The 113,029-nt window shown below is 59.4% G+C and carries 116 protein-coding genes, 1 tRNA gene, 2 pseudogenes and 1 riboswitch; of the genes and pseudogenes, 60 read left to right on the top strand and 59 right to left on the bottom strand.

What is annotated here, in order from left to right; all coding sequences use genetic code 11:
* Positions 1 to 24: 24 nt before the first annotated feature.
* Positions 25 to 1,347 carry an aspartate aminotransferase family protein gene (locus IU397_RS12465; RefSeq protein WP_204413987.1) on the top strand — a complete coding sequence of 441 codons (1,323 nt, stop codon included), beginning with the start codon at positions 25 to 27 and terminating at the stop codon, positions 1,345 to 1,347.
* Here IU397_RS12465 and IU397_RS12460 read toward each other — a convergent pair.
* The 5 genes and pseudogenes from IU397_RS12460 to IU397_RS23890 form a co-directional block, all read right to left on the bottom strand.
* Positions 1,344 to 2,432, bottom strand: a pseudogene (locus IU397_RS12460) (ABC transporter ATP-binding protein). The gene IU397_RS12465 and the pseudogene IU397_RS12460 overlap by 4 nt on opposite strands.
* A gap of 10 nt (positions 2,433 to 2,442) precedes the next feature.
* Positions 2,443 to 3,351, bottom strand: a complete 909-nt coding sequence (locus IU397_RS12455; RefSeq protein WP_204413986.1) for a carbohydrate ABC transporter permease — start codon at positions 3,349 to 3,351, stop codon at positions 2,443 to 2,445.
* A complete protein-coding gene (locus IU397_RS12450; protein ID WP_204413985.1) occupies positions 3,344 to 4,240 on the bottom strand; it encodes a carbohydrate ABC transporter permease in 897 nt (298 codons plus the stop codon). The genes IU397_RS12455 and IU397_RS12450 overlap by 8 nt, the downstream gene beginning before the upstream one ends.
* Before the next feature lie 60 nt (positions 4,241 to 4,300).
* On the bottom strand, positions 4,301 to 4,867 hold the full coding sequence (locus IU397_RS23895; protein ID WP_370541674.1) for a hypothetical protein: 567 nt from the start codon (positions 4,865 to 4,867) through the stop codon (positions 4,301 to 4,303).
* The gene (locus tag IU397_RS23890; protein ID WP_370541673.1) at positions 4,864 to 5,538 is read right to left on the bottom strand and encodes an ABC transporter substrate-binding protein; all 675 of its coding nucleotides are present in this window, start codon (positions 5,536 to 5,538) and stop codon (positions 4,864 to 4,866) included. Before IU397_RS23890 ends, IU397_RS23895 begins: the two co-directional genes overlap by 4 nt.
* 159 nt (positions 5,539 to 5,697) lie before the next feature.
* Between IU397_RS23890 and IU397_RS12440 the strand changes: the two genes are divergently transcribed.
* Complete coding sequence (locus IU397_RS12440) at positions 5,698 to 6,720, top strand: LacI family transcriptional regulator (protein ID WP_204413983.1); 1,023 nt, start codon at positions 5,698 to 5,700, stop codon at positions 6,718 to 6,720.
* Here the strand turns inward: IU397_RS12440 and IU397_RS23290 are convergent.
* Positions 6,699 to 8,077, bottom strand: a pseudogene (locus tag IU397_RS23290) (GH1 family beta-glucosidase). The gene IU397_RS12440 and the pseudogene IU397_RS23290 overlap by 22 nt on opposite strands.
* Positions 8,078 to 8,499: 422 nt before the next feature.
* Positions 8,500 to 8,607, top strand: a riboswitch (guanidine-I (ykkC/yxkD leader).
* A gap of 90 nt (positions 8,608 to 8,697) precedes the next feature.
* Here IU397_RS23290 and IU397_RS12425 point away from each other — a divergent pair.
* The 5 genes from IU397_RS12425 to IU397_RS12405 all read left to right on the top strand — a co-directional run bounded on the left by IU397_RS12425 (position 8,698) and on the right by IU397_RS12405 (position 13,121).
* Entirely contained in the window at positions 8,698 to 9,753 is a 1,056-nt protein-coding gene (locus IU397_RS12425; protein ID WP_204413980.1) for a putative urea ABC transporter substrate-binding protein, read from the top strand.
* A gap of 94 nt (positions 9,754 to 9,847) precedes the next feature.
* Positions 9,848 to 10,663: an ABC transporter permease gene (locus IU397_RS12420; RefSeq protein WP_204413979.1), complete on the top strand. Its 816-nt coding sequence runs from the start codon at positions 9,848 to 9,850 to the stop codon at positions 10,661 to 10,663.
* Positions 10,660 to 11,430, top strand: coding sequence for an ABC transporter ATP-binding protein (locus tag IU397_RS12415; RefSeq protein ID WP_204413978.1), 771 nt, complete (start codon positions 10,660 to 10,662; stop codon positions 11,428 to 11,430). The genes IU397_RS12420 and IU397_RS12415 overlap by 4 nt, the downstream gene beginning before the upstream one ends.
* Complete coding sequence (locus tag IU397_RS12410) at positions 11,411 to 12,685, top strand: agmatinase family protein (RefSeq protein WP_204413977.1); 1,275 nt, start codon at positions 11,411 to 11,413, stop codon at positions 12,683 to 12,685. The genes IU397_RS12415 and IU397_RS12410 overlap by 20 nt, the downstream gene beginning before the upstream one ends.
* Before the next feature lies 1 nt (position 12,686).
* Positions 12,687 to 13,121, top strand: a complete 435-nt coding sequence (locus IU397_RS12405; RefSeq protein WP_204413976.1) for a hypothetical protein — start codon at positions 12,687 to 12,689, stop codon at positions 13,119 to 13,121.
* A gap of 30 nt (positions 13,122 to 13,151) precedes the next feature.
* Here the strand turns inward: IU397_RS12405 and IU397_RS12400 are convergent, their stop codons facing one another.
* A complete protein-coding gene (locus tag IU397_RS12400) occupies positions 13,152 to 13,802 on the bottom strand; it encodes a tetratricopeptide repeat protein (protein ID WP_239479766.1) in 651 nt (216 codons plus the stop codon).
* Positions 13,803 to 13,938: 136 nt separating this feature from the next.
* Between IU397_RS12400 and IU397_RS12395 the strand changes: the two genes are divergently transcribed.
* Positions 13,939 to 14,946: a LacI family DNA-binding transcriptional regulator gene (locus tag IU397_RS12395; RefSeq protein ID WP_204413974.1), complete on the top strand. Its 1,008-nt coding sequence runs from the start codon at positions 13,939 to 13,941 to the stop codon at positions 14,944 to 14,946.
* 110 nt (positions 14,947 to 15,056) lie between these two features.
* Here IU397_RS12395 and IU397_RS12390 read toward each other — a convergent pair whose 3' ends face one another.
* The 3 genes from IU397_RS12390 to IU397_RS12380 form a co-directional block, all read right to left on the bottom strand.
* Entirely contained in the window at positions 15,057 to 16,868 is a 1,812-nt protein-coding gene (locus IU397_RS12390) for an ABC transporter ATP-binding protein (RefSeq protein ID WP_204413972.1), read from the bottom strand.
* 101 nt (positions 16,869 to 16,969) lie between these two features.
* A complete protein-coding gene (gene uraH / locus IU397_RS12385) occupies positions 16,970 to 17,320 on the bottom strand; it encodes a hydroxyisourate hydrolase (protein WP_204413969.1) in 351 nt (116 codons plus the stop codon).
* Positions 17,321 to 17,394: 74 nt separating this feature from the next.
* Positions 17,395 to 18,072, bottom strand: coding sequence for a VPLPA-CTERM sorting domain-containing protein (locus tag IU397_RS12380; protein WP_204413966.1), 678 nt, complete (start codon positions 18,070 to 18,072; stop codon positions 17,395 to 17,397).
* 182 nt (positions 18,073 to 18,254) lie between these two features.
* On the opposite strand from IU397_RS12380, the gene puuE reads away from it, so the two are divergent.
* Both puuE and IU397_RS12370 read left to right on the top strand, forming a co-directional pair.
* Complete coding sequence (gene puuE, locus IU397_RS12375) at positions 18,255 to 19,673, top strand: allantoinase PuuE (RefSeq protein ID WP_204413964.1); 1,419 nt, start codon at positions 18,255 to 18,257, stop codon at positions 19,671 to 19,673.
* Positions 19,670 to 20,152 carry an ureidoglycolate lyase gene (locus tag IU397_RS12370; protein WP_204413962.1) on the top strand — a complete coding sequence of 161 codons (483 nt, stop codon included), beginning with the start codon at positions 19,670 to 19,672 and terminating at the stop codon, positions 20,150 to 20,152. The genes puuE and IU397_RS12370 overlap by 4 nt, the downstream gene beginning before the upstream one ends.
* Here IU397_RS12370 and IU397_RS12365 read toward each other — a convergent pair.
* From IU397_RS12365 to bhcA, 5 genes are all read right to left on the bottom strand, one after another.
* Positions 20,149 to 21,153 (bottom strand): type I glyceraldehyde-3-phosphate dehydrogenase, encoded by a 1,005-nt coding sequence (locus IU397_RS12365; RefSeq protein ID WP_204413960.1) that lies wholly within the window; start codon positions 21,151 to 21,153, stop codon positions 20,149 to 20,151. The genes IU397_RS12370 and IU397_RS12365 overlap by 4 nt on opposite strands.
* A gap of 92 nt (positions 21,154 to 21,245) precedes the next feature.
* A complete protein-coding gene (gene bhcD / locus IU397_RS12360) occupies positions 21,246 to 22,211 on the bottom strand; it encodes an iminosuccinate reductase BhcD (RefSeq protein ID WP_204414160.1) in 966 nt (321 codons plus the stop codon).
* A gap of 32 nt (positions 22,212 to 22,243) precedes the next feature.
* Complete coding sequence (gene bhcC / locus IU397_RS12355) at positions 22,244 to 23,404, bottom strand: 3-hydroxy-D-aspartate aldolase BhcC (RefSeq protein WP_204413958.1); 1,161 nt, start codon at positions 23,402 to 23,404, stop codon at positions 22,244 to 22,246.
* 15 nt (positions 23,405 to 23,419) lie between these two features.
* Positions 23,420 to 24,391: a beta-hydroxyaspartate dehydratase BhcB gene (bhcB, locus tag IU397_RS12350; protein WP_204413956.1), complete on the bottom strand. Its 972-nt coding sequence runs from the start codon at positions 24,389 to 24,391 to the stop codon at positions 23,420 to 23,422.
* Between the two features lie 6 nt (positions 24,392 to 24,397).
* Positions 24,398 to 25,591 carry an L-aspartate--glyoxylate aminotransferase BhcA gene (gene bhcA / locus IU397_RS12345; protein ID WP_204413954.1) on the bottom strand — a complete coding sequence of 398 codons (1,194 nt, stop codon included), beginning with the start codon at positions 25,589 to 25,591 and terminating at the stop codon, positions 24,398 to 24,400.
* A 182-nt stretch (positions 25,592 to 25,773) separates the two neighbouring features.
* Here bhcA and bhcR point away from each other — a divergent pair, with 182 nt between their 5' ends.
* Positions 25,774 to 26,586 (top strand): HTH-type transcriptional regulator BhcR, encoded by an 813-nt coding sequence (gene bhcR / locus IU397_RS12340; protein ID WP_204413952.1) that lies wholly within the window; start codon positions 25,774 to 25,776, stop codon positions 26,584 to 26,586.
* A 17-nt stretch (positions 26,587 to 26,603) separates the two neighbouring features.
* On the opposite strand, the gene IU397_RS12335 is transcribed toward bhcR, so the two are convergent.
* From IU397_RS12335 to IU397_RS12305, 7 genes are all read right to left on the bottom strand, one after another.
* Positions 26,604 to 27,488 (bottom strand): hypothetical protein, encoded by an 885-nt coding sequence (locus IU397_RS12335; RefSeq protein WP_204413950.1) that lies wholly within the window; start codon positions 27,486 to 27,488, stop codon positions 26,604 to 26,606.
* Positions 27,489 to 27,892: 404 nt separating this feature from the next.
* A complete protein-coding gene (locus IU397_RS12330; RefSeq protein ID WP_204413948.1) occupies positions 27,893 to 29,437 on the bottom strand; it encodes a trimethylamine methyltransferase family protein in 1,545 nt (514 codons plus the stop codon).
* Positions 29,438 to 29,870: 433 nt separating this feature from the next.
* Complete coding sequence (locus tag IU397_RS12325) at positions 29,871 to 31,319, bottom strand: TRAP transporter large permease subunit (RefSeq protein WP_204413946.1); 1,449 nt, start codon at positions 31,317 to 31,319, stop codon at positions 29,871 to 29,873.
* Between the two features lie 3 nt (positions 31,320 to 31,322).
* A complete protein-coding gene (locus IU397_RS12320) occupies positions 31,323 to 32,174 on the bottom strand; it encodes a TRAP transporter small permease subunit (RefSeq protein ID WP_204413944.1) in 852 nt (283 codons plus the stop codon).
* 90 nt (positions 32,175 to 32,264) lie between these two features.
* On the bottom strand, positions 32,265 to 33,311 hold the full coding sequence (locus IU397_RS12315; RefSeq protein ID WP_204413942.1) for a TRAP transporter substrate-binding protein: 1,047 nt from the start codon (positions 33,309 to 33,311) through the stop codon (positions 32,265 to 32,267).
* Between the two features lie 325 nt (positions 33,312 to 33,636).
* Entirely contained in the window at positions 33,637 to 34,638 is a 1,002-nt protein-coding gene (locus IU397_RS12310) for a Gfo/Idh/MocA family protein (RefSeq protein WP_370541677.1), read from the bottom strand.
* 14 nt (positions 34,639 to 34,652) lie between these two features.
* Positions 34,653 to 35,741 (bottom strand): isocitrate/isopropylmalate dehydrogenase family protein, encoded by a 1,089-nt coding sequence (locus IU397_RS12305; protein ID WP_204413938.1) that lies wholly within the window; start codon positions 35,739 to 35,741, stop codon positions 34,653 to 34,655.
* Here IU397_RS12305 and IU397_RS12300 point away from each other — a divergent pair.
* The 22 genes from IU397_RS12300 (at position 35,732) to IU397_RS12195 (ending at position 54,472) form a co-directional block, all read left to right on the top strand.
* A complete protein-coding gene (locus IU397_RS12300) occupies positions 35,732 to 36,139 on the top strand; it encodes a putative quinol monooxygenase (protein WP_239479764.1) in 408 nt (135 codons plus the stop codon). The genes IU397_RS12305 and IU397_RS12300 overlap by 10 nt on opposite strands.
* A gap of 62 nt (positions 36,140 to 36,201) precedes the next feature.
* Entirely contained in the window at positions 36,202 to 36,933 is a 732-nt protein-coding gene (locus IU397_RS12295) for an N-acyl homoserine lactonase family protein (protein ID WP_239479763.1), read from the top strand.
* 248 nt (positions 36,934 to 37,181) lie between these two features.
* Entirely contained in the window at positions 37,182 to 38,375 is a 1,194-nt protein-coding gene (gene sucC / locus IU397_RS12290) for an ADP-forming succinate--CoA ligase subunit beta (RefSeq protein ID WP_204413935.1), read from the top strand.
* 513 nt (positions 38,376 to 38,888) lie between these two features.
* Positions 38,889 to 39,377, top strand: a complete 489-nt coding sequence (locus IU397_RS12285) for a hypothetical protein (RefSeq protein WP_204413925.1) — start codon at positions 38,889 to 38,891, stop codon at positions 39,375 to 39,377.
* A 2-nt stretch (positions 39,378 to 39,379) separates the two neighbouring features.
* A complete protein-coding gene (locus IU397_RS12280; RefSeq protein ID WP_204413923.1) occupies positions 39,380 to 39,910 on the top strand; it encodes a hypothetical protein in 531 nt (176 codons plus the stop codon).
* The gene (locus IU397_RS12275) at positions 39,907 to 40,446 is read left to right on the top strand and encodes a hypothetical protein (RefSeq protein ID WP_204413921.1); all 540 of its coding nucleotides are present in this window, start codon (positions 39,907 to 39,909) and stop codon (positions 40,444 to 40,446) included. Before IU397_RS12280 ends, IU397_RS12275 begins: the two co-directional genes overlap by 4 nt.
* 7 nt (positions 40,447 to 40,453) lie before the next feature.
* Positions 40,454 to 40,969, top strand: coding sequence for a succinyl-CoA synthetase subunit beta (locus IU397_RS12270; protein ID WP_239479762.1), 516 nt, complete (start codon positions 40,454 to 40,456; stop codon positions 40,967 to 40,969).
* Positions 40,966 to 41,325 carry a hypothetical protein gene (locus tag IU397_RS12265; protein WP_204413919.1) on the top strand — a complete coding sequence of 120 codons (360 nt, stop codon included), beginning with the start codon at positions 40,966 to 40,968 and terminating at the stop codon, positions 41,323 to 41,325. The genes IU397_RS12270 and IU397_RS12265 overlap by 4 nt, the downstream gene beginning before the upstream one ends.
* Positions 41,326 to 41,333: 8 nt before the next feature.
* Positions 41,334 to 42,215, top strand: a complete 882-nt coding sequence (gene sucD, locus IU397_RS12260) for a succinate--CoA ligase subunit alpha (protein ID WP_204413917.1) — start codon at positions 41,334 to 41,336, stop codon at positions 42,213 to 42,215.
* Positions 42,216 to 42,224: 9 nt separating this feature from the next.
* Entirely contained in the window at positions 42,225 to 42,854 is a 630-nt protein-coding gene (locus tag IU397_RS12255; RefSeq protein ID WP_204413916.1) for a hypothetical protein, read from the top strand.
* A 4-nt stretch (positions 42,855 to 42,858) separates the two neighbouring features.
* The gene (locus IU397_RS12250) at positions 42,859 to 44,316 is read left to right on the top strand and encodes a hypothetical protein (RefSeq protein WP_204413915.1); all 1,458 of its coding nucleotides are present in this window, start codon (positions 42,859 to 42,861) and stop codon (positions 44,314 to 44,316) included.
* Positions 44,317 to 44,362: 46 nt separating this feature from the next.
* Positions 44,363 to 44,872 carry a DUF805 domain-containing protein gene (locus IU397_RS12245; RefSeq protein ID WP_204413914.1) on the top strand — a complete coding sequence of 170 codons (510 nt, stop codon included), beginning with the start codon at positions 44,363 to 44,365 and terminating at the stop codon, positions 44,870 to 44,872.
* A 336-nt stretch (positions 44,873 to 45,208) separates the two neighbouring features.
* A complete protein-coding gene (locus tag IU397_RS12240) occupies positions 45,209 to 45,703 on the top strand; it encodes a DUF805 domain-containing protein (RefSeq protein ID WP_204413912.1) in 495 nt (164 codons plus the stop codon).
* On the top strand, positions 45,700 to 48,660 hold the full coding sequence (locus IU397_RS12235; RefSeq protein WP_204413910.1) for a 2-oxoglutarate dehydrogenase E1 component: 2,961 nt from the start codon (positions 45,700 to 45,702) through the stop codon (positions 48,658 to 48,660). Before IU397_RS12240 ends, IU397_RS12235 begins: the two co-directional genes overlap by 4 nt.
* A gap of 5 nt (positions 48,661 to 48,665) precedes the next feature.
* Entirely contained in the window at positions 48,666 to 50,225 is a 1,560-nt protein-coding gene (gene odhB / locus IU397_RS12230) for a 2-oxoglutarate dehydrogenase complex dihydrolipoyllysine-residue succinyltransferase (protein WP_204413908.1), read from the top strand.
* An 89-nt stretch (positions 50,226 to 50,314) separates the two neighbouring features.
* On the top strand, positions 50,315 to 50,887 hold the full coding sequence (locus tag IU397_RS12225; protein ID WP_204413906.1) for a hypothetical protein: 573 nt from the start codon (positions 50,315 to 50,317) through the stop codon (positions 50,885 to 50,887).
* Complete coding sequence (locus IU397_RS12220; RefSeq protein ID WP_204413904.1) at positions 50,884 to 51,138, top strand: hypothetical protein; 255 nt, start codon at positions 50,884 to 50,886, stop codon at positions 51,136 to 51,138. Before IU397_RS12225 ends, IU397_RS12220 begins: the two co-directional genes overlap by 4 nt.
* Positions 51,128 to 51,526, top strand: coding sequence for an MAPEG family protein (locus IU397_RS12215; RefSeq protein WP_204413902.1), 399 nt, complete (start codon positions 51,128 to 51,130; stop codon positions 51,524 to 51,526). The genes IU397_RS12220 and IU397_RS12215 overlap by 11 nt, the downstream gene beginning before the upstream one ends.
* Entirely contained in the window at positions 51,526 to 51,960 is a 435-nt protein-coding gene (locus IU397_RS12210; RefSeq protein ID WP_204413901.1) for a hypothetical protein, read from the top strand. Before IU397_RS12215 ends, IU397_RS12210 begins: the two co-directional genes overlap by 1 nt.
* Before the next feature lie 2 nt (positions 51,961 to 51,962).
* On the top strand, positions 51,963 to 52,361 hold the full coding sequence (locus IU397_RS12205) for a hypothetical protein (protein WP_204413900.1): 399 nt from the start codon (positions 51,963 to 51,965) through the stop codon (positions 52,359 to 52,361).
* A gap of 105 nt (positions 52,362 to 52,466) precedes the next feature.
* Positions 52,467 to 53,861, top strand: coding sequence for a dihydrolipoyl dehydrogenase (lpdA, locus tag IU397_RS12200; RefSeq protein WP_204413899.1), 1,395 nt, complete (start codon positions 52,467 to 52,469; stop codon positions 53,859 to 53,861).
* Positions 53,861 to 54,472 (top strand): hypothetical protein, encoded by a 612-nt coding sequence (locus IU397_RS12195; RefSeq protein ID WP_204413898.1) that lies wholly within the window; start codon positions 53,861 to 53,863, stop codon positions 54,470 to 54,472. Before lpdA ends, IU397_RS12195 begins: the two co-directional genes overlap by 1 nt.
* A gap of 106 nt (positions 54,473 to 54,578) precedes the next feature.
* On the opposite strand, the gene IU397_RS12190 is transcribed toward IU397_RS12195, so the two are convergent.
* The gene (locus tag IU397_RS12190) at positions 54,579 to 55,226 is read right to left on the bottom strand and encodes a GntR family transcriptional regulator (protein ID WP_204413897.1); all 648 of its coding nucleotides are present in this window, start codon (positions 55,224 to 55,226) and stop codon (positions 54,579 to 54,581) included.
* A 40-nt stretch (positions 55,227 to 55,266) separates the two neighbouring features.
* A complete protein-coding gene (locus tag IU397_RS12185; protein WP_204413895.1) occupies positions 55,267 to 55,959 on the bottom strand; it encodes a M48 family metallopeptidase in 693 nt (230 codons plus the stop codon).
* Between the two features lie 140 nt (positions 55,960 to 56,099).
* Here IU397_RS12185 and IU397_RS12180 point away from each other — a divergent pair, with 140 nt between their 5' ends.
* From IU397_RS12180 to IU397_RS12140, 9 genes are all read left to right on the top strand, one after another.
* A complete protein-coding gene (locus IU397_RS12180; protein ID WP_204414154.1) occupies positions 56,100 to 56,441 on the top strand; it encodes a TIGR02300 family protein in 342 nt (113 codons plus the stop codon).
* 54 nt (positions 56,442 to 56,495) lie between these two features.
* Positions 56,496 to 56,571: transfer RNA gene (locus tag IU397_RS12175), tRNA-Ala, on the top strand.
* Between the two features lie 268 nt (positions 56,572 to 56,839).
* Positions 56,840 to 57,811: a sodium-dependent bicarbonate transport family permease gene (locus IU397_RS12170; RefSeq protein ID WP_204413893.1), complete on the top strand. Its 972-nt coding sequence runs from the start codon at positions 56,840 to 56,842 to the stop codon at positions 57,809 to 57,811.
* A gap of 7 nt (positions 57,812 to 57,818) precedes the next feature.
* Positions 57,819 to 58,124, top strand: a complete 306-nt coding sequence (locus IU397_RS12165) for a DUF190 domain-containing protein (protein ID WP_204413891.1) — start codon at positions 57,819 to 57,821, stop codon at positions 58,122 to 58,124.
* Positions 58,125 to 58,128: 4 nt separating this feature from the next.
* Positions 58,129 to 58,857 (top strand): hypothetical protein, encoded by a 729-nt coding sequence (locus tag IU397_RS12160; RefSeq protein WP_204413889.1) that lies wholly within the window; start codon positions 58,129 to 58,131, stop codon positions 58,855 to 58,857.
* 224 nt (positions 58,858 to 59,081) lie between these two features.
* A complete protein-coding gene (locus tag IU397_RS12155) occupies positions 59,082 to 60,398 on the top strand; it encodes a hypothetical protein (protein WP_239479761.1) in 1,317 nt (438 codons plus the stop codon).
* A complete protein-coding gene (locus IU397_RS12150) occupies positions 60,398 to 61,159 on the top strand; it encodes an ATP-dependent Clp protease proteolytic subunit (protein ID WP_204413886.1) in 762 nt (253 codons plus the stop codon). Before IU397_RS12155 ends, IU397_RS12150 begins: the two co-directional genes overlap by 1 nt.
* 18 nt (positions 61,160 to 61,177) lie before the next feature.
* Positions 61,178 to 61,696, top strand: coding sequence for a hypothetical protein (locus IU397_RS12145; protein WP_204413885.1), 519 nt, complete (start codon positions 61,178 to 61,180; stop codon positions 61,694 to 61,696).
* Between the two features lie 59 nt (positions 61,697 to 61,755).
* The gene (locus IU397_RS12140) at positions 61,756 to 62,178 is read left to right on the top strand and encodes a TIGR01244 family sulfur transferase (protein WP_204413884.1); all 423 of its coding nucleotides are present in this window, start codon (positions 61,756 to 61,758) and stop codon (positions 62,176 to 62,178) included.
* A 223-nt stretch (positions 62,179 to 62,401) separates the two neighbouring features.
* Here IU397_RS12140 and IU397_RS12135 read toward each other — a convergent pair whose 3' ends face one another.
* The 5 genes from IU397_RS12135 to IU397_RS12115 all read right to left on the bottom strand — a co-directional run bounded on the left by IU397_RS12135 (position 62,402) and on the right by IU397_RS12115 (position 68,421).
* Complete coding sequence (locus IU397_RS12135; protein ID WP_204413880.1) at positions 62,402 to 63,544, bottom strand: flagellar motor switch protein FliM; 1,143 nt, start codon at positions 63,542 to 63,544, stop codon at positions 62,402 to 62,404.
* A gap of 75 nt (positions 63,545 to 63,619) precedes the next feature.
* Entirely contained in the window at positions 63,620 to 66,304 is a 2,685-nt protein-coding gene (locus IU397_RS12130; RefSeq protein WP_204413874.1) for a sensor histidine kinase, read from the bottom strand.
* Positions 66,294 to 66,644 carry a hypothetical protein gene (locus IU397_RS12125; RefSeq protein WP_239479760.1) on the bottom strand — a complete coding sequence of 117 codons (351 nt, stop codon included), beginning with the start codon at positions 66,642 to 66,644 and terminating at the stop codon, positions 66,294 to 66,296. The genes IU397_RS12130 and IU397_RS12125 overlap by 11 nt, the downstream gene beginning before the upstream one ends.
* Before the next feature lie 2 nt (positions 66,645 to 66,646).
* Complete coding sequence (locus tag IU397_RS12120; protein WP_204413873.1) at positions 66,647 to 67,012, bottom strand: response regulator transcription factor; 366 nt, start codon at positions 67,010 to 67,012, stop codon at positions 66,647 to 66,649.
* Between the two features lie 86 nt (positions 67,013 to 67,098).
* A complete protein-coding gene (locus IU397_RS12115) occupies positions 67,099 to 68,421 on the bottom strand; it encodes a helix-turn-helix transcriptional regulator (RefSeq protein WP_204413872.1) in 1,323 nt (440 codons plus the stop codon).
* 217 nt (positions 68,422 to 68,638) lie between these two features.
* Here IU397_RS12115 and IU397_RS12110 point away from each other — a divergent pair, with 217 nt between their 5' ends.
* From IU397_RS12110 to IU397_RS12080, 7 genes are all read left to right on the top strand, one after another.
* Positions 68,639 to 69,994 (top strand): substrate-binding protein, encoded by a 1,356-nt coding sequence (locus tag IU397_RS12110; protein ID WP_204413871.1) that lies wholly within the window; start codon positions 68,639 to 68,641, stop codon positions 69,992 to 69,994.
* A 122-nt stretch (positions 69,995 to 70,116) separates the two neighbouring features.
* Positions 70,117 to 71,148: a branched-chain amino acid ABC transporter permease gene (locus tag IU397_RS12105; RefSeq protein ID WP_204413870.1), complete on the top strand. Its 1,032-nt coding sequence runs from the start codon at positions 70,117 to 70,119 to the stop codon at positions 71,146 to 71,148.
* 3 nt (positions 71,149 to 71,151) lie between these two features.
* On the top strand, positions 71,152 to 72,363 hold the full coding sequence (locus tag IU397_RS12100; RefSeq protein WP_204413868.1) for a branched-chain amino acid ABC transporter permease: 1,212 nt from the start codon (positions 71,152 to 71,154) through the stop codon (positions 72,361 to 72,363).
* A gap of 12 nt (positions 72,364 to 72,375) precedes the next feature.
* Positions 72,376 to 73,140, top strand: a complete 765-nt coding sequence (locus tag IU397_RS12095) for an ABC transporter ATP-binding protein (protein ID WP_204413867.1) — start codon at positions 72,376 to 72,378, stop codon at positions 73,138 to 73,140.
* 12 nt (positions 73,141 to 73,152) lie between these two features.
* The gene (locus IU397_RS12090; protein WP_204413866.1) at positions 73,153 to 73,908 is read left to right on the top strand and encodes an ABC transporter ATP-binding protein; all 756 of its coding nucleotides are present in this window, start codon (positions 73,153 to 73,155) and stop codon (positions 73,906 to 73,908) included.
* A gap of 91 nt (positions 73,909 to 73,999) precedes the next feature.
* The gene (gene acs, locus IU397_RS12085) at positions 74,000 to 75,958 is read left to right on the top strand and encodes an acetate--CoA ligase (protein WP_204413865.1); all 1,959 of its coding nucleotides are present in this window, start codon (positions 74,000 to 74,002) and stop codon (positions 75,956 to 75,958) included.
* A gap of 75 nt (positions 75,959 to 76,033) precedes the next feature.
* On the top strand, positions 76,034 to 76,462 hold the full coding sequence (locus IU397_RS12080; protein ID WP_204413863.1) for a hypothetical protein: 429 nt from the start codon (positions 76,034 to 76,036) through the stop codon (positions 76,460 to 76,462).
* Positions 76,463 to 76,514: 52 nt separating this feature from the next.
* On the opposite strand, the gene IU397_RS23625 is transcribed toward IU397_RS12080, so the two are convergent.
* Positions 76,515 to 76,643, bottom strand: coding sequence for a hypothetical protein (locus IU397_RS23625; RefSeq protein WP_255569801.1), 129 nt, complete (start codon positions 76,641 to 76,643; stop codon positions 76,515 to 76,517).
* 231 nt (positions 76,644 to 76,874) lie between these two features.
* Here IU397_RS23625 and IU397_RS12075 point away from each other — a divergent pair, with 231 nt between their 5' ends.
* Both IU397_RS12075 and IU397_RS12070 read left to right on the top strand, forming a co-directional pair.
* On the top strand, positions 76,875 to 77,372 hold the full coding sequence (locus IU397_RS12075) for a hypothetical protein (RefSeq protein ID WP_204413861.1): 498 nt from the start codon (positions 76,875 to 76,877) through the stop codon (positions 77,370 to 77,372).
* A gap of 113 nt (positions 77,373 to 77,485) precedes the next feature.
* Positions 77,486 to 77,836, top strand: a complete 351-nt coding sequence (locus IU397_RS12070; RefSeq protein ID WP_204413859.1) for a hypothetical protein — start codon at positions 77,486 to 77,488, stop codon at positions 77,834 to 77,836.
* A 69-nt stretch (positions 77,837 to 77,905) separates the two neighbouring features.
* On the opposite strand, the gene IU397_RS12065 is transcribed toward IU397_RS12070, so the two are convergent.
* From IU397_RS12065 to IU397_RS12020, 10 genes are all read right to left on the bottom strand, one after another.
* Positions 77,906 to 78,214 carry an EthD family reductase gene (locus IU397_RS12065; RefSeq protein WP_204413858.1) on the bottom strand — a complete coding sequence of 103 codons (309 nt, stop codon included), beginning with the start codon at positions 78,212 to 78,214 and terminating at the stop codon, positions 77,906 to 77,908.
* 55 nt (positions 78,215 to 78,269) lie between these two features.
* The gene (locus tag IU397_RS12060; protein WP_204413855.1) at positions 78,270 to 79,250 is read right to left on the bottom strand and encodes an ABC transporter substrate-binding protein; all 981 of its coding nucleotides are present in this window, start codon (positions 79,248 to 79,250) and stop codon (positions 78,270 to 78,272) included.
* A 22-nt stretch (positions 79,251 to 79,272) separates the two neighbouring features.
* Entirely contained in the window at positions 79,273 to 80,283 is a 1,011-nt protein-coding gene (locus tag IU397_RS12055; RefSeq protein ID WP_204413853.1) for an ABC transporter permease, read from the bottom strand.
* On the bottom strand, positions 80,280 to 81,143 hold the full coding sequence (locus IU397_RS12050; protein WP_204413851.1) for an ABC transporter permease: 864 nt from the start codon (positions 81,141 to 81,143) through the stop codon (positions 80,280 to 80,282). Before IU397_RS12050 ends, IU397_RS12055 begins: the two co-directional genes overlap by 4 nt.
* 76 nt (positions 81,144 to 81,219) lie before the next feature.
* Positions 81,220 to 82,026 (bottom strand): ABC transporter ATP-binding protein, encoded by an 807-nt coding sequence (locus IU397_RS12045; protein ID WP_370541672.1) that lies wholly within the window; start codon positions 82,024 to 82,026, stop codon positions 81,220 to 81,222.
* Positions 82,027 to 82,040: 14 nt separating this feature from the next.
* On the bottom strand, positions 82,041 to 83,504 hold the full coding sequence (hydA, locus tag IU397_RS12040; RefSeq protein WP_204413849.1) for a dihydropyrimidinase: 1,464 nt from the start codon (positions 83,502 to 83,504) through the stop codon (positions 82,041 to 82,043).
* 61 nt (positions 83,505 to 83,565) lie between these two features.
* Positions 83,566 to 84,816 (bottom strand): Zn-dependent hydrolase, encoded by a 1,251-nt coding sequence (locus IU397_RS12035; RefSeq protein ID WP_204413847.1) that lies wholly within the window; start codon positions 84,814 to 84,816, stop codon positions 83,566 to 83,568.
* Between the two features lie 165 nt (positions 84,817 to 84,981).
* The gene (locus IU397_RS12030) at positions 84,982 to 85,890 is read right to left on the bottom strand and encodes a hypothetical protein (RefSeq protein WP_204413846.1); all 909 of its coding nucleotides are present in this window, start codon (positions 85,888 to 85,890) and stop codon (positions 84,982 to 84,984) included.
* A 30-nt stretch (positions 85,891 to 85,920) separates the two neighbouring features.
* Positions 85,921 to 87,228: an NAD-dependent dihydropyrimidine dehydrogenase subunit PreA gene (gene preA, locus IU397_RS12025; protein ID WP_204413845.1), complete on the bottom strand. Its 1,308-nt coding sequence runs from the start codon at positions 87,226 to 87,228 to the stop codon at positions 85,921 to 85,923.
* Positions 87,229 to 87,454: 226 nt separating this feature from the next.
* Entirely contained in the window at positions 87,455 to 88,810 is a 1,356-nt protein-coding gene (locus tag IU397_RS12020; protein ID WP_204413844.1) for an NAD(P)-dependent oxidoreductase, read from the bottom strand.
* Positions 88,811 to 89,050: 240 nt separating this feature from the next.
* On the opposite strand from IU397_RS12020, the gene accB reads away from it, so the two are divergent.
* The 3 genes from accB (at position 89,051) to aat (ending at position 91,682) form a co-directional block, all read left to right on the top strand.
* On the top strand, positions 89,051 to 89,536 hold the full coding sequence (gene accB / locus IU397_RS12015; RefSeq protein WP_204413843.1) for an acetyl-CoA carboxylase biotin carboxyl carrier protein: 486 nt from the start codon (positions 89,051 to 89,053) through the stop codon (positions 89,534 to 89,536).
* Complete coding sequence (accC, locus tag IU397_RS12010) at positions 89,536 to 90,882, top strand: acetyl-CoA carboxylase biotin carboxylase subunit (RefSeq protein WP_204413842.1); 1,347 nt, start codon at positions 89,536 to 89,538, stop codon at positions 90,880 to 90,882. Before accB ends, accC begins: the two co-directional genes overlap by 1 nt.
* A gap of 158 nt (positions 90,883 to 91,040) precedes the next feature.
* Positions 91,041 to 91,682 (top strand): leucyl/phenylalanyl-tRNA--protein transferase, encoded by a 642-nt coding sequence (gene aat, locus IU397_RS12005; RefSeq protein ID WP_204413841.1) that lies wholly within the window; start codon positions 91,041 to 91,043, stop codon positions 91,680 to 91,682.
* Here the strand turns inward: aat and IU397_RS12000 are convergent.
* The 6 genes from IU397_RS12000 to IU397_RS11975 all read right to left on the bottom strand — a co-directional run bounded on the left by IU397_RS12000 (position 91,646) and on the right by IU397_RS11975 (position 95,800).
* The gene (locus tag IU397_RS12000; RefSeq protein WP_204413839.1) at positions 91,646 to 92,002 is read right to left on the bottom strand and encodes a DUF2155 domain-containing protein; all 357 of its coding nucleotides are present in this window, start codon (positions 92,000 to 92,002) and stop codon (positions 91,646 to 91,648) included. The two genes, aat and IU397_RS12000, sit on opposite strands and share 37 nt — an antisense overlap.
* On the bottom strand, positions 91,999 to 92,451 hold the full coding sequence (mlaD, locus tag IU397_RS11995; RefSeq protein ID WP_204413837.1) for an outer membrane lipid asymmetry maintenance protein MlaD: 453 nt from the start codon (positions 92,449 to 92,451) through the stop codon (positions 91,999 to 92,001). Before mlaD ends, IU397_RS12000 begins: the two co-directional genes overlap by 4 nt.
* Positions 92,451 to 92,834, bottom strand: a complete 384-nt coding sequence (locus IU397_RS11990) for an NADH:ubiquinone oxidoreductase subunit NDUFA12 (protein ID WP_204414148.1) — start codon at positions 92,832 to 92,834, stop codon at positions 92,451 to 92,453. The genes mlaD and IU397_RS11990 overlap by 1 nt, the downstream gene beginning before the upstream one ends.
* A 75-nt stretch (positions 92,835 to 92,909) precedes the next feature.
* Complete coding sequence (locus IU397_RS11985) at positions 92,910 to 93,290, bottom strand: RidA family protein (protein ID WP_204413836.1); 381 nt, start codon at positions 93,288 to 93,290, stop codon at positions 92,910 to 92,912.
* 468 nt (positions 93,291 to 93,758) lie between these two features.
* On the bottom strand, positions 93,759 to 95,027 hold the full coding sequence (clpX, locus tag IU397_RS11980) for an ATP-dependent Clp protease ATP-binding subunit ClpX (protein WP_204413835.1): 1,269 nt from the start codon (positions 95,025 to 95,027) through the stop codon (positions 93,759 to 93,761).
* Between the two features lie 140 nt (positions 95,028 to 95,167).
* Complete coding sequence (locus tag IU397_RS11975) at positions 95,168 to 95,800, bottom strand: ATP-dependent Clp protease proteolytic subunit (RefSeq protein ID WP_204413834.1); 633 nt, start codon at positions 95,798 to 95,800, stop codon at positions 95,168 to 95,170.
* 148 nt (positions 95,801 to 95,948) lie between these two features.
* Between IU397_RS11975 and IU397_RS11970 the strand changes: the two genes are divergently transcribed.
* From IU397_RS11970 to IU397_RS11955, 4 genes are read left to right on the top strand one after another with little or no spacing between them, the layout of a single operon-like run.
* Positions 95,949 to 96,269, top strand: a complete 321-nt coding sequence (locus IU397_RS11970; protein WP_204413833.1) for a helix-turn-helix transcriptional regulator — start codon at positions 95,949 to 95,951, stop codon at positions 96,267 to 96,269.
* Positions 96,270 to 96,298: 29 nt separating this feature from the next.
* Positions 96,299 to 96,781, top strand: a complete 483-nt coding sequence (locus tag IU397_RS11965) for an SRPBCC domain-containing protein (RefSeq protein ID WP_204413832.1) — start codon at positions 96,299 to 96,301, stop codon at positions 96,779 to 96,781.
* A gap of 45 nt (positions 96,782 to 96,826) precedes the next feature.
* Complete coding sequence (locus tag IU397_RS11960) at positions 96,827 to 98,062, top strand: FAD-binding domain-containing protein (protein ID WP_204413826.1); 1,236 nt, start codon at positions 96,827 to 96,829, stop codon at positions 98,060 to 98,062.
* Positions 98,052 to 98,594, top strand: a complete 543-nt coding sequence (locus tag IU397_RS11955) for a hypothetical protein (RefSeq protein ID WP_204413823.1) — start codon at positions 98,052 to 98,054, stop codon at positions 98,592 to 98,594. Before IU397_RS11960 ends, IU397_RS11955 begins: the two co-directional genes overlap by 11 nt.
* 6 nt (positions 98,595 to 98,600) lie before the next feature.
* Here IU397_RS11955 and IU397_RS11950 read toward each other — a convergent pair whose 3' ends face one another.
* Genes IU397_RS11950 through IU397_RS11935 form a run of 4 tightly spaced genes read right to left on the bottom strand, consistent with a single transcriptional unit; the run spans position 98,601 to position 102,518 of the window.
* Complete coding sequence (locus IU397_RS11950) at positions 98,601 to 99,410, bottom strand: ABC transporter permease (RefSeq protein WP_204413822.1); 810 nt, start codon at positions 99,408 to 99,410, stop codon at positions 98,601 to 98,603.
* Entirely contained in the window at positions 99,407 to 100,294 is an 888-nt protein-coding gene (locus IU397_RS11945; protein ID WP_204413819.1) for an ABC transporter permease subunit, read from the bottom strand. The genes IU397_RS11950 and IU397_RS11945 overlap by 4 nt, the downstream gene beginning before the upstream one ends.
* A complete protein-coding gene (locus tag IU397_RS11940) occupies positions 100,294 to 101,427 on the bottom strand; it encodes an ABC transporter ATP-binding protein (RefSeq protein ID WP_204413817.1) in 1,134 nt (377 codons plus the stop codon). The genes IU397_RS11945 and IU397_RS11940 overlap by 1 nt, the downstream gene beginning before the upstream one ends.
* A gap of 8 nt (positions 101,428 to 101,435) precedes the next feature.
* A complete protein-coding gene (locus IU397_RS11935; RefSeq protein WP_204413815.1) occupies positions 101,436 to 102,518 on the bottom strand; it encodes a polyamine ABC transporter substrate-binding protein in 1,083 nt (360 codons plus the stop codon).
* Between the two features lie 226 nt (positions 102,519 to 102,744).
* Between IU397_RS11935 and IU397_RS11930 the strand changes: the two genes are divergently transcribed.
* Together IU397_RS11930 and IU397_RS11925 are read left to right on the top strand one after the other, a co-directional pair.
* On the top strand, positions 102,745 to 104,127 hold the full coding sequence (locus IU397_RS11930) for an aspartate aminotransferase family protein (protein ID WP_304519746.1): 1,383 nt from the start codon (positions 102,745 to 102,747) through the stop codon (positions 104,125 to 104,127).
* A gap of 3 nt (positions 104,128 to 104,130) precedes the next feature.
* Complete coding sequence (locus IU397_RS11925; protein ID WP_204413811.1) at positions 104,131 to 105,426, top strand: FAD-binding oxidoreductase; 1,296 nt, start codon at positions 104,131 to 104,133, stop codon at positions 105,424 to 105,426.
* Between the two features lie 52 nt (positions 105,427 to 105,478).
* Here IU397_RS11925 and IU397_RS11920 read toward each other — a convergent pair whose 3' ends face one another.
* The 9 genes from IU397_RS11920 to IU397_RS11880 all read right to left on the bottom strand — a co-directional run bounded on the left by IU397_RS11920 (position 105,479) and on the right by IU397_RS11880 (position 112,835).
* Entirely contained in the window at positions 105,479 to 106,390 is a 912-nt protein-coding gene (locus tag IU397_RS11920; protein WP_204413809.1) for a metal ABC transporter permease, read from the bottom strand.
* Complete coding sequence (locus tag IU397_RS11915) at positions 106,387 to 107,568, bottom strand: metal ABC transporter permease (protein WP_204413807.1); 1,182 nt, start codon at positions 107,566 to 107,568, stop codon at positions 106,387 to 106,389. Before IU397_RS11915 ends, IU397_RS11920 begins: the two co-directional genes overlap by 4 nt.
* A gap of 3 nt (positions 107,569 to 107,571) precedes the next feature.
* The gene (locus tag IU397_RS11910; RefSeq protein WP_204413805.1) at positions 107,572 to 108,375 is read right to left on the bottom strand and encodes a metal ABC transporter ATP-binding protein; all 804 of its coding nucleotides are present in this window, start codon (positions 108,373 to 108,375) and stop codon (positions 107,572 to 107,574) included.
* Positions 108,375 to 109,331, bottom strand: a complete 957-nt coding sequence (locus IU397_RS11905) for a metal ABC transporter solute-binding protein, Zn/Mn family (RefSeq protein ID WP_204413803.1) — start codon at positions 109,329 to 109,331, stop codon at positions 108,375 to 108,377. Before IU397_RS11905 ends, IU397_RS11910 begins: the two co-directional genes overlap by 1 nt.
* A 373-nt stretch (positions 109,332 to 109,704) precedes the next feature.
* Complete coding sequence (locus tag IU397_RS11900; protein ID WP_204413796.1) at positions 109,705 to 110,046, bottom strand: hypothetical protein; 342 nt, start codon at positions 110,044 to 110,046, stop codon at positions 109,705 to 109,707.
* Positions 110,047 to 110,131: 85 nt separating this feature from the next.
* Entirely contained in the window at positions 110,132 to 110,446 is a 315-nt protein-coding gene (locus tag IU397_RS23885; protein WP_370541671.1) for a S24/S26 family peptidase, read from the bottom strand.
* Positions 110,443 to 110,931, bottom strand: a complete 489-nt coding sequence (sodN, locus tag IU397_RS11890; protein WP_204413794.1) for a superoxide dismutase, Ni — start codon at positions 110,929 to 110,931, stop codon at positions 110,443 to 110,445. Before sodN ends, IU397_RS23885 begins: the two co-directional genes overlap by 4 nt.
* Positions 110,932 to 111,211: 280 nt before the next feature.
* Positions 111,212 to 112,003, bottom strand: a complete 792-nt coding sequence (locus IU397_RS11885; RefSeq protein ID WP_204413793.1) for an L-type lectin-domain containing protein — start codon at positions 112,001 to 112,003, stop codon at positions 111,212 to 111,214.
* A gap of 73 nt (positions 112,004 to 112,076) precedes the next feature.
* Positions 112,077 to 112,835, bottom strand: coding sequence for a hypothetical protein (locus IU397_RS11880; protein ID WP_239479759.1), 759 nt, complete (start codon positions 112,833 to 112,835; stop codon positions 112,077 to 112,079).
* Positions 112,836 to 113,029 lie beyond the last annotated feature (194 nt).

Genomic DNA, 113,029 nt, shown 5'->3' with positions numbered 1-113,029 from the left:
TGAAGTTACCCATTGGATTTCGCTGTGAGTCATGTCTTTGCGCGCCATTGCCACAGCCAGTTGCCCCGGGTTGCACGAGGCGCGGGCGCCTATCTTTATGACACCGACGGCACCGCCTATCTTGATGGATGTGGCGGGGCTGCGGTGTCGTGCCTGGGCCATGGCGACGCCCATGTGATCGGTGCGATCAAGGCGCAGGCTGATCAGATCGCCTATGCGCATACCGGCTTTTTCATCTCAAATCCGGCCGAAGAGCTTGCGGAGCGGCTGATCGACCTGGCCCCTGGAGGACTGGACCGGGTTTATCTCGTCTCCGGCGGGTCCGAAGCGATGGAGGCCGCGCTGAAGCTGGCGCGCCAGTACCATCTGGAGGTTGGCCAACCCCAGCGGTCAAGGATCATCGCGCGGCGGCAAAGCTACCATGGCAACACGCTGGGGGCGCTAGCCGTGGGCGGGAATGCCTGGCGGCGCGAACCGTTTGACCCACTGCTGATCTTGGTCAGCCACGTCGCACCCTGCTATGCCTACCGCGACCAGATCGACGGCGAGACCGAGGCTGGTTATGTCGCCCGCCTGATTGCGGAGATGCAGGATGAGATCCTCCGCCTAGGCCCCGAAACGGTCATGGCAATTGTCGCGGAACCGGTCGTCGGGGCGACACTAGGTGCGGTGCCCCCGGTCGGCGATTACTTTCGGCAGCTTCGGGCCTTGTGCGACCGGTATGGCATTTTGCTGATCCTGGATGAGGTGATGTGCGGTATGGGCCGGACCGGCACCTTGTTTGCCTGTGAACAGGACGGGATCGCCCCCGATATCTGCGCCATCGCCAAGGGGTTGGGTGCGGGGTATCAACCCATCGGTGCGATGCTGTGCACCAGCAAGATCTATGGTGCGATCCGCGATGGCAGCGGATTTTTGCAACATGGGCACACCTATCTGGCCCATCCCACTGCCTGCGCGGCGGCGAGGGCCGTTTTGGACCGGTTGGTGGATGATGGTCTGGCGGATCGCGTGACACCGGTCGGAGACAGTTTGCGGGAACGGCTGGTGGAACGGTTCAGCCAGCATGCCCATGTGGGCGACATCCGCGGCCGCGGGCTGTTTTTAGGGCTGGAATTGGTAGCGCATCGTACCACCAAGGCGCCTTTTGATCCCGCGCGGCGGGTACATGCAAAGCTGAAGTCCGCCGCCATGGCCCACGGCCTGATGTGCTATCCCATGGGCGGCACCGTTGATGGAAGGCGGGGCGATCATGTTTTGCTCGCCCCGCCCTTTATCCTGACAGAGGATCAGGCCGACGAACTGGTCGACAAGCTGGGCCGCGCGATTGATGAGGTGCTGGATTAAAGCCGCGCTTCGGTGCGTTTGTCAAAGACAGCACAAGTGCTGGATGTAATCCCGATCTGCAGGCGCTCGCCGGGTTTCACTTTGGTCTGGCCATCGATCCGAATACGGAAGGGCTGACCTGCCAGTGTCGTCCAGACCAGCGTATCCGCCCCCATTGGCTCCACCAAGTCAAGCTGTGCGTCCAGAACCAAATCAGCGTCTTGCGCCGCGGGACCAACCAACACGTTTTCCGGACGGATACCCATCACAACGGCTTACTCCACGCCGCCACCGAGATGCGGAATGCAGATATCATGCTCACCGAACGTGACCCTGTCACCGTGCAAACGCGGCCCGATGAAATTCATGGCAGGTGCACCGATGAAATCCGCGACATAGAGGTTTTGGGGGCGATTATAAATCTCATCCGGGGTGCCAAGCTGCATGATCTTGCCACCTTTCATCACAGCGATGCGGTCGGCCAGGGTCATCGCCTCAACCTGATCATGGGTCACGTAGATCATTGTGTTGCCCAGTTGTTGGTACAGGCGCTTGATCTCAACCCGCAGATCGGCGCGCAACTTGGCATCAAGGTTCGATAAGGGCTCATCAAACAGGAAGACATCGACATCGCGCACCAGGGCGCGCCCGATGGCAACCCGCTGGCGTTGGCCGCCGGACAAGGCGGCGGGCTTGCGTTTGAGCAGCGGCTCCAGTTGCAGGATCTTGGCAGCTTTGGCCACGCGGGTCGCAATCTCAGCCCGGGCCATACCAGCATTGCGCAGGCCAAAGCTCATATTTCCCTCGACCGTCATCTGCGGGTAAAGCGCGTAGGATTGAAAGACCATATCGATGCCGCGATCCGAGGGCTCCGCCCAGGTGACATTCTGCCCGTTAATGAAGATCTGCCCCGCGCTCAGGTCTACAAGCCCCGCAATGCAGTTCAGCACCGTGGACTTGCCACAACCGGAAGAGCCGAGGAGAACCAGAAACTCCCCCTGCGCCACATCAAGGTCCAGGCCCTGCAAGACATTGACCACCCCGAAGTTCAGGTCGAGCCCCCGGATTGAGACCGACGCCTCAAGCGTTTCAACCACGTTCTGCATATTCATCAGCCTACCCTTTCACAGCTCCCGCCGCGATACCGCGTACGAAAAGCTTGCCGGAGGCGAAGTAGATCACCAGCGGCACCAGCCCGGTCAGCAGCGTGGCTGCCATGTTGACGTTGTATTCCTTCACGCCCTGGACGGCGTTGACGATGTTGTTGAGTTGCACGGTCATCGGATAGTGGTCCGGCTTTGTGTAGATCACGCCGAACAGGAAATCGCTCCAGATCCCGGTGACTTGCAGGATCATCGCCACAACAAAAATCGGTAACGACATGGGCAGCATGACCCGAAAATAGATCGACCAGAACCCGGCCCCATCTATACGGGCGGCCTTGAACAGTTCCTCCGGCAGCGATGTGAAGTAGTTGCGAAAGAGCAGTGTCAAGATGGGCATGCCGAACACGGTATGGACCAGGACCAGCCCCGTCACGCTGCCGAACAGGCCGAGTTCGCGCAGGATGATCGCGATCGGATAGATCATCACCTGATAGGGGATGAAGGCGCCAAAGATGAGGATGGTAAAGAAAACCTCTGATCCCCTGAACTTCCAATTCGCCAGGGCATAACCGTTTACGCTGGCCAACCCAATGGACGGGATGAGGATTTGAACGGAATTCCAGAACCCCTTGCTCAAACCATCGCAGCTCAGCCCTGTGCAAACCTCGAACGCGGCGCGTTTCCACGGCTCAAACGTCACCTCCAGTGGCGGGGAGAAGATATTGCCCATGCGGATCTCGGGCATGCCTTTGAGCGAGGTCACGACCATCACGTAAAGCGGCAAGACATAATAGGCGAGCACGACCACCAGCACTGACCACAACATGATGTTGCCACCGGAAAACCGCTTTTGCGGCTTTGGACCCGCCGGCGCATCAGCCAGAGCGGCCAAGGGGGCATCAAGCACAGGATTATGCATGTTTCTTGCCTCCAAACTCCAGGTAAGCCCAGGGGATCAGGATCACGAGGACCGACAGCAGCATCATGTTGGAGGCCGCGAAGCCCTGCCCGAGGTTGAGGTTGTTGAACATCATGTCGATGACGTATTTGGCAGGCACTTCCGACGCGATGCCCGGGCCCCCATTGGTTTGGGCTTTAACCAGATCATAGACCTTGATGATGCCGCTTGCGATCAGGACAAGCGCCGTGACAAAGACGGGGCGCATCATCGGAATGATGACCACCACGTATGTCTTCCAAGCCGGTATGCCATCGATGTGGGCGGCTTTCCAAATCTCCTGATCAATGCCGCGTAAGCCCGCCAACATGACGATCATGATGAAACCAGAGCCTTGCCAGACCGCCGCGATCAACACGCCGTAGATCACGATATCCACATCGAAAAGCGGGTCGAATTCGAAACCGGCCCAGCCAAAGCCGCGAACGACCGATTGTAGGCCAAAATCAGGGTTCAGGATCCATTGCCACACCAAGCCGGTGACAACGAAACCCAAAGCGAAGGGATACAGGATGATCGTGCGGATTGCGTTTTCAAACCGGATCTTTTGATCCAGAAGCGCGGCGAGGCTGAAGCCAATGACCAGGCTCAGCACCATCATGCACCCTCCGAAGATGGCCAGGTTTTCAACCGAGAGGATCCAGCGCCGGGTGTCCCACAATCGCTCATATTGCAGCAGGCCTACGAAATCCGCCTTGGGCAACATCCGCGATTTGGTGAAGGAATAGAGCACGGTCCAGACTGTGCATCCAATGAACACACACAAGGCCGTCACGATCATGGGCAAGGCCGCGATCTTGGCCGACAGGTTGCGAAACAGCCGGTTGGGACGTTTGGCGCGGTAGGACATGCTTGTGTATCCTCCGTGATGATCGGCACCCCGAGTGAGAGGTGCCGACCGGGAGGCGGACTAGTTCGCGGAACCGATGATATCTGCGTACCGCGCTTGTGCGGCCTCGATGGTCATGCTGCGATCGTTCCAAAATTCGGTAAAGAGGTCCTTGGTCTGCTCCACCGTGTCGGCGGACAGGAATTCCTCGCCCGAGGGCAGGATGTTTCCGGCGGCCAAGATCTCCAAACCCTTCTTCATACAATCATTGGCGGCAGACAGATCTATGTCCCCGCGCACAGGTAGGGAGCCTTTCTTCAAATTGAACGCGACCTGCGCCTCTTTCGAGAACATGGCCTTGGCTAGTTCCTTTTGCGCTGCAGTGACGGCCGGATCGTCGTGTTTGGGGAAATAGAATGCATCGCCCCCCGTCGAGATGACCTCGTTCACGCCCGAACCCGGCAGGCAGGTATAATCCTTTCCCGCGACCTTGCCGGCGATGGCAAACTCACCCTGGGCCCAGTCTCCCATGATCTGGCCTCCGGCCTGACCGTTGATCACCATAGCGGTGGCCGGGTTCCAGTCGCCAACATTGGAGTCTTTGGACAATTGTCGGGCGACATTGGCGGCGTCAAAGACTGCGGTCATTTCCGGTGAGGCTGCGGCCTCGGCTGATTTGTCGATGTTGACCCGCCGCCACAGATCTTCACCCCCACGGCAACATTCAGAACGCCAAAGGCACCTGCGGTCTGCCAGGGCTGCTGCCCTATGGCGAGCGGTACTTTACCGGCGTCCTCCAGCTTGGGCGCGGCGGCCACAAACTCGTCCCAGTTATGAGGAATCTCAAGCCCGGCATCGGCAAAGGCTTCGTTGCTCATCAAAAGCCACTGCCAGGAATGGATATTGATCGGCACGCAGTAGACCCGGCCTTCAATGGTGCAATTGTCCAGCAGGGAGACGGGGTTGATCGTTTCACGCCACCCTTCGGCTTCGGCGACATCAGTCAGGTCCAGCATCAAACCGGCTTCCACCAATTCCTCGGCCTGGCGGCCATGATTGAACTGGGTAGCATGCATGGCGTCCCCACCAGTGATACGGCTGATCATCACGGGACGCGCGGTGGACCCACCACCGGCGATAGCGCCGTCGACCCATTCATGCGCGGTCGTGTCGTTGAAGATCCGGGCCAGCTCTGCCACGGCCTTGGCCTCGCCACCGGAAGTCCACCAATGTGTCACCTCCAACTTGACGCCGTCTGCGGCAAGCTGCGTGGCGCACAGGACGGAGCCTGCAATCGCGAATGACATTGACCATTTCATAGCTTTCCTCCCGGTTTACATCGTTATAGTGAAATCTAAATCGTTTTAGTTTTAAAAAAAGCCTATTTGGCGGTAACGGCGCGTGAATGCCCTTGCTCTTGCTAGAGGATTGCTCATTTCATGCATCCGGAGCAAATTTCCTCTCAGAGGGCCATCCTTATGGCGAACGAACCGCGACCAACCTTAAAGACCATCGCCCAATTGACGGGCTTGGCCGTGCCCACCGTATCCCGCGCGCTCAGCGGGGCCGAGGATATCGGCAAGGCCACACGGGAACGGGTCCGACAGATCGCCAATGAAATAGGTTACGTCCCGAATCGCGCCGGTGTTCGGCTACGCACCGGGCGAACTCACGTGATCTCGTTAGTGCTGTCGACCGAGGCGGATGTAATGAACTTGACGGCCCGTCTGATCAACTCTGTCGCCAGTGCCTTGCGCGACACGAGTTATCACCTGACAATTACACCCTATTTTCCCGACGAAGACCCAATGCGCCCCATCCGCCATGTCGTGGAAACACGGGCCGCGGATGCGGTGATCCTGAATCAGGTGCAACCCGAAGACCCCCGGATCGCCTATCTGATGGAACGTGAATTTCCGTTTGCCACCCATGGCCGCACGAATTGGGCCGACGACCATGCCTATTACGATTTCGACAACCATGCCTTTGGCGCGCTGGCCGTGGAAAAGCTGCTTAAAAAAGGGCGTTCATCATTGCGCCTGCTGGCGCCCCCGGTGGATCAAAACTACTCACAGGCGATGATTTCCGGTGCCCTACAGGCAGCACAGATGGGTGGAGTTGAACTGGAGGTCTTTAGGAGAATCGATAGCGATGACCCAAGCGACAAAATTCAGGCCCATATCACTCAGATGTTCCGCAACGGGCTGGATGTCGATGGCATCATCTTTGGCTCTGCGAATTCCTGCATGGCTGCAGTCACCGGGATCGAAGATGCCGGACTGACGGTCGGGGGGGAGATCGACCTTGTCTCAAAAGAGGCTATCCCTTTTCTGCACCGGTTTCGGCCTGCCATTTTGAGCCAGCAAGAAGATGCCTGGGCCGCGGGAGTGTTTCTGGCCCAAGCTGTGATCGAGCGGATCGAACAGCCCGATAAGGCACTGATGCAGCAACTTGAGATACCCGGGCAAGACCGGCGGGTTTATTCCGCCGCCACGGTCTGAGATTGCGCCGCCTGATCTGCGCTGAGCTGACCAAACCAAGCACCACTTTTTTTCAAGGTCCGAACTTGCGTGTGATAGTCCACATGGACGATGCTAAAGCGCATCTTGTATCCTTCGGCCCATTCATAATTGTCCATCAGTGACCAGGCAAAGTACCCTTTGACCGGTATCCCGATCTCAATGGCATCGGCCACCGCCCCGATGTGATCAATCAGATATGACAGGCGCGCTTGGTCATCCACCTCACCATCGGGTCCGACCTCTGTGTTATAGCAGGCGCCGTTTTCCGTGATGTAACACGGCGGCAGATCGTAGCGATCATAAACCTGGCGCAACAAGTGGGGCAGACCCTCCGCCTTGATCTCCCACCCTATATCTGTCCGAACGTTCGATGTTGTCGACGGCACAGGGATGGTGGCGGGAAAAGCGGCATCGGATTTCGGATCATTGATGACGGTGGAAGGGTAGTAATAGTTGAACCCCCACCAATCGAGCGGCTGATGCGCAATCGCCAGGTCGCCGGGCTGCATCCGCAATTTATCACCGTAGGCTTCGATGAATTGGTTTCCGTAGCGGCCAGCAAACATCGGGCCGAAATAGATCTCGTTGTGGAACTGAAAATGCCGTTCCGCTGCGGCCACATCCTCGGGCGCATCACTGGCCGGGTAGGTTGAGATTGCATTCAACACCACCCCCATCTGGATATCTGACCGCTCTGACCGCGCCGCCTGGACCGACTTGCCATGGGCCAGGTTGTCACATGGGTCGCGGCCAAGGCAGCGTCCAGGTTTTGTTCTCCCGGCGCGTGCTTACCAACGTAATGGCCCAGATAAGACGTGCACCAAGGTTCGTTAAACGTGGCCAAGGCGTCTATCCGATCACCCAGACGTCGCACGACATGGCCGGTATAATCCGCGAAAGCATCAGCCGTGTCTCGATCCGTCCAGCCACCATAGCCCATCAACGCCAGCGGCAAGTCCCAATGGTAAAGCGTGGGGAACACGGCAATATCGCGCGCCACCAGGCCATCAATCAACCGGTCATAGAAATCCAGGCCCGCCTCGTTCACCCTGCCGCGCCCCTCCGGCATGACCCGAGGCCAGGCAATCGAAAACCGGTAAGCGCCCGAGTTGAGCGATTTGATCAGATCCAAATCCTGTTCCCAGCGATTGTAGTGATCGCAAGCGATGTTGCCATTATGCTCACCATAAACCCGCCCCGGCATGTGCGAAAATGCATCCCAGATCGACGGGCCACGCCCATCGGCCTTGGTCGATCCTTCAATCTGGAACGACGCCGTCGCCACGCCGAACTTGAACGCAGCAGGGAATCGATGGGCGAGGGCCTTGGTGTCCATGAATGATCTCCAGTCAGGTCGTCTTGCACGGCAGATGAATGGCTCCATTCCGCAGCCGGAGATTTGAGAACACACCATCTAACACGAAACTAAATCGTTTTAGAATGACCTTACAAGCCCTTTACCGCGCTATTATTCGCTGATCAGCCATGAGCGCCACCCCAAGAGGCAGCGCCTGGTTTGCAACACCGGCTCAATGACCACGGCGAAAATTGGCAGTGAGAACGGGACGACTGGTGACGATCAGATCCCCAACCATGCCGGCGAAGTCGGCGGTGGCTGACCCATAGGGACCAAAAATTCGCTTAAAAAACGGGCGCAATACCCTCATTCAGTCGTCTTTTTTGGGCAATTCTCGCCGAAGTGGTGGGGTCTTGGTGAAAAAGCCAGACTCTTCAGCCCCTGTCAGCAACTTTTATACCGAACATGGACACTAGGGTTCCGCCGACGGGTTTCGGGTCTGGTCCAAGAGTATCCGCCGCTGCGGCCAAATCCGCATCGGTACACGGCGGGGGAAAATCCCGGGAGAGCAGTGTTCCGACCTGGCCGTATCTCTCACCCTTGTTCTGCCGGCGGCCCTGTCGGTTTGTTTTGGCAGAACGGGAATGAGGTTAACCGCGATGACAAACACACATTGGATCACATCGATTGCCGCCGCTGCTTTGCTGGCCAGCGCACCGGCCATCGCCCAGGAAAAGACAGAGTTCAAGGTTGCGTGGTCGATCTACGTCGGCTGGATGCCATGGGGCTACATGGAAGACAGCGGCATCATGGACAAATGGGCCGAGAAATACGGGATCGATGTCGAGATCGTGCAGATCAACGATTATGTCGAATCCATCAATCAATATACGGCTGGCGCCTTTGACGGTGTCTCGGCCACCAACATGGACACGCTCAGCATCCCCGCAGGAGGCGGCGTGGACACGACAGCGCTGATCGTGGGTGACTATTCCAACGGCAATGACGCGGTGATCCTGAAAGGTGAAGGCACGCTGGCCGATCTGGCAGGCAAACCGGTCAACCTGGTGGAATTGTCAGTGTCTCATTACCTGCTCGCCCGGGCCCTGGATTCGGTCGACTTGTCCGAACGGGATTTGTCGGGGGTCATCAATACGTCGGATGCGGATATGATCGCGGCCTATGCCACCAATGATGTACAGGCGGTCGTGACCTGGAACCCGCTCGTCTCCGCCATCCTGGAGCAACCCGGTGCGACGAAACTCTTCGACAGTTCGGACATACCCGGTGAGATCATCGATTTGATGGTCGTGAACACCGAAACCCTGGAAGCCAACCCTGACTTCGGCAAAGCGCTAGTCGGGGCATGGTACGAAACCATGGCCCTCATGGAATCCGGAGATGAGGCCGCGCTGACCGCCATGGCCGAGGCGTCGGGCACGGATCTGGCCGGCTATCAGGCGCAACTTGCCTCGACCGAGATGTTCTATGCCCCGGCCGAGGCGGTGACCTTTACCCAATCGGCGGAATTGCCCCAGACCATGGTGAGCGTCGCGGAGTTCCTGTTCGACAAGGGAATTCTAGGCGAAGGCGCGCCCTCAGCTGATTTTGTGGGCGTGGCCTATCCCGATGGCTCGACCACCGGGGATGAGGCCAACGTGAAATTCCGCTTTGATACGACCTACATGCAAATGGCGGCAGACGGCGCGCTTTAAACGGCGTAAGCCATCCGGACCTGCATGGAGGCCGATGTGAACCCCTCAACTTCAACGGCTGGGCGCACCCGCGCCCATGCCCACGGCTGACGCCATGCGTTGGATCAACCGCAAACCGAGTCGGGTCTTGGCGTGGGTATTGGCAACCCTGCCTTTCATCATCGTGTTCGCAGCCTATGCAATTGGATCGGAGATCCGGCTGTCGGTGAACCCGGCGGACAAGCTGTTGCCAGCCCCTAGCCAGATCTGGGAGACCGCGCTGCGGTTGCTCACAGAAGGCGACCGGCGTTCGGGCCGGATCCTATTCTGGCACGATACGGCGGCCAGCTTGCGCCGGTTGGGGCTGGGCGTAGGAATTGCCGCAACGATGGGCTTGGTCTTTGGCATGGCCATTGGATTGCTGCCCTATATGCGGGCGACCTTTGCAACCTTCATTTCGGTTCTGTCGATGGTGCCACCACTGGCGATCCTGCCGATCCTGTTCATTGTGTTCGGGCTGGGCGAACTTTCAAAAGTCGCCCTGATCGTGATTGGCATCGGCCCCTTCCTGATCCGTGATCTGTGGATGCGTGTGACCGAAATCCCAACGGAGCTGGTGGTCAAGGCCCAGACACTGGGCGCATCAAGCTGGATCATCGCCATGCGCGTCGCAGGGCCGCAGATCATGCCGCGCCTGTTGCAATCGGTGCGGCTGTCGCTTGGCCCCGCCTGGCTGTTCCTGATCGCATCAGAGGCCATCGCGGCCGAAGGCGGTCTGGGTTACCGGATCTTTCTGGTGCGCCGTTACCTGGCCATGGATGTTATTCTGACTTACGTCATTTGGATCACGCTGCTCGCCTTCCTGCTGGATCTGTTGCTGAAGGTGTTAACCCGCGCGCTCTTTCCCTGGTTCGGGGAGAAGCGAGCATGAGCTTTGTCACCGTCAGCAACCTGCGCAAGGATTACGGCCCCCGCACCATCATCGAGAATATCAATGTGGAGGTCGAAGAGGGGCAGTTCATCTCCCTCGTGGGTGCATCGGGATGTGGAAAATCCACATTTCTTCGCCTGTTGCTGGATCAGGAACGCCCGACCTCTGGCACGATCACCGTCGATGGTGAGCTGTTTTCAGGCGAGCCCTGTCAGACCCGCGGTATCGTCTTCCAGCGCTATTCCGTCTTTCCACACATGACCGTGCGCGCCAACATCGTGGCCGCGACCGCATTCACCCAAGGGACCTGGGGCTGGCTTTTTGGCAATGCCAAGAAGCAGGCCCAAGCCGAGGCACAAAGCACACTTGACCGGATCGGCCTTGGCCATGTCGCCGCGCAATACCCAGCATCGCTGTCGGGTGGCATGCAGCAACGCTTGGCCATCGCCCAGGCCCTGGCCGCGAAACCCCGTATCCTGCTGTTGGACGAACCCTTTGGCGCGCTCGATCCCGGAACAAAACTATCGATGCACGGCTTTCTGGAGCAACTGAGGGTCGAGACCGGTATGACCGTCTTCATGGTCACCCACGATCTGGAAGAGGCTTTCAAACTGGCCGACCGCGTCCTCGTCTTTGACAAGCCCAAATGGGATCCCGACGACCTGGAGAAAGGCGGCGCCACCATCACCTACGACTTCGATGCCCGCAACGATGGCATCCCGTTTCAGACCCTTCAGGAGAACACCAATGTTTTCAAATCCGACTGACCGCCGCCGCTCTCATCACCCGGGCGATCAGCACCATGACGCCCGCCGCCATCACCACCCAGACCTCACCAAGCTGCTGGGCTGGAAGGCGATGCAAAAGGAAGCAGACATCCCAGAAACCGAATGGGATAAGGAAAAGGCCTGGGCGTTGCGGATGGGGCTGACGGGCGCGGGTTCGATCGAGGATCGCAACATCCCGACCTTCGCGCGCGGGGAACTACCCCATTACGCCGGGATCAACACCTTCATGAACGCGCCCTATGCGGAAGATGTCACCCAGGTTGGCCATTACGACGCCACCGTCCTGGGTGCGCCATTCGATGGGGGCACGACCTATCGCCCCGGCACGCGCTTTGGACCCCAGGGGCTGCGTAAGATCAGCACGCTTTACACGCCCTACCATTATGAGATGGGCGTCGATCTGCGTGAGGAGATGAGCCTGTGTGACGCAGGCGACATCTTTACGATCCCAAGCAACATCGAAAAAACCTTCGATCAGATCAGCCGCGCCGTCAGCCATGTATTCAGTTCTGGCTCCCTGCCGATCATCATTGGCGGCGACCATTCCATCGGCTTCCCCTGCCTGCGCGGCATCGCCGAATGTACGTCGAAAAAAATCGGGATCGTGCATTTCGACCGCCATGCCGACATCCAGGAAAAAGACCTGGACGAGCGGATGCATACAACGCCGTGGTTCCACGCCACCAACATGCCCAACGTCCCGGCGAAGAACCTGGTTCAGGTCGGTATTGGCGGCTGGCAGGTCCCGCGCGAAGGTGTGAAGGTCGCCCGCGAGCGCGAGACCAACATCATCACCATGTCCGATATGGAGGCGATGGGCATCGACAAGACGGCCGAGATGGCACTGGAGATGGCGTGGGACGGGGTCGATATGGTGTACCTGTCTTTTGATATCGACAGCATCGATTGCGGTTTCGTGCCCGGCACCGGCTGGCCGGAACCCGGCGGGTTCCTCCCGCGCGAAGCCCTGGCCCTGGCCAGCAAAGTCGCAGCCGAAGGGATCTGCGGAATGGAACTGGTCGAGGTCAGCCCGCCCTATGATCAGTCAGAGATTACGGCCCTGATGGGGACACGGGTGATCGTCGATGTGCTCGGCTCGCTGGTCTCCCACGGCAAGATGGGCGCGCACCGGCCCCATATCGACAAGCCCGTCAGCCTGCCCATGGGCGACTATTCCGAAGAAACCCATGGCCGCCGCTGGGGCAAACAAGCCGACCCGAACCGGAGACCCTGACATGCCCCATGACCACAGCACCCATGACCATCCCGGCCACGGCCATAACCACGCGGAGTCGGATCATCTGCATTCGCATCTGCATCCCGCCGATGAGGCCGCCGATCTGCAGATCATCACCGATCAGTTCGTCGACGGCTTTGTTCAGGCCAAGGACAAGATGGCCTATCTGCGCATCGCCGGTGTGCCGCTAGAGATCAATGCGCCCGATGGCGGCCCATCGATGAAGCTGGTCGATGTCACGCTGACCACCGAATGGCAGGTTGGCACGGCCTCGCCATCTTTCGGCTCGCGCGAATTGAGCTACCTGCCCTATCCCGGTGAGATGGTGACAGAGCGCACGAATATGGGTTTGGTTTATGTCTCGCTAACCGCAAAGCACATCACGGACTTGCGCGACCTAATGCGCAGCAAAATGGACACCGAAAACAGCTAGACCCAAACGGGCCCTATCTTTGCAAACGGTTTAGAACATTGGACCGTATCTCCAATTGTCCGCATCGGGAGTAACTTCGTCCAAATCGTAGTCAGCCCCTTGAAGCCGTTTGGCAATTGCCAGACCCTGATCAGCGGCCTGATCAACATATTTGCGGCCCAAGGTTTCATCCTGGGCAACGCCATGGCCACGCATCAAATCCAGGCCATAGTTGAAGCGGCCAACGGGATCGCCTGCCTCTGCGGCGCGACGGTTCCATTCCGCCGCGGCGTCCGGGTCGTAATCACCACCCAAACCGTTGTTATCAAGCTGGCTCATCCAGGTCATCGCCTTGGTATAGCCCGCCTCGGCACATTCCTTGGTGAGCTTTCTTGCCAGTTCGTGATTGTCGTATTTGGTGGCGTTGATGCCAAGAGAGCAGGTGATGGAGTCGATCACACCCATCTCGATCTTGCGTGTAAGCATTTCGCGGCCCGTGTCCTGGGGGTTCAGGATCCCAAGATCATCTTCGACGGTAGGGGGCGGTTCAGCGTGAACTGAACCCGCAAAGGCAATCGCTATCAGGGCATATGCCAGTTGTCGCACCGTGGTCACCTCCAGGTCGACTGCATACCACCGCGCGCCCACCAAGTCACTGTTACTTAGGTCGCAAGCCGTATCCGGGGCCACTCTCCCGATCATGATCGGATCGACCCTCCCGGATGATTGGCCATCGGCAGCGCTATCTACGATCCCTTTTTGCAATTCAAAACATCCGCTCACCGGCCTAAAATCGATCTGTCGCGCATGTTTCAATGCGGCATGAATTGGGGGCGACATGGCAGTAACGCTAAAGGATGTGGCAGAACGGGCAGGAGTTTCCCGTTCAGCGGTCTCACGCGCCTATACCAGCGGCGCGTCCGTTTCGGCCAAAACCCGGCAGAAGGTCGAACAGGCCGCGGCCGAGTTGGGCTACCGGCCCAATGCGCTCGCCTCCTCGCTCACCACGGGTCGGACCAAGTTGATCGGGCTGATCTCCAACAACTTTCACAATCCGATCTTTCTAGAAGTTTTTGATCTGTTGACGCGGGGCTTGCAGGAACGCGGGTTGCGCCCGCTTCTGGTCAATCTGTCTGGCGAACGCCAGCCGCAGAACTCGGTCCAGATGCTGCAGCAATATTCGGTTGATGGGGTTATTGTCGCCTCCTCAACCCTGCCACTCAGCTTTGCCCGCGCGTTTCGGGAGGCCGGTGTTCCGGTTGTCCATGCTTTCGGGCGACATTCGTCAAATCCCGGCGTCCATGTCGTTGGGATCGACAATATCGAAGCCGGGCGTATCGCGGCCCGCGAACTGATCCGGCGCAGCTACACTCATGTCGGCCTGCTTGGCGGTCCGAAAGAGGCAACCTCCAGCCAGGACCGCCGCACCGGTTTTCTGGCTGAACTGGAACAATACCCACAGATCCGGGTTCAAAGCTGCTTTGCCGATGCCTATTCGTTTGAGGCTGGTCGCCTGCAAATGGCCCGGCTGCTCGAAGCCGACCCGGCTGAAGCCTATTTTTGCGGGGATGACGTGCTGTCTATCGGTGCACAAAGTGCTATCACATCAGCCGGGCTGAGTGTTCCGGGAGATATCGGCCTGATCGGTCTGAACGATATGGAGATCGCGGGTTGGCAAAACATCGACCTGACGACGATCCACCAACCGATCCGGCAAATCATCACGGCTGCTATTGATCTGGTTGAAACCATGCTCGAAGATCCCAATTGCGTGCCCGAAGCGCGACTGTTTGCATGCTCGGTCGTCGAACGGGGCACATTGCGGCCTGTCGTTGATACGGCTTGACTGCCCCGCACCGTCAGCGCGCCGATACCAATGCAACAGGCATGCCCCGCTTGGTCCATCCACGGATCGGCTTTTCTTCGGCCCACGACAAGCGGGTTCACAGCACAAGGTCAGCGATCACGCAGGACCATATGGCCCGGGCTCACGGTGTCATACACCGATGCGGTCGGCACATAATCCAGCGGGAAAACGGGTGAAGGGATCGGCTTGAAATTCAACTCGGCCTCCCCTTTGCGCTGGCGGGGATCGGCCACGGGAACCGCGGACAGCAAATCGCGGGTATAGGGATGCTGCGGATTTTCAAAAATCGCAGCCCGCGGACCCAACTCCACAATTCGGCCCAGATACATGACGGCCACATGGTGGCTCACCCGCTCCACCACCGCCATATCGTGACTGATGAACAGCAGTGAGATCCCAAGATCGGCCTGCAGTTCGATCAACAGGTTCAACACCTGCGCCTGGATCGAAACATCCAGCGCCGACACAGCCTCATCCGCGATGATCAGCTTGGGGTTCAATGCCAAAGCCCGTGCAATCGCCACGCGCTGGCGCTGCCCGCCCGACAATTCATGGGGAAACCGGTTCAGGAAACTGCGCGGCAGATGCACCCGGTCGAACAGGGCGGTGACCTGGTCCTGCACTGTGCTGCCCTTTGCCAGACTATAGTTTCGAATTGGTTCGGCGACCTGATCGACCAACCGCATTTGCGGATTGAGCGAAGCAAACGGGTCCTGAAACACCATCTGCATATCGCGCCGGGCCTCGCGCAGCTGCATCTGCGACAGATCCATGACATTGCGCCCGCCGATCAGAACCTCACCGGACAAAGGCTCCACCAGCCGCAGGATCGACCGCCCCGTTGTGGATTTGCCACACCCGGATTCGCCAACCAAGGACAGGGTCTGACCCGCTTTCAGGCTGAAGGAGACATCTTCGACGGCATGAACCTGCGCCACGGTGCGGCGAAAGAATCCGCCTTTCACCGGAAAACGCGTGGTCAGGTTGCGCACGTCCAGCAAGACTTCGGCATCTTCATTGACCGGCGGCGCAGGCGGCGTCTCCTGTCCCATGATGTGCAAGGGCTCGGGTGCTGCCTTGCCAGCCATGTCTCCCAGCTTCGGCACAGCCGACAATAAAGCCTGCGTATAGGGATGTTCCGGCGCTTCAAAGATCCGTTCGACCGGCCCCTCCTCCACCTTGTTGCCGCGATACATGACAACCACACGGTCCGCGACCTGAGCCACCACCGCCATGTCATGGGTGATGAACAACACCGCCGTGCCCGTCTCGCGTTTCAACCGATCAATTAATGCGAGGATCTCGGCCTGGATGGTCACATCCAAGGCCGTCGTCGGTTCATCTGCGATCAACAATCGCGGCTCGCAAGCCAGGGCCATGGCGATCACAACCCGCTGACGCATCCCACCGGACAGCTCATGGGGATATTGCTTCAACCGCCGCTCGGGTTCAGGGATCCGCACTCGCTTGAGCAATTCAAGCGCCTTGGCTCGCGCCTCACCCAGGCTCAGCTTCTTGTGAACCCGCAACCCTTCCGTCAGCTGCCGTTCGATCGTGAATACCGGGTTCAGGGCGCTCATCGGCTCCTGAAAGATCATCGCAATGTCGTTGCCCCGGATATGCCGCATCAGCGCATCATCCGACGCTGCCACATCCTTCGTCTTGCCTTCAGCGCGGCGCACCTTCAGCTTGCCATTGGCAATCCGCCCGCCGCCAAACTCCACCAATCGCATCAACGACAGGGATGTGATGGACTTCCCGGACCCACTCTCGCCCACCACACAAACCGTCTCGCCGGACCCGATCTGAAACGAGACATCCTCGACACCAACCACAAGACCATCATTGGTATCGAACTCGACACGCAAGTTCTCAATTGAAACGAGGGGATCATCCAGCATAGGCACTCCAGTTTTTCGCACCATGAAGGGAGGTGGCGGGGGATATCAAGGGTGGGCGGGCCGATGTGCCCCGCACGAGGTCCGGTCCGCCCTGAAATGCGTCAGCTCCCCCGGTAGGTCGAATATCCATAGGGCGATAGCAAAAGCGGCACATGGTAGTGGTCCTCTTGGTCCATCTCAAACCGGATCGGCACATCCCCCAGAAACCGCGCCGCCCCCTCTGGCAAAACCCCGTTCAAATAGGCCCCGGCCCGAAATACCAACTCATAGCCTCCTGGCTTGAACTTGGCCTCGGGCAAGATAGGCTGGTCCGTGCGCCCATCGGCATTGGTCACAGCGTCGGCGATCTTGCGGTGCGAATTGCCCGACATCCGGTAAAGCCAAATCTCCAGGCCCACCGCCGGGCACCCCCGCGCCGTATCCAGAACATGCGTCGTCAAGTATCCCGCCATGGCCTTCCCCTTCTCTACCGACGTGAAGAAACAGACATTTTCGTAGGGAAGCAACCGGACAGGCTTCTTAGGTCCTACAACTTCTGTCGACGACGCAATACCGCTCCAAGGCCTGTTAGACCGGCAAACAGCAACACAAAGGATGCTGGCAGAGGAATCGGAGCCGGGGTTCTATTGTCTATGATCTGGGGCCGGGGTGTCGGACCATCCAGAACGCGGACGACCACAAACCCCTCAATCGACCAGGCCTCCCGACCAAATTCATAAAAAACAAATGTCCCGTTGTCGCGATCGCCCCTCTGCCAGACTTCATTTGCTTCATAGACTGCAATGTCATCGGGACCTAACCGAAACTCGGTCCCCGTCGGGGCATCGTACCATGCCTCCAAACCAAACTGCAGTATGTTGAGGCTTGATTCCGACTGGGTCTCACCCTCGAAATCGCGTTTAATCAACTTGAAAAAGGGGAACTCCCTCGCCACGTCGGCCTCGATCACGTCATATGTTCCAAACCGACCCGTCACCTCCAACCCCTCATCAGGCAATACAAATCGAGGGTCATAGGGTGGAAAAATTTGCCCCCGGCCTGGCCCTATCCGCGAAAAAAACTCAGGATTGAGGTCGAATTCAAAGACATAATCCGGTGTGTAACGCACCTTCTCGGGATCCGAGCCAAACTCCGCCAACACGATATTTGATAAATCAATCTGGATCGTCCCAGCCAACGCGCCTGTGATGGGTGCAGCACTCAACGCAACAGCCACGAAAATCGAGGATATAACACGCATAAATTCGGTCCTGTTTTGCCCATGTACCACCTGCCAATGTCATACCTGCCCCCTCCCAAAGGCCCAACAGAAATAGTGGTTGTCCCAGCCACCAAAGCCTCTTCAAATGGCGCCATTGTTCAAAGGGAAATCAAGGAACGCTTGCCATGAACCGCTACCCCCGCGACATGCATGGATATGGGCGCATTCCGCCCAAGGCCAACTGGCCCGGCGGGGCCCGCATCGCGCTGCAAGTGGTGGTCAATTACGAGGAAGGCGGCGAAAACTGCGTTCTCCATGGCGATGATCAATCCGAGGCATTCCTGTCCGAAATCATCGGGGCCGATCCATGGCCCAACCAACGCCACATGAACATGGAAAGCATCTACGAATACGGCGCGCGGGCGGGGTTCTGGCGTCTTTACCGTTTGCTCACCTATATGCAGATCCCGGTCACCGTCTTCGGCGTCGCCACGGCCCTGGCCCGCAGCCCCGAACAGGTCACCGCCATGCGGGAGGCCCGCTGGGAAATCGCCTCCCACGGCCTGAAATGGATCGACTACCGCGACTTCTACCCAGAGGATGAGCGCGATCACATGATGGAGGCGATCAAGATCCATACAGAGGTCACGGGCGAACGCCCCCTCGGCTGGTATACGGGCCGCAGTTCCGAGAATACGCTCAAGCTGATGTCCGAGGAAGGCGGGTTCGCCTATTGCGCCGACAGCTACGCCGATGATCTGCCCTATTGGGAAACCGTGGATAACCGCAATCAACTGATCGTGCCCTATACGCTTGATGCCAACGACATGCGCTTCGCCACCAACCAGGGTTTCAATACCGGCGACCAGTTTGAGACCTACCTGAAAGACAGCTTTGATTGCCTTTATGCAGAAGGCGCCGCCGGACGCCCCAAGATGATGTCGATCGGTCTGCATTGCCGTCTCGCCGGGCGACCCGGGCGGATCATGGGGCTGAAACGCTTCCTGGATTATGTCAGAACCCATGACCATGTCTGGTATGCCCGCCGCATCGACATTGCGCGCCATTGGACCCATACCCATCCGACCCAAGCCCAGCGCGTGCGCCCGTCACGCATGGATTTCGGGGCCTTTATGGACAAGTTCGGCGGGGTCTATGAACACTCTCCTTGGATCGTGGAGCGTGCCCACGGGATGGAAATGGGCCCGGCCCATGACAGTGCCGCCGGGGTCCATGCGCTGCTGTCCCAGGTCTTTCGCCGCGCCACTGAGGAAGAGCGCTATACCGTCCTGCGCGCCCATCCGGACCTTGCTGGCAAACTTGCCGCCGCCCGCGCGTTGACGACCGACAGTACCGCCGAACAAGCCAGCGCTGGCCTCGATGCGCTAACAGCAGAGGAACGCCGCGCCTTTGAAAAGCTGAACGCCGACTACACGGCCAAATTCACCTTTCCGTTCATCATCGCCGTGCGCGACCACGACAAAGCAGGGATCCTGCGGGCGTTTCAGGCGCGGCTGCAAAACGACAAGGACCAGGAGTTTTCCGAGGCGTGCCGCCAGGTCGAACGCATCGCCGAACTGCGCCTGCATGCGATGGATATATGAAGATCATCGCCCACCCCCTGACAGCCGCCGCCTTTGCCCCGTTCGGCGATGTTTTGGAGGCCAGGGGCGACCCTGACAAGATCATCAACCAGGGCTTTTGCGGCCGCTTCCATGACCGCGCGCATTTGGATGTCTCGGATGGACGTGCCGGGGTCAGCCTGTTTCAAGCCCAGCCGCGCGCCCTGCCCTACCGCCTCGACATGGTCGAACGGCACCCGGACGGCGCTCAGTGCTTTGTGCCGATGTCGATGGATCCGTTTCTGGTGGTGGTGGCGCCCGACGCCTCTGACAGGCCAGGTACCCCACTGGCGTTCCTTACCACGCCGGGCCAAGCCGTGAACTACCACCGCGGCACGTGGCATGGGGTGCTCACCCCGCTGCACGCGCCAGGTCTTTTTGCTGTGATCGACCGAATTGGCCTCGGCGGCAATCTGGAGGAAGCGTGGTTTGAGACGCCTTACACCGTCGTGGCGGATTAGACCATCGTGGCGGATTGCGGGACCATCACCCGGGCCATATCCAGCATGCGGTGAGAGAACCCCCATTCGTTGTCGTACCAGCCGAAAATGCGGGTCAGCCCGCCTTTGGCCACCGATGTCTCGGGCCCCGCAATGATCACCGATTCAGGACGCATTCGCAGGTCGGTCGAAACTAGGGGCTGATCCACCCAGCCGATCAGCGGACCCCCAGCGGCAGATCGGAGCCAGGCCGTCACCTCCTCCAAAGACGGTGCTGCACGCAGCGTCACCATCAGATCCACGGCAGAGACACTGGCCGTAGGCACCCGCACCGCGCGCGCTGTGATCCGGCCCGCAAGCTCCGGCAGCACCAAATCCACCAACCGCCCGGCTGAGGTTGAGGTCGGCACCATACTCATCGCCGCCGCCCGGCTGCGCTCCAACGTGGTGCGCGGCCCATCGACCGTGGGTTGGCTGCCCGTGTAGCAGTGGATCGTCGTCATATGCCCTGTTTCCAGCCCGAATGCATTGTCGAGCAGTTTCAACAGCGGCGCCAAGGCATTCGTCGTGCAGGAGGCGTTCGAGACGATTTTAGCCCCTGCTGAACGTTCTTCATTCGCACCAATGACCGCCGTGATGGCAGCGGCGGCTGAGGGACCGGAGATCAAAATCGCCCCTGCCCCGGCCCGCAAGCCACGCTCTGCCACGTCACGACTATCGGCGCGGCCCGTGCATTCCAACACCAGATCGACATCGCTGAGATCCAAGGTGCTGATATCGGAGACATGGGTAAAGGTCGTGCGTTTGCCATCCACCATCAGCGCCGACCCGGCCATGTTCACCGTTCCGGGATAGGGGCCAAAGATGCTGTCATACTGGAAAAGGTAGGCGCAGGTTTCCAAAGGGGCGATATCGTTGATCAGCACGATCTCTATATCGTCGCGCGCGCGTGTCGTCCGCAGCATCCTGAGCAGGCTACGTCCGATCCGTCCGAACCCGTTGATGGCGATCTTGATGGCCATCCTTGCCTTTCCTCTCTGGCGGTGGCGCTGGCCTTTCGGTCAACGCCAGTGATTATGTGCCTCCGGCGGGAGTATTTCCGACAATAAGAAAGTCAGAATGGGACTTTCTGGGCGATCCCGCGTTCCAACGCTAATGTGACAGCTTTTTCCGCTACGGCAAGATCCTGCAGGCCAACCCCGGTGCCGTCAAAGAGCGTGATCTCGTCGGATGACATTCGCCCGGAATGGGTGCCGTTGATAACAGCGCCGATTTCGATGATCGCATCCTCGGCGATCCGGCCCTGGGCGATGGCATGCTGCGCCTCCCCGATGGTAATCGATTGCGCGATTTCATCGGTGAAAACTGTGGCCGTGGCCAACAGATCGGCGGCGACCTCTTGTTTGCCTTTGGTGTCGGTGCCCATGCAAGCGATATGCGTACCCGGTGTAATATGGTCGGCCTGCAGGATCGCGTCAAAGCTGGACGTGATCGTGATGATCACATCCGCTTGGGTGCCCAGTTCCGGCAGATCCACGGCTTCAAACGGCAAGCCCAACTCGGCGGCAGTATCCGCCAGACGGCTCAGCATTTCGGGGTGGAAGTTCCAGCCCACAACCTTTTCAAAGTTGCGTTGCCGGACTGCCGCGCGCATCTGGAATGCCGATTGATGGCCCGCCCCGACCATGCCCAGCACCTTTGCATCATCCCGCGCCAGGTGCTTGATCGACACGGAGGATGCTGCCGCCGTGCGGAGTGCTGTCAACAGGTTGCCACCGACAATTGCCTTGGGCCGCCCGGTATCGGCGTCGAACAGGAACACCGTGGATTGGTGATTGGTCAGCCCTTTCGCGTCGTTGCCAGGCCAGTAGCCCCCCGATTTCAGGCCCAGCGCCAACCCCGCCCGGTCAAAGCCCGACTTGAACCCATAAAGCGCGTCGGCATGGCCGATGGCTTCCCGAATGACCGGGAAGTTGTAGGCATCCCTGCGCGACATGGCGGCAAAGACCTGTTCGACGGCCTCGAACGACGCTTCGGCATCGATCAGGTCGGCAATCGCGCTTTCGGGGACGATCACCAATTCATTGGTCGCAACGGTTGTATCCAGCGACATCAGTAGGCCTTTCCACGGGCCGAAACAGGCCAGAGGGTTTCAACCTTGCCATTGCGCACACCGACATACCAGTCATGGACGTTGCAGGTCGGATCACAATGACCGGGGACCAGTTTCAACTTGTCACCCACTTTCAGAACCGTATCCGGGTCGGCCACAACACCATGCTCGTCCGAACATTTGACGTATTCCACATCTGTGCGGCCATAGATCGTGGGCAAACCACTATCGACGGATTGCGCTTTCAGGCCCGCATCAACAATCGCTTTTTCGGCCTTGGCATGCGACATCACGCTGGTCAGCAGGAACAGCGCGTTTTCCCACTCGCCCTGGTCGATCCGCTTGCCGTCCTTGTCGAGGATCCGACCGTAATCGGCGTCCATGAATGCATAGGATCCGCATTGCAGCTCGTTGAAAACACCGGAATTGCTTTCGAAATAATATGACCCCGTGCCACCACCGCCGACGATATCGCTGTCGATCTCTTCGGCTTTCAGCATGTCTAATGTCTCGCGCACCTGGTCGATGGCGATGGTCGTCTTGGCCTTGCGATCCTCGTAATTGTCCATGTGCTGCATCGCACCCTGATAGGCCTGAATACCTGCATATTTCAGCCCCTCGGCTGCCTCGATGGCCTTGGCTAGGTCAACGACGGGCTGGCCATATTGCACACCGCAGCGGCCAGCGCCCACGTCGATCTCCACCAGGCATTCGATCTGGGTGCCGTGCTTGATGGCGGCAGCAGACAATTCGGCCACATTGTCAATGTCATCGACACAGCAAATGGCGCGCGCACCCAGCGTGGGGATCCGGGCCAAACGGTCAATTTTTTGCGGATCACGTACCTGATTACTGACCAGAACATCCTTGATGCCGCCGCGGGCAAAGACCTCCGCCTCTGATACTTTCTGGCAGCACACACCAACCGATCCCCCCAGCCGCTCTTGCAGCAATGCGACATCAACCGATTTATGCATCTTACCATGAACCCGGTGACGCATCCCATGCGCCTTGGCGAAATCACCCATTTTCTTGATATTACGCTCCAACGCATCCAAATCCAGCATCAGGCAAGGGGTCTGGATATCAGCTTCGTCCATCCCGGGAAGGGCTGGAACGTCATAGCCCACTTCAAGCTCGGACAGGTTCATATCTTTCATATCTCAGGTCCTCCTTCAGGCAGTCAGCCAGGGCAGCGTGTCCATGTCGACATTGCCACCGGTGACGATCACGCCGACCCGCTTGCCGGCAAATTTGTATTTGTTCTTCAAGATGGTGGCCAGGGGCACTGCGCAGCTTGGCTCCATCACGATCTTCATCCGCTGCCAGGTCAGCTTCATGGCATCCACTATCTCGTCTTCGCTGGCGGTCAGGATGTCAGATACGTAGTTCGATACGAAATGCCAGGTCAGTTCCTTCAGTGGCACCTTCAATCCGTCGGCAATGGTGACAGGGGCGTCATCGGCGATGATATGTCCGGCCTTGAATGAACGATACGCATCGTCGGCTTGTTCGGGCTCGGCTGCGATGATGTCGACATGTGGTGCCACGGTCGAAAGCGTGAGGCAGGTCCCAGATACCATACCACCACCTCCAATCGGAGCGATGACAGTCTCAAGATCATCCACTTGCTCCATCAGTTCGCGCGAACAGGTGGCCTGCCCGGCAATGACCCGTGGGTCGTTGTAGGGGTGTACGAACTCTGCACCCGTTTCGGCCACGACCTCGGCAAAGATCGCTTCACGGCTGCTGGTCGATGGCTCACATTCCACGATCTTGCCGCCATAGCCGCGTACGGCGGCTTTCTTGGCCTCAGGTGCGGTCCGCGGCATCACGACCGTGCAGGGGATCCCACGCCGCCCGGCCGCATAGCTCAGGCTCAGTGCGTGATTGCCAGAGGAATGGGTGGCGACACCCAGTTTCGCCTTTTCATCGCTTAGCCCAAAGACCGCGTTCGAAGCGCCACGCACCTTGAACGCCCCGGCCTTCTGAAAGTTCTCGCATTTAAAGAACAACTCCGCGCCGGTCAGGTCGTTGAAATAGGTCGAGGTCAGAACCGGCGTTCTGTGGATATGCGGCTTGATCCGCTCATGGGCCGCAATCACATCGTCAAAGGTCGGGATGCCGTCTGTCTGAATATCTTTCATGGCCGCTTACTCCGCTGCGATCTGCAAGGCCGCACCCAGATGGCCACGATAGACCTCTTGCGCCGCTGCAACGCCTGATCCCAGCGTGATCGGCACACCGTGGTCGGCCATCACCATCTCTGCCGTAGCAATCCCTTGCAGGGCCATTCCTTCGGTCAACATCCCCAGATGCCCGATACGGAAAACCTTGCCCGCAACCTCACCCAGCCCCGTGCCGAACGCCGTGCCGTAAACCTCGGCCGCGCGGGTCACGATATCGGTCGCATTGAACCCGTCGGGCACCAAGATGGCGCTGACGGTATCCGACTGCCATTCAGGCCGCTGCGCACAGAGATGCAACCCCCAGCCCGTTACCGCTGCCCGAACACCCGACGCAATCCGGGTGTGCCGGTCAAAGACATGCTCCAGACCTTCATCCAACAGCATACCGGTCGCCAGCTTTAGCCCGTTCAGCAGACCGACATTGGGCGTGTAGGGATAGCCGTTATTCGCATACCCATTCAGCATGTCCCGGAAATCAAAGAAGCAACGCGGCAATGCAGCCGCATCCATGTGCTTCAACGCTTTCTGGCTTATGCCGACAATGGACAGGCCAGCGGGCATCATGAAACCCTTTTGCGACCCAGTGACGGCAATATCCACGCCCCAGTCGTCCATACGAAAATCCATAGACCCGATGGAGCTGACACCATCGACCAGCAGCAGCGCCGGATGCTCAACCGCATCCAACGCTGCCCGGATCGCCGCGATATTCGACACAACACCGGTGGCGGTCTCGTTATGGGTTGCAAGCACAGCCTTGATCTTATGGCCGGTGTCAGACCGAAGCGCCGCGCGATATCGCTCCGCCGAAAGGCCCTCGCCCCAACCATGGTCCAGCACTTCGATCTCCAGACCGAAGCGGTTGCACATGTCGATCCAGCGGTGAGAAAACATGCCGTTCCGACCGGCCAGCACCATATCGCCGGGGCTGAGCGTATTCGCCAACGCCGCTTCCCAACCGCCGGTGCCAGTTGCCGGAAAAATGACAACTTCGCCTTTTCGGGTCTTCAGGACCTGTTTCACCCCGGCCAGTGCTGGTTGCAGGATCTCGGCAAACAATGAGGACCGGTGATCGACCGTCGGCATGTCACAGGCTTTGCGAAGGGCCTCGGGGATGTTGGTCGGGCCAGGAATGAATACCGGATTCTGCAGGCTCATGATCTCTCTCCCTATAAATCTGTGCTGGTGATAACCGAGCCCGCCTCAATCACCAATTTTTTTGAATTTATTTTTTGCATTGTGAAAAAATAAAGAACTATAATGATTTCAGTAGTTTGATTTTTTCACAAAGCGAAAGTTGCTTTCACAATCAAACAAAGACATCAAAGATCGCATCGAAAATGACCGAAAAACGCAGCCGCGGACGCCCTCGCGCCTTCAACGACAAGACCGAGCAGAACACGATCCAGGCCCTGGACCGCGCCATGATGATCCTTGAAGAGCTGGCGGGCTTCGAAGGTCTCACCCTCAGTGATGTCGCAGAGCGGTTGAGCCAGTCCCCCGCCACCGTCTACCGCGTCCTGGTGACCCTCGAAGGCCGCGGCATTACCGAGATGGATCCGGTATCGCAAACCTGGATGGTCGGGCCAAAGGCATTTCTGATCGGCTCCAGCTTCCTGCGACGCACCTCCGTCGTGGAACGCGCGCGGCCCTATATGCGCGAACTCATGCAGGCCACGGGCGAGACAGCCAATCTGGGCGTGGAACGCGGGACACATGTCATGTTTGTCAGCCAGGTCGAAACCCATGCCTCGATCCGCGCCTTCTTTCCGCCCGGCACCTTGTCGCCGTTGCACGCATCGGGGATCGGCAAGGCGCTCTTGGCCCATGCGGATGCGGACCGGCTTGATGAATTTCTAAAGGCCGGACCGCTTGAAGGGTTCACACCCCACACCATCACCAACCCGGATAACCTGCGCGTCGACCTGTCCGCGATCCGCAGTCGGGGTTACGCCCTGGATAACGAGGAACGCGCCAGCGGCATGCGCTGCGTCGCTGCCCCGGTCTTCAACGCATTGGGAGAGGCCGTGGCCGGCCTCTCCGTCTCAGGCCCCGTCAGTCGCATGACCGAAGGGCGCGCCAAATCCGTGGGCTGGGTCGTGACCAAGGCCGCCCGGGACCTGTCCATCAACCTTGGCGCCCCGGAAACCTGACGCCACGGGGCGCACGGCTACTTCATACGACTTTTGCGAAGCGCGCGCAGATCCGTAGGTTGATCCTCTGACAATGACCGCTGCAAGCCTGGCATGGGGATTGGCCCCGCCGCCCGGCTCTCCTGATACCACAACGCGCCCGCCGCCGCTTGCATGGCTGTCGGCCAAAGCATCAGCAGTGCAAGCGCCAGCAATTGATACCACGGAAACAGCCCGCCCCATCCTTCGTCGATATCTTCGGGCAAAACGGCCTGCAACGCATCCAGCCCCCAGAATATGACCGGGGCCGTCAGGACCATCGTCACCCAAGACAGCACGACAACCCCAAACATCACAGACAGCCGCGTGCCAAACCCGCGCAACGGTGTGTGGGCCTGCCCGTCGGGATCCCGCCCGATCGACGCACTAGCCAGGCTTGGCAGCAATGCCGCCCGGAACAGGCAGAAGGCCAGGAAAGAGCCAAAGACAGTGTAAAAAATCAACGGTGCATAAACCCAGCTTGGGATGCTCAAGGACGAGATGGCATGAAAGAAACCAATGATCGTCGGCAGGCTTGTCTGGGTCATGAAGCCGACCATGGTGGTCATGGCCACCAGGAAGATGCCTTCCAGAAACCCATATCCCAAGGCGCCCCAGATCAATGGTCCATAGCCCGTCTCGATCTTCAGACCTCTGGCCTGAAGCGCAAGCCGCAGGCCCACCATGAGCGGCAGCATATACCCGATCCCCATCGGCAAGGCGGCAATCATGGCACCCAGGCCCGGGCTGACGACGGCGACCAGTCCCCCAACAAACGCGCACAGAGCCCAGATCAAGACCATCACGACAAGAAGCAGCGGATAGATCAGCAGCAATGGCAAAAGCAGTTGGAAGGATAGTGGAATGGATCGGAATAAAAGCACGGCGATATCCTCATCTGTTTATGAGAACCACTCTCAATTAATTATGGCTGGATTGTGGCGGGCTGGTCAAAGCCTTGCGAAATGCCAAAGTGACGGCCCACCAATCGCGTTTCGCCGGATACCCGAAATACTATAGGCGCCCTCGGGTCTTGCGGATCGATAGGGGTGTCAAAATACCTTCCGATTCAGCCTGCCCGAGACCTGTTTGCTGGGCATCGGAGCTAAGGTCCTCGAAACCGGCACATAAGCTTCATCGGCACCACAGAAACCACATCGATGTGCATCTTCGTATGTATGGTTTGTGTATCGATTATGTATGGTTTGTGCATCCGGGTTTTCCCGTAAAATCAACACCCTAAGGCAAATCTGTTGCGGCAACCGATTTTCTGGGGTGCGCGGCCCGTTCACGGCAACACGATGTCATATCGGTCGCGGATCCAGCGGTCCTGGTCAGGTGGGATCTGGGACCGCGCTTGCGATAGGATATCAGCCTTACGCAGGGCCGCCTTTTGCACCAGATCGGGCGCGCCATTCTGCTCCCATTCGCCAGGGGACGTTCGGTCGGCGAGGTTGGGATAGACATAGTCCCGCTCCATGCGCGCAAGCGTCTCGGCACTGCCAAGGTAGTGACCGGGCCCGCCCAGACAGGTGGCGCGCATCGCTTCGATGCCAAGGGTGTCATCATTGACCTCGATCCCCCGCACACAGCGCAGGGCCTGACCCAGCATATCATCGCCAAGTATCAGGCTTTCATGGCAAAATCCCAACAGCGAAGCATGCATGCCGACGGCTTCATACACCATGTTCAGCCCCGATAGTCCGGCCATGACATTGCTAATCGCCTGCTCCCACCCGGCCTGCATATCGGGCAGCTTGCTATCAGCAATCCCCGCCGCGGCCCCGCCGGACAGACCATAGAAATGGTGCATTTGTGCGCAGGCCCCGGTCAACAAGGCCTGCTCCCCCGATCCGCCAGACATCGCCCCTGTCCGCAGATCGCTGACAAAAGGCCATGTACCAAAAACCGTGGGATGTCCGGGGCTTATGGCATGAACATACACCAGGCCCGCCAGACATTCGGCAACCGCCTGCACCACGGCACCCGCCAGGGTGACGGGTGCGGTCGCCCCCGCCTGCCCCGCGCTCAAAAGCAAAACCGGCATCCCGACCTTGATCGCCGCCTCCATCGCCTCGCAACTTTCGGTGGCGAATTTTAGCGGCGGGACGACAAAACAGTTCGATTGCAGAACAAAGGGCCGCGTCAGCCAACCGACTTCACTGCCCGCAAGGCAATGCAGCATGGGCACGGCATCATGCACATGGGAGGCTTCGACAAAACTGGTTCCGATGTGCTTGGTCGTCCCCGAAGCGCTGGCATAGATCGTATTCAGGTCCAGCAAACGGTTGTCAGTGATGTCACGCGCCACCATCGGTCGTTGGAAAAAGTGCACGTTTTCAAGTGATTGAACCAGAAGAGCCGCGTCGCGCAAATCCGTCAACGTGCTATCGCGATAGGCGCCGGTGACGCCGTCCACCAGATGTACCGCTGCACCGGCTGTTCCGTAATGCACATTTGCCCCGCTCAGGATCAGGTCATGATCGGGGTCGCGACCATGCAGCGTCAGGTCTCGCGTGGTCTGTGGCAGGGCCGTCTCAATGACCTGCGCCGGGAAGCGCAAGCGACCGTCATCCCCCAGGACCACGCCAACCCTTTTCATGGCGGTGATGCCGCTTTGTGGTGCGTCGGCCAGCCCGATCTCATCGAGCACTTGCAAGGCCGCAGCATGGATGCCGGCAATGTCATCGCCGCTGAGCGGGGTGTATTGCCCACCGGCCAGACCAGGCCGGATCGGGCGACGGTCGCGGGACGGGGCGGCGGCGCGCAAGGCATGGCGCGCCTTGCGACCTCCGGCACGGCGGGATTTCGAGGCACGCGCAGTATCAGTCATCACAAGATCTCCGGGGAATGGGATTTCGACAGGTGAACCTATCCCTGCGGTGATCCCCGCGCCGCCCGCCCGCGGCGAGCGCCAATGACCAAATGCGCCAAACGAATGGCGACCCTGCGGTCGGCGCATACGCACCCGGCTGTGACAGAGCTTTGTGACATCGGCACGCCCCTTTCGATATCACAGCCTCGTTTGCGCCAAACCGCTCTGTCAATTCAAATCGGACAAGGGCCAGATCCGAGGAAGAATTTACAGAGCTGGGTCAGCTGGGTTTGGTAACGCCTCGCTCCGCAACTGCATTGTGGATCATATGGGTGATCGGCGCTCAGCTATAGTTGCGCATATCTTTGGTGTGACAGCCGGTCTGCCGTGTCGACACGCACGGGAAACGCGGATCGGGCCAAGCGGGGTTGGCCCGATCCATAGCGCCTATCTAATTTCCATATGCTTTCGCCGGCAGCCATGTCGTGAGTTCCGGGAAGTAGAACACGATGGACAGGCCCAAAATCTGAAGCAAAACAAATGGGATGATACCCCTGTATATGTGGCTGAGCGAGATGCCGGGGGGGCACACCCCTTTCAGATAGAACAGCGCAAATCCCACGGGCGGGGTCAGAAACGAGGTCTGCAATGTCACGGCGACCAGGATCGCAAACCATACCACAGCCGGATCCCGCACCGTGTCATAGCCATTCACCGCCAGTTCCAAGCCCTGGATAATCGGCAGCATCAGGGGCATGATAATGATCGTGATCTCGATCCAGTCCAGCAGGAAGCCCAGCAGGAACACAATGAACAGGATGAACGCGACGATCATATAAGGATTGGTGAACCAGCCCAGAACCAGATCCTGGACAATCTCGTCCCCGCCATAGCGGCGCATGATAAAGGCAAAGAAGTTGGCCGCCAGGAAGATACCGACGATGTAGCCAGAGGTGTTGAGGGTGGATCGGCTGACCTCTTTCAACACCTTGAAGTTGAGGCGGTTATTCGCGCCTGCCAGCAGCGTGGCCCCCAATGCGCCAAGGCCCGAGGCCTCCGTCGGTGTGGCGAAACCGGCAAAGATGGACCCCAGGACCAGCAGGATCAGGAACATGGGCGGGACGACGGCCTTGAGCACCTCCAACACGACATCCAGGCCAACCTCATCGGTTTTTTCGGGCGCGGGCATGGAATTGGGGGACAAAAGGCCAAAGGCCACGATGAACAGGATGTAAAGCCCCCCAAGGATCAGACCGGGAAACAACGCCCCCATGAACAGATCGCCCAGGGAAATGGCCAGTTGATCCGACATGATCACCAGCATGATCGATGGCGGGATCAAGATCCCAAGCGTGCCGGCACTTGCGATGGTGCCGGTAGCCATGGTTTTGGAGTAGTTCTGCTTCATCATCGCAGGCAGCGCCATCACGCCGAGCAGCGTAACCGACGCCCCGATCACACCGGTGGACGCAGCCAGGATGATCCCGATCAACATGACCGTTAGGGACAGACCGCCGCGCAACCCGCCAAACAGTTTTTGCATGGCGTGCATCATCCGCTGGGCCACACCGGACTGGTCCAGCATCAGGCCCATGAAGATGAACATCGGCAAGGCCACCAGGACCGGGTTCTTGACGATATTGCCGAATAGGCGCCCCGACAGGGCGGCCAGACGTTGATAATCCAGGCCCGTGCGATCAAATTCGATCACGTCACGAAAAAGCGAGCGATAGGGGTCCAGAAAGATCTCGGCAATCAGCACGAAAATCAGGCTGACACCGACCAAGGCAAAGGCCACCGGGATGCCGCGGAACAGCATGTAGATAAAGGTGACAAAGATCGCCAAGACGGCAAATTGGTTCAGTGTGAGGATGTTCGACAGCGCTTCGAGAAGAAACATGATCTACGCCTCCTTCCGGCCGGACAGGGCACGGGCAATCAGGATCGCGGCAATTGTCGCAACGGTGGAGGCGATGATCGTGTATTCAATTTCCTGCGCTCCAATCTCTAGCTCTCCGAAAACAGGTTCGCGCGTCACACGGCGGGGGTTCAGATCCGCCCCGCCGGTGAACCGGACGAACCAGTACAAGGCATAGTAAATCGCAAGGTTGATCAGGAAAAACGTTGTGGGCAGGGCATACAGCATTTGCCGCCACAGGGTCGGTTCGACATTGCGGGCCAGATAGCGCCGAAACGCCGAATAGGCAGCCACGAACATCAGCAGGAAACACAAGTTCATGGCGATCTTGAGCGCCCATAGATTGTGCAAGCCATTCGGGCTGTCGGACCCTTCCCAAGCCGCGACGGAACTCGCCGCGTAATGGACCGTGATATCCCAGCACAAAACAAGGAATGGCATAAGCAGCCAGCCAAGCGCGAACATGTCGATCCGGTTCTTTTTACGGCCATCGAAGTTGTCGTAAAAGATATCAACCCGCACATGGCTGTTGGTGGTGATCGCGTAGGCGATGCCGACCAAGCAAGCGAACCCGTAGATCCACCATTGCAAGTCATCCAGCCAGGCCTGGTTCCCGATCATCGCAAGATTGGCCAGGACGGGCGTATCCGCCCAGGCATCACGGTAGCGCCCGAAGGTCCGCAACACGACCTGCGTGCAGATGGCCAGCATCAAGGCGGGAAAAAGCCAAGCCACCACGTTGGCCACGCCGACGACAAACCGGTCACCACCGTTATGTTCCTCCCGCCCCACTTCACCGGGATCGTAGAGTTGCACAAGCTTGTCGGGATCTTCCATGGCCCCCGCCCTTTTGATTTTTATTGTTGAATGCGCATGACGCCGCGGGCGCTACTCAACGCGCCCACGGCCAACATCGTGCCGGAACCCTTAGCGGGGACGGGGCAGATAGATCGTGTTGCCCCAAGTGGCATAGCCTTCGCGGAACTCTTGCAAGTCAGCCCAGACCTCTTTGAAATAGGGGTCTTCTTCGGCCAGTTCGGCGGCAACCTCATCCCAGGTCTCTTCGAACTTGGCGAGCATTTCTGGCGGCCATGACTTGATCGTCACACCATTCTTTTCGGTGTTTTCGACCATGGCGGTAAAGTTAGTCGCCTCACCCTCCGCCAAGTTGGTGGTGATGTTGGCTAGGCACGCAACCTCGATCTGCTTTTGCGCACGCTCGTCCAGGTCGTCCCAGGCATCTTTGTTGACCAGCAGTTCAAACATGGTCGCAGGCTGGTGCCAGCCGGGGAAATAGTTGAACTTGGCGATCTGGTGGAAGCCCAAGCGCGCATCGATGCGCGGCATCGAGAACTCGGTCGCGTCAATCGCGCCGCGCTCCAGGGCCGGGAAGATATCACCCGCAGCCAGTAGTGAAGTCGAGACACCCAGGCGTTGCATCACCTCGGCACCCAGGCCGAAGAACCTCATGTTCAAGCCCTCAAGATCCGCCATCGACGTGATCTCGTTCTTAAACCAGCCGGATGTTTCCGGTGCGATGATGCCGCAAGGCTGTACGTGAACGTTATAGCCGTTTTCGTCATACATCCGCTGCATCAGCGTGTGGCCGTCATCGTAGAGCATCCACGCCATGAACTCACCCGCTTCGGGGCCAAAGGGCACCGCCGCAAATAAGGAGGCCGAGGTGATCTTGCCCTGCCAATAGCCCGACGTGGTGTAGGCCGCATCGACCGACCCGTTGGAAACGGCGTCAAGTGCCTCAAGCGTGGGCACCAATTCACCTGGATCGAAATGTTCAAATTCAACGCTTTCCGAGATGCCGTTGATCTTATCAACGAAATCAAGCGCAGCCGTGCCAAGGATCGGCAGGTTCTTCCCGAACGCCGATGTCATCTCAAGCGTTTCCTGTGCCGATGCGGCACCGCCGATCGCCATCGAAGCGCCGGCGATCAAGCCAAGCAATCTAGGTGTCATGTGGTCTCCTCCCCTATTTACAAACGACGATTTGGTTACTTTTTCTGACCAAAATCGCCTTACCCTGACCATCGCTGAGCCAGAATCTCAATACCCATTACCCCGTAGATCAAAAGCGATCCCTATTTGGAGTCGAGTTTGCGCTGTGCTTCCAATGGGTTACCGCATAGTGCCGCCACTGCTGTTTTTCCGCTAACAGGCGCCGAACCTATGTTCTATCCGCTCCCTTCGGCTGATTCGCAGACCGCCAGTTTCTGATGTTTGGCTCTGGTCTCAGCGGCATTTGCGCACATCTTCCAAAGCGACGCCAGTCCAGTGGTCGATCTCAACGCGGCAACTGTATTTTGCGCCCCTCCTCGGCGGACCGGTACACGGCCTCTTCGATTTCGCGAACGGTCAAATAATCCGCGGCGGTGTTTTCAGGGGCTTGGCCGGTGCGGATCGCGTCGACGACATGGGCCTGCAAAGCATGGACACAATCGCCCGCAAATCCCGGATAGTCTTGTGCGGCCAACAGCACATGCCCGCCCCGTGATCCAAAGGCGCGGAAGTGAACGGCACCATCCCCGGTCAGGGTCAGTGTGCCAGCCGTCCCCTCGACCAAAGCCTCCCCCAAAGTCATGCGGTGATTGTCGGCATCATGGTCCAGCAGGCGATTGCCATCGAACAGCGCACGGGCTGGGCCGTGGTCAAACAGCAGATAACCGGCATCCTCACCCGCAATGATCGGATTCATGCGGCGCAAATCGGCATAGACAGCCGTGGGATCACCCAGCAAATACCGGAACGTATCGATCCAGTGCACGGCCGTTTCGTGTACCAAAAGGCGCGGCATGGTCTGGAAATAGGGCTGCCGGTCAAGATAGGCACGCGGGTCCTGCCCGTCCCCTGTGCGCAAGCGAAAGGTGATCTGATGGACATCGCCAACCTTTCCGGCATCAAGCGCGGTTTTTATAACGCGGTACCAGGGCTGGAAGCGAAAGTTTTCATGTACCACTAGGGTAGCGCCAGCCGCCCGCGCCGCTGCCGTGGTTTTACGGGCCTCATCCAGGGACGTACAAAAGGGTTTTTGGCAAATGATCGTGCCCACACCTGCCGCAATTGCCTGAGATATGGCAACCGCATGGGTTGGCGGGGGGGTCGCAATATCAAGGATATCGGGTACATCAGCCGTAAGCATGTCCGCCAAATCCGCAAAAGCCGGAAGGCCCGTGGCCGACGCACAGGCCAGATCTCGATCCGCCGATCCGATCAGTTGCACGCCCTCGATCCGAGCCCAGCCATCATAGTGAAACTGGGCGAAATACCCCGCCCCCAAGACCGCCACTGACAAGGCCGGGGTCAAACGTCACCCAGCGCATCGGCAACGGCAGCGGCAGCCTGGGCCGTATTGGCCTGACCGCCCAGATCCCGCGTGATCGTCGTTCCATCAGCCAGGACCGTGTCAACGGCGGCCTGCAACCGCTCGGCATCCGCAACCATCTGGGGCAGATCATGCCGATCCCCCAGCCAGTCGATCATCATCGCGCCAGACAGGATCATCGCAAACGGGTTGGCGACCCCCAGCCCCGCAATATCGGGTGCCGATCCGTGGCAGGGTTGGAACACAGCATGATCCTCTCCGATATCGGCGGAGGGGGCCATGCCAAGACCGCCCATCAGGCCCGCGCCGAGGTCCGACAGAATGTCGCCAAACATGTTTTCGGTGACCATCACGTCAAAGACCCAGGGTTTTTCGACCATCCACAATGCCGTCGCATCGACATAGGCATGGGCGGGTGTCACCTCGGGAAAACTGCGCGCCTCGTCATAAAAAATCTCGCGGAAGAACGCGAAAGCGCGGAAAACGTTGGCTTTGTCGACACAGGTCAGATGGCCCGGACCATGTCCCGCTGCCTTGCGTTTTTCCGCCATACGAAACGCAAACCGAAACAGTTTCTCACTCGTGGCCCGGGTGATGCGCAGCGTTTCGGTCGCGTCGCACTCTGTGACAGCCCCTTGTCCCTGGGTGAAAAACAGGCCTTCCGTACTTTCCCGGATCAACACGAAATCAATATGCTGACCGCCATCAAGTTTCAGCGGCGTCCGCTGGCCCGGTGTGATCCGAACGGGCCGCACGCCAGCAAAAAGGTCCAACGCCTTGCGCAGATCGATCTGCGGCGAAATTTCGGTCCCGTCATCATATCGCACATCCGGCAAACCCATGGCCGACAACAAGATGGCATCGGCCCCCCGCGCGATGTCCATCGATGCCTCAGGCAGGCTTTCTCCGGTCTTAGCATAATGCGCGGCACCAGCAGGTGCGATCTGCGGGCGCAATGCGTAGGTGCCGCTGGTCGCCGCGACTTGGTCAAGCAAGTCCAAGGTCGGGCCCATGATCTCGGGCCCGATCCCGTCCCCCTCGAACACGGCGATATCAAATGTCTTCATTGGCAGTCCTTCCAAAGCGCCGCACTTTAATGCATACATTAATGATCAGTTCAACCCTTGGCAAACCGCCGCAGCTTCGAAACAGTATCGAGATAGAGGAGGAAAACATGTTCGCAGTCACGGTCGTTTTTCAGATGTCCCCCGAAAATCTGGAGCAGTTCATGCCGCTCATGATTGAAAATGCCCGCGCGTCGGTGGAGACAGAAGATGGGTGCCATCAATTCGATGTTTGTACCGATCCGAGCCGCCCCGGTGACGTGTTTTTGTATGAACTGTACGAGGATGCAGCAGCATTTGAAGCCCACCGGCAAACAGCCCATTATAAAACCTTCGATGGGGCCGTCGGGTCATTGGTGTTAGAGAAATCGGTGCGGACCTACAGCACGGTCGCCCAATGACGTGGACCGTCCATGCAATCAAATATGCTGAACAAACGGACCGCGTGCGTGGGCACAATTTCATGTTCGATGACAACCATGACGCGCCTTGCCCGATCGATTTCTTTCTGTGGGTCCTGCAGCGCGACGGCGAGGTGATTCTGGTCGATACCGGCTTTGATGCGACCGAAGGCGCGCGGCGCGGGCGCCCCATCCGGCTGGACCCGGCAGAGGCGTTGGCGCCTTTGGGTCTGCGGGCCGCGGACATCACCACATTGATCTGCACGCATTTGCATTTTGACCACGCGGGCGGATTGCATCTGTTCCCGAATGCCCAGATCCATCTGCAAGCGGCCGAGATGCAATATGCAACCGGTCCTTGCATGTGCCATGACGCACTGCGCTTTCCCTTCACCGTTGACCATATTTGTGAAGCCGTCCGGCGGCTGTACCAAGGGCGCATCACCTTCCACGATGGCGATGGTCAGGTGGCAGATGGCGTGACGGTCCACCAGATCGGCGGCCATACCAAGGGCCTGCAAGCTGTCCGGGTCGAGACTGAGGCGGGCGCGCTCTGCCTCGCCTCAGACGCTGCGCATTTTTACGAGAACATCTCGGGCGGGAAACCGTTTCCTATTGTCGTTGATCTTGAGGCTATGCTGAACGGCTTCAAGCAGTTGCGGACACTGGCCAGCCGCCCTGCGCTGATAATCCCCGGGCATGATCCGCTGGTGCGCCAAATCTTTCCTGCCCATCCCAATGCCGACTTCATCACACGTTTGGATCGCGGACCGACGGGATCTGTTCCTTTGTAACGACATGGGCGAATCTCGGGCTCCACTCGCGGCAAATAATACCTCCCGCAACGTAAAGTAGTGGGTGAACTGTGGCGTAGAACCGCCACTCAAAATGACGACAGCTCAATTTGTGATCACACGAAAAATCACTGTGATCACAAAACTATCTTTTTCGGCTCAATTCGAAATATGCGGCGAATTGGCGGTATGAGTGGCCGTTCAGACGTGCAAAACCTGTCTTATCGCAGCAAGACGGGACAGTTTTCGTGAATATCCATGAATATCAGGCGAAGGCATTGCTTCGCGACTACGGCGCTCCGGTATCCGACGGACGGATTGTTTTGAAATCCGAAGATGCCAAAACGGCAGCGGCGGAACTTGATGGGCCGGTTTGGGTAGTCAAGGCTCAGATCCACGCGGGCGGACGCGGCAAGGGCCATTTCAAGGAAAACGAAGCTGGCGAAAAAGGCGGTGTGCGCATCGCCAAATCCGTGGGCGAAGCTGCCGAAGAAGCCGAACGTATGCTGGGCCGCACCCTGGTCACGCATCAGACCGGCGCGGCGGGCAAGCAGGTCAACCGCATCTACATCGAGGACGGCGCCGGCATCGAAACCGAATTGTATCTGGCCCTTCTGGTCGACCGCGCGACATCGCGCGTCAGCTTTGTCTGCTCCACCGAAGGCGGCATGGATATCGAAGAGGTCGCGGCGGAGACACCAGAAAAGATTCTCAGCTTCTCCGTCGATCCGGCCACTGGCTACCAGCCATATCATGGCCGCCGTATCGCTTTCATGCTGGGCTTGACCGGCGGGCAGGTGAAGCAATGCGTAAAGCTGATGGGCACGCTCTATAAAATGTTCCTGGAAAAGGACATGGAGATGCTAGAGATCAACCCGCTGATCGTCACGACCGGCGGAGATCTTAAATGCCTGGATGCCAAGATGGGCTTTGACGGTAATGCGGTCTACCGCCATCCAGACATCGCTCAACTCCGCGACGAAAGCGAAGAGGACCCTAAAGAACTCGCTGCCTCAAAATACGACCTGAACTATATCGCCCTGGATGGAGAGATCGGGTGCATGGTCAACGGCGCGGGTCTGGCCATGGCGACGATGGACATCATCAAGCTTTACGGGGCCGAGCCTGCGAACTTTCTGGATGTTGGCGGCGGTGCCACCACTGAAAAGGTGACAGAGGCCTTCAAGATCATCACCTCAGACCCCAATGTGAAAGGTATCCTCGTCAACATCTTTGGCGGCATCATGCGCTGTGACGTGATCGCCGAAGGTGTCGTGACTGCGGTCAAAGAGGTCGGCCTTCAAGTCCCCCTCGTCGTCCGACTGGAGGGTACGAATGTCGAAAAGGGCAAAGAGATCATCAACACGTCCGGGCTAAACGTCATTGCCGCCGATGACCTTAAAGACGGCGCCGAAAAGATCGTGAAAGCCGTCAAAGGGTAAGCCCATGCGTCGACTTTTAGCGGTGACGCTCACCACCCTGCTCTTGGCTGTCCCCGTGTCGGCCAAGACACCCAATCAACTGCTCTACGCGTCTGACGGGCCATTGGTGACCGGCAAGTCCTATTGCTACGCGGTGATGTCGGGAAAACGAGCAGCCGCAGTGACCCAAAAGGTCTTTGCAAAATTGGACCCCAGCGTCACACGCCGCCTAGGGGAAACATTCAGGCCTGTCCTGGTCGCAGGCCAGGGCCCGTCCTGGCATGGCAGCTTTGGTTCCAGAACCGCAAATACCGCGGTGGGGTCAGTTTTGGTGTCAATGCAAGCAATTACGGCGTGTGGGAGGCCGAACTGGTGCGCAGCGATCTTTTGAAAAAACAGTACGGGAATTAAGCGATGACGGCCCATCCGGCCAAATCAAATACCATTGATCGGACAGCCAAGTCTCTGTCTGCCCTTGATTGGTGGTCGTCTGGTCGTGCTGACGATCAACCGTACAATTGGTGGACGGCTGACATGATGAAATGGCCCATCGCGACCGCATTTGGTCTGCTTCTGTCATTTAGCTTTTTGTCCCTGCCGACCACAGCGGCAGCAGAGGAACGGCACCCTTTGATGTCTGCTAAGGACGATGCGGTCCATGGATCCGGTCAGACATACAGGAAAACCCCGCAACACGACCACATTGTGATCCCGATCTATCGACGCAAGACAGGACCAATACACGACTATGGCCGCCGCACTGCCCGGTGTCGGATCGTGGAGGGCTACCGCGCCGATCTAAACTGGGAGCATGGCAGCGTGAGTATTGGCCGGTATACCGAATATCATACTTGCGTCCCGGTCTACGTGACCCCGCGCGCCACGCAAACGGCACCGCGCTACACCCGGGCCCACCCACCAATCCTTGGCCATTCGGACGGCCCGGTGCAGGTTCCCCACGTCAACTTGACCGGTCCGAACGCGGCGAGCGAAACAACGAATTTCTTCTTTGGTAGTGAGTGAACATGTTTTCCCATCACCGTGACCATCGGTTCCGGCGCAGCATTCTCGGCTTGGTGGTCGGCGTGGTTCTGTTTGGGTGGGCCGGGGCCGGGCAATCTGCCGACCGTGCAACCAGCCTGGAAGAGGCCTTCCAGCGGTGCGCAGCGGCCTTCCCCGATATGAAAGCCGTGCGGCAGGCCCATAAAAATGCGGGGATGCGGGTCGAAGGGTTAGATAACGATCTATGGTTTCACAGTGCCCATGGCCGCCGCGTCTTTGCCGCGACCGGAGCGCGCCGGGGGGAGCCTTTTTGCATGTTCGGCATCAACCGGCAGGGCAACAAACCAACACTAGTTTTGGCCAAGCGGATCATCAAAAAGACGTTCGGTAAAAAGGCCTTGCCGGTCAGCAATTCCGGCGATCGGGATGTCCTCGCGGCCTGGGCCGTTCCCTTGGGCAAAACGGTGGGCGCAGTTTTGGTGACTCGGTCGCGCGTTGTCAGCCCCTATTATAGCGGCTCCATGATCATGATCGGGGAGATCGGGGCCGAATGAGACGCACGCTGATCCTCGCCCTGACCCTGCTCGTCGGCCTGCCCGCCCACGCCCAGAAATCAGCGGAAGTAGCGGCGCAAAACGTGCAATGCGCCATGACGATTTGTTTCGAAAACTACGCGGATCACCCAGCGATCAACAGTAGGCTTACCAGGGCAGGCTTTGTGCATGAACTCGAAATCCGGGCCGATGGTCAGGTGCTGAGTTGGTATGCGGCTCCGGCCGGCACGGCGCGCGCCCTTGTGATCGGCCAGCAAGGCCAAACCGAATGCCAGATCAGCACGAATGCATTCGGCGTTAAACAGGCCCCGCCCGTTGCCCGCGCGGTGATCAGCAAGCTTTACACCGGTAAAATCGCAGATGGCGCGCCGGCAGGTCAGAATGTTCTGCCCGGGACACCGCAGGCGCAACAGGGCGGGTGCGCGGGCTTTCATGTCTTTGCGCCGCGACGGCTGATCTGGGTCGCGGCTGAGCGTGCGGGCAATGACGGTACGTGTTTAAGCGACAGTACCACCCAAATCGTGTTGCGGATATGAGGATCAGATGTCCGGATTAGTCCCCCGCCTCCTTGGCCTAGCCCTCACTGTCAACACCCCGCAATTGGCGGCAGCGCAGCAGGCTGCACTGACGGCCTTTGCCGAGAACTGCTTCAGCCCATTCCTGACGGCCGAAACTGCCCGCACAAAAATCGCAGGGCCCGGCATCCGCCTGGATTTTTACGACCTCGAACCCTTCTCGGCCGCGGCACCTTCGCCAGTGACAGGCCGCGCGGCAACAGCGGGAACAGACCGCCGGTGCGAAGTGGCCTTCGATGGCGACAGCGGGCCCATAGCGGCAAACACCGCTGTCACCGCCTTGGCCGCAGAGGGGATCGAAACGGAGGCGGCTTTGCCCAAGACCCATGCAGATGCCGCCATCGCGGGCACCACATTGCTGGCGGCCCGCCGGTTGAACCCCAACCGCGTCGCCGTGGTCCATACCGGAACCCGCCGCGGTCCTAACGGAGCAGAAACTTTTTTGATGGTTGAACGCCTCACGCCGGAGGCCAGCCGCAGATGAAACGTGTCTGTTTAGCCGTTCTTTCATTGGCGATCATGTCGTCACCAATCTGTTTGTCAGCTTTGGAGAAATCCGACGGGCCTTTGCGTGACGCATTCAGACTGTCTCTCGCTGAGGAGGTTGGTGTGTTTGAAGAGATAATTCCAAGCGTTCTCGAAACGGCTCGCGTTCTTTTGGAATATCGTTGTCACAAACAAGCGACCCTCTATGCGACGAAGAAAGTGAAAGACCGGGCAGCGAACAGCCCCGGCTCTACTGAGTTCTTCCAACAGATCAACGCTGAAGTCGAATACCTGATGGCTGACGCTGTCGACTACGTACTAGCAGCTCGTAAAATCCGCCTAGCCAAATATTGAGGAACAATATGGCCATTCTCATTGACGAAAATACAAAGGTGATCTGCCAGGGCCTGACCGGCTCCCAAGGGACCTTCCATTCCGAGCAGGCCATTGCCTACGGAACCCAGATGGTGGGCGGTGTGACCCCGGGCAAAGGGGGGCAGACCCATCTGGATCTGCCCGTCTTCAATTCCTGCCATGAAGCGGTGCATGAAACCGGTGCCAATGCCAGCGTGATCTACGTGCCGCCCCCCTTTGCGGCCGACTCGATCCTTGAGGCCATCGACGCCGAAATCCCCCTGATCTGCTGCATCACCGAAGGCATCCCCGTACTCGACATGATGGCGGTCAAGCGGGCGCTGATGGATACGGATTGCGTTCTGATCGGCCCTAACTGCCCCGGCGTGATCACGCCCGATGCCTGCAAGATCGGCATCATGCCCGGCCATATCCACAAACGCGGCAGCGTTGGTGTTGTCAGCCGCTCGGGCACATTGACCTATGAGGCGGTGAAACAGACCTCGGATTCGGGCCTGGGCCAATCAACGGCGGTGGGGATCGGCGGCGACCCGATCAAGGGAACCGAACATATCGACGTTTTGGAGATGTTCCTGGCCGATGACGAAACCCAGTCCATCATCATGATTGGGGAAATCGGGGGCAGCGCCGAAGAAGATGCCGCCCAATTCCTGGCTGACGAGAAAAAGAAGGGCCGCTGGAAACCAACGGCTGGCTTCATCGCAGGCCGTACTGCCCCTCCGGGTCGCCGCATGGGCCATGCCGGGGCGATTGTGGCAGGCGGCAAAGGCGGCGCTGAAGACAAGATCGAAGCCATGAAATCTGCTGGTATCGTCGTCGCGGACAGCCCCGCCCAACTCGGCGAAGCCGTTCTGGAAGCCATCGGGTAACGGGATGCGATGACCGGGATGGCGACGACACCGAAACAAGGTCAAAGGGCGGCGTTGGCAACAGCGGCGCTGGCTGCTCTGGTTGCCTGCGTACCGCAGGGACAAGCATTGTCGGCGGATGCGGCAGCGCTCGTTCCAGCCTGTGTTCAGCCGTCGCCGTCCTTCGCCGCGCGTAAAGCAGCCATCAGCGCCTTGGGCTACCGCCCGATCAAGGGCGTATCGGACATGTGGGTCCAGGCCCAGGTCGCCCATATCGCCATCTCGGATCTCGAATATGATGGGACCCGCGCATCGATCAAAGCCACCTATGATGACTATTTGAAATCGGCCCAATCCGGCGATTTGTTCCGCACGGACACTGACACGCAGCATTTCACAGACACGGGCAAAACCCTCGAAATCTCACTCGCCGTCGTCGATGGCGAACCATCCTGTTCGATTGCCTTCGCACCCGGCACGAAGCCCTGGCCGGTGCCGGGGCGCACTGATGTGCGCAAGACAGCGGATGTCGGCCTTTATGAGACATATGCCGGGAGCGGTGGCGTTGATGGCGGGCGATCCGTTCTGTCTCAGGTTTGGGACGCTTGGATGGCAGGTGGGCGCAAGGCTTCGGGCTTTTTGATTTTGGGGGTCGACTGACGTCATGTTGGAACCCTTAGCGAAATCGCTCAACGCCATGGCACACAGCATCAGGCTGCTATTGCCCGATGCGAACGGGACCCTGCGCATGGATGCGGTCGGCCGATTACGAACTCTTGGTACCACCGTTGCGGTGGTGACAGCCCAGACAGGACTGGCGGCCCCCGCAACGGACCAGGGCAACGCATTCCAACACGCGGTGGAGAGTTGCAGCACACCGGCACATATGCAGGAGGATGTGGCACCAGCCCTTGTCGGCTGGCAACGCGTCGCACCTGATCCCAATCTCACCGCCGAATGGGCCAGCGCCACCACCTATGCGGAATTTTCGAAAGATGACAGCTACCTGCTGCCCGATAGCGGTTTTCTGGGTCTGGTCAATCGGCGCGCCAGGGAAGAACGACGCGAATGGATGCGCAGTAATTATCAAGAGGCTCTGGATATCGTCGCCAAGGATATCGAGGCCGGGCGGATGGCGTTTTTCACCCATGGAACGGGGTGGAGGCTGGCGCTGCACTACGATAAAACCAACAATTACGAGGGCGCGGAGACCCATATCTGCCTCGTTTGGCATCCTGCGCCCGAGGCGGCGGTCATTGATACGGCGGCCTCCGGTGATTTCGGGCATATTCCCATGCGCTCCACATTTGGCACGATGTTGTCATCATCCGCCGCGTACTTTCTTGATCAAAGCATGGTGACCCACCGGTTCAATGCATATTTTGATCAAAAAAGCCATGTTCTCCCTTCCATGCCATTTGTGTTCAGCGTCCAGACGACGGCAAAGCCAGGCACCGACCGGCCCAAATCCGCCCGCGAGGATCTTCGACCAACGGATATGCTGACGGCGCTGGACCGTATCGTCGAAAAATGTACCGACCCGTCGGTGATGCCCACCGATTGGCCCACCGTCCTGGCGGAATGGCAAAGCGTTTCGCCGAATGAACCGATTGTGTCAGAGCTTGTGGCCGCCAAGGCGATGATGTCCTTGGCCGATTCTGGATGGACCATCGATGAAACATCCCGCTTCCCGCAATGGGAGATGGAAACACGCCTGGTGCCCGAGATGGCCAGGCGGCTCAAATATACCTCAAACGAGATCGCGGAGGGGGACCGGACCTTTTATGACCACCCGACCGGTTGGCGGCTCAGCCTTGAGGTCTCGACCGACCGCGATGATGTGGCCTTCAACACCTGCAACCTGTGGCACATGACACCGGATGCGGCCACTCGGTCTGCCCTGTCGCACTTTGCGTCCGGTCTGGTGCCAGCACCAACCGCGGGAGGGCAATACCTGGTGCTGGACTATAAAATATACGACGACGGCGAGTATGGCGATGTCACCTACCGAAGCCTGACCAGCTCCAAAAGCCAAATCGTGCCAGCGCCGCCGATCTATCTTGATGTGTTCACATCGTCTTTCACGCGGGAAGACCGACTGCCAGCAGAGGTCAATCAATGACCATCAACACATCCCATTTACCAGATTTCGGAGCACATCGCTGACGATGGGACCAGCAGACGCCATAGCAACCTGTCTGGGCAAGTATATCGAGGTGCGCGGACGCGCGTCTCGGCCCGAATTCTGGTGGTTCGTGGCGTTCCTTATCGCGGGTGCGACCCTGGCCGCCCTTCTAGACGGGCAGTTGACGCGCTGGCTGTTTCCGGGGCGCGGCTACATGACAGAATTGCGGCGTGACGGCCTGCTTTCCCTGATCTTTTGTCTGATGACGACGCCCCCGGCCCTGTGCGCGGCGTGGCGGCGCATGCATGATACGGGTCGGTCGGGCTTGGAGCTGTTCTTCCCCTGTATCCTGGCGGCTGGCTGTCTGGTCGTCGCTCTCACCGCCAGCATCCTTCTGGCTCAGTTCGGGATCCGCACCCTCATGGCGGTCTTTGGCCAGATTGCGATGGCGGGCTGTGCAATCGCCCCGCTTGTACTGTTCTGGTGGCTCTTGCAACCGGGCGATCCAAACGCCAATGCGTACGGCCCCCGCCCGACAGGATCAGACCGATGACCCCCCGCAGCACCGATCTTTTCTGCACCGATCCGACCGCTGGGCCGTCAATGCGAGCCACCGCACTTGCCCCGGTCGCAACTGCCGTTGGCAGAATGGCGCAGCCAGTCATCGGCCAGGATCAGCCGCCGACCGGAACTCAGGACGTATTCGACGCAAATACTCTCCAACTCGCGCGCTCCAACGAAAAGAAATCGGAAATCCGCTCATCAGTTGTGAAGACTCTCACTTTCACATAGCTCCGCAAATCATGATCCGATGCCCACATATACAGCAGCCTCCAGAGGACCACGGCAAGGCCGCCCTGTTCATCGATTCAGACGAGCTGGAAATCCCATGCGCATGACGTTCCTCGACGCCATCAAAACCTGCATGGCGAAATACGTGACGATCTCGGGCCGGGCCAGCCGTGCCGAATTCTGGTGGTTCTACCTGTTTACAATCCTCGTCCAACTCGGAGCCACGGCGCTGGACGCTGCCTTCTTCGGGTGGGACGAGATCGAGGATGTCGGCCCCCTGGAACTCATCACGACCTATGGTCTGTTCATTCCAATCATAACTGCCACGATCCGGCGCCTGCATGACACCAACCGCTCTGGCTGGTACATTCTGGTGCCGATCCTGACCATTGGCGCCACCTTTGGAGTCGGAGCGCTCTCTCCCGGTCTCACCGTCGGGGCTGGTTTTGTGCTGGTCCTCCTCATCGGACTTTCCGGCTTTCTGCTACAACTCTACTGGCTCTCACAGCCATCCGATCCCGGCTCCAACACATACGGCCCCAACCCCTATGACGCCCTGAATGACGCAAACCTGATGGAGGTTTTCAAATGACCGAGCAAGGCCCCAATGACCAGTTCCATGCCTCCAGCTTCATGCAGGGGCATAATGCGGAATATCTCGAACAGCTTTACGCCCGCTACGCCAATGATCCCGGTGCCGTCGATCAGGCCTGGGCAGAGTTCTTCCGCCAGATGGGCGATGCCGAACTTGATGTAAAGGCAGAGGCGAATGGCCCCTCCTGGGCCCGCCCCGACTGGCCACCCATGCCCGGCGATGACCTCACCAGCGCGCTCACAGGCGAATGGCCGGTGGAGGCTGACGCCCCCAAAGCCGCCGACAAGATCAAGGCCAAAGCACAGGAAACCGGCACACAGATCACCGAGGACCAGATCAAGCGCGCCGTGCTCGACAGCATCCGCGCGCTGATGCTGATCCGCGCCTACCGGATCCGGGGCCATCTGATCGCCGATCTTGACCCGCTGGGTATGCGCGACCCCGAACCCCATCCCGAGCTGGAGCCCAAATCCTACGGCTTCACCGAGGCCGACATGGATCGCCCGATCTTCATCGACAATGTGCTGGGCCTGCAGATCGCCACGATCCGGCAGATCCTGGACATCGTCAAACGCACCTATTGCGGCACATTCGCCTTGCAATACATGCATATTTCAAACCCCGAAGAAGCCAGCTGGCTCAAGGAACGGATCGAGGGGTTGGGTAAGGAAATTCAGTTCACCCGCGAAGGGCGCAAGGCCATCCTCAACAAGATGGTCGAGGCGGAGGGTTTTGAGAAATTCCTCCATGTGAAATACATGGGTACCAAGCGGTTTGGTCTGGATGGCGGCGAAAGCCTGATCCCCGCCATGGAACAGATCATCAAGCGCGGCGGCAATCTGGGTGTGCAGGACATCATCATCGGGATGCCCCATCGCGGCCGCCTCAGCGTTCTCGCCAATGTGATGCAGAAACCCTACCGCGCGATCTTTAACGAATTTCAGGGCGGCAGCTACAAACCGGAAGACGTGGATGGGTCAGGCGATGTGAAATATCACCTCGGTGCCAGTTCTGACCGGGAATTTGACGGCAACGAGGTGCATTTGAGCCTCACTGCCAACCCCTCCCACCTTGAGGCCGTGAACCCTGTCGTACTAGGCAAGGCCCGCGCCAAGCAGGACCAGTTGAACGACGCCGACCGCACCAGCGTTCTGCCCATCTTGCTTCACGGCGATGCGGCCTTTGCCGGGCAGGGTGTCGTGGCCGAAGGGTTTGGCCTGTCGGGCCTGCGCGGTCACCGCACCGGCGGCACCATGCATATTGTCGTCAACAATCAAATCGGGTTTACCACGGCCCCGCATTTCAGCCGGTCCAGCCCCTATCCCACCGATATCGCGCTGATGGTCGAGGCACCGATCTTCCACGTCAACGGCGATGATCCAGAAGCTGTGGTCCATGCCGCAAAGGTCGCGACCGAGTTCCGGCAGAAATTCCGCAAGGATGTGGTGATCGACATCATCTGCTACCGCCGCTTCGGCCATAACGAGGGGGATGAACCGATGTTCACCAACCCCCTGATGTACAAAAAGATCAAGACGCAGAAGACCACTTTGACCCTCTACACCCAGCGCCTGGTCCAGGATGGTCTGATCCCCGAAGGCGAGATCGAGGATATGAAAGCCGCCTTCCAGGCGCATCTGAACGAAGAGTTCGAGGCGGGCAAGGAATATCGCCCCAACAAGGCCGACTGGTTGGATGGCCGCTGGTCACATCTTGACCGGCGGGGTGAGGAATATCAGCGCGGCCAAACCTCGATCAGTCGCGAAACGTTGGACGAGATCGGGACAGCCCTGTCCCGCGCACCCGATGGCTTTCCGCTGCACAAAACCGTCGGTCGGCTTTTGGACACCAAGGCCAAGATGTTCGAGACAGGCCAGGGCTTTGACTGGGCGACGGGCGAAGCCCTGGCTTTTGGCTCGCTCCTGACCGAAGGCTATCCGGTCCGGTTGGCTGGCCAGGACAGCACCCGAGGCACGTTCAGCCAACGCCATTCCGGCCTGATCAACCAAGAAACCGAAGAGCGGTATTATCCGCTGAACAATGTCCGCGCCGGGCAGGAACGGTACGAGGTTATCGACTCGATGCTGTCGGAATATGCCGTTCTAGGGTTTGAATACGGCTATTCGCTTGCCGAGCCCAACGCCCTGGTCATGTGGGAGGCGCAGTTCGGCGACTTTGCAAATGGCGCCCAAATCATGTTCGACCAATTCATCAGCTCGGGCGAGAGCAAATGGTTGCGGATGTCGGGCCTCGTGATGCTGCTGCCCCATGGCTATGAGGGTCAGGGGCCTGAACATTCCTCAGCCCGGTTGGAACGGTTCCTACAGATGTGCGGCCAGGATAACTGGATCGTCGCCAACTGCTCGACCCCGGCCAATTACTTTCACATCCTGCGCCGCCAGATCCACCGCAGCTTCCGCAAGCCGTTGGTTTTGATGACACCCAAATCGCTGCTGCGCCACAAGCTGGCGGTGAACACGGCGGATGACTTCACCGACGGGTCCAGCTTCCACCGCGTGCTGTGGGATGATGCACAGCAAGGCAATTCCGACACCACACTGGTGAAAGACGGCAAGATCAAGCGCGTCGTCATGTGCTCGGGCAAGGTCTATTATGACCTGCTGGAAGAACGCGACGCACGCGGCATCGATGACGTGTACCTGTTGCGGATTGAGCAATTCTACCCGTTCCCAGCGCTGAGCCTCGTCAATGAGTTGAAACGCTTCACCAAGGCCGAGATGATCTGGTGCCAGGAAGAGCCCAAAAACCAAGGCGCCTGGACCTTTATTGAACCCAATCTGGAATGGGTGCTCAGCCGGATCGATGCCAAACACCAGCGCCCGCATTATGTGGGCCGCGCCACCTCTGCCTCGCCCGCCACGGGTCTGGCCAGCCAACACAAAGCCCAGCAAGCCGCGCTCGTGAACGACGCGCTGACCATCGAAGGAAATTAAGTCCCATGTCCACTGACATCCGCGTGCCCACCCTGGGCGAAAGCGTTACCGAGGCCACCGTCGCCACCTGGTTCAAGAAACCGGGCGATGCGGTCGCGGTGGATGAAATGCTGTGCGAGCTGGAAACCGACAAGGTGACCGTCGAAGTGCCTGCACCCGTTGCCGGCACGCTGGGAGAGATCGTCGCCGGTGAAGGCCAGACCGTTGGGGTCGACGCCTTGCTGGCCACGATCAGCGGCGCCGATGGGGCGGCAGCCCCGGCGAAATCCGAACCGGCAGTGGCCAAGACCGCACCGGAGGCCGGTGGTGATGCCGGGCCATCGGTCGATGTGATGGTGCCCACCTTGGGTGAAAGCGTGACGGAGGCCACGGTCAGCACCTGGTTCAAGGCCGTGGGCGATAGCGTGGCCCAGGACGAGATGTTGTGCGAATTGGAAACCGACAAGGTGAGCGTCGAGGTCCCTGCACCGGCCTCCGGCACGTTGGTCGAGATCCTGGCGCCGGAAGGCACCACCGTCGATGCCGCGGCAAAGCTGGCCATACTGTCCTCCGGCGGCGGGGTCGCCGCCGCGGTTTCGACCGGCCCGGTGGCTGACGAAGCGGAACGGGCCAACTATGCTGCCGATCTAAATTCGAGCGACGCGCGCACGGATATCGAACATGCCCCATCCGCCAAGAAGATGATGGCGGAACATGACATGAGCCCCGCGCAAGTTCAGGGCACCGGCCGCGACGGGCGCATCATGAAGGAAGATGTACAAAAGGCACTGCAATCGCCAGGCAAGGGCGCAGCCCCAGCGCCTGCGGCGACTGTGCCCACCCCCGTTGCCCAAGCCCCCCGCGCCCCGGTTCCCGCCGATGATGCCGCACGCGAGGAACGGGTCAAGATGACCCGCCTACGCCAGACCATCGCCAAGCGCCTGAAGGACAGCCAGAACACCGCCGCCATGCTGACGACCTATAATGAGGTCGACATGGGCGCCGTCATGAACCTGCGCAACGAATACAAGGAATTGTTCCTCAAGAAGCACGGCGTCAAGCTGGGCTTCATGTCGTTCTTCACCAAGGCCTGCTGCCATGCCCTGAATGAAGTTCCCGAGGTCAATGCCGAGATCGACGGTACGGATATCGTCTACAAGAACTTTGTCCATATGGGCATTGCCGCGGGCACACCTACGGGCCTTGTCGTGCCCGTGATCCGGGACGCCGACGCCATGGGGTTCGCGGCCATTGAGAAAGCCATCGCCGAGAAAGGCAAACGCGCCCGAGACGGCAAGCTGAGCATGGCCGAAATGCAAGGCGGCACCTTCACCATCTCAAATGGCGGGGTCTATGGCTCGCTGATGAGTTCACCCATCCTGAACCCACCGCAATCCGGCATCCTCGGCATGCACAAGATCCAGGACCGCCCCATGGCCATCGGCGGCAAAGTTGAGATCCGCCCCATGATGTACCTCGCCCTCAGCTACGACCACCGTATCGTCGATGGCAAAGGCGCCGTCACGTTCCTGGTCCGCGTCAAAGAGGCCCTAGAAGACCCGCGTCGCCTCCTGATGGATTTGTAATTGCAGGCTTCTGTAATTAGTAGGGAGCTGATCCGTAAATGACATCACAGTGCTCACATCCTTCTGAGCTCTATTCCGGACCGCCCGATTTGAGCGTTGAAGCGCCACATCTGGTGTCCTTGGCATCGAAATGGGTGCGCCTCCCTCATCCGGAAGTTGTAACACAATTTGAAGGCTCGGTGTTTCCTGTCGTACGAGACACAAAAAAACGCGGTTCGTATGACAAAGCGCAGGATATCATATATGACGATAATACTGTCACAAAATGGGCATTGCTTTGGTCTCACAACGAAACCAGGACAGCGCACCCCACGGGTTGGACACTTGCACATGTTTGGTCCGTGCCAAAAGATCGGGACGCGTATTGCCATCTCGCCAATCTGTGCGTCATGCCAGAAGACCTCAAATCACTATCTGACAAGAACGCACCGCTTGCAGCTTTCTTGAGATATCATGCGCAAAGCGTCTACGGTTGGCGCCCTGGTGGCCATGAAAAACTGGATAAGCCTGCAGGTTTCGACGCTATCTCTTGGTGTTACTTCGAGCCAGTGTTGGACGCACCCAAGCTGGTTATCGCAAGACTACAAAAAGCAAATAGTGCTAATGCACGTGCTCTTAAAATGACGACTTGGTATCGCAACCTTCTGGTTTCGTCTGAATGACCATCGACCTCCCCTCCGCGCCCACGACCCAGAAAGTCGTCCAGACCTGGGTCGTGGGCGCAGCTATAGCCACAACCCTCATTTGGGGCTGGATGGCCTGGCAGGGCTGGCCGTCTTGGCTTTGGGCGGTGCTGCCGATCTATGTCGCTTCGTCCCTCGTCCTCAGTCTGATCATGAACGCTGTCCTGCACCGCAAGATCGACACTCTTACCGCCATGATCGACCATTCGGATTTACAAGATGACCCCTGAACTCACCGTTCTGACCCTTGCCGCCCTTTTGCAGGTGGTTCAATTCCTGCTTTATGCCGTGCCTGCCAATCTGGAGCTTGGCGTTGGCAAGACGCTCGGACCGCGCGATGACCCCAATCTCACCGATGGCCTGAGCCAGACCACCAAACGCCTGAAACGCGCGATGGAGAACCATTTCGAGGGGCTGATCTTTTTCACCATCGCCGTCGTCGTTGTGACCCTCGGGGACAAATCCTCCGGTTTCACCGCGCTCTGCGCCCATGCCTACCTGGTGGCCCGCATCCTTTACGTGCCAGCCTATGCCAGTGGCCTCATGCCGTGGCGGTCGCTTATCTGGGGCGTGGGCTTCGCGGCGACCCTGGCCATGTTAATCGCGGCGCTGTTCTGATGATCCGGCTCGCCACCCTTTTGCTGATGACGGGTCCGGCCCTTGCGGAGCCTCCCTTTGCGGTCGGGGATCATGTGGTGCAGGGACCGCTCTTTGATATGATGACCGGTGACGCGTTGCCCAATGCGACCCCGCCTGATCAACGCGCCTGTTTTCGGGTCGAGGCGGTTTCGGACACCAATCTGCAACTCCGGTTGGTCGCAGGTTATCTGGGCAGCGTAATGCCCGGCATGCCGCCACCGCCAAAGAGCATGGACAGGCCCCGCCACGCACCCATCGGAACCGGCACCAGCCACGCCGCCAGCGAGGGCCTTTGGGCCCCTTGCGAAGCACCGGATCCAACCGGCTATCGCACTGTCAGCACGACTTGCGATATGGGCCGATTTTATCAACGGGTCGCCGATTGCAGCGGTCGCCCCCTTCCAGAGGAATAGGCATGAACAGCCTCCGATTTGCGATGATCCTGACATGTCTTGCCAGCGCCGCAGTGGCAGGCCCCGACTGGAAGGCCGGTCAATTGATCACACCGATTTCTCATTACGACGCGTCCGGTCAACGGACCAACAAACCGGCCCCGGGTCTGAAGGGAACCTGCTGGCGCGTGAAGCAGGTGATCCGCAAAACGCCCGGCTATGAATATGACGGCTATGAGCTCACCTTGGTGTCCGGCGTCTACCGACCGGAATATGAGGAGGGTGCAGCGTTCAAGCCGCCCTATACAGATGTCTGGTTCAGCTCTTACGCTTATCTTGACGAGAACCCAAAGGCAGATGTCTGGACGGAATTGCATCAGACATTCCGGGCCGTCACCTCCTGCCCCAAGGCCCGGTCATGATCTGCCGTTGCCGAAATCCCTGGGAACCGTACGGCGCGTATGTATGGCATATGTATGCTTTGTGCATCGGTTCTGTATTCCAAATGTCCTACGAAGGAGGCCCCCATGGCCAGCTATGACGTCATCATCATTGGCAGCGGCCCGGGCGGCTATGTCTGCGCCATCCGCTGCGCCCAGCTGGGGTTGAAAACCGCCTGTGTCGAGGGACGGGAGACCCTGGGCGGCACCTGCCTGAATGTAGGGTGTATTCCGTCCAAGGCGCTGCTCCATGCGTCGCATCAATTGCATGAGGCAGAGCATAACTTTGGCAAGATGGGCCTGAAAGTTACCGCACCCAAGGTCGACTGGAAACAGATGCTCGCCTATAAGAACGAGACCATTGGCGCCAACACCAAGGGTGTCGAATTTCTTTTCAAAAAGAACAAGATAGACTGGCTGAAAGGGTGGGGATCCATCCCCGAGGCGGGTAAGGTCAAGGTCGGTGACGAGGTGCATGAGGCCAAGCATATCATCATCGCCACGGGCTCTGACAGCGCCAGCATTCCCGGGGCCGAGGTGACGATTGATGAAAAGATCGTCGTGACCTCGACCGGTGCGCTGGAACTGCCCAAGGTGCCCAAGACCATGGTCGTCGTCGGTGGCGGTGTGATCGGGCTGGAGTTAGGCTCGGTCTATGCCCGCCTCGGCACCAAGGTCACGGTGGTGGAGTACATGGATGCCATCACCCCGGGCCAGGATGCGGAAGTCGCGCGGCAGTTCCAGAAGTTGCTGACAAAACAGGGGCTTGAATTTGTTCTCAGCGCCGGCGTCAGCAAGGTCGAAACCCTGAAAACCAAGGCCAAGGTGCATTACACCCTGCGCAAGGACAGCTCCGAACAGGTGCTGGATGCGGATGTGGTTCTGGTTTCCACGGGGCGTAAACCCTATACCGAGGGGCTGGGTCTGGACGCGCTGGGCGTGGCCGTGTCGCAGCGCGGCCAGATCGAAGTGGATGGGCATTACACCACCAATATCAAGGGGATATACGCCATTGGCGATGCGATCGCTGGCCCGATGCTGGCCCATAAGGCCGAAGATGAGGGCATGGCCGTGGCAGAAGGCATCGCCGGGCAGCACCCCCACGTGAACTATGACGTTATCCCTGGCGTGATCTACACCCACCCAGAGGTCGCCAGCGTCGGTCATACCGAAGAAACCCTCAAGGAGGCCGGGCACGGCTACAAGGTCGGCAAGTTCTCCTTCATGGGCAATGGTCGGGCAAAGGCCAATTTTGCAGCCGATGGTTTTGTGAAAATACTTGCAGATCAAAGCACTGACCGGATCCTGGGGGCGCATATCATCGGCCCCATGGCGGGCGATCTGATCCACGAGATCTGCGTTGCAATGGAATTCGGGGCCAGCGCCGAAGATCTGGCCCGGACCTGCCACGCCCACCCGACTTATTCCGAGGCCGTCCGCGAAGCCGCGCTGGCCTGCGGCGACGGTCCCATCCATAGCTGATGGGTGATCTGATCCCCGTGGCGGAGGTTCAAACCTCCCCCACCCCCTTTACCGATCCGAATTTCAAACTGGCCGTCTTGTCATCCCTGCTGGATGACAAGGTACTGGATTTTGGCGACTATCCTGCGTTTTTGAAATTTATCGAAGGCACCGAATACGACTATGAGGAGCGCGGATATGAACCATCGGCCAAGGCTCAACGCTACCTGACGCACTATCCCCTGACCACAGATCAGCTTGCCAAGGTCGATACGCTGGTCTTTGACGGCGGCAACACGATTTATCCCTATGTCTATCCGTTCTGGGGCGGCGAAACGGAAGAATTCGACATTCGGAGCCTGGATGATCTGCGGCTACTGCCCAACCTTGAAACCTTTGAAATCATCTCGATGCTTTGGTGGGAAAACCCTGACCTGACGGCCCTTAGGCATGTTCCCAAGCTAAAGACCCTTGGATTGGGATTGACCGCGACGTGGCAGAATATCGAGGTTTTGGAGCAATTGCCCAATCTGAAGGAGCTTACGGTCTTTGGCCACGACCTGGACGAAGGGAGCGCGCTTAATGTCGTGAAACAGCTGGAGCAACGGGGAGTTCGGGTTCAGATTTTCTGAAGAGCACCACGTTCTCACAGGTTCCCCTCCCTCGATCCCTCCCCCAAGGGTGGAGGGAAGCGCCCGTTGAGAAGGTCCGGGCCCGAGGCGCGCGCGATCCCCGTATCTAGCCGACCAACAGGCGCAGCCCTTGCGTGACATCAGTCCGCACGGCGAGGCGCAGGCCCGGTTCATCTCCGGCCTTGAGCGCTGCGATCATCAGGCGATGATTGTGGGGGGCATCCGTCCGCCCCAACCGCCCGTAAAGCGACCGCATCGTCGGGCCCAGTTGCAGCCAGACCGTCTCTGCCATGGCGAGCATCGCGGGGGCCTGTGCCCTAAGGTAAAGTGTGCGGTGAAACTCAAGATTGGTTCGAATATAGGCCACTGCATCCTCATCAGCGATCACCTTGGTGATCTGGGCATTGATGGCCTCCAGCCGGTCGATCAGCGCCAGATGCGCACGCGGCAGGGCACGAGAGGACAACTCCGGCTCAAGCAAAGCGCGCAGGGCTGCCAGTTCTTCGATCCGTTCGTTGGACAGTTCGGGTGTCGACACACGGCCCGAAGAAGAGAGGGTCAGGGCCCCTTCCGCCACAAGTCGCCGCACAGCTTCCCGCACGGGTGTCATGCTGACCCCATGGGCCTTGCCTACCCCGCGCAAAGTCAAGGCAACGCCAGGCAGGATCTCCCCATGCATGATCTGGGTCCGCAGGCTACGATAGAGCCGATCATGGGCGGCCGTCGTGGGCTCGGTCGGGCGTTGCAAAACCATTGCGGCACCCTGTCGGGCAGGGGGCTGGCCGTCAACCGGATCAACCGGCGAAGCGGTACCGATGCAGGTCTTCCCCGTTTGCGCGCAGCCAAGCCCGGGGCGCCTTGTAGTCAGGACACAATCGGTCGACCACGGCCCAAAAGCGAGCGGAATGGTTCATCTCGACCAGATGCGCGACCTCATGGGCCGCGACATAGTCAAGCACATCGGGGGGCGCCAGGATCAGCCGCCACGAATACATCAAGCGCCCATCCGATGAACACGACCCCCACCGCGACCGCGTATCGCGCAGGACCAGCCGGGTATAGCTACGCTGAACCGCTGCGGCGTGGCGGTCGGAGGCGGCAGCCAGCCGGTCCCGCGCCAGTTCCCTGAGATATCCACCCACCCGGGCGGGCACCGCGCGAATACGCGCGGGCACCATGATGGCGTCGGATGTCAGGTGCAGCCTAGGCCCTTCCCCCCGCGTGATAAGGCGTGGTGTGCCTTCGACAGGCAGGTGCGCCCCGATTTCCACCACCGTCTCTGGGACAAGGTCTGCCAGATGGCCCCTGATCCAGTCCAGCTTTTCGGTGGCAAAGGCAACGGCTTCGGCCTCGGCCGCCATTTTGGGCATGGTAAGCGTCACCGATCCCTTCAGCCGGGACACGCGCAGACTTAACCTGCGCGCCCGCACGGATCGGCGCAGTTGGATATCAACCGGTGGATCGCCCGGGAATGTGAGGGTTGTCATCGATGGTCCGTACCTGTTTTGCCCATCATATCGGTGACCGGACGTTCGCACAGCCCCGATCTGCCTTTGCATTTGACAGCGTGGTGGCTCTGTGGCAACTGGCCTGTCTGTCAACCACTCATCAAATGACGAGGCTCTGGATGCCAAAGGAAGAATGGGGTGTAAAGCGCCTTTGCCCAACCACTGGTAAGCGGTTTTACGATCTGGGACGGGACCCGATTGTCAGCCCTTACACGGGTGAAGTTGTCACTCTGGATACCGGCACCAAAAGCCGGGTGCAGATCAAGGAGGTCAAGGCCGAGAAGCCTGCCGCCACCGAAGAAGAAGACGTGTTGCTCCCCGATTCCGATGGCGAAGTGCTGGAGGATGACGACGATACGTCGGATGTCGATCTGGCCGATGACGTCTTGGACGAGGATGACGACGACAATGTCTCCCTGGACGAAATCGCCGATGTGCCAGCCGATGACGATGACAGCTGATCAAACGTTTTTCGCTTGATCGCAGCAGCCGCGTTGCGTATGCAGCGCGCTTATGGGGCCTTAGCTCAGTTGGGAGAGCGCTTGCATGGCATGCAAGAGGTCAGGGGTTCGACTCCCCTAGGCTCCACCAAATCCTTTGAACATATTTGTCATGCCTCAGGCCATGGGGTAAAAACCCGGTCAGCGGCGAAGACTGACCCTATCATTCGATGGGCTGATCACCCGGGGCGCCTATTCATGTTCGCGTCTTCAAAGTAGTATTTTCAAGCGGCCCCGGATGCCTCGGCTGATTTTCGCGGCACAACAACGGTTTCGCGGCGACCTCCCCTTTTACTACTGCGGCAAAGGCTTTAGCCTCCCGCATAATTGGGGCTGACCTGAAGGGACCATAAACTCATATGGACGCCGCACTTTCGACCCTCCTCTCCCCCATCATCTTGTTCTTTCTGCTGGGCATGGTCGCGGCTTTGCTGCGCTCTCAAATGACGGTGCCGGAAGCCTTTGCCAAGGGCCTTGCCATTTACCTCATGATGGCAATCGGCCTGAAAGGCGGGGTCGAGATGTCGAAAAACGCCCTGACCTTCGATATCATCGCGATCTTTATCGCAGGTATCGCCTTATCCTTCGTGATCCCGGCCATTGCGTTTTACCTGCTGCGCGCCAGCACAAAGCTCGACACGACCGATGCCGCCGCAGCAGCAGCCCATTACGGATCGATCTCCATTGTCACCTTCGTTGCCGCGACCGAAGCGGTCCGCCTCAGCGGATTTGAAAGCTCCGGCCACCTGGTCGCCCTCGCCGCATTGATGGAGACACCGGCGATCATCACCGCACTTTTGCTGGTCCAACGCCAGAACGGCGCGCAGGCCGTGGCCGGGGCCGAACGGGGTGAATTGGTCCGGGAGGTGCTGCTCAATGCCTCCGTCGTGGTCCTTGTCGGCGCGCTTATCATCGGCTGGATCGTGGGAGAGGACGGCAATGCCAAGATCGCGCCCTTCTTCGTCAGCCCGTTCCAAGGGGTGCTTTGCCTGTTCCTGCTCGATATGGGCCTGTCCGCGGGGCGCGGCCTGCGCCAGGGCTGGCGGCAACTCGATGCCGGGACCATCGCGTTTGGTCTCTACATGCCGCTGATCTCTGCCCTATTGGCCACGTTGACCTGCGCGATCCTGAATGTCGGCACGGGGGATGCGGCGCTATTTATCACGCTGGCTGCCTCGGCCTCCTATATCGCTGTGCCCGCCGCGATGCGCTTGGCGCTGCCAAAGGCGCGGCCTTCAGTTTACCTTACCCTATCGCTGGGCATCACCTTCCCCTTCAACGTGACCCTCGGCATTCCGATCTACACTTTCCTCGCCAGCTTGGTCACATGAGGACGCCATGAATACCAAACATCGGATCGAGCTGATTATCGAACGTATGGCCTATAAACGGGCCTGCCGCATATTCGAGGCCGAAGGCGCCATGGGCTACACTGTTTTACCCGCCATGGCCGGGTTCGGCAACGGCAATCGCTGGCAACGCGACACCGATATTTCGGGCAGCCGCGACATGGTGGTGATCATCTCGATCAATGACCAGGGCACCGCCGAAAAGGTCCTCGACAAGCTGCGCACCCTGCTTGACGAACATATCGGCGTTGTCAGCGTGTCCACGGTCGAAGTCCTGCGACCTGAACGGTTCTGAACCGATGATCCGCGCTCTCAACCTCTTTCTGATCACGGGCTTGGCCATATGGTTTTTCTGGCCTGTCCAAGCCGCTGACAAACGCATCCTTTTTATCGGCAATTCCTACACATTTGGCGGTAACGTACCTGAACAGGTCCGCCGGATCGCCGCCTCTGCCACACCACCCGTCCGATATGAGGTCCAGATGGTGGCGCAGGCCAACTACATGCTGACCGATCACCTTGCCGAAGGCATTGCCCAGCGCCAGATCGCAGCTGGCGGATGGGACACGGTCGTGCTTCAGGATGCCAGCATGATGTCGTTCAGCGCCGATGGCCGGGATCAAATGGTGCTCTCCGCGACGCCGTTGGCGCAGGCAGCCCGCGCCGTAAAGGCCAAGGTGGCCTATTTCGCCCATTGGCCGCCAGACACCCCCTATCATCCCAGTTTTCCCAAATCCGGCGCGGTGACCCAGATCGAACAGACCTATGACCGGCTTGCCCAGGCCACGGATGGCACCGTGATCCGCGCTGGCGCCGTCTGGGCCCATGCCTGGGCAGAGGGACAACAGGGGCTGTACGCCGCCGATCAGCACCATTCCAGCGTCAAGGGGGCCTATGCTGCCGCCTTGGCTGTAGCGCAGCATTTGGGTGATATCGATTTGGACACCGTGACTTGGTCACCCCGCGCGGTGGAGGAACACGAGGCCGCAGCATTGCGCAAGGCGGCCCTGACCCTCGCCGCACCGTAATCCATGCGATCCCCGGAACGTTGAGAAAGCCTTGGCCCAACGTGCATAATCGTATGCATGGTTTCTGTATGGAATATGCATGGTTTCTGCATGAGGTTTCCCGTGCAAACCCAAGGGCTTGACCCCGTTCTGCACAGAATCTGCGAAAACCCTGCACAAGAGCTTGTCTTTGCCCTTTCGCGCAACTCCCCTATGCTCGGTTTGGGGCGAAGGAGAGGGATACCATGACCGAGCCAAAGCTAAGCCGCGCGGATGCCCAGGGGCTGCGCCATGCCAAGGAACTTGAGGGGCATATAAGCATCCTCGACAGTTTCACCGGCACGGCGCTTGGGGTTTTGGCAACGGCATCAGGGATTTACACCTATCTTGGCGTCTCGTCCCTACTGGATGACAATGGTGCGCTCAGTTTTTTTGCGGCCTTCGCGTATTCCCTGGCTGTATCCGTGGGGATCTTTGTCTTCTGGTCGTATCTCTTGCGTCTGTTGCCCGCCGTGCGCACGGCGGCTGCGCGGATCGGATTACTTTTGTCCATGGCGTTGGGATCATTGGCAATTATCGCCATGTCCAGCTGGCTCAACGCTGCCGCCTTGGCCGGGGCCGCCGCCGTTGAACAGCACTTGGCCAAGACGGTGCAGGATTATCAGGGCTCCCTCGAACGCGCCCACACCATCGCCATTTCGGCCCAAAGCCTGGAACGCGACGTGGCCCGCGTCCGCCAGAGTTTCAACGATTTGAGTGAGCAGGAGGCAACAGGCAACCTGTCCGGCATTGCCGGGCGTGGGGCTGTTTTCCGCGTGCTGCGCCAGAAGTCTGAGGAGTTACAAGGGCTTGAAAGTCAGATCGCCAGCCAGACACCCTTGGTCGATGCCGCCTTTGTTCAAGGTAACCAGATTCTGAGCCGGATGCGGGCGCTCACGGTCGAGACGGGCTCCGTTGAAACGCGCTCCGTCGAATTCTCCGAAGAGGCCGTCAGATTGGCCGGGATTATCACCCAGCTGCGTCAGCTTTCTGTCGCCCCTTTGGTCGAGCGCGCCGCCCAGGATCTGTCGGCCTCCGTGGTCCTGCCAGAGCTTGACGGGCGCACTGCCGAGGTGCGCGATGGACAACAGGCTGCCATCTCTTCGGTCCTCGGGGTGTTGGCGCAACGTGCTGAAACGCTTGAGAAAGCCGCCAGCGCGGTCCTCGCCATGGCACCTCCGTCAGAAACGACCTACACCCCTATCTCAACTGCCGATGCGGTCATTCTTTATGCCGAAAACTTCGTGCCGTCCTGGGCTGGGGCCATCGCCATCGATCTGCTGCCCGCCGTTTTGGTCTTCATCCTGATGGTCATTCAGGGGGCCATCCGCGCGGGCCGCGAACCGGTCGGGATCGAAGACGGGCTGACCCTGGCCGAATTACGTGCCGCCATGCAGGGCCTGCGCGAGGTCGAGGAGGCCATGGACCGCCAGTCCGAGCGCGTGGCACCAAAGGAAGAAGAAATTCCCGCACCACACCCGGTTGAGGCGCCCACCCCCCTGCCAACAAAGGCAAAGAGTTGATGGTGCTCAGCGCCCGGTTCGCCCTGCGCAGTCTGCTTTTCGTCCAGCTTGGAGTCGCGGCCATCCTGTTGGGGCAGGATTTTGCAAAGATCGCACCCTCCATCAGGCTGCCCAGTTTCGCGCCCTCCCCCGACATGCCCATTCGGCCCGGCGACCAGACGCGCCGGTTTGATCCGCGCACCATGCCGCGCCGCCCCGACCTACCCGGCGGCACGCCCATGCCCACCGATATCGACATGCCAGCCCGGCTTTTCTTTGAAGATCAGGGGGATGGCGTGGTTCTTGTCACCGGCACGATCCAACCGGGCGATGCTGACCGCTTTACCGATTGGCTGGCAGAGCAGGATCCCCAGCCCGAAACGCTACAGTTCCATTCCCCCGGGGGATCGGTCGATGACGCACTGGCCATTGGCCGCGCCATCCGCACGACTGAGGTGACCACCCAGATGACCGCCCAGGCCGTCTGCCTCTCCGCCTGCCCCTACATGTTGATGGCGGGTACAGAGCGGCGCGTGGCCCACGGTGCCTGGGTCGGTGTGCACCAACATTATTACGGCGAAAATACTATCTTGCCTGCGTTTCTTGCCGTCGAAGACATTCAGCAAAGCCAAGCCAGGGTCGTCGCCTACCTGGACGAGATGGAGATTGACCTGCGCCTGATGCAGCACGCGCTCAGCACACCCCCATCGGAAATATACCTCTTTGTCGCGAAAGAGCTGTTGGACTACAAAGTGGCCACGGAGATGACCGGCACACCCTGACCTTTGGGAGGTATGACCATGAAGACCTATTTCGCAGCGGCTTTGATCGCGGCCACCGCATGTGCGGGCGTGGCCCAGGCCGATCTGGCAGTTCGCTTCGTGGAAGGTGCGCCCAAGGATCGGTTCGTTCTGGAGAATACGGGTTGCCCCCTTGGTCCGGCGATTGTGACCCTGGACCTGACCTCTAGCGCGGGCGGCTTGATCTTTGACATCACCGCCAGCGGTGCGGGCGTCGAGGTGTTTCAACCCGTGGAGATCCAGCAGGGCGCGGACGCGTTGATCGGGATGACAGTGGTGGGCGACGGGGATCAGATCCTGCAACTGTCTCTCGCTGGATTGGCCGTGGGCCAGAGTGTGACACTCACCACCGATCTGGACGACACAGCACCGCAAAGTGCGCTGGGGCAGATCCGGGTCGCAGGTACAGAGATTGCGGGCAGCGCCGTCCGGGTGTCGACGGCGGGAACGCCCAATGGTACCGGATCTTTCGACGAGACGGCCCAGGCCATCGTTCCTCTGGCCGTTTGCGAATCCTGACCTTTGGGGTTGGGTCCGCAATGACTTGACGCCAGCCGTCGCAATGCGGATCACATAGCATGGATATTCGCCCGCTCACCCCCGCCTATGCCGTCTCGCCCCAGATCGCCGTGACCGACCTGCCGGCCATTTCCGCCGCCGGATACAAGACGGTGCTGTGCAACCGCCCTGATCACGAGATCCCATTGGATTGCCAGGCAACCGCCATCAGGGCGGCTACCGAGCAGCATGGCCTGATCTTTGTGGAGAACCCGGTGATCCATAGTGCGATGACGGAGGAGATCATCGCCCTGCAACGGCAGACCGTTGAAGAAAATGGCCCGGTTCTGGCCTACTGCGCCTCTGGCACGCGGTCCACTGTTGTCTGGATGCTGGGCTACGCCACCGATACCAGCGCAGAGGACCTGCTGGCCGCGGCAACCCGTGGCGGTTACCAGTTGGACCATCTGCGCCCGCATCTGGATGCTCGTTACCAGGGGTAGGCCCGGTTCTTCATTGCGTTTTCAAAGGTTGGGTACGTCGCGCGTACCCGAGCACTGGTTGATGGGCCAGCCTTGCGCATCGGTTGTGGGAAGTGCCTGAAGCCGATCTTGGAGCATTGAGAGCCATCCTCCACAATGCGCCGACGATGTTTTTAGCACGGCAACCGGCTTTGGGCAGTCTTCGAACAAGGTCCCCAGCTTCGGAAAAAGCGCGACGGATGGCTCAGGTGAGGTCGGGCAGGTCTTCCAGCGCCATGGATGACGCTCCCTCGGGCAGATCTGGCAAATCGTCCAGGTCGGCGACTGGATCACCGAAATCAGGGCGGGGTTCCGGCGCTGCAAGGTCGGGCAAGTCGGGTAAATCGGGAAGGTCAGGCATTTGGACATTCGGCGGTGTGGTCTGAAGGTTGAGCGGACCCGAGGGCAGATCATCATCCACCATGGTATGTTGCAGGGCCGGGAAGGCCGGCTCTTCATCGGGGTCGATCAATCGCAAAGCCCGCTGTGACATCGATTGACCCAACCGCGCCGCGCCAAGGATGGCACCATCGCCAGACACAAGTTGGACCCCCCCAAGCGCGCTGATTGGCACCGGTATCAGATCCCCGATATTCAGGTCAGATGCATCGGATATGGGCATGGCAACCCGGTGCAAGACGGCATCAAGGGTCACGGACCCTTCTTCGACCGCGCGGGTCAGGTTGCGTTGCCATTCCTGCTTTTCGGCCGTCCCATCACTCTGCGCGGCCTGGGGTTGTCCGGTGGGAGTGGGGCCTTTGCCATGGGCCAAAAGCGCCAGCGTCGCCGTACTTTCGCGCCCAACGTCACCCAGAGCCGCCGTGATCGAAAAGATGCGATAAACATCCTCTTCCAGCATCAGCCCCAGGGGCCGGATATCGGTCATCATGTTGGAAAAACTGTAGCCGTAGGTCCAGGTCGAATCCGGTGTGACCCGCAAAGGATCCTCAAAGAGGCGCAAGACCCTGTCGATCCAATCCGCCGTCAACGCGGCATCGGTGCGGGTTGCCCGACGCGGATCAGGCGCGTGGGGAGAGACGCTGCCAATGGTCTGCTGTTCGATCAAGGCGGCCAGAAAGCTGGGATCAAGGGTCAGCAATCCCAGGGTTTCGGAAGGACCTTCCAGAACGGCGATCAGTCCCTTTTCCGGCAAACTGTCGAGCAGTTCGGCCAAAGACGCATCCCGCAACTTGCAGGTTGAAACCGCAAGCGGCAGGGTCAGCGCCTTTTCAGAGGCACGGGCCAGGGCACCGGAGAGGGCTTTTTCCGGCGTCAGTTTGGCCTCATCGACCAGACGCGCGGCGGCGGCCTTCCGTTGCAGCACATTTTGCGCCGAGGTCTCGCTCATGGCGGCATCTTCTACTCCGTCGGGACATCCCCGTTTTGGCATAGTCGAGTTGGAAAAAGGTTAACCGCCCGCCGATCAGGCGGCTTGAACAGCACGCATCGGCAACCGGACCCGGAATGCCGCCCCCGACTGGCCGGGCATATAATCGATGGCGCCGCCCAGGCGGCCCATGATCTCCCGGCAGATGGCCAGTCCCAGACCGGCACCACCCGAGGACGCGCTATCGGTCAGCCTGGAAAACTTTTCAAAAATAAGGGCTTGGCTGTCAGATGGAATGCCAGAACCGTTATCCATGAAATCCAACAGGATGTCGTGGTGCAACATGCTGACGCGGATGCGCAAAACAGGCTCGGCCGCGTCGCAATATTTTTGGGCATTGCCGATCAGATTGATGAAAACCTGGGTTAGGCGATCCGTGTCGGTTTCAACGACGATCTGTTCATCGCGTTTGCGACGGTCCAACCGCAAGACAGGCGTGGCAACTTTCACACCGCTGGCCATCACGGCTCGGTCGATCATTTCAGCAATCGTGCCCTGCCCTATATTCAGCGTCACCTGGGCATTTTCCAAGACGCTGAGGTTAAGCAGATCATCCAATAGCCGCGTCAGACGCAAGGTTTCATCATGGATGACAGTCACGAATTGGGTGCGTTCACCATCGGTCAGGCTTTCGTCGCGCAAGATCTCAGAAAAGGACCGGATGGAGGCCATGGGCGTGCGCAGTTCATGGCTGATCTGGCTGAGAAAAGCGTCCTTTTGCACCGACAATGCTGTCAGCTTTTCATTGGCCCTTTGCAACTCCCCCGCCGTGCGACTCAGTTCGGTGGATTTCTGCTCCAAACGTTGGGAATATTCGAGGATCTGCTGAGCTTCGCCTGCCACGCGGATCAAATCCTCGACCAGCGCCTCGGTATTGCCAGCGATCTGACCGACCATGGCATGGGCCGTGGCAGACCCCACCGACCCCGACAGACGACGTTCCAAACGTTCCAAAAATTCAGGGCTGGCATCGGGCAAATACCCTGCGGTTCCCTGGCGTTCGGCCTCTGCCTGAAACAGCGCCTGCGCCTCTGACGGGCCCAGGATGCGTTGCGTCATGATCATCAAATCTTCGGTTTCCACCGTTCCCCTGGCCCAGCCGCGGGTTCCGGCCGTATACGCGAAAACATCCACAAGGCGCGCGGCCTGCAGCCGTTCCAGCGGCGTCGGAAACGTGATGATCGAGATGGCGCAAAAGGCCAGCGTGTTCAGGGCAATGGACCAAAACAACGCGTGAACAAGCGGGTCCATCCCGTCGATACCAAACAGCGCCTGGGGCCGCAGCCAAGACAAACCCCATGGCCCCTCCGTCAGGATCGCAGCCGAGATCACGCCACTCTCCCCAAAGCTGGGCAGGAACAACGCATAGGCCCAGACGGTGAAACCGGTGATCAGGCCAAAGGCCGCGCCCGTCCGGGTGGCTCCCCGCCAGAACAGCCCGCCCAGCAGGATAGGCAGCACCTGGGCCACACCGGCAAAACTGATCAAGCCAATGGCGGCCAACGCCTCTGCCCCGCTGGACAGGCGATAATACAGATAGCCCAGCAGCAGGACCGCGATGATCGTTGTGCGGCGGGAGATCAGGACGACCTTGCGCACATCCCCGGCAATCGTTGCGCCCCCCTTCTGGAACGACAGGTATATCGGCATGACAATATGGTTCGACACCATGGTCGACAGCGCGATGGCAGCGACAATGACCATCGATGTGGCCGATGAAAAGCCCCCCAGAAAGGCGAGCATGGCCAAACCGCCCTGCCCCTCAGACAGCGGTATGCTGAGTACGAACAGATCGGGATTTGCGCCCTGAGGCAACAGATCCAACCCGATGACGGCGATGGGAACCACGAACAGACTCATGAGCAGCAGGTAAAGCGGAAAGGCCCATGAGGCGGTGGCCAGATGCGCCTCATCAGCGTTTTCCACCACCAGCACCTGAAACATGCGCGGCAAGCACAGGATCGCGGCGGCGCTCAGAAAGGTCAGCCCGACCCAGCGCGCGCCCGACAACTCCCAGGTGGCGATCGGCGATGCCTCGATCCGCGCCATGATGTCGGCCGGGCCATCCGCCACACCCCAGACCACAAACACACCTACGGCAATCAGGGCAAGCAACTTGACCACAGCCTCCACGGCGATGGCCATAACGACACCGTGGTGACGCTCATTGGCATCCAGGTTGCGGGTGCCAAACAGGATAGTGAAGAGCGCCAGACCGACAGCCACCCAGAACGCAGTGCCGGACGGATCGGTTGGGGCGAAGCCGCTGCCCGATGGCTGGGTGAACACAGCAAAGGACAGCGTCACCGACTGTAACTGCAGCGCAATGTAGGGCGTGGTGCCCGCCACCGCGATCAGCGTCACGATCACCCCAAGCCCATTGGATTTGCCAAAGCGCGCGGCGATCAGATCGGCAATTGACGTGATGCGCTGGGTCCGTCCGATCCGCACCAGTTTGCGCAGGATCAGCCACCATGCCAACAGAACCAGGGTCGGACCCAGATAAATCGTCAGATATTCCAGCCCCGACCGGGCCGCGTTGCCGACAGCGCCGTAAAACGTCCATGCCGTGCAATAGACCGACAGCGACAGCGTATAGACCAGTGATGACCTCACCCATTCCTGACGACCCTGTTTCGCCCGCCGTTCTGCCGCGAACGCGACCATGAACAATAGCACGACATAGGCCAGACAACTGACGATCAGCAGGTCAAACGACATTGTCAGTGCCAGCCTCGGTATCGGGTTGCGGATCACGCCCGCGGATCGGATCGGACAAACGCCGCGCCAGGATACCGGCCAAGACGATCAGCACAAGCCAGGCCAGGAACAGATAAACCATGCCCCGTGCGCTGCTGATCGGTTTGTCGCCCAGCATCCAAAGGACCGGCAATAGAAACAGTACCGTGCCAAAGGCCGGCATCAACCGGGCGGCATCCATCAGGCGACGGCGGCGATAGATCCCGCGCGAGACATGGGTGGGAAGTTGATCCTCTGTGGACCGTCCACCAGCATCCTCCCCTGCGGCGGACGGTCCCGGCTCAGCGGGCCGAGGTGCCATAGCTACCCCGCAAGTGCCCGCACGGTGGCCAAGATATCGGCATTGGCAAACGGCTTTGTCATAAATGCGCTGGCACCGTAATGCTCTGCCAGTTCCCGATCCTTGACTTGCCCCTTGGCGGTCAGCATCAACACCGGCACATTGCGCGTCTCATCAGTGTCGCGGACTTCCCGAAGGATATCAAAGCCACTGCGCCCCGGCAGCATCGCATCGAGGATCACAACATCCGGCGGCGTCGCCGACAGAATGTCAAATGCCGTCGCACCGTCCGAATGGGATGACACATGCCATCCATCCCGTTGCAGGATGAACCGGATCGCTTCGATGATGTTGGGCTCGTCTTCCACCAGCAGCACACGCTTGCCCATTCGTCCTCCCCTTCACGCGGCGGCATCGCAATTTTTGTGCTTTATCCCACCGTGTCGTGAAACTATCGCCCAGATCTTGCGCCGAGTCAAAATGCATCCGCCAAAATTGATGGCTCTCGTCGGGCTGCGCATTCCGCCCGCGGGCAGATGCGGCACGACGTGCCGATCATGGTGTCAGGTTCCCGCTCCAACACTTTGGGATCAGGCAGAATATCGGCAGGCAAGATCAACATGGCCGCCTTGAGGACCTGCGGCCCGTCAAAACCGCCCGGCTGCGATGGCTGGCAGATGGCATAGGTCAAAAAGCGGCGCGGGGCCCGTTCCGCCATTTCAACTATCAGGCGCACCGGAGCCATGGGGCGGGTCAGCGCCTGGTAAAGCGGCCATAGCGGACAGGCGGCCCCAAACCGCGGCAGGGAAAACCCGGTAATGGGCTTGCGAAAGGTCAGCGTGCCGGAGCCGTCGCAAATCACCAACCCGATCTCGCCCCCCAAAAGCGCCTTGGGCACCGTGGCCAAACGCCGAAAGACCGCAGGAAGGTCGATCCCGAACTGACCGGCCAATGCGGCGGGGTCATAGCCGGTCTGCTTTGCCGCCTCCGCAAAGCTCTGCAATGGCATGTGATCGACATCCAAGAGGTAACGTTTCAGATGCGCCTCGGCGAGGGTTTGACTGGCCGCGCTGCTGAGGTGTTGAAAGCTGCGCACCATGGCGGACGGATCCGGCGGCAATGCCCGCTCCAGGTCAGAAAAGTGAAAATCGTTGGCCTGCAAAAACGCATCGAATTCGTCCTGCGGTGTGGCCCCGGTAACATCGGCGCTGCTGCCCTCATCCAGATACCGTACTAGCGCCTCCGCGCTTTTGGCCAGACGTTCCCCATCATCGTTGAGGTTTCGGTGGAACCGCCCCAACCATTCCGTATCCAGATCCGGCGTTTCGACAAGGATCGCGGCGGTCGATCGAATGGCCGTTACCGTCGACAGAACGTCATGCAGGGATTCCGACAGAAACGGGTCATGGGTCATTCGGTCAAGCAGCGTCTCGACCGTATGTTCCAATGACCGGGACCGTCGGGCCATATCGGCGAGCAACGCCGCCCATCCGGGAAAGCGGCCGACGAATTCCTCCATCCGGGCGGCTTCCTCGGTAGCGGGGGCATGACCATCGGCGGCTTCGCGTAACGTCTCCAATAGGGAGGCCGCCGCCCCCTCGGCCAATACGCTGGTTTCCACCCGCAATTCCCGCGCAATGGAATTCAATAAGCCTCCCCCTATCGGTCGGCGATTGTGTTCAATAAGATTTAAGTAGGAGGGGGATATTCCCACGGATTTAGCCAAATCGGCTTGCTTTTTTCCTAATGCCGTCCGCCGTTGCCGTATTCGGCTTCCTGTCAGGGTAGGTCGTGCCATCGTATAGCCTGCTGATTACACATCGTTTTTTGCGGCGCAGCGAGAAATACTTTACAAGATCCACAGCGGCCCTGCTAAAAAATTTACAAAAAAATGCAGCTTGGGCAAGCGCTTGTTTACATGTTTGCCCTCAATGCGCCCTTATAAACCGGCCCGCGAGGGCTTTGTGCGGCAGGGCAAACAATGCTCGCCATTTTACACAATTGGGAGGATATTCATGTCGAAAAAAATCACACGCCGCGGTGTACTCGCCGTGACGGCGGGAGCCGGCGCTGCGCTGGCAATGCCCACGATCTTTGACGGATCAGTTTGGGCAGATGGTCATTCGGGCTTCACGAACGCACCCCAGGGCGACACGGTCACACTGGGGTTCAACGTCCCGCAAACTGGCCCCTACGCGGATGAAGGTGCCGACGAACTGCGCGCCTATGAACTGGCCGTTGAACACCTCAATGGCGGCGGTGACGGCGGCATGATGTCGACGTTCTCGTCCAAGAAACTGCAGGGCAACGGCATCCTCGGCAAGAAGGTCGAATACGTCACGGGTGACACGCAGACGAAATCCGACGCAGCCCGCGCATCGGCCAAGTCAATGATCGAAAAAGACGGCGCCGTGATGGTCACTGGCGGATCGTCCTCCGGTGTGGCCGTGGCTGTGCAGGCGCTATGCCAGGAGGCTGGCATCATCTTCATGGCCGGTCTGACCCACTCGAATGACACGACCGGCAAGGACAAGCGGGCCAACGGGTTCCGCCACTTCTTTAACAGCTATATGTCAGGCGCTGCCCTGGCACCGGTGCTGGCGGCCAATTACGGTACAGATCGCAAAGCCTACCACCTGACAGCCGACTATAACTGGGGCTACACGACCGAAGAAGCCGTGCGCAGTTCCACCGAAGCCATGGGTTGGGAAACGGTGAATGCGGTCAAAACCCCGCTCGCGTCGACCGATTTTTCATCCTACATCGCGCCGGTGCTGAACTCGGGTGCCGACGTTCTGGTGCTGAACCACTATGGCGGCAACATGGTCAACTCGCTGACCAACGCCGTTCAGTTCGGCCTGCGCGACAAATCGATCAATAACAAGAACTTCGAGATCATCGTGCCGCTTTACTCGCGTCTGATGGCCAAGGGTGCCGGTGCCAATGTCAAAGGTATCTTCGGCTCCACCAACTGGCATTGGTCGCTGCAGGATGAGGGCTCCAAAGCCTTTGTCAAATCCTTCGGCACCAAGTACGGCTTCCCGCCGTCCCAGGCCGCCCATACCTGCTATGTTCAGGCGATGCTCTATGCCGACGCCGTGGAACGTGCCGGATCGTTCAACCCCTGCGCCGTTGTCGAAGCCCTGGAAGGGTTCGAATTTGACGGCATGGGCAATGGTCCGACCCTCTACCGCGCCGAAGATCACCAGTGCTTCAAGGACGTGCTGGTCGTGAAGGGCAAAGAGAACCCGGATTCCGAGTTCGACCTGCTCGAGATTGTGGAAGTGACCCCCGCTGAGAAGGTCACCTATGCCGCCGACCATCCGCAATTTGCGGGCGGCCAGTTGGGCACCTGCAACCCCGGCGCCTAAGCGCACCTTGGGCGGTCCGGAGATCGGGCCGCCCCACCAATACACAACGGAACCAGGCGTGACTGCGCTGGCCCATTTAACGTGGCCGGGCGCTCAGCCCGTTACCGCGGAAAGGGAGGACAATGGACGCTTTCATCCTGCAAATCCTGAACGGGTTGGACAAAGGGTCGGCCTATGCGCTGATCGCCCTGGGGCTGACCCTTATCTTTGGCACGCTCGGGGTCGTGAACTTTGCCCATGGAGCGCTTTTTATGATCGGCGCTTTTGTCGCGGTGACGGTATCGCGCATCCTCTCAATCTCCATGGTGGTCGAGGATCCCACGAAAACCGACTTTCTGGGTAATCCCGCCAAGATTTCCACACCATACGTTGAGGAATGGTTCGGGCCAACGATCGGTGCAGGCATCCTTGATTGGGCCGTCCCCATTTCGATCATCATCGCGATCCCCATCATGATCGTGATTGGCGTGATCATGGAACGCGGGCTGATCCAGCACTTTTACAAGCGCCCCCATGCCGACCAGATCCTGGTGACCTTCGGCCTCGCTATCGTGCTTCAGGAGGTCATCAAGTACTTTTACGGTGCCAATCCAATCCCAACCCCGGCCCCCGCCGCCTTTATCGGATCGTTTGATTTCGGCGCGATGATTGGGTTTGATCCCAACACGATCATCTATCCCTATTGGCGGCTGGTTTATTTTGCCTTTTCAGCCATCATCATCGCGGTCGTCTTTGCCTTCCTGCAATTCACCACCTTTGGTATGGTCGTACGCGCTGGCATGGCCGATCGCGAGACCGTGGGCCTGCTAGGCATCAATATCGATAAGCGGTTCACCATGATGTTCGGCCTCGCCGCCGCTGTGGCAGGGTTGGCCGGGGTCATGTATGCCCCGATTAACTCCCCAAATTACCATATGGGGATGGATTTCCTAGTGCTCAGCTTCATCGTCGTCGTCGTCGGGGGCATGGGCTCCCTGGGGGGCGCGGTCCTGGCCGGGTTCCTGCTGGGGATCCTTGAGAGCTTTGCCTCGATGAGTGCGGTGATCGAGCTGATCCCCGGCATCAACCAGGTGATCATCTACCTGGTGGCCATCATCATTCTGCTGACCCGTCCCCGTGGCCTGTTGGGCCGCAAAGGCGTGATGGAGGACTGAGCCATGCTCGGATTGACACGTAAAGACACAACCATCCTGCTGATCGTCACGGTTCTGGCCTTGGGCGCGCCCTTCCTGCTGAATCCGTTCCCGATCAGCTCTCCCCTAGCGCAGTTCAACGCAGGCTATCCTGACCTGATGCAGCGCTTCGTGATCTTTGGCATCTTCGCCATCGGCTTCAACATCCTGTTCGGGTTGACCGGCTACCTGTCCTTCGGTCACGCGGCCTTCCTGGGTGTCGGCTCCTATGCCGGGGTCTGGATGTTCAAGTTGCTGGGCATGAATGTCATCCCCGCAATCCTGGCATCCATGATCGTGGCCGGTCTCTTCTCGGTCCTGATCGGGTACATCTCGCTCAGACGGTCGGGCATCTACTTCTCGATCCTGACGCTGGCCTTCGCGCAGATGTCGTTTTCGCTCGCCTATTCGGTGCTGACCCCCATCACAGGCGGGGAGACGGGCCTGCAACTGTCGCTCAATGACCCTCGCATCCTAGGCCAAAGCGTGACACCGGATGGCAATATCCCCGTCCCCAGCCTCTTCGGTCTTGAAATGGGAGAGAATACCCGGCTGGTCATCAGCAACTGGGTATTCACCTTCAATGTCGGCTACTATTTCTGCGCCGTCATCCTGATCCTGGCCTTTTACCTGTCGATCCGGATTTTCCGGTCGCCCTTTGGTCTGATGCTGCGGGCGATCAAAACCAACCAGACCCGCCTGAATTATACGGGCCTGAACCCCAAACCCTACACGCTGGCGGCCTTCGTCATTTCAGGCATGTATGCCGGTCTGGCCGGCGGCCTGATGGTTGCCATGGACCCGCTGGCCGGGGCCGAGCGGATGTTCTGGACCGCCTCGGGCGAGGTCGTTTTGATGGCCATCCTTGGCGGTGCGGGCACCCTGATCGGCCCGATCTTGGGCGCAGGCTTCATCAAATACATGGAAAACATTGTCTCCAAGATCAACGAAACGATCCTGCATAACTGGTTTGCCTTCCTGCCTGACGGGCTTGAGGATATCGTGGTGTCGATGGTCTATCCCTTCATCGGCAAGGGCTGGCATCTGACCCTCGGCATTCTATTCATGCTCGTCGTGATCTTCCTGCCCGGCGGTCTGGTCGAAGGGGGACAGCGCATTGGCCGCATCTTCCGCCGCAAGAAAAAGAAAGAGACCGGCGACGGCTCCGGTGCCACCACCGTCAACCCCGCTGAATAAGGAAAACAGATCATGGGTATCCTTGAAGTCAAAGGTGTGGGCAAACGGTTCGGTGGCCTCCAGGCGCTGGGTGACGTCAACCTTTCCGTCGCCGAACGTTCCGTCCACGCCATCATCGGCCCCAATGGCGCGGGCAAATCCACACTACTGAACTGCCTGGTGGGCAAGCTGATCCCCGATACCGGCTCTGTCCTCTTTGATGGGCAGTCGGTGCTGGGCCGCTCCCCGCACGAGATCAACCAGATGGGCATCAGCCGCGTGTTTCAAACGCCTGAAATCTTTGGCGACCTGACCGTTATGGAAAACATGATGATCCCGTGTTTCGCCAAGCGCGACGGCGCGTTTGAAATGAACGCTATCGCGTCCGTCCTCAGCCAACGCGACATCGCCGCCAAGGCCGAAGAGATGCTGGTCGAAATGAACATGGCCGACAAACGTGACATGCACGCTTCCGCCATGTCACGCGGGGATAAGCGGCGGCTAGAGATCGGCATGTGCCTGGCACAGGAACCGCGCCTGTTGCTGCTCGATGAACCGACTGCCGGGATGGCGCGCGCCGATACCAACAACACCATCGACCTGCTCAAACAGATCCAGGATGAACGCCATATCACCATCGCCATCATCGAACATGATATGCATGTGGTGTTTTCCCTGGCCGAACGCATCACCGTCCTGGCCCAGGGCACGCCCCTGGTCGAAGACACGCCGGACAATATCAAGGGCCACCCCAAAGTGCGCGAAGCCTATCTGGGCGAAAGCACCGCAGCCGCCTAAGGAGCGCATCAGATGAACGTCAAACCCGACTTCTCGAAAAACGCCAACAAGGCCGCCACCGCCCCCGCCTTCTTCTCGGTCTGGGACATGCACGCCTATTATGGCGAAAGTTACATCGTGCAGGGCGTCAGCTTTAACGTCCATGAAGGTGAAATCCTGGCGCTGCTGGGTCGCAATGGCGCGGGCAAGACCTCGACCCTGCGGGCGTTGGCCCGCGTTGGCTCACCAATGGTGACCCATGGGGAAATCTGGCTGGATCACCAGCCGCTCCACACCATGGCCTCCCATGAAGCCGCAACCGCTGGACTGGCGCTGGTGCCGGAGGATCGCCGCATCATCCAGGGCCTCACGGTCGAGGAGAATCTGAAACTCGCACAGATCGCCCCGCCCATCGGCTGGTCCATCGAACGGGTTTACGACTTGTTCCCCCGCCTCGGCGAACGCCGCAAGCAAGAGGGCACGACCCTGTCGGGCGGCGAACAACAGATGCTTGCCATCGCGCGGGCCCTGTGCCGCGACATCAAGGTGTTGCTGCTTGACGAACCCTACGAAGGCCTCGCACCCGTCATCGTGGACGAGATCGAAAAGACCCTGATCACTATCAAGGAATTGGGGATCACCACCATTATTGTTGAGCAAAACGCCGTCCGCGCCCTGGAACTGGCCGATCGATCGGTCATCCTTGATACGGGCGGCATCGTCTTTGACGGTACCGCCGCCGAGGTCCTGCAGAACGACGAATTGCGCGCTGAATACCTCGCGATCTGACGCGGGGGTGGCGCGGCACTTACGCCTATTGCACAATTGACGTACCAAACCCCATGGGCGACCAGCCCATGGTCACAGCAGGGAGGCCGACATGCTCGATTCAGACGAAAAAACCTATGCACCATCGCCAGAATTCGCCGCAACGGCCCATGCCGATGCGGCCCGCTATGATCAGATGTATGCCGCATCGGTTGCGGATCCCGCGGCGTTCTGGGGCGAACAGGGCCAGCGCATCGATTGGATCAAACCCTATGCCACGGTCAAGAACACCTCCTTCGCGCCTGGCAATGTCGCGATAAAATGGTTTGAGGACGGCACCCTGAACGTCGCGGCCAATTGCATCGACCGCCACCTCGCCACCCGCGGTGAGCAAACCGCCATCATCTGGGAACCCGACGACCCGTCCGAGGCCGCCAAACACATCACTTACAGACAGCTCCATGCAGAGACCTGCAAGATGGCCAACATCCTTGAGGATCTGGGCGTCCGCAAGGGGGACCGCGTCGTCCTCTATCTGCCCATGATCCCCGAAGCCGCCTATGCGATGCTGGCTTGCGCGCGGATCGGGGCGATCCATTCCATCGTCTTTGCCGGCTTCTCACCCGATGCACTGGGGGCCCGGATCAATGGCTGCGATGCAAAGGTCGTGATCACAGCCGATTTCGCCCCGCGCGGTGGCCGCTCCACACCATTGAAATCCAACACCGACGCGGCCCTGCTCCATGTCGTCCACGATTGCAAATGCCTGGTCGTTCGCCGCACCGGCGCCCAGACCACCTGGGTCGATGGCCGCGACTTTGACTACAGCGAAATGGCGCTGGAGGCGTCCGACGTCTCTGCACCCGTCGAAATGGCGGCCGAGGATCCGCTGTTCATCCTTTACACGTCTGGATCCACGGGGCAGCCCAAAGGCGTGGTCCACACCACGGGCGGCTACATCGTCTATGCAGCCATGACCCATCAATATGTCTTTGATTACCATGAAGGGGATATTTTCTGGTGTACCGCCGATGTCGGCTGGGTCACCGGGCACAGCTATATCGTCTATGGACCGCTCGCCAATGGCGCCACGACGATCATGTTCGAAGGGGTGCCCACCTATCCCGATGCGGGCCGGTTCTGGGCTGTCTGCGAAAAACACAAGGTGAACCAGTTCTACACGGCGCCCACCGCCATCCGCGCCCTGATGGCCCATGGCGATGAACCGGTCGAAAAATATGACCTGAGCGACCTCAAAGTCCTGGGCACGGTGGGCGAACCGATCAACCCCGAGGCATGGAACTGGTACAATGACGTCATCGGCAAGGGAAACTGCCCCATCGTCGATACCTGGTGGCAGACGGAGACAGGCGGTCACCTGCTGACCCCCCTGCCTGGCGCCACGGCGACCAAGCCCGGCTCGGCCACGCGGCCCTTCTTTGGGATCACGCCCGTCATTCTGGATCCGCAAACCGGGGAAGAAATCACCGACACCGCCGCCGAAGGTGTTCTTTGCATGAAAGACAGCTGGCCTGCTCAGATGCGCACCGTCTGGGGAGATCATGACCGGTTCGAGAAGACCTATTTCTCAGACTACAAGGGGTATTACTTCACCGGGGATGGCTGCCGCCGCGATGCGGATGGCGATTACTGGATCACGGGCCGGGTGGACGATGTGATTAACGTCTCGGGCCACAGGATGGGCACGGCAGAGGTGGAATCCGCCCTGGTCGCCCATCCCAAGGTCGCCGAAGCCGCCGTTGTCGGTTACCCCCACGACATCAAGGGCCAGGGCATCTACGCCTATGTCACCCTGATGAACGGCGAAGACCCGTCCGAAGATCTGCGCAAAGAGCTGGAAAAATGGGTCCGGACCGAGATCGGCCCCATCGCCAAACCCGACCTGATCCAATGGGCACCCGGCCTGCCCAAGACCCGTTCGGGCAAGATCATGCGCCGCATCCTGCGCAAGATCGCAGAAGATGACTACAGTGCGCTTGGTGACACCTCCACCCTTGCCGATCCATCGGTGGTCGATGACTTGATTGAGAACCGGATGAACCGCGGCTAACACGTCTCACGTGGCTGCAGTTGTTAAAATGGCGGCCTCGCGGGGCCGCCATTTTCATGACGAAAGGACTGTACCATGACCGCACGGATGGACTGGCAACAATGGGTCCGGTTCAACCCGCCGCGCAGATTGTCGGTATTGACGTCGAACAAGTTGCTGATCCCGGACTATGAAGGGTTCTACATCTTCACAGACCGTCCCGGGCCACTCAAACCCGGTAATGTCCTCTATGTCGGCGAAACCGGGATGCGAGGTGGGATCCGCGCCCGAATGGGCACCTATCTGATCCCCGACCCCAAGCAGACGAAAACATCGCATAAAGGCGCCCTGTTCATCCTCGCCACCCGGCTCAAGCAAGGCGATGATACTCTGTGGCTCCGCTGGGCCGGTATTGAGATTGACCGCCAGACCCGCCAACAGATCGAAACGGCCATGATCCAGCACTATCGCGGCGCCTTCAACTCGCGCCAAACCGGAGCCTCAACCTCATTTGACACGTTCTGAAACGAGATGGGCCGCCCAAAGGCGACCCATCTCGTCATAAGCCAGGTCAGGCTCAGTATCTGCCACGACGGGGAAACCGGCGGAACGTTTTCTGGTAGCGCTCCATGAAGGTCAGGCGCGGTTTCGCGTGATCCAGCCTATGGGTCAGCGGCAGAAGATAGCTGGCAGTCATAAGGTTCATGTATCGTTCCCTTCGATAAAGTATTTGCGTCTAGCATTGTCATCAATCTGTTACATATAGCATAATTTGCCATCCTGAGAATGGATCCCATATCAATTTCCATGACAAAATTGCGCATTTATCAGTTATTTTGTTAGGATTTTAGAGGTTTGCATTAAGATTTTCTTCAGAACTCCCGGCTATGTCCCTTCTCGGGTGGGGGCTTCTTGTACACGGTACATGGAGTTTTTTATGCTGACCTTGTCCACCTTGACCGGCCCAAACACGGCTCAATCGCAACCTCAGAAATCGGCCAATCAGCCGGCTGAGCCCTCGCAGAAACAGACATCCAACACCTCCGGTTCGGATCAACCGGCTGCAGCGGCGGCATCTCCAAACAGTTCAGGCACCGTTGCCGCCCAAACGGCAAATGGCACCCGTCCGGTCGACCCAGCAACCAAAGCTCAGGCGACCGACCCGGCCCCCCAGGACAAACCTGCAGGCGGTCCAGTTACATCGCCACCCTCCTCAGAGGTGACACTCGATCAGGTCCGGAGTGAGGCCGAGGCCGCCCGCAACCACGCGGTGACCCAGTCTTTGATTGAAAGCATCAATCAGCCCACATCAAAATCGGCAAGTGAGGCTCTGTTTGACGCCGACCAGACCCGAACCCAGTCGATCGAAGATGGCGTCGCCGTCACCCGGCAAATCGCTGACAAGGCCGAGCCAGAGGTCGACGTGACCCGTTAACCTTGAATGCCCCGCAGAAGCTGGCAGAGCCGTTCTGCGGGGTTAAGGTTCGGTCAACGATTGTTGGGCAGACTTTAACCTATCTTACCAATTCATGATCAGGAGGCGAACAAATGCCGTCCATAGGCTCCGGGACAGGTTCAGTCTCGTCCCCGGCACATCCCCACATCTTGGAACGGGTCTACACTGATCAGATGGCCGACAAGCCCGCTGATCCCAAGGTTGATTATGACTATCCGATGCGCGCACCTGTCGCCCCACTCAAAACCTACGCAGCGATCCCGACCGAAGTGACCGCTGAAATCCTGCGCCTGCGAAGCGAGGCGGCGGAAGTGGCCGCGACCACGGATCCAAGATCCGACCGCACCACCCTTCCCACCTCGGATGACATCACCGAAAGCATTGCCACGATCCGCAACCTCGAAAACCCGCAAGATAGCCCATCCCTGGACCAGCAGATCTGACCACTTTCCGGTGTCACGCGTCGCTTGGGTCGCAGCGGTGGCACCGGACCGCCTTTCGGGGTGATACAGCTACAGCTCTTCCCCGATCAGCAGATCCGGCTGGCCATTGGTGAATTCCGGAATATCCGCCAGCACCGGCGCCGCCGCGCCTATGGCCGCCTCCAACTGCGCCATATCGGCGAACCGCATCGTCGCAATCGCAAAATAGCCCGGCGGCGTGTCGGGGCCCCCAGCCAACCCCTTGCTGACGGCCACCTCGGTCAAGCCATGGGGCTCGAAATGCTGCCGCACCAGCGGAATATGGGCGGCCATGTAGTAATCGAAATCAAACGTGACACCGTCTTTTACCGGATAGACGGCCTGTATCGTGGCAACCATCGTGGTCCTCCCTTCCAAATAAAAGGCCCTGCTTTGTCGGCAGGGCCTTCAAGATTTACTGCAACGCCAGGTCCGTGATCGCGCTGGTCCAGGCCCCTTCCGGTGCTGCCGTGATCACCGGATCAGACCCGCCAGCCAGCAGCGTGTCCACCGTCCGCTGGTAATCGGCCTCTTCAAGCGCCCCGTTCGATCCAGCGGTCAACTTGGCCACTTCGCCCATCATCCGCTTCTGGTGCTCTTCGGTCTGCGCTCCGGTCTCGTCGTTTTCCAGCACGATCTCAGCGGCTTCATCCGGGTTCTCTTCGGCGTATTTCCACCCTTTCATGCTGGCCCGCACGAACCGCACCATCTTATCGACAAAGGCGGGATCCTCCAGGTTCTCCTCCAACGCCCAGATACCGTCCTCCAGCGTGGCAACCCCCTGATCCTCGTACTTGAACGTCACCAGATCATCGGGAGAGACACCGGCATCGATCACCTGCCAGTATTCATTATACGTCATGGTCGAGATGCAATCGGCCTGCTTTTGCAACAACGGATCCACGTTGAACCCCTGCTTCAACACGGTCACCCCACCATCTGACCCATCGGTCGCGATTCCCAACTGCGACATCCAGCTCAGGAACGGATATTCATTGCCAAAGAACCAAACCCCGATGGTCTTGCCCGCCAGGTCTGCAGGCTCGGTGATCCCGGTATCCTTCCAGCAGGTCAGCATCAGGCCGGATGATTTGAACGGCTGCGCGATATTCACCACCGGCAACCCCTTTTCCCGCGCGGCCAAGGCCGACGGCATCCAGTTCAGCATCACATCGGCGCCGCCCCCGGCCAATACCTGCGGCGGCGCGATGTCCGGCCCACCCGGGTTGATGGTGACGTTGAGGTCTTCCTCCCCGTAAAACCCCTTATCCAAGGCCACGTAATATCCGGCAAACTGGGCCTGCGTCACCCATTGCAACTGCAAAGTCACATCATCCGCGGCTTGTGCAGCCCCAGCCGTCAACGCAAACGCTGCCCCAAACACCATGTTTTTCATTGTCTTTCCCTCTCTGTTGAACTCATCCCCTGGCCCGCTGGGACGGATGCCAAAAGGTCACCACCCGCTCCAAAAGGGCAATCGCGCCATAGAACGCAGATCCCGCCAAGGCAGCGACAACAATCTCGGCCCAGACCATATCCAGGGCCAGCCGCCCCACCTCTGTCGAGATTCTGAACCCCATCCCCTTGATGGGGGAGCCAAAGAATTCGGCCACAATCGCACCGATCAAGGCCAGGGTGGTCGCAATCTTCAGCCCCGTGAAGACAAAGGGCATGGCCGCCGGCACCCGCAATTTCCAAAGCGTCTGCCCGTAACCGGCCCCATAGGTTTGCATCAGATCGCGCTGCATCGGTGCACTGGCCCGCAACCCTTCAACCGTATTCACCAGCACAGGAAAAAAGACCATCACCACGACCACCGCCGCCTTGGAATGCCAGTCAAACCCAAACCACATCACCAGAATGGGCGCCGTTCCAATGATCGGCAAAGCCGCCATGAAATTCCCCACCGGCAAAAGCCCCCGCCGCAGAAAATCCGACCGATCCGCCACCAAAGCCACGGCAAAGGCCGCCGCAACGCCCATCGTATAGCCCGTCAAAGCCCCTTTGATGAAGGTCTGCACAAAGTCCTGCCAAAGCATGTTGTGGGCCGCAAACAACCGCGTTGCGATGGCGGATGGCGGCGGCAAAATGACAGGAGAAATCTCGAACTTGAGGACAGCCAACTCCCACAAAAGAAGAAGCGTGACCCCAAAAACAAACGGAACCGAAACGTCCCGCAACGCAACCTGCCAACGCGCTTTGGGTTGCCAGTTGGCCAATCTGGCATTCTGCCACCAAAGCGTTGCCCAGACCCCAACAAGAAGTACGATACTGACAGCAGTCCCCAAACCGGGGAGGGTCAAAAGAATACCCGCTACACCAAGACATATTCCCCCGCCAACGACGATCCATGTCTCCCGGGTCGGGCTGGAAAATGGCAGCTCTTTCTTATTGGCGAAAATACTCCCGCCGGAGGCAAAAAATTTCATCGCACCATCCCCATCCGCGCAAGGCTCGCCCGTTGCAGCACCCCGATCAATCCGACCAGAAAAGCCGCCACAATCGCCGCCATGAACAGGGCCGACCAGATCTGGATCGTCTGCCCGTAATAGCTGCCGGTCAGCATCCGGGCCCCCAGGCCCCTCACTGCGCCCGTGGGCAATTCCGCGACGATGGCGCCCACAAGGCTCGCGGCCACGCCGATCTTCAGGGACGCAAACAGATAAGGCAGTGACGCGGGCAACCGCAGCTTCCAAAAGCCTTGCGCCCGGTTGGCGGAATAGGTTTTCAGCAAATCCAATTGCATCGCATCTGGGCTGCGCAGCCCTTTGACCATGCCAACGACCACCGGAAAGAACGACAGATAGGCCGAGATCACGGCCTTCGGCAGCAGGCCCTGCACACCAACCGAGTTAAGCACCACGATGATCATCGGCGCAATCGCGAGGATCGGGATCGTCTGGCTGGCAATGGCCCACGGCATCACGCTCATATCCATCACCCGGCTGTGTACGATCCCAACAGCCAGCAAAATGCCCAACCCCGCCCCGATGGCGAAACCGGCCAGCGTCGCGCTTAGGGTGATCCCGGCATGAAAGATCAGCGACCGTTTGGAGGTCACCTTCCTTTCAACTGTCGTCTCCCACAGCTCGGCCACCACCTGGTCAGGCATTGGCAGGCGCGGACGCTCCTGCCCAAACGAACCCGCGACCACCTGCGCCACACTCAGCTGCGTTTCCGCCCGCTCCGCCTGTTGCAGCGTCCATGTCGTATTCATCCAGATCGCCGCGGCATACCAAACCGCCACGATCCCCGCGATCACGACCAGAACAGGGTAAACGGATCGCATCTAGACCGTGCGCTCCGTATGTATGGGATATGTATGGAATGTGCATGGGTCCTGCATCGCATCTGCACCGTCGGATCTAGTCATCCAGATGTCCCGCCCGCAGCCCTTCGCGAACCCGGTGCGCAACCGCAATGAATTCCGGTGTATCGCGAATATCCAGGGGGCGCTCCCGCGGCAACGGGCTTTCGATCACATCCGTGATCCGTCCGGGCCGGGGCGACATGACCACAATCCTAGTGCTCAGATACACCGCTTCGGGGATGGAATGGGTGACAAACCCAATCGTTTTTCCCGTGCGACCCCAAAGACTTAATAATTGTTCATTCAAGTGATCCCGCACGATCTCATCCAATGCACCAAAGGGCTCATCCATCAACAGGATGCCGGCATCAAAGGCAAGCGCCCGTGCGATGCTGGCCCGCTGCTGCATCCCACCGGACAACTGCCACGGATACTTCTTTTCAAATCCCTCAAGATCAACAAGTTGCAGAACATTCTTAATGCGGTCTAGCTGCTCTGTTCGGCTATACCCCATGATCTCCAGCGGCAACCGAATGTTGGCCCCGATGGTCCGCCACGGGTAAAGCCCGGCCGCTTGAAAGACATATCCATAAGCCCTTGATTTTCTGGCCTCATCCGGTGTCATCCCATTCACCGACAAGGCGCCTGTAGTTGGCGTTTCCAAGGCGGCGATGGCCCGCAGGAACGTCGTCTTGCCACACCCCGATGGCCCAATGAACGAAACGAAATCTCCCTTTGCAATCTGCAGGTTAACATCTTTCAGCGCGTGAACCGGACCGTCATTGGTCTGAAATGTCAGACCCACATCAACGGCATCAATGACGGTCTTCGCGTTGGGGGCATCCGTCTGCATAGCTTGCATGACCTGCCCGTCCATCACACGCCCGCGGGAATGTTCATCGGATCGCGTTCGATCTTGCGCGGTGTGTTTAGCGCTTTCCACTTTGACAACGCCGTCGAAGCACTTGCAAAGGCTGGTCTTTTCACAAATTTTCCCCGCCCTGGCTGCGGCTGGCTATTCTGTCCATGGGCCCAGATCACATCGCCACGGCTCAGCGTGTAGCGCGCCTGGGCCGTCACCTCTACACCCTCGAACACATTGTATTCTATGATGGATTTCTGCGTGGTGGGGGAAATCGTCTTGCTGATCTTCGGATCCCAAACCACCAGATCGGCATCCGCCCCCGGAACCATCGCCCCTTTCTTGGGATAGATATTCAGTATCTTCGCGATGTTGGTCGAGGTCACCGCGACAAACTCCTCGGGCGTCAGCCGTCCGGTCTCAACCCCCTTGGTCCAGAGCACCGCCAACCGGTCCTCCAACCCGCCCGTTCCATTGGGAATGCGCGTGAAGTCATTGAGGCCCATGCGTTTTTGGCTGTCATCAAAGGCACAGTGATCCGTGGCCACAACCTGCAACGACCCCGCCGCCAGCCCGGCCCACAACCCGTCTTGGTGATCCTTGGACCGAAAAGGCGGCGACATCACCCGCCGTGCCGCATATTGCCAATCCTTATTGAAATATTCGCCCTCATCCAGGGTCAGGTGCTGGATCAACGGCTCACCATAAACCCGCATGCCCTTCTGGCGCGCCCGCCGGATTGCCTCATGGGCCTGCTCACAAGACACATGCACGATGTACAAAGGGGTCCCTGCAGCATCGGCAATCATGATCGCGCGATTGGCCGCCTCACCTTCCACCTCAGGCGGACGGCTATAGGCATGACCCTCCGGACCGGTCACCCCCTCCGCCAGGTATTTCTGCTGTAACTCCTGAACGATATCGCCATTCTCGGCATGGACCAGCGGCAAGGCCCCCAACTCGGCGCAACGCTTGAAGGAGGCGAACATCTCGTCATCCTCCACCATCAACGCACCTTTGTAAGCCATGAAATGCTTGAACGTATTGATGCCGCGCTCCTTAACAACGGCCTCCATCTCACTAAAAATACGTTCACTCCAGCCGGTGACGGCCATGTGATACGAGATATCGCAACAGATCTGATCTTTGGATTTCCGGTCCCAATCATCAATGGCATTCAACAGCGAGCCATCCTCGCCCGGCAGACAGAAATCCACCAGCATCGTGGTCCCACCCGACGCTGCCGCAAAAGTCCCGCTTTCAAAAGTCTCGGCCGCCGTGGTCCCCATGAACGGCATCTGCAGATGCGTGTGCGGATCAATACCCCCGGGAATGACAAAGGCGTCCGAGGCATCGATCACCTCATCGCCATGCAATCCCTCACCAATCTCGACGATCTTTTCTCCTTCGATCAGGACATCGGCCATCCAAGACCGATCCGCCGTCACAACCGTCCCGCCTTTGATGACTTTGCTCATCCGAATACTCTTTCTTATTGGTGAAAATATTCCGGGGTCTGGGGCAGCGCCCCAGCCGACGCTAACTCACAATGCCCGCCGTCTCGACAACCGCGTGGAACAAGACATCCGTGCCAGCGGTTGCCCAGTCCTTGCTGATCTCCTCCGCCTCATTGTGGCTCAACCCATCCACGCAAGGACACATGACCATGGCGGTCGGAGCGACACGGTTGATCCAACAAGCATCGTGACCCGCACCGGAGATGAGGTTCATATGTGAATATCCCAACCGCTCGGCCGCATCCCGCACGGCCCCGACACATCCATCGTCAAAGGTGACAGGGTCGAAATGGCCCACCGGTTCAATCGTCAACCCCAGACCCAGATCCGCCGCAATCTCGGCAGCTTCAGCTTCCAAACGGCTGCGCATTGCGGTGAGCTTGTCCAGATCCGGCGTGCGGAAATCGATGGTGAACACGGCCTTACCCGGGATCACATTGCGTGAATTGGGATAGACATTGGCCTGGCCCACAGCCCCAACCGCGCCCGGCTGATGATCCATGGCGATGCGGTGCACGGCTTCGGTGATCCGCGCCATCCCCAGGCCCGCATTCACCCGCATATCCATGGGGGTGGAGCCAGTATGAGCGTCTTTGCCCGTCAGCGTAACCTCCAGCCACCAAAGGCCCTGGCCATGGGTAACGACGCCAATTTCCTTGCCTTCCGCCTCCAGGATCGGGCCCTGTTCGATATGCAGTTCAAAGAAAGCATGCATCTTGCGCTTGCCAACCTCTTCATCGCCCCGCCACCCGATCCGCTGCAGTTCATCGCCAAAGCGCTTGCCCTCGGCATCGACGCGGTCATAGGCCCAGTCCTGATCGTGCATGCCGATAAACACGCCGGAGGCCAGCATGGCAGGCGCAAAGCGCGTACCCTCTTCATTCGTAAAGTTGGTTACCACAATGGGATGCTTGGTCTTGATCCCTAAATCGTTGAGCGAGCGCAGGATTTCCAGCCCGCCAAGGACGCCCAGGACGCCATCGTACTTGCCGCCCGTCGGCTGCGTATCAAGGTGCGAACCCACATAGATCGGCAAGGCCTCAGGATCCGCGCCAGCGCGATGAGCAAACATATTGCCCATCTGATCAAGGCCCATGGTGCAGCCCGCATCCTCGCACCAGCGCTGAAACAAGGCGCGGCCATCCCCGTCTTCGTCCGTGAGGGTCTGACGGTTATTGCCGCCCGCCACGCCGGGGCCGATCTTGGCCATCTCCATCAGGCTGTCCCACAGCCGGTCACCATTGATCCGAAGGTTTTCGCCGGGTGCGGCCATGTGGGCTCCTTGCTGACATCGATCCACCCCGCGGTTCGGGATGCTGTTGGCGAACGCTACCATGCCGTTAAGGTCAGTCAAGCTGCCCTGGCTGACCGAATGACGACAAAGAGGGCAGTTGCCAGTTTTTTAGCCGATGAGCCGCGGTCAGACGATGCGGCCCGGTCAGGCGGCGCTATCCTGTGCTTCCAGCTTACCACCTGTCATGGTGCGGTACAGGTCTCCGGAAAAGGCATGGGGCCGGTCCCAGTGGTAAAGCAAGGCATCGGCCGGACCGACACCCGCATTGCGACGGGCATGCAGAAAACGCTTTATCCGCAACCGCATTCCGTTCGGCAACCGGGATTGCAAGCCGGTCCAGGTCCAGATCGGCGCCGTGGGATCGGCCGTGGGCAACAGACGGGTCTGCATCGAATTGGCATGTCCCCTGCGGTAAATCACCCCACGAAACGGCACGCGTTCATAGGACAACCCGTCGCTGTTCAGCAGGGCGAACCAGTCGCGGTGACCAGCAAGTTCGATGAGAATGTCATCTTCCAGCGCCGACTGGTCGGAAAATTTAAAATGCTTGGCCCGAACGGCGATGGTCGTCCCACAGGCCAGGTGCAGGCCATCGGCCTCAAAAATGTCCGAACTGCCATCGAACCAGACATAGCCACGATCAATGACCCAGCCATCGGTACTGTCAGAGCCCGCCTGGATGGTGCGCACCACGTCGCTATGGAGCAAATCATCATCATCGACATTCATGACAAAGGCCTCGGGCGGCACACCGTCGAGCCCGGCGAGTAGCCTGCGCCCCTTGTCCACACGGAACGGGTTCAGCACTTCCTGCTCGCGATCTTGCTCCGACGGTTTGACCGGCGGCGGAATATCAACATCCACGCGCTGCCCCTGGGCCGGTAACGGCGGCAGGACCTGGCTGCGGTCACAGATCACCCGCAGGACGTAACGGGGATCGGATTGACCGGCCAGGGAGCCGAACAAGGCTTCGAGGCACCGATATTGATGGTCTTTGTCAGATACCATCGCGGGATGCCGGATCGGCACGAGGAGATAGAGGTCAGCTGTCATGCCTGCGCGCTCTGCAGTTGTTATGTCGGCCTATTCGGCCGCTTTCAAAGCGGCCGGGTTATTCGGATGCGTGGTCCAATTTGCGTAAGCATCGTCCACCCGATCGCCGCTACGCGGATCTATGGCACCTACTGGCATCTCTTCCATCGTAATACAATTCTCGACTGGGCACACATTGACACACAAATTGCAAGCCACGCATTCTTCATCGATCACGGTAAAGACCCGATCCGGTGACATGGCAATAGCCTGATGGCTGGTATCCTCGCAGGCGGCGTAGCACCGCCCACATTGGATGCAATCCGCCTGACTGATCCGCGCTTTGGTAACGTAGTTGAGGTTCAGGTACTGCCAGTCCGTCACATTAGGCACGGCACGGCCCGAGACGGCGGCGACGCTGTCATAGCCCTTTTCGTCCATCCAGGACCTGAGGCCGGCCTTCATCTCTTCGACAATGCGAAAGCCATAGGTCATCGCAGCGGTACAGATCTGCACGTTTCCTGCGCCCAGCACCAGGAATTCGGCCGCGTCACGCCACGTGGTGATACCGCCGATGCCACTGATGGGCATATGGGCTGTCTCGGGCGCGCGGGCGATCTCTGACACCATGCTCAGCGCGATGGGTTTCACCGCAGGGCCGCAATAGCCGCCATGGGAGCCCTTACCGTCGATGGAGGGTTCGGGCGACAGCGTATCCAGATCAACGCTGGTGATGGAGTTGATCGTGTTAATCAGCGACACCGCATCTGCCCCCCCTTTTGCGGCGGCCTCCGCAGGTTTGCGAATATCCGTAATGTTGGGCGTCAGCTTGACGATGACCGGCATGCGCGTGAATTGCTTGCACCAGCGCGTGACCATTTCGATATATTCAGGAACCTGGCCCACGGCAGAGCCCATGCCACGCTCGCTCATCCCGTGGGGGCAGCCGAAATTCAATTCGATCCCGTCGGCGCCGGTTTCCTCGACCATGGGCAGGATGGCGCGCCAGGCTTCTTCCTCGCATGGCACCATGATGGAGACGACCATGGCGCGGTCGGGATAGTCGCGCTTGACCGCCTTGATCTCCCGCAGGTTCACCTCAAGCGGGCGATCCGTGATCAATTCGATATTGTTAAGGCCCAAAAGCCGTCGGTCGGCGCCATAAACCGCGCCGTAGCGAGGGCCATTGACGTTGACCACAGGCGGGCCTTCGGAGCCGAGCGTCTTCCAGACGACACCGCCCCACCCAGCCTCGAAGGCGCGACGAACGTTATACTCTTTATCGGTTGGTGGAGCGGAGGCCAGCCAGAACGGATTGGGGCTTTTGATCCCAGCGAAATCGGATGTCAGGTCAGCCATGGGTCATTCCCTTGAGCATTTGCAGAGTTTTTCAAAATATCGTTGCAGACCAGATGGGCCACGTCGATGACAGTTTCGCGCGACGGCTTCCAATCAGATCTGAATGCAGCGCAGATCCCAAAGATGGGACTCGGCGCGATGGCGCGTGTTGTACGGTCACCTTTGGTTTGTCCTACGCAATTCGATCTGTTCGAGGTCTGCGGCAGATGACAAGCGTTGAGCATACTTATTCGGCAGCGATTTCAGACGCACCGATCAAGGTGACATGGATATCCTCGGCGGCGTCACGCCCTTCGGCAACGGCGGTCACAGTCAAGTCATCACCACCACTGGCGCAATCCCCGCCCGCCCAGACGCCTGCAGCGGAGGTGCGCCCCATGCCTGTTACGGCAATTTTTGCACCATCGAGGGTCAGGTCTTCCGGAGCCGCGGCGAGCGTCTGACCAATGGCTTTGAACACTTGATCCGCAGCTATCTGGAAAGTCTGGGCCGAGGGGCGCAAGCCCTCTGGCGTTTCCTCGGTATAGGCGAATTCAACGGCTTCCGCCGTATCGGTGCCGATGACGCGCAGGGGCTGCGCGCCCGTGACGATGCGCACCCCATGCCTGGTCGCGTGGTCCTGCTCATAGGGGCTGGCTCCCATGCGGTCGCGACCCCGACGATAAACGATTGTAACCGTTTCAGCGCCTAGAAGACGGGATTGCACAGCAGCATCGACAGCCGTCATGCCACCGCCAATCACCACAACATTGCGACCAACCGGAACCTGTGCTTTATCTTCCGCCTGGCGCAGATCAGCGATGAAATCGACAGCGTCTTGAACGTAAGGAAAATCTTCTCCGGGCGCGCGCAAGGCATTGACCCCGCCAAGTCCCACGCCAAGAAACACGGCGTCGAAATCATCGCGCAGTTCGGTCAGCGTCACATCCCGACCCAAGGCCGTATCCGACACCAGGGTGATGCCACCGATCTCCATCAGCCAGTCGACCTCTGCCATGGCAAAATCGCCGACCGTCTTATAGGCTGCGATGCCGTATTCATTCAGCCCACCGGGCTTTGGACGCGCGTCATAAATGGTGACGTCATGCCCTTTCATGGCCAGACGGTGGGCACAGGCCAGACCGGCAGGACCCGCCCCCACGATACCCACGCGAAAGCCGGTTGGTTCGGCGCGTTGGTAAGGATGAACCCCCGTGACAAGGGCCGTATCGGTGGCAAAGCGCTGAAGCCGCCCGATCTCCACCGGTTTGCCTTCGGCAGTTTCGCGCACGCAAGCCTCTTCACACAGGGTTTCGGTCGGGCACACACGGGCGCACATGCCGCCCAAGATATTCTGATCAAAAATCGTCTTGGCCGCATCGCCTGGTTTGCCGGTCTGGATCTGACGAATGAACAACGGAATATCGATCGCCGTCGGACAAGCTGTAACGCAAGGCGCATCGTAACAGAAATAGCACCGATCCGCTGCAACCAGCGCCTCATGCGCATCAAGGGGCGGGTGCATATCCGAAAACCCATCGGCGTAATCCGTGCGCGAAAGGCGCTGAGGCACCACACCTGGGGTCATCGGGGTATTGGACATATCTGGCTCTCCGGGCTGGCAGTCACAGCAAAACGCTGCCACAGGCCGTTTTTTTTATCAAACGCTAAATAACCGGGCACATGACCGGCGCGGGCCACCGCTGCACCAATGGGCGATATGCTTGCCAATGTGGCATCCCGAAAGATCGCCCCTTGTCATCGGCACAACTGATGCTTTTCTCTGCATGGTGGCTGCCCTATAAGCGGCAAATCTTGATAGGCGTGTCGGGCGAGGACCTCCATGACGAAAACAACCCATGACGCGGATGTCGCGTTCATTCAGGCCTTGGCCGAAGTCTTGAAAGCCAATGACCTGACCGAATTGCAGGTAAAACGCGACTATGGGGAAGGCGATAGCCTGAATGTCAGGGTCAGCCGACAAACACAGGCGGTGACCCAGGTTGCTGTGCCGGCACCGGCCCCGGTGGCCGCAGCACCCGCACCGGCGCTGTCAGCCCCGGCAGAGGAAACCGCGGAAGATCCCGCGCAACTGCCCGGTGCCGTGACGTCGCCAATGGTCGGGACCGTCTATCTGCAACCTGAACCGACCGCTGCCGCCTTTGTAGGCATTGGGGACACGGTCGAAGAAGGGCAAACCCTGCTGATCGTCGAGGCGATGAAAACCATGAACCAGATCCCCGCCCCGCGCGGCGGCACGGTACGCCGGATCCTGGTCGAAGACGGCGCCCCCGTTGAATACGGTGCGCCCCTGATGATCATCGACTGATGTTTGACAAGATCCTGATTGCCAATCGCGGCGAAATCGCCCTTCGTGTCATCCGCGCGTGTCGCGAAATGGGCATCCCCTCAGTTGCCGTCCATTCCACCGCCGATAGCGACGCCATGCATGTGCGCATGGCGGATGAGGCGATGTGCATCGGCCCGCCGTCCAGCACCGACAGCTATCTGTCAATCCCCGCCATCGTTGCCGCCTGCGAGGTAACTGGGGCCAGCGCGATCCATCCTGGATATGGCTTCTTGTCGGAAAACGCCAAATTCGTGCAGGTGCTGGAAGATCATGACATCACCTTTATCGGCCCCAGCGCCGAACATATCCGCATGATGGGTGACAAGATCACCGCCAAGGAGACGATGAAAGAACTGGGCGTGCCCTGCGTCCCGGGCTCTGATGGCGGAGTGCCGGATTATGCGGCGGCCCAGAGGGTGGCGGCAGAGATCGGCTATCCGGTCATTATCAAAGCGACGGCAGGCGGCGGCGGGCGGGGCATGAAGCTTGCCCGTGAGGCCAGCGAGCTGGAAAACGCCTTCCGCACCGCGCGCGCCGAGGGCAAGGCCGCCTTCGGCAATGATGAGGTCTATATCGAGAAATATCTGGGCAGGCCGCGCCATATCGAGATCCAGGTCTTTGGCGATGGCAAAGGCAATGCTGTACATCTGGGGGAGCGCGACTGCTCCCTTCAACGTCGCCACCAGAAAGTGTTCGAGGAAGCACCCGGCCCTGCCATCGACGAGGCCACCCGCGCCCGCATCGGCAAGGTCTGTGCCGATGCCGTCGCCAAGATCGGGTATTCGGGTGCGGGCACGATCGAATTTCTGTTTGAAGACGGAGAGTTCTATTTCATCGAGATGAATACCCGGCTCCAGGTCGAACATCCGGTGACCGAGGCGATCTTTGGTGTGGATCTGGTGCGTGAACAGATCCGGGTGGCGGAAGGGCTGCCCATGTCCTTCACTCAAGACGATTTGCAGTTGAACGGTCACGCGATTGAGGTTCGGATCAATGCAGAACGCCTGCCCGACTTCTCCCCCTGCCCTGGGCGCGTGCAAACCTTCCACGCGCCCGGCGGCCTTGGCGTTCGCATGGACAGCGCTCTTTATGGGGGCTACTCGATACCACCCTATTACGACAGCCTGATCGGCAAACTGATCGTCCATGGCCGGGATCGACCCGAAGCCCTCGCGCGGCTGAACCGCGCCTTGGGTGAACTCGTGGTAGACGGGATCGATACGACCGTGCCGCTTTTTCACGCATTGATGGACGAACCGGATATCCAATTAGGGGATTATACGATCCATTGGCTTGAACAATGGTTGGAGCATCGGCTGGATTAGCCCCGAAACCAGCATCTCGGTTGGAGGTTTTGGGGCATTCCCTTACGACACCGTTTGATTTTGTATGCATTCAGGGCTATCGGGGGCTCATTGATCTCGATCTGATTTAACTGCTGCCCATCACCACACCGAAGACGACGATCACCAAAAGGCCGCCCATGGATGCAGCCCTGACCCCAGAGCTCTTGTTGCGGGCCTATGCCAACGGCATTTTTCCGATGGCTGATAATCGCGACAATCCCAAGGTATTCTGGGTCGATCCGAAAAAACGCGGCATCTTCCCGCTTGATGGTTTCCACATGTCGCGCTCCTTGCGGCGGCGGATCCGGCGGGCGGAGTTTGACGTGCGGACCAACACCGCCTTTGATGCGGTGGTGGAGGCGTGCGCCGACCGGGAAGAGACCTGGATCAACACCACCATATTTCAGCTTTACCGCGCGCTGCACCAAGCGGATTTCGCCCATTGCGTCGAAGTTTGGGACGGTGACGCGCTGGTGGGCGGAGTTTACGGAGTCACCCTTGGATCGGCGTTTTTCGGCGAGAGCATGTTTTCCCGCCAAAGTGATGCGTCAAAGGTAGCACTGGCCTTCCTGATCGACCGATTGCGGCTGGCCGGGTTCAGCCTGTTCGACACTCAGTTTCTGACACCGCATCTGGAAAGCCTGGGTGCTGTCGAGATCACCCGCGCAACATATCACCGACTGCTCTCAAAAGCGTTGAAAGAACCCGCGGATTTCAACGCGCCGGGCCCCTTGTCGTCAGTTCAGGACGTATTGCAGCGCAACACCCATACATCATAACGTGGATGGTCAAGCGCATTGAGTGCCGGGCTCGACGCGATCATCCAACCATCGAATGCCAATTCCGGATCATAGCGATCCACGATTGTCAGATAGGCATAGGCATTGGCCTGAGGATCCCCGGTCGGGTAGCGACAATCCTCAAGCGAAATCTGCAAACGACCCAGGCTTTTGGTCTCTCCCCGCGTGATCTCGATATCCGACAAGGCACCATCAATCTTGTCTAGCCCACGTAGGGTAGCGCTCTCGACGCTGGTCACCTCCTGTGCCGCTGCCGCCGTGGCCAGGAAAGCAGTCATGATCCCGACAGTTGCCCTCATTCAGCATCTCCGGATACGAATTTCGACAACAAGCTGATCAGGCTGATGGCACCTTGTGTGTCTTCGATTTCTGCCCCGGCTTCCAAGGGAAAGGGCGACCCGCCTGGCACAATTTCAACGAAATTGCCGCCCAACAGCCCCTCTGACGAGATCGAGATACTGCTATCTTCTGGCACTTCAATCACCTGGTCGACCGTGATCGTGATGTCAGCGCGATAGGATTCGGCGTTCAAGCCCATTTCCGTGACCGACCCGACCTTGACCCCGGCCAAACGCACATCGGTTCCCACGGCGATCCCGTCGGCAGAGCGAAAGCTGGCTGTCAGGTCATAGGTGCTGGCCGTTGCCCCGACCGTGAACCCTGTCACCTGCCCGGCATAGACCAGAAAGCCGATTGCGGCAGCCAGGACAACGCCGCCCACGGCGACTTCTGCGGTATTCTCGGCCATTATTCCGGGGTCCAAGCCTCGTAATCGGCACGGTCCGCGGGCTTTGCCTGGCGCAACGATCCCGAAGGCGCATAGGCCATAGTTGTGCCGGTCAGGTTCTCCTGATGCGGTTTTTCCCAGGTCTTGCGCTTTAGCGGTGCCGTGCTGGGTGGCTCGTCCCATGTCCGGTGCAACCATCCATGCCAATCAGGGCCAATGCGACTTGCCTCGGCCTCACCATTGTAGATCACCCAGCGGCGGGACCCGTCACGGGTCTGATAAAACACGTTTCCGGCCTCATCTTCTCCAACCTTGACTCCGTTGCGCCAAGTGAAAAGCTGGGTGCCGAGAGTCTGGCTGTTCCACCAGGTCACCGCGCGCAGAAATGTGTTCAGGATGCCCATCGACCGCTCCAAATCGTTATATTCGGTATGACTGATCAGCCAACCGGCGTCCAGTGACATGCAAGCGCAGGTTGGTCATGGCAGTTTGGCCGTCACTTCGATCTCGATCTTCATGTCGGCACTCAGCAAGCCACATTCAATCATGGTCGCGGCTGGCGGGTTGTCTCCAAAGGCGGCGCGCAACAGCGGCCAACATGGTTCGAAATCCGCGCGATCCGGCAGCACGTAGGTCACCCTTACGACATCGGCGAAACCTGCGCCAGCCTCCGACAATGCCTGTTCGATGTAACCCAAGGCCAGACGACACTGATCCACCACATCCGGCGGATAGGTCATGGTGTCAGGATCATTGCCCGTTGTTCCAGCGACATGTACCCAACCATCCACGACGACCGCACGACAATATCCGATCCTCGGTTCAAAGGCTGACTGGCCTGCGATACGTCTAATGTCCATTCCCGCGCTCCCACATACCAATCCAGGCGTAATACGATACTGACTCCCCCATAACAGCCAATACACCGGAGAGGTTAACGAACACTCAGACCGTCTCAATGTTGTTCGATGTCAAAGGATCCGACTGATCGACAGGATGCGTCTTATCAGATCACGGCCCGCCGTTCTGATGCGGGCCTCAACTTGCTCAAGCGATGTTTCGCATCAGTCAAACATTGTCTCCTCGCCCCTAAAACCCGACTGATCTGGTATGGACAACGGCCAATTTAGGTCACTCAAGCGAAAAACCGTCTCGAAGCGATCGTTGAATACATCAATGACGGTTGAACTAAGAAGGACTTTTGATATTTTTACTCATTCACGGAGATCAAGAAGGGCATTTTCCGCCAGCGAGCTCCGATCAGTTCGTTTCAAATCAAGTATGACCTATTCCACCAGAACAGCAACTTCTGGCCATAGACCACTCGGTCAACCCGCCGTGGCAGGCTCCGCGTGACTGTCGGCATGGATCATGAGAGGAGCGGCGTCAGAAGTTACAGCTTCTTCATTCACCACAACCTCTTCGACACTATCCAATCCCGGTAGATCAAACATGGTCTCCAAAAGGATATCTTCCATGATGGACCGCAATCCGCGGGCACCCGTCTTTCGTTCAATCGCACGTTTTGCGATAGCGCGCAGAGCATCATCCGTGAAGGTCAATTGCGTATCTTCAAGCTCAAACAAACGTTGATATTGCTTGACCAAGGCGTTTTTCGGCTCAGTCAGGATGATCACCAGGGCGTCTTCATCAAGATCCTTGAGCGTGGCTAGGACCGGCAAGCGGCCTACAAATTCCGGTATCAAACCAAATTTCAACAGATCTTCCGGTTCAAGTTCCGTGAACAGATCGCCAACCCCGCGGCTATCTTCATCTTTGACGTCAGCGCCAAATCCGATGGCGGATCCCTTGCCGCGTCGGGCGATAATCTTGTCGAGGCCCGCGAAAGCTCCGCCGCAGATGAACAGAATGTTGGTCGTATCGACTTGTAGGAATTCCTGCTGTGGATGCTTGCGGCCACCTTGTGGCGGCACGGAGGCGACGGTGCCTTCCATGATCTTCAGCAGGGCCTGTTGAACCCCTTCACCAGACACATCGCGTGTGATCGAAGGATTGTCCGACTTACGGGTAATCTTGTCGACTTCATCAATATACACGATACCGCGCTGCGCCCGCTCGACGTTGTATTCCGAGGCTTGTAGCAGCTTGAGGATAATGTTTTCCACATCCTCACCCACATAACCAGCCTCGGTCAGTGTCGTCGCGTCCGCCATCGTGAACGGGACATCTAGAATACGCGCAAGTGTCTGGGCCAACAGGGTTTTACCACATCCGGTCGGACCGATCAGGAGAATGTTCGACTTGGCCAGTTCGATATCACCGCCCGATTTAGCGGCATGGTTCAGGCGTTTGTAGTGGTTATGCACAGCCACCGACAGAACCCGCTTGGCGTGGCTTTGCCCGATCACATAATCGTCCAGAACCTCGCAAATTTCCTTGGGTGTCGGCACACCATCGGACGATTTCAATCCGGCGGATTTCGTCTCTTCCCGAATGATGTCCATGCACAATTCAACGCACTCATCGCAGATGAATACGGTCGGGCCCGCGATCAGCTTACGCACCTCATGTTGGCTTTTGCCGCAAAAGGAGCAGTAAAGAGTGTTCTTGCTGTCGCCGCCTGAACTGTTCGCCATGCTATCCTCCAAGGCCGCTGCCTTGCTGTTGGGAGCAACCCGCTCCTTGATCTATTGCCCGCTGGGGCAGCTTAGGCCAGCCCCTTACGGGGCACAATCGCAAATGTGCCCCTGCTTTAATTGTCGCGGCGTCGCCCGATTCAGCTACTGCCCTCATCATCGGATGTCTTCCGGCTCTCCACGATTTCGTCGATATGGCCCCATGCCTTTGCCTCATCCGGAGACATGAAATTGTCCCGCTCCAGGGCTTTTTCCACGTCTTCAATCTTTTGCCCCGTATGTTTGACATAGATTTTATGAAGTTGGTCTTTAATTTTCTGAGTTTCTGCAGCGTGGATCATAATATCCGTCGCCTGCCCCTGAAAACCGCCCGAGGGTTGATGGACCATAATCCGCGCATTGGGCAACGAAAAGCGCATTCCAGCCTCACCCGCGACCGATAGAACAGACCCCATAGACGCCGCCTGCCCAACCACTAGGGTTGAAACCTTTGGCTTGATGTACTGCATGGTATCATAAATCGACAGGCCGCTGGTCACGACGCCGCCCGGCGAATTGATGTACATGCTGATTTCTTTGGTCGGATTCTCCGCTTCCAAGTGCAGCAACTGCGCCACAATCAACTGGCTCATCCCGTCATGGACAGGGCCGTTCACGAAAACGATCCGCTCTTTCAGCAGCCTTGAAAAAATATCGTAGGCGCGTTCGCCCCGGCTGGTTTGCTCAACAACCATGGGGACAAGGTTCATATAGGTGTTCACTGGGTCTTGCATCTGGTTGCCTCGGACTGGGGAGCGGCAGGCGCTCTGATCGGTGTCAGTTGGTTCTAGTGCTGGGCGGGGGGGGCCGCAAGGGCTGCTCCTGCGCCTGAAATGTGAAGATAGCGTTGACAGATAAGTAAGTAAAGGCTTACCGTAAGTCATGAGTTACGGTTTGATACTCTCCGCCCTCGCCGATCCAACCCGCCGCGCCATTGTTGAGCAGCTGGCCCGTGAACCCAAAAGCGTGGGCGAGCTGGCGCATGGATTTCCGGTCAGCCGGCCGGCCATTTCGCAGCATCTGAAAGTGCTCAACGATGCGGGCGTGCTGGCCGTCACATCGCAAGGCGCGCGGCGGGTCTACCGGCTGGATCCAAAAGGTATGGCGGAACTGCGCCAATGGCTCGACAGCCTGTGGGACACGGCTTTGGCCGCGTTCGCGGCCGAGGCCGAAACCATGGCCAAGGACAACCAACGGAAATGACACCCCAAACCCAAGATTGAAGATGTTCCATGGAAGATTTCGACACCACACCAACAGCCCCAATCCACAAGACGATCACCGTCCCCCTCCCGCCGGATCACGCGTTCGAGCTTTTTACAGCCGGCATCAATAAGTGGTGGCCGGGGGACACCCATTCCCTGTCGGCGCGGGATGGGCGCGCACCCCGCCAACTGGATGTCGACCCACATCAAGGGGGCCGGATCTGGGAAACGACCCATGACGGCAAACGCCACGCCTGGGCCCGGATCACCGACTGGCAACCCGGCAGACGTTTCGCCTTTAACTGGCATGTCGGACAGGAAGAGGAAGACGCAACCCACGTCGTCGTCGCCTTCAGTCAAACGAAAACCGGCACCCGCGTCGATCTCACCCATGGCGGATTTGACGGGGTGACCGACGGCGCAACCATGATGGCCAGCTACCAGACCGGTTGGGACCATGTTCTGACCGCCTGTTACGGAACAGCCTGCCAGGGTGTGGTCACGGCTTGACCCGCATTGCTTGAAACGCGGCAGGCGCGGGTTAGCTCGCGCTTCATGGATAATCATAAAACCCCAGTATTTGACCCAACGCGCACCGCTGCCCTTGCGGCGCTGCGGGACTTTCTGCCCAAATCCGGCCGCGATTATACTGCAAAACGCAACTATGACCGCGGGGATCTGGGGCATCCCCATGTGTCGAAATTGTCGCCTTACATACGTCACCGCATGATCACGGAGGAAGAGGTGCTTCAGGCCGTCCTGGATCGCTATGCCTTGTCCACCGCAGAAAAGTTCGTGCAGGAAGTGTATTGGCGGACATATTGGAAGGGTTGGCTGGAAATGCGTCCGGCCGTCTGGTCTGACTATCGCGCGGGCCTCAACCAAGCGCTGAACCGGGTCAAGGCCGAAGGTGGTTTGCGCCAAAAATGGGAGGCCGCCTGCAAGGGTGAGACCGGCCTGACGTCGTTTGACAATTGGGCGCAGGAGTTGGCAGCAAGCGGTTACATGCACAACCACGCGCGGATGTGGTTCGCGTCGATCTGGATCTTCACGCTGAAACTGCCGTGGGAATTAGGGGCGGATTTCTTCATGCGCCACCTGCTGGATGGCGATCCGGCCTCCAACACACTTGGATGGCGTTGGGTAGCGGGGTTGCAGACCAAGGGCAAAACCTATCTCGCGCGGTCTTCGAATATCACCAAATTCACCGAAGGACGGTTTGGCGGCACCCATGGTCTGGCCACAGATGCACCCGCCTTGGACGGGCCACCCCACCCAACGCGCCAAGACCCCCCGGCAGAGGTTGACTGGGCGCCACATCCCGAAACCGGATTGCTGATCACCGAAGAAGACCTCTCCCCCGCCTGGCTCCTGCCCCCCGGCCTGACCCCGAAAGGCGTTGCCGGTTTGCTGGCCACCGAAGGTCGATCACCGCTGGCTGTCTCTCCCCTCGTCACAGACTTTGCCAAATCGGCCCTGCGGGACACGCGGGACAGGTACGGTGACACATTCGGCCCACACGGACCGCTGACCGATGACATCACCGCCATCGCGGCCTGGGCGCGCGACACAGGTTTGGCACAGGTCGTGACACCCTATGCCCCGGTCGGGCCAACCGCCACCAAGCTCAACACTTTGGAAAACCTGCTCCGCGACGATGGCATCGACCTGATCCGCCCGATCCGAGATTTCGATCTGAATGCCTGGCCCTATGCCACGGCCGGTTTCTTCAAGTTCAAGGAAAAGATCCCGACCCTCGTGGGCCAGATCAAGGGTTTGCGTGCCGCGTGATCTGCCCATCCTCGCCCTGTCAGTCCGGCAGCCCTGGGCCTGGGCGATCATCCATGGCGGCAAGGACATTGAGAACCGCACTCATGGTTCCATCAAAAGCGGACAGATGCGACCCGGCCAGATCTGCATTCACGCAGCCACCGGCCTGACGGAAGAGGAATATCGCTGGTCCGTCTACAAGCTTCAACAGGTTGGCGTGACACCACCCCGCCCCGATGACCTGGTCCGTGGCGCGATCATTGGCACCGTCGAGGTTACGGATATCGTCACGAAAAGCGACAGTCCCTGGTTCGGCGGCCCCTGTGGATTGGTTCTGCGGGATCCTAAGGGTGTTGACCCGATCGCTGCGCCAGGCGCGCTGGGTTACCTCGAATGGGCCCCTAGCGGCGCGGTCGTCTCACCTCGCCCTTGGATGATGCGGTATGACAGGGCGAACGGAGACGACCGGACCCGCGACCTTTTTCCGGATCTGAACCAATCCTTCGCAACACCGCCGCCACGCCCGTATCCCAAGTCCAAGCCAGCCGATTGACCGCAATCAGTTCGCATGCGCCGCCTCTTGTTCGCGCCGGGTCGCATTGCGTTTGCTGATCAGCGATGCGGTGATGACGCCCACGGTGACCGCAGCGATCCACAGCGTCGACAAGGCGTTGATCTCGGGCGAGACGCCCAGGCGTACGGCGGAAAAGATTTTCATGGGCAGAGTCGTAGCCCCGGGGCCCGATGTAAAGCTGGCGATGACCAGATCATCCAGCGACAGGGTAAAGGCCAACAGCCACCCGGCGATGACCGCAGGCGCGATGATGGGCAAGGTGACCAGCCGAAACGCCTCGAACGGGGAGGCACCCAGATCCAGGGCGGCTTCCTCAAGGCTTTGATCGAAACTGACCAACCGCGACGACACAACGACCGACACATAGCACATCGCAAAAGTCGTATGTGCCAGGACCACCGTGCCGATGCCGCGTTCCACATCCAGGCTGATGAACAAAAGCAGCAGCGACAGGCCGGTGATCACCTCCGGCATCACCAGCGGCGCATAGATCATGCCGGAAAACAGCGTGCGACCCCGAAAGCGGCCCCCGCGAACCAGCGAAATGGCGGCCATCGTGCCCAGTATCGTGGCCAGCGTCGATGACAGCACCCCGACCTTGAGCGAGATCCAGGCAGCACTCAAATACGCCTCGTCCCGCAGCACCTCGCCATACCATTTGGTGGACCAACCCGCCCAGACAGTCACCAGGCGGCTTTCATTGAAGGAATAGATGATCAGGATGACGATGGGGATGTAAAGAAACGCGAAACCCAATGTCAGGGCCGTGGCGTTGAACCAACCGAACCGGGTCATCCCTCGGCCTCCCGCTGGCGTTGGGCCTGGCGCTGGAACAGCACGATCGGAATGATCAGCAGGAACAGTAGAATGATCGCCACGGCCGAGGCGACGGGCCAATCCCGGTTGGCAAAGAACTCATCCCACAGGACGCGACCAATCATCAGCGTATCGCTGCCGCCGAGGATGGAGGGGATGATGAACTCCCCCACGACGGGGATAAACACCAGGAAGGCGGCGGCAATGATCCCGGGCCGCGACAATGGGATCACCACCCGCCAGAACGCCGCGATACGGGAACAGCCCAGATCACATGCGGCCTCTAGCAGTGACGGATCCATCCGTTCGAGGTTGGCATAGATCGGCAAGACCGCGAAGGGCAGATAGGTATAGACGATCCCGATATAGACGGCGCGATCGGTGTTCAGGATCAGCAGCGGCTCGCTGATCAGGCCCATCGCCATCAAGGTCTGGTTCAGCAGGCCTTCGTTGCTCAGGATCCCGATCCACGCATAGACCCGGATCAGGAAGCTCGTCCAGAAGGGCAGGATCACCAGCATCAGCAGCGTGGGCCGCCACGCGGGGCGCGCCTTAGCCATGGACCAGGCAATGGGATAGGCCACCAGCAGGGTCAGTACGGTCGAGACCAAAGCGATCCGCAGGCTCGACAGATAGGCGCGGTAATACAGGTCATCGCCGGTCAACCAGACGAAGTTCTCAAAATCCCACCCGGCGATCACTTCGCGCAGACCGGCCCATCCCGGCTCGTCCCACCGCGGCGTGTAGGGCGGGATCGCGATATCGGCATCTGACAGGGCCAGCCGCAGCACCGTCAGGAAGGGCACCAGAAAGAATAGCGCGAGCCACAGATACGGAAAACCTATGACGATCAGCCGGCGCATTACCGGGTCAACACCACGCCGCGCGCTGCATTCCAGCCCAGCCAGACGGGATCGTACCAGGTGAACGCCTGCTCTGATCGTTGGGCGGCATTGGCGACCATCGCTTTCAGGATCTGCCCGCCCGCTATTTCCACATGGTAGGTGGTGACATTGCCCAGATAGGCGATATCCATGATCTTGCCCGGCAGCGCGTTGTCCAGGTCCGGCCTGTCGCGGCTGATCGCAACTTTTTCGGGCCGGATCGACAGCGCGCAATCTGTCCCCGCGGGGACAGGGACTGCGCTTTGCACCGTGATCACCGCACCGTCGGCTGCGTGCAGCGTCAGATCGCCATCGGTGGTCGTACCCGCCTTAGCCTCGATCAGGTTCACGTCACCGATAAACTCCGCGACATAGCGGGATCCGGGATATTCATAGATCTCCGCAGGCGTCGCCACCTGCACGATCCGCCCTTCATCCATCACCGCGACCCGGCTTGAGACTGTCATGGCCTCCTCTTGATCATGGGTGACGATGACAAAGGTGGTGCCCGTGTTCTCCTGAATGTCCATCAGCTCGAACTGGGTTTGGGTGCGGAGCTTCTTGTCGAGCGCACCAAGCGGCTCGTCCAGCAACAGCAGCTTCGGGGCCTTGGCCAGACTGCGTGCCAAAGCGACCCTCTGGCGTTGCCCGCCACTGATCTGGTGCGGCTTGCGCTTAGCCAACTTGGTCAGTTGCACCAGGCGCAGCATTTCGGCCACGCGACCTTCGATGTCGGATTTCGGCATACCTTCGCGGCGCAGGCCAAAGGCGATGTTATCGGCGACGCTCAGATGCGGGAACAGGGCGTAGGATTGGAACATCATGTTCACGGGGCGCTTGTTCGGCGGCACCCCGGCCAGATCCTGCCCGCCCAGGGTCATGGTCCCGCCGGTCGGCTCCTCGAACCCCGCCAGCATCCGCATGATCGTCGTCTTGCCGCAGCCGGAAGGGCCGAGGAGCGAGAAAAACTCCCGCTCATAGATCTGCAGATCAACCTGATTGACGGCGGTGACATCGCCGTACCGCTTGGTGAGCCCACTGAGATTGATCAGCGGCACCGCCCCGTCGTCAGCCCATGGGGCGAAAACCGGTGGAGGTGCCGGGTCTGTCACCCCGCCGCCTATTGCCCCGATTTGATCTTGGTCCACAGGCGGGTCACGGTGCGCTGCACTTTGGCGTCGTAGGCGGTGACGGTGAAGAGGTTGGCAACCGTCGCCTCATCGGGATAGACGGCGGCATCCCCGATCACCTCCTCCAGCAGAAATTCCTGCGAGGCCTTGTTGCCGTTGGCATAGAACGTGTGGTTTGACGCTGCCGCCGCTACCTCGGCCCGCAAGATGAAATCGAGGAATTTGTGGGCGTTTTCCACGTTCGGCGCATCGGCGGGAATGGCCATCTGGTCAAACCACATCAGCGCGCCTTCCTTGGGGATGGTATAGGCCACCTCGACCCCGTTATCGGCCTCTGCCGCGCGATCCCGGGCCTGCAAGATATCGCCGGACCAGCCGAACGCCACGCAGATATCGCCATTGGCCAGGGCGTTGATATATTCCGAACTGTGGAATTTCTGCACATGGGGGCGCACGCCGCCCAGCACCTCTTCAACCTTGGCGATGACCTCCGGATCCTTGCTATCCGGATCTTCGCCCAGATAGCGCAGGGCGGCCGGGATCAACTCGGTCGGGGCATCCACGAAATGCACACCGCATCCGGCCAGCTTTTCCATATTGGCGGGGTCAAAGACGAGGGCGAGGCTATCGGTGGGCGCATCTTCCCCCAGCAATTCCGCGACCTTGGCGGTGTTGTAGCCGATGCCCGTCGTACCCCACATGTAGTTGATCGAATAGGCATTGCCGGGGTCGTATTTTTCGGTCCGGGCGTTGATGTCGGCCCAGACGTTGCCCAGGTTGGTCAGCTTGGATTTGTCCAGCTCCTGGAAGGCGCCGGCGGCGATCTGGCGGGACAGGAACGCGCCGGTGGGCGTCACGATGTCATAGCCGGTCTTGCCCGCCAGCAGCTTGGTCTCCAACACCTCATTGCTGTCGAACACATCGTAGATGACCTTGATCCCGGTCTCTTCGGTGAACTGGGTCAGCACGTCTTCGTCGATGTAATCGGACCAGTTGTAAACGCGCACTTCTTCGGCCTGGGCGGCAAGCGCGGTCACGGACAAAACGGTCGCGGCGATGGCGATACGGGTCATGTGGCAGATCTCCCTGATGGCCTTGGTCGGGCCGCATTCTTTTGCCCACTATCTGGACAAACTTGGCGTTTTGGCAAGGCGATAGTGCGCGACCTAACCCGGCCCGCCCGCACCGCCCAAGAATTAGGCGATGCCGGGCGGCAGGGTGCCGAATTGACAAGGCTTGGCGCGGCGGTTTTAGCTGCGTCAACCCTTGCCCGTCAGGTGACCGATGATCCCCAATCACATGCCCACATCCGAGCTTCAGGCGCTGGACGCCGCCCATCACATGCATCCCTTCACCGATGGCGCGGCGCTCGCGGCAAAGGGCACCCGGGTGATCACCCGGGCCGAGGGCGTGTGGCTGACCGACAGCGACGGGGCGCAGATGCTCGACGCGATGTCAGGCCTGTGGTGCGTCAATATCGGGTATGGGCGAGAGGAACTGGCAGAGGCCGCGGCCGCGCAGATGCGCCAACTGCCCTTTTACAACACGTTCTTTCAGACCAGCCACCCGCCTGTCATCGCCTTGTCCGAACGACTGGCGCGCCTGGCCCCGGGTGATCTGAACCATGTCTTTTATGCGGGGTCTGGGTCCGAGGCGAATGACACCAATATCCGTCTGGTCCGGCATTACTGGGCCGCGATGGGCCATCCCGACAAGCAGATCATCATTGCACGCAAGAACGGCTATCACGGGTCCTCGGTCGGGTCCGGTTCCCTGGGGGGGATGGCGGCGATGCATGCCCAAGGCGGGATGCCGATCCCGGATATCGTCCATATCAACCAGCCCTATTGGTGGGGCGAGGGCGGCGACCGAAGCCCGGAGGCGTTTGGCAGCGCCTGCGCCCGGGAACTTGAGGCCAAGATTGCCGAACTGGGCGAAGGCCGCGTCGCCGCCTTCATCGCCGAACCGATCCAGGGCGCGGGCGGTGTTATTATACCGCCTGACAGCTATTGGCCCGAGATTGCCCGTATCTGCGCCGCCCATGACGTCCTGCTGATCTCCGATGAGGTGATCTGCGGCTTTGGCCGAACCGGCAATTGGTTCGGCAGCCAGACCCTGGGAATTACGCCTGACATCATGACCATCGCCAAGGGATTAAGCTCCGGCTATGCGCCCATCGGGGCCTCTCTGATTTCGGACCGAATCGCAGAGGCTGTGAATGACGCAGGCGATTTCAACCACGGCTACACCTATTCTGGTCATCCGGTCAGTTGCGCTGTGGCCCTCGCCAACCTCACGATCCTCGAAGAGGAGGGCATCGTTGACGCTGTCCGCACTGACAAGGCCCCCTATCTGGCGCAGGGCTGGGCCGCCTTGGCCGATCACCCACTGGTGGGGGAGGCCGTGAGTTGTGGCATGATGGGCGCGCTACAATTGACACCAGACAAGGCGGGGCGCGCGCCCTTCGCGTCGGATCCTGGAACCGTCGGCTATATCTGCCGTGAGATCAGTTTTGAGACCGGATTGGTCATGCGCCATGTCGGCGACCGGATGATCATCGCGCCGCCCTTGGTGATCTCCCGGCCTGAGATGGATATCTTGTTGGACCGTGCGCGAACTGTGCTCGACCAGACGCTGGACAGGATCCGGGCTGAGGGATTGCTGGCCACCCGGGCCGCCTGACCCATGGACCTGCTGACTGCCAATGATCAACCGGGCGTCTATCCGGCCTCCTACTACGCGGCAACGACCGATCTGTTGCCCCTCTGCCCGGTCGCGCAAGGCGATCTGACCTGCGACGTGGCCGTGGTGGGTGGCGGCTATACCGGGTTGTCAGCGGCGCTGCACCTGGCCGAACGCGGCTATGATGTGGTGCTGCTGGAGGCGCAGCGCGTGGGATTTGGCGCCTCGGGCCGCAATGGCGGGCAGGTCGCCACGGGCCAGCGTCTGGATCAGGAAGCGTTGGAGGATCTGGTCGGCACCGATGAGGCCCGGCGGCTGTGGGAATTGTCGCTGTCTTCTGTCGATCTGGTCCATGACCTTTGCGACCGCCACGGAATCGCCTGCGACTGGCAAGACGGCTTGATCGAAGCGCTCCATACCAAGGGGCTGGCGCGGGAGGCGAGCCGCTACCCAGACCACATGGCAACGCAGTACGGTTATACCAGGATGCGCAACCTGGACCGGGCAGAAATGCGGGAGGCGGTGGAATCGCCTGCCTATGTCGGCGGCGTCCTTGATGAAGGATCAGGCCATCTGCACCCTTTGAAATACGCGTTGGGCCTGGCGCGGGCCGCGCTGAACGCAGGCGTCCGTGTGTTCGAACAATCGCGGGTGTCAAACCTGGTGGCGGGAGATCCGGTGCAACTGACCACGACACACGCGACCGTCACCGCGCGGCATGTGCTTTTGGCCGCGAATGGTTATCTAGGCGATCTGGCGCCCGCTGTCGCCGCTTATGTGATGCCGATCAACAATTTCATCGTGGCGACCGCAAAGCTGGACAATCCCGAGGCGTTGATAGCCCGGAACCGCGCCGTCGCCGACAGCAAATTCGTGCTCAACTATTTCAGGCGCAGTGCCGATGGGCGGCTGTTGTTCGGCGGTGGGGAAAGCTATGGCTACCGCTTTCCCCGCGATATCGCTCGAACAGTCCGGCGACCGCTTGCCCAGATCTTTCCTCAGCTGGCCAAGATCCCGTTCGATTATGCCTGGGGTGGGACGCTCGCGATCACGATGTCACGCCTGCCCCATGTCACACGGCTGCGCGGCAATATCCTGTCGGCCAGTGGGTTTTCCGGCCATGGTGTCGCGTTGGGGACCCTTGCGGGCCAGATCATGGCCGAAACTGTGGCCGGTCAGGCCGAACGGTTCGATCTGATGGCGCGGCAGCCCACGGGCCGTTTTTTTGGAGGGGCGGCGTTGCGCCATCCGCTGCTGGTACTTGCCATGCTGTGGTATGGGCTGCGGGATCGGCTATAGGACAGCCGGATTCTATGCCTTCGGCGAGGATATTTTCGAACACATAATGGGATTAGGTTTGGCGACGGTGTGGGCCGACAATGGCCGCGGCCAGAAGCATAAGGCCCGAGACGGTGGCGATCATACCTGCGGCGCTGACCGAATTGTCAAAGCCCAGCCAAAGCGGGCCAAAACCGGCGAAAATGTAGCCCAGGATCGCCGAGAGAGCCGCCAACAACACCGAAAGCGCGACCTGCGTTTCCAACCGGTTGGTCATCAGGCGTGCCGCGGCGGGCGGGCAAATGAACATCGCGATGACAATAATGGAGCCCACCGCATCGAAAGCGGCGACAGCAGCGACAGCCGACAAGATCACCAGGCCTAACCCGATCACCGTGTTGGGCAGGCCGACCCCATGGGCGAAGCCTTCATCGAAGGTCGTTATCTTGAGCGGACGCCAAAAGAGCCAAGTCAGCACCGCGACCAACGCCGTGACGACAGCGAGGCGGGTCAATTCCGGTGGCAGGCCCGCCAGCGCCCGAGGGTCGAGTAGCGAGGTCCAGCCAAGCGCATCAAGCCAGATCAGACTTTCAAGATTTCCCATCAGCGCGTGTTCCACATCAAGGTGGACATTGCTGGTATCCGATTGCTCCAACAGCAAAACACCACCTGCAAACATCGCGGTAAAGATCACGCCCATGGCCGCCCCGGGTTCGATCCGGCCCAGGCGGCGGATGACCTCAATCAGAACAACGGCGACCACGGCAGCAGCAGCAGCCCCCAGCATCATGGGCCAGGCAGAGACACGCCCCGTCACCAGAAAGGCCACGACGATGCCCGGCAGGACCACATGACTGATGGCGTCACCGATCAGCGCCTGGCGACGCAAGAGCAGGAAGTTACCTGGCACGGCGCAAGCGATGGCGGCGAGCACTCCGATCAACAGCGGCGTGAGGCTGAGGGCGACAAAAACCTGTCCGCTCACGGTGTGGCCCCGTTCAGTCGGGTGTCAATCTCAGCGATCTGATCCGCCGTCAGCAGCGTGTCGATGGGGCTGAGCCCGTCATGGCGGTTGACCAGCGTGTCAAAGCCGGGATCGGCGCGCATAATGGCCCACCGCGCCTCGTCCCGCAGGGCGTCCAGCGCCGCGCCGACACCGCGGTCGGTGGCGACGCCATCGGCGCGAACCAGACCTGCCTTTTGCAACAGGCGCAGGGTAAAGCGTTCATAGATCGGTTGCCCCTGCCCCAAGGCCAGCAGACCCTGGCGCAAATGCACCCGGCGTTCGAACCGGCGGTGACGGAACCAGGCGGCCAACACGCCACGATCCGGGGCCATGATCAACGAAATCAGGAACGCGGCAAAGGCCACCAGCACGATGATGGGGCCGGTCGGCAGGTCAGGCGCGGTGGCTGACAGACCCGCCCCAACCACGCCTGACACACCGCCCATGGTGCCCGCCAGGATTGCGACCCGCATGGCATGGTCTGTCCAGAATCGCGCCGCAACGGGCGGGATGATCAGCAAGGCGACAATCAGGATCAGGCCCACGATTTTCAGACCCACCACCGTGACCATCAGCACAAGACCCATCGTCGCAAGGTCGATACGGACAACGTTGACACCGGAGATCCCTGCGAAACCGGCATCAAAGGCGACCATTGTCATGGGGCGGCTGAGCGCAAGGCTGGCGGCAAGGGCCACTGCGCCACCCACCGCGATCAGCACGGCATCGGCGTAAAGCATCCCCGCCGTTGCACCCAATAGCAATCCGTCCAGGCCCGCTTGCCGCCCCGAGGGAACATTCTGGATCACCGTGAGCAACATGACACCAAACCCGAAAAACACCGACAGGACCGCGCCAATGGCCGTATCCTCGGACAGTCGGGTTTTGGTGCTGATCCAGTGGACACAAAGTAGGCCAAGGGCCGCGGTCACCGCTGCTCCGATCAGCAACACGGCAAGGTTGCGGCCATCCCCGCCCAAGGCGACCATCAGCAGGAAAGCGAGGCCGATCCCCGGCAACGTCGCATGGGCGATGGCATCCCCGACCAAGGCGCGCTTGCGAAGGAACAGAAACGTGCCGGTGACACCAGCCGCAATGCCTAAAAGGCCAGCGCCCACCATGACCAGCATGGCGTTATAGCCTAGCCCCAGGACCATGGCCTAGCTGGCGGTCTGCGCAGGATCCATCCGCGCCATGGTCAACTGGCCGCCATAGGTCCGCTCCAAAAGATCAGGCGTAACGATCTGATCCACCGGTCCTTCAGCGATGCGGCGGACATTCAGCAGCAGGGCGCGGTCAAAATATTCAGCCACCGTGGCCAGGTCATGGTGGACCGCCACGATCGTGCGCCCCGCATCACGCAGGTCTTTCAATACCGCGATGATCGCCTTTTCCGTGGCGGCATCGACCCCGGCAAAGGGTTCATCCAAAAGGTACAAATCCGCGTTCTGGGCCAGGGCACGGGCCAGGAACACGCGCTGCTGTTGGCCGCCTGACAATTGCCCGATCTGGCGTGTGGCAAAATCCTGCATGCCGACGCGGGTCAGGCAGGCCATGGCGCGGTCGTGATGGCTTCGGCGGATCCGGCCCAGTAGCCCAAGCTCCCGGTAAAGCCCCATCAGAACAACGTCGATCACGCGGGTCGGGAAATCCCAATCGACGGAGGCGCGCTGGGGCACATAGGCAATGCGCTGACGTTGATCGACGAGCGCTTTACCGAATACGGTCACATGACCCGACAAAGGTGTGATAATGCCAAGGGCCGCCTTCAGCAATGTCGACTTTCCCGCACCATTGGGGCCGATAATCGCGGTCATCTGGCCGGGTACGAAACTGGCATCGACCGAGAAAATCGCCGGTTTCTGACCGTAGGATACGGTGAGACCGCGCAGGGCCAGCGGGTAAACGGCCAAATCCTCAGATGCGGGAACCACCGGAACGACGCTAAGGGGTGTCACTGCCATCAAGAACTTGCCCCAAGCTTACCCAACCGTCCACGAGCGGGTACGGTGCCGCCCAGGGCCGCGGCAATCGTCGTCACGTTATGATCGATCATGCCCAGATAGGTCCCTTCATAGGTGCCTTGCTCTCCCATCGCGTCGGAATAAAGCTCTCCTCCTATGCGCACGTCATGCCCGCGCGCGGCGGCACCCTCGATGAGCGCTCGGATGTTACGGTCGCTGACCGAACTTTCAACGAAGACCGCGCCGATATCCCGGGTGACCAGCATCTCGACAAGTTCTGCGATGCGGTTCAGGCCCGCCTCACTCTCGGTGGAGATGCCCTGGATGCCCTCAACCTCAAACCCGTAAGCGTTGCCAAAGTAATTAAACGCATCATGGGCGGTGACCAGCACCCGGCTTTCTGCCGGGACCGATGCCAGACCATCTATCGCGTATTTCGACAAGGCACCAATGTCAGCACTATAGGCGGCGGCATTGGCGCGAAACGTCTCTGCATCCTCCGGCGCCACCGTCATCAGCGCCTCGGTCACCCGCTCAACGACACCTTGCCACAGGTCTGGATCCATCCAGATATGGGGGTCAGACTGGCCAGCATAGTCATCATCGGCCAGCAAACGGTCCGCGGACAAATCCTCCGCCACGGCCGCAACCGTGGTCCGGCCTTCCAGATCGCCGAAAAAGTCGATCATCTGTGCTTCCAGGTTAAGGCCGTGGTACAAAACTAGATCTGCGCCCGTCATTGCCACGATGTCACTGCGTGTCTGGCGAAAGGCATGTGGGTCGACCCCCGGCCCCATCAGGGCCCGGACCTGCACCTTGTCACCCCCGATGGCACGGGCCGCATCTGCGATCATGCCGGTTGTAGCCACCACTGTCAGCGCATTGGCGGCAAAGGTCGGCGTTGCCGAGATCGCCGCCAACGCGGCCAGGATGTGTCGTCTGGTCAGGTTTGCCATGATGCTCCCACCGTCATGAAACTTGGTTATCTCGGACTTAGGCTTATGAGAATGAGTTGCAAGTGTCAATGCACTTGAGAGGCACTCTCAACAAGGATCTGCACTTTAAATAGGCATCTGCAATCGCGCATGATCAATGTTTCACCCGGCCAAATGTTCCGCGGCGAGCATTGATTTAAGCTGATCCACCTGAACCTGCGCGACGCCGATGGCCTGAAACAGCGTCGCCGTAAAGCTAACCGGTGCGGTTCCTGGCGCTGTAATGATGCAATTGTCTATAATGGCGGTGGGGCCGAGCTGATAGCGGGGCGCGCTCGTGTATCTCGCCGCACCTGCAGGCAGAAATGCCACATCGTTCGATGTATGATCGACGTCATTCAGGGCCCGGCCCGGCTACGGACAAGCCTTTCATCGCAGATCCCGGCAATCGCCGCGCCGCCCGCATGGTGGCTGCGCAACATCTGTGCGAGGTCCGGAGCCGCCTCTGTCTGCCAGATCGTGCCCCGATGACAGCGATGGCATCAGGGGCTAAAGGCGCAATCGTATCAAGGCCTTGGGGCACCGCCGCGCTGAGGCCACCTTGGGATGTGACGCTGGTTGGGTTGGGCGTGACATAGGATATGGTCAGCTCATAAAACAGGCCACCGGTTCCGCCGATCAAGACATATTCCCAGTCGGCAAAGCCCGGGGTCCGGATCACTGCGACTATGGGCATGTACGGGACCTTTCGATGGCACGGCGGAAAGACACCTCCAAAAACAAAGAGGAAAACAGGGGCGGGTCAAGCTGACACCTGGCAGTCACCTGACACGTGTGGGCCATCCCCGTCGGAGCCGCCAGCGCAGGACCGCAATGATCTGATCCGGTGCAACATGCCCTAGATCGACAGACGGGGCCGAGCCGCCCCCATCTCCGCGCAACCCAAATAGACCAGACGGGCCAGGGATCAGCCGCTTGACGGTCAACCCGATCCCCGGACGCTCCACCAGTACGACATCACCGATACACGCAGGCCTGAAACGCGTGGGACCCCGCCCAAAGGCGAGGTCCCCCTCAAACAAAACCGGCTCCATCGAGCGCCCGGTGATGCGGACGACCCTGAGACCGGCAATCAATGCTGTGGCACGACCATGTCGAGGTTGGTGTTATAGGGGGCGGGTTTGCGCGCCGTGGCGACACCCTTGGTATCCCAGAACATTTCGGCGAACTGATTGACCAGTTCCACCAACTGCTCGCCATCGGCACGGTTCAATTCAACCTTGCATTTGCTGGCTGTCAGCATGATCGAATGGGTCAGATCATGGACATTCGGATGCTTTTCAATCTGAGGGGCCTTGATGTAGTCGCCCCAGATGATGCGGATCTCATCCTTGACCTTGGCGGCCTCGATCTCCTTGGTGCGCACGCAGCGGATGATGGTGTTCATGACACCGGCAGACATCTCTTTCTCGGCGTTTTCATGGATCAGGTCGAGCATACGAACGACGGAATGCGCGGCGATGATGGCCGTGGACGGGTCGTAGATCTTGCAGGGGATGTCGCAATGGGCCGCTGCAGCCTCGATGCCAAAGATCTGGTCCAGAAGGCGGGTCTTGGTCATGGGAAAGTCCTTTATGTGCCAAGTTGACGTCTTGGGAGTTAGCCTATCCCAGCGTCAAGCAAAGGTTCAATCGCGTTCCCTCCGTTGCGCGGCCCAAAAAGTTAACACGGCGTGAGGGGGATGCGGCACCCTTTAACAAGGCGCGCGCCGCGTATTGCGTTAACGCCTTAACCAGAAGCCGCGCCAACCAGACAGGGCCAAACGAGATCAAGCGGCCAACGGGATGTCGACCGCTTGATTGTAGCTTGCGATGAGGCGCCGTGCGCCCCGGGAGCTGGCGTTAGGCCGATGCCCGCTTTTTGGCGGCGCGCATGCCATCAAGGCCAAGAACCGCGGCGCCGAGCAGCAGGATCGGCGCTGGCAGCGGAACCGGTGCAACGGATGCATTGGTTTCAAGCGAGAAGCCTTTGATGACATGTGCGCTGTTCAAACCACCGGTCGCGGACGCAAAGCCGAAAAATGCCTGCTCCTCGAGGAAGCTGAGATCAATGCTCTCGCTCAACAGAAAGGTTATTGGGCGGGCATTCGCCTGTGATCGGCGAACATCAACCGTTCCGTTCACGTAATCGATGAAGGCAAATCGGCTCTGCTTGTTCTGCTCCAGAGCGATGGAGGTGATCGCAATATGGGCCGACTGGGTGTTTACTTGCAGATTGATGCCGACATGGTTGCCATTCGGATCGCCGAAATCGGCGTTTTGAATGATGAAAGAAATACCATCAGCACCGCTGCCGGTCTTGCTGATACCGAACTCAAACTCGACCGAGAATTCGAAGTTGTTAGGGATGGTGAAGGCGTTTTTCTGGTACGCGCTGCCCGCCTGACCATTGACGGCTTCGGTCAAATCAATCTCGTCGTTTTCGAACTTGGCGTCGCCGTTAAGCTGCAGGGAGTTAAGGTCAATCGTCGCAGCAGACGCGACAAATCCGATGAGGTGGTGGCCTATGACAGCAATTGCGACCTGATCCGCGATGCCGATGGCCAGCCCCTGACCGTCACTCGTGATCCACTGCCAGAGGTCCTGCGCGACAATCCCGATCGCACCGAGGCCCTGATCGACGCCAGCCGCCACCTGTGGACCTATCGCGCGGGTGTGATCAGTTTTGCGGACAGCGATGCCCCTACTGGGGATCATCAAACCGAGGTCATGGCCCAGTTCGAGCGGCTGGCCTTCGCGGGGCTGGAAAAGCCCTGTCGCCTTCGAATGTAAGGTGGCTTGAACGAGCACTTGTGGCGGCACGAAAGCGGGACAGGTCCAGATGAGCCTTGTCGCGCCATTGGTCCGAGCGACAATGGCGAATGCGCCGGAAGGTTCCGTCGGTCCGTTCACCCTTGTCGAAGACCGGGATGAAGGGGAGGATCTGGCGCTTTAGTGCCAGCCAGACCAGAGTGTCAGACGATCCGTAGGCCGTATCTGCCGCGATCCAATCGGGCTTCATGCCAAAGCGCTCTTCGGTCCGGTCCGGCATCTTCCGCATCGCGCCGACCTCAGCAGTCTTGTTCGACCGGCTGGCGTCGACATTCATGGGGATCCCGTGGCCCGTATCGATCGGATAATTGTCGGAATAGGCAAAGAATGCATTCGCCATTGTGCTTGAACCAATGGCGCATCCTTTGCGCGCGGCTGTCCATTGGCTGGCGGGATCTGCGTGTGCGGTGAACTTGGGTTTGGCCGTCGTCGCCCCGAAGGCTTTGTCGTCGAGCGTGTCGAGATACTCGCGCACGGCACGAGGCGCATCTGTGGGATCAATCTCGCGGGCCGCCCCGTCCTGCGGGTTACCGGAGTTCTGCTTCTGCACATCCGCACTGATCAAGCTGCCGTCGACGGCAAAGCCCTGGCCGCCGACCAAATCCCGGCGCGACCACCGCAATTGCGCTGACTTCCTTGAGCCGATCCGCGACATACCGATCCATGTAATCGACACGCCGCTGATCGCGGAAATTCACGATAAGGCTGCCACGAAGATAGGCTATCTGTTTGATCCCACGGTTTGATGGTGTGATCCTTTCGTTGGAATGGAAGGAAGCATTATGGGACAAGTTCGTCATGGGAGCGCCACGACCACGCACGCTGTCAGAGCAGCAATACAGCGATCGC

The sequence above is a fragment of the Actibacterium sp. 188UL27-1 genome, from assembly GCF_016901225.1.
Classification (GTDB): Bacteria; Pseudomonadota; Alphaproteobacteria; order Rhodobacterales; family Rhodobacteraceae; genus 188UL27-1.
The sequence above is the reverse complement of the archived record's forward strand: the minus strand, read 5'-3'. Positions and strand labels throughout refer to the sequence as shown.

What these genes read in the sequence shown, in the direction of transcription:
- hydA (WP_204413849.1), bottom strand. Translation starts at nt 83,504, where the DNA reads ATGAGCAAAGTCATCAAAGGCGGGACGGTTGTGACGGCGGATCGGTCT.
- IU397_RS12400 (WP_239479766.1), bottom strand. Translation starts at nt 13,802, where the DNA reads ATGATCGGGAGAGTGGCCCCGGATACGGCTTGCGACCTAAGTAACAGT.
- IU397_RS11960 (WP_204413826.1), top strand. Translation starts at nt 96,827, where the DNA reads ATGGATAATCATAAAACCCCAGTATTTGACCCAACGCGCACCGCTGCC.
- IU397_RS12275 (WP_204413921.1), top strand. Translation starts at nt 39,907, where the DNA reads ATGAGACGCACGCTGATCCTCGCCCTGACCCTGCTCGTCGGCCTGCCC.
- IU397_RS12090 (WP_204413866.1), top strand. Translation starts at nt 73,153, where the DNA reads ATGAACGTCAAACCCGACTTCTCGAAAAACGCCAACAAGGCCGCCACC.
- IU397_RS12170 (WP_204413893.1), top strand. Translation starts at nt 56,840, where the DNA reads ATGGACGCCGCACTTTCGACCCTCCTCTCCCCCATCATCTTGTTCTTT.
- IU397_RS11930 (WP_304519746.1), top strand. Translation starts at nt 102,745, where the DNA reads ATGCCCACATCCGAGCTTCAGGCGCTGGACGCCGCCCATCACATGCAT.
- bhcB (WP_204413956.1), bottom strand. Translation starts at nt 24,391, where the DNA reads ATGAAAGATATTCAGACAGACGGCATCCCGACCTTTGACGATGTGATT.
- IU397_RS12270 (WP_239479762.1), top strand. Translation starts at nt 40,454, where the DNA reads ATGTCCGGATTAGTCCCCCGCCTCCTTGGCCTAGCCCTCACTGTCAAC.
- IU397_RS12160 (WP_204413889.1), top strand. Translation starts at nt 58,129, where the DNA reads ATGATCCGCGCTCTCAACCTCTTTCTGATCACGGGCTTGGCCATATGG.
- IU397_RS12420 (WP_204413979.1), top strand. Translation starts at nt 9,848, where the DNA reads ATGCGTTGGATCAACCGCAAACCGAGTCGGGTCTTGGCGTGGGTATTG.
- IU397_RS12120 (WP_204413873.1), bottom strand. Translation starts at nt 67,012, where the DNA reads ATGGGCAAGCGTGTGCTGCTGGTGGAAGACGAGCCCAACATCATCGAA.
- bhcC (WP_204413958.1), bottom strand. Translation starts at nt 23,404, where the DNA reads ATGAAAGATATGAACCTGTCCGAGCTTGAAGTGGGCTATGACGTTCCA.
- mlaD (WP_204413837.1), bottom strand. Translation starts at nt 92,451, where the DNA reads ATGGCCGAGAATACCGCAGAAGTCGCCGTGGGCGGCGTTGTCCTGGCT.
- IU397_RS12370 (WP_204413962.1), top strand. Translation starts at nt 19,670, where the DNA reads ATGAAGATCATCGCCCACCCCCTGACAGCCGCCGCCTTTGCCCCGTTC.
- puuE (WP_204413964.1), top strand. Translation starts at nt 18,255, where the DNA reads ATGAACCGCTACCCCCGCGACATGCATGGATATGGGCGCATTCCGCCC.
- IU397_RS12075 (WP_204413861.1), top strand. Translation starts at nt 76,875, where the DNA reads ATGCTGACCTTGTCCACCTTGACCGGCCCAAACACGGCTCAATCGCAA.
- IU397_RS12115 (WP_204413872.1), bottom strand. Translation starts at nt 68,421, where the DNA reads ATGGCACGACCTACCCTGACAGGAAGCCGAATACGGCAACGGCGGACG.
- IU397_RS12050 (WP_204413851.1), bottom strand. Translation starts at nt 81,143, where the DNA reads ATGCGATCCGTTTACCCTGTTCTGGTCGTGATCGCGGGGATCGTGGCG.
- IU397_RS12100 (WP_204413868.1), top strand. Translation starts at nt 71,152, where the DNA reads ATGCTCGGATTGACACGTAAAGACACAACCATCCTGCTGATCGTCACG.
- IU397_RS12110 (WP_204413871.1), top strand. Translation starts at nt 68,639, where the DNA reads ATGTCGAAAAAAATCACACGCCGCGGTGTACTCGCCGTGACGGCGGGA.
- odhB (WP_204413908.1), top strand. Translation starts at nt 48,666, where the DNA reads ATGTCCACTGACATCCGCGTGCCCACCCTGGGCGAAAGCGTTACCGAG.
- IU397_RS11990 (WP_204414148.1), bottom strand. Translation starts at nt 92,834, where the DNA reads ATGGGCATCCTGAACACATTTCTGCGCGCGGTGACCTGGTGGAACAGC.
- IU397_RS12450 (WP_204413985.1), bottom strand. Translation starts at nt 4,240, where the DNA reads ATGTCCTACCGCGCCAAACGTCCCAACCGGCTGTTTCGCAACCTGTCG.
- IU397_RS12265 (WP_204413919.1), top strand. Translation starts at nt 40,966, where the DNA reads ATGAAACGTGTCTGTTTAGCCGTTCTTTCATTGGCGATCATGTCGTCA.
- IU397_RS11915 (WP_204413807.1), bottom strand. Translation starts at nt 107,568, where the DNA reads ATGGTCCTGGGGCTAGGCTATAACGCCATGCTGGTCATGGTGGGCGCT.
- IU397_RS12245 (WP_204413914.1), top strand. Translation starts at nt 44,363, where the DNA reads ATGGGACCAGCAGACGCCATAGCAACCTGTCTGGGCAAGTATATCGAG.
- IU397_RS11950 (WP_204413822.1), bottom strand. Translation starts at nt 99,410, where the DNA reads ATGACCCGGTTCGGTTGGTTCAACGCCACGGCCCTGACATTGGGTTTC.
- IU397_RS12045 (WP_370541672.1), bottom strand. Translation starts at nt 82,026, where the DNA reads ATGCAAGCTATGCAGACGGATGCCCCCAACGCGAAGACCGTCATTGAT.
- IU397_RS12390 (WP_204413972.1), bottom strand. Translation starts at nt 16,868, where the DNA reads ATGCTGGATGATCCCCTCGTTTCAATTGAGAACTTGCGTGTCGAGTTC.
- bhcA (WP_204413954.1), bottom strand. Translation starts at nt 25,591, where the DNA reads ATGAGCCTGCAGAATCCGGTATTCATTCCTGGCCCGACCAACATCCCC.
- IU397_RS12425 (WP_204413980.1), top strand. Translation starts at nt 8,698, where the DNA reads ATGACAAACACACATTGGATCACATCGATTGCCGCCGCTGCTTTGCTG.
- IU397_RS12130 (WP_204413874.1), bottom strand. Translation starts at nt 66,304, where the DNA reads ATGTCGTTTGACCTGCTGATCGTCAGTTGTCTGGCCTATGTCGTGCTA.
- IU397_RS12135 (WP_204413880.1), bottom strand. Translation starts at nt 63,544, where the DNA reads ATGAGCGAGACCTCGGCGCAAAATGTGCTGCAACGGAAGGCCGCCGCC.
- IU397_RS12190 (WP_204413897.1), bottom strand. Translation starts at nt 55,226, where the DNA reads ATGGTTTTGCAACGCCCGACCGAGCCCACGACGGCCGCCCATGATCGG.
- IU397_RS12145 (WP_204413885.1), top strand. Translation starts at nt 61,178, where the DNA reads ATGAAGACCTATTTCGCAGCGGCTTTGATCGCGGCCACCGCATGTGCG.
- bhcR (WP_204413952.1), top strand. Translation starts at nt 25,774, where the DNA reads ATGACCGAAAAACGCAGCCGCGGACGCCCTCGCGCCTTCAACGACAAG.
- IU397_RS12215 (WP_204413902.1), top strand. Translation starts at nt 51,128, where the DNA reads ATGACCCCTGAACTCACCGTTCTGACCCTTGCCGCCCTTTTGCAGGTG.
- IU397_RS12315 (WP_204413942.1), bottom strand. Translation starts at nt 33,311, where the DNA reads ATGACACCTAGATTGCTTGGCTTGATCGCCGGCGCTTCGATGGCGATC.
- IU397_RS12210 (WP_204413901.1), top strand. Translation starts at nt 51,526, where the DNA reads ATGATCCGGCTCGCCACCCTTTTGCTGATGACGGGTCCGGCCCTTGCG.
- preA (WP_204413845.1), bottom strand. Translation starts at nt 87,228, where the DNA reads ATGGCTGACCTGACATCCGATTTCGCTGGGATCAAAAGCCCCAATCCG.
- accB (WP_204413843.1), top strand. Translation starts at nt 89,051, where the DNA reads ATGACGAAAACAACCCATGACGCGGATGTCGCGTTCATTCAGGCCTTG.
- IU397_RS12105 (WP_204413870.1), top strand. Translation starts at nt 70,117, where the DNA reads ATGGACGCTTTCATCCTGCAAATCCTGAACGGGTTGGACAAAGGGTCG.
- IU397_RS12235 (WP_204413910.1), top strand. Translation starts at nt 45,700, where the DNA reads ATGACCGAGCAAGGCCCCAATGACCAGTTCCATGCCTCCAGCTTCATG.
- IU397_RS12405 (WP_204413976.1), top strand. Translation starts at nt 12,687, where the DNA reads ATGCCCCATGACCACAGCACCCATGACCATCCCGGCCACGGCCATAAC.
- IU397_RS12185 (WP_204413895.1), bottom strand. Translation starts at nt 55,959, where the DNA reads ATGACAACCCTCACATTCCCGGGCGATCCACCGGTTGATATCCAACTG.
- IU397_RS12325 (WP_204413946.1), bottom strand. Translation starts at nt 31,319, where the DNA reads ATGTTTCTTCTCGAAGCGCTGTCGAACATCCTCACACTGAACCAATTT.
- IU397_RS12165 (WP_204413891.1), top strand. Translation starts at nt 57,819, where the DNA reads ATGAATACCAAACATCGGATCGAGCTGATTATCGAACGTATGGCCTAT.
- IU397_RS12455 (WP_204413986.1), bottom strand. Translation starts at nt 3,351, where the DNA reads ATGCATAATCCTGTGCTTGATGCCCCCTTGGCCGCTCTGGCTGATGCG.
- IU397_RS11965 (WP_204413832.1), top strand. Translation starts at nt 96,299, where the DNA reads ATGGAAGATTTCGACACCACACCAACAGCCCCAATCCACAAGACGATC.
- IU397_RS12155 (WP_239479761.1), top strand. Translation starts at nt 59,082, where the DNA reads ATGACCGAGCCAAAGCTAAGCCGCGCGGATGCCCAGGGGCTGCGCCAT.
- IU397_RS12395 (WP_204413974.1), top strand. Translation starts at nt 13,939, where the DNA reads ATGGCAGTAACGCTAAAGGATGTGGCAGAACGGGCAGGAGTTTCCCGT.
- lpdA (WP_204413899.1), top strand. Translation starts at nt 52,467, where the DNA reads ATGGCCAGCTATGACGTCATCATCATTGGCAGCGGCCCGGGCGGCTAT.
- IU397_RS12250 (WP_204413915.1), top strand. Translation starts at nt 42,859, where the DNA reads ATGTTGGAACCCTTAGCGAAATCGCTCAACGCCATGGCACACAGCATC.
- IU397_RS11945 (WP_204413819.1), bottom strand. Translation starts at nt 100,294, where the DNA reads ATGCGCCGGCTGATCGTCATAGGTTTTCCGTATCTGTGGCTCGCGCTA.
- IU397_RS12000 (WP_204413839.1), bottom strand. Translation starts at nt 92,002, where the DNA reads ATGAGGGCAACTGTCGGGATCATGACTGCTTTCCTGGCCACGGCGGCA.
- IU397_RS11935 (WP_204413815.1), bottom strand. Translation starts at nt 102,518, where the DNA reads ATGACCCGTATCGCCATCGCCGCGACCGTTTTGTCCGTGACCGCGCTT.
- IU397_RS11900 (WP_204413796.1), bottom strand. Translation starts at nt 110,046, where the DNA reads ATGCCCATAGTCGCAGTGATCCGGACCCCGGGCTTTGCCGACTGGGAA.
- IU397_RS12060 (WP_204413855.1), bottom strand. Translation starts at nt 79,250, where the DNA reads ATGAAAAACATGGTGTTTGGGGCAGCGTTTGCGTTGACGGCTGGGGCT.
- clpX (WP_204413835.1), bottom strand. Translation starts at nt 95,027, where the DNA reads ATGGCGAACAGTTCAGGCGGCGACAGCAAGAACACTCTTTACTGCTCC.
- IU397_RS12295 (WP_239479763.1), top strand. Translation starts at nt 36,202, where the DNA reads ATGTTCGATGACAACCATGACGCGCCTTGCCCGATCGATTTCTTTCTG.
- IU397_RS12070 (WP_204413859.1), top strand. Translation starts at nt 77,486, where the DNA reads ATGCCGTCCATAGGCTCCGGGACAGGTTCAGTCTCGTCCCCGGCACAT.
- IU397_RS12180 (WP_204414154.1), top strand. Translation starts at nt 56,100, where the DNA reads ATGCCAAAGGAAGAATGGGGTGTAAAGCGCCTTTGCCCAACCACTGGT.
- IU397_RS12330 (WP_204413948.1), bottom strand. Translation starts at nt 29,437, where the DNA reads ATGACTGATACTGCGCGTGCCTCGAAATCCCGCCGTGCCGGAGGTCGC.
- IU397_RS23890 (WP_370541673.1), bottom strand. Translation starts at nt 5,538, where the DNA reads ATGAAATGGTCAATGTCATTCGCGATTGCAGGCTCCGTCCTGTGCGCC.
- sodN (WP_204413794.1), bottom strand. Translation starts at nt 110,931, where the DNA reads ATGACCAAGACCCGCCTTCTGGACCAGATCTTTGGCATCGAGGCTGCA.
- IU397_RS12365 (WP_204413960.1), bottom strand. Translation starts at nt 21,153, where the DNA reads ATGGCCATCAAGATCGCCATCAACGGGTTCGGACGGATCGGACGTAGC.
- IU397_RS12240 (WP_204413912.1), top strand. Translation starts at nt 45,209, where the DNA reads ATGCGCATGACGTTCCTCGACGCCATCAAAACCTGCATGGCGAAATAC.
- IU397_RS12065 (WP_204413858.1), bottom strand. Translation starts at nt 78,214, where the DNA reads ATGGTTGCCACGATACAGGCCGTCTATCCGGTAAAAGACGGTGTCACG.
- IU397_RS12125 (WP_239479760.1), bottom strand. Translation starts at nt 66,644, where the DNA reads ATGGCACCTCGGCCCGCTGAGCCGGGACCGTCCGCCGCAGGGGAGGAT.
- IU397_RS12205 (WP_204413900.1), top strand. Translation starts at nt 51,963, where the DNA reads ATGAACAGCCTCCGATTTGCGATGATCCTGACATGTCTTGCCAGCGCC.
- IU397_RS12095 (WP_204413867.1), top strand. Translation starts at nt 72,376, where the DNA reads ATGGGTATCCTTGAAGTCAAAGGTGTGGGCAAACGGTTCGGTGGCCTC.
- IU397_RS12255 (WP_204413916.1), top strand. Translation starts at nt 42,225, where the DNA reads ATGACCGGGATGGCGACGACACCGAAACAAGGTCAAAGGGCGGCGTTG.
- IU397_RS12415 (WP_204413978.1), top strand. Translation starts at nt 10,660, where the DNA reads ATGAGCTTTGTCACCGTCAGCAACCTGCGCAAGGATTACGGCCCCCGC.
- accC (WP_204413842.1), top strand. Translation starts at nt 89,536, where the DNA reads ATGTTTGACAAGATCCTGATTGCCAATCGCGGCGAAATCGCCCTTCGT.
- IU397_RS12080 (WP_204413863.1), top strand. Translation starts at nt 76,034, where the DNA reads ATGACCGCACGGATGGACTGGCAACAATGGGTCCGGTTCAACCCGCCG.
- aat (WP_204413841.1), top strand. Translation starts at nt 91,041, where the DNA reads ATGGATGCAGCCCTGACCCCAGAGCTCTTGTTGCGGGCCTATGCCAAC.
- IU397_RS12020 (WP_204413844.1), bottom strand. Translation starts at nt 88,810, where the DNA reads ATGTCCAATACCCCGATGACCCCAGGTGTGGTGCCTCAGCGCCTTTCG.
- IU397_RS12305 (WP_204413938.1), bottom strand. Translation starts at nt 35,741, where the DNA reads ATGAAGACATTTGATATCGCCGTGTTCGAGGGGGACGGGATCGGGCCC.
- IU397_RS12195 (WP_204413898.1), top strand. Translation starts at nt 53,861, where the DNA reads ATGGGTGATCTGATCCCCGTGGCGGAGGTTCAAACCTCCCCCACCCCC.
- IU397_RS12030 (WP_204413846.1), bottom strand. Translation starts at nt 85,890, where the DNA reads ATGACAGCTGACCTCTATCTCCTCGTGCCGATCCGGCATCCCGCGATG.
- IU397_RS11905 (WP_204413803.1), bottom strand. Translation starts at nt 109,331, where the DNA reads ATGGCAAACCTGACCAGACGACACATCCTGGCCGCGTTGGCGGCGATC.
- IU397_RS23895 (WP_370541674.1), bottom strand. Translation starts at nt 4,867, where the DNA reads ATGACCGCAGTCTTTGACGCCGCCAATGTCGCCCGACAATTGTCCAAA.
- IU397_RS12140 (WP_204413884.1), top strand. Translation starts at nt 61,756, where the DNA reads ATGGATATTCGCCCGCTCACCCCCGCCTATGCCGTCTCGCCCCAGATC.
- IU397_RS11975 (WP_204413834.1), bottom strand. Translation starts at nt 95,800, where the DNA reads ATGCAAGACCCAGTGAACACCTATATGAACCTTGTCCCCATGGTTGTT.
- IU397_RS23625 (WP_255569801.1), bottom strand. Translation starts at nt 76,643, where the DNA reads ATGAACCTTATGACTGCCAGCTATCTTCTGCCGCTGACCCATAGGCTG.
- IU397_RS12055 (WP_204413853.1), bottom strand. Translation starts at nt 80,283, where the DNA reads ATGAAATTTTTTGCCTCCGGCGGGAGTATTTTCGCCAATAAGAAAGAG.
- IU397_RS11910 (WP_204413805.1), bottom strand. Translation starts at nt 108,375, where the DNA reads ATGGCAGTGACACCCCTTAGCGTCGTTCCGGTGGTTCCCGCATCTGAG.
- IU397_RS12220 (WP_204413904.1), top strand. Translation starts at nt 50,884, where the DNA reads ATGACCATCGACCTCCCCTCCGCGCCCACGACCCAGAAAGTCGTCCAG.
- sucD (WP_204413917.1), top strand. Translation starts at nt 41,334, where the DNA reads ATGGCCATTCTCATTGACGAAAATACAAAGGTGATCTGCCAGGGCCTG.
- uraH (WP_204413969.1), bottom strand. Translation starts at nt 17,320, where the DNA reads ATGGCGGGATACTTGACGACGCATGTTCTGGATACGGCGCGGGGGTGC.
- IU397_RS12410 (WP_204413977.1), top strand. Translation starts at nt 11,411, where the DNA reads ATGTTTTCAAATCCGACTGACCGCCGCCGCTCTCATCACCCGGGCGAT.
- IU397_RS12440 (WP_204413983.1), top strand. Translation starts at nt 5,698, where the DNA reads ATGGCGAACGAACCGCGACCAACCTTAAAGACCATCGCCCAATTGACG.
- IU397_RS12035 (WP_204413847.1), bottom strand. Translation starts at nt 84,816, where the DNA reads ATGGCCGCACCCGGCGAAAACCTTCGGATCAATGGTGACCGGCTGTGG.
- IU397_RS12300 (WP_239479764.1), top strand. Translation starts at nt 35,732, where the DNA reads ATGTCTTCATTGGCAGTCCTTCCAAAGCGCCGCACTTTAATGCATACA.
- IU397_RS12150 (WP_204413886.1), top strand. Translation starts at nt 60,398, where the DNA reads ATGGTGCTCAGCGCCCGGTTCGCCCTGCGCAGTCTGCTTTTCGTCCAG.
- IU397_RS12285 (WP_204413925.1), top strand. Translation starts at nt 38,889, where the DNA reads ATGATGAAATGGCCCATCGCGACCGCATTTGGTCTGCTTCTGTCATTT.
- IU397_RS11985 (WP_204413836.1), bottom strand. Translation starts at nt 93,290, where the DNA reads ATGGACATTAGACGTATCGCAGGCCAGTCAGCCTTTGAACCGAGGATC.
- IU397_RS11970 (WP_204413833.1), top strand. Translation starts at nt 95,949, where the DNA reads ATGAGTTACGGTTTGATACTCTCCGCCCTCGCCGATCCAACCCGCCGC.
- IU397_RS11880 (WP_239479759.1), bottom strand. Translation starts at nt 112,835, where the DNA reads ATGTCGCGGATCGGCTCAAGGAAGTCAGCGCAATTGCGGTGGTCGCGC.
- IU397_RS12320 (WP_204413944.1), bottom strand. Translation starts at nt 32,174, where the DNA reads ATGGAAGATCCCGACAAGCTTGTGCAACTCTACGATCCCGGTGAAGTG.
- IU397_RS11925 (WP_204413811.1), top strand. Translation starts at nt 104,131, where the DNA reads ATGGACCTGCTGACTGCCAATGATCAACCGGGCGTCTATCCGGCCTCC.
- acs (WP_204413865.1), top strand. Translation starts at nt 74,000, where the DNA reads ATGCTCGATTCAGACGAAAAAACCTATGCACCATCGCCAGAATTCGCC.
- IU397_RS12280 (WP_204413923.1), top strand. Translation starts at nt 39,380, where the DNA reads ATGTTTTCCCATCACCGTGACCATCGGTTCCGGCGCAGCATTCTCGGC.